The following is a 115,343-nucleotide window of genomic DNA, read 5'->3' as shown; positions in this document are numbered from 1 at the left end:
CGGCCTCGGCCACGAAGCTGCCGCCGGTGCCGTGGTGGGCGTTGGTGCCGGACTCGTTGAGTTCGCCGCCGACCGCGAAGGACGGGTCGAATCCGCAGTGCTGCAAGGCCACCACCAGCATGGAAGTGGTGGAGGTCTTGCCGTGCGTGCCGGAGACCAGCAGCGAGCGGTGCCCCTGCATGAGCGAGGCGAGGACGGCGGGGCGCAGCAGCACCGGGATGCCGCGGCGATTCGCCTCCACCAGTTCCGGATTGGTCTTGGGAATGGCGGCGTAGGTGGTGACGACGGCGCTGGGGCCGCCGGGTAGCAGGTCCAGGGCGCTGGCGTCGTGACCGATGCGCACCTGCGCGCCGCGCGCCCGCAGCGCCAGCACGCCGCGGCTCTCCTTGGCGTCCGAGCCGGAGACGAGTCCGCCCCGGGAGAGCAGGATGCGCGCGATGCCGGACATGCCCGCGCCGCCGATGCCGATCATGTGCACGCGGTGCAGGCTCGCGGGCAGATCGGTGCCCTGTTCGACCGCTGCCGCCGTCTCCTCCGTCATCGGCCCGCCACCTCCAGCACGATACGCGCGATGACGTCGGCGGCGTCGCGATGTCCGGCGCCCGCCGCGGCACGTCCCATTGCCGTCAGCCGATCGGAATCCATGAGCAGCGGTATCACCTCGTCGATCACGTATTTCGGAGTCAGCTCCGCGTCCGCCACGATTCTGCCACCGCCGGCGGCCACCACCGGGCGCGCGTTGAGTTCCTGCTCCCCGTTTCCGTGCGGGAGGGGGACGTAGAAGGCGGGCAGGCCGACGGCCGACACCTCGGCGACGGTCATGGCGCCGGAGCGGCACACCACCGCGTCGGCGGCGGCATAGGCCAGATCCATGCGCGACAGATATGGCAGGGCAACGTATTTCGCGGTGTCGCCGGTGGCGTCGTCGAGGGTGAGGTTGTTCTTCGGTCCGTGCGCGTGCAGCACCGAGACCCCGGCGGCGACGAGCTGCGGCGCGGCGGCCGAGACCGCCTCGTTGAGGGTGCGCGCGCCCTGCGAACCGCCGAAGACCAGCAGCACCGGCCCCTCGGCGGGCAGGCCGAATTCCGCGCGCGCGGCGGCCCGCAGACCAGCGCGGTCGAGTCCGGAGATGGACCCGCGCACCGGGATGCCGACCACCTCGGCGTCGGCCCGGCCGCGGGCCGCCACGCCCGAATCCGGCACGGCCGCCAGCACCCGCGCCGCGACGCGCGCACCGACCTTGTTGGCGATACCGGCCATGGCATTGGCCTCGTGGATGACCACCGGAACCCTGCGACGCCGCCGCAGCAGGCCCGGTCCGGCCGCCAGATAGGCGGGCAGCGCGACATAGCCGCCCACTCCGAAGATCACATCGGCCTCGACGGCGTCGATGATCCGGCGCGTCCGTGACACGGCGGCGCGGACGCGCCCCGGCAGCCGCAGCAGATCCATGGTGGGTTTGCGCGGCAGCGGCACCGGCGGCACCAGTTCCAGCGGATAGCCGCGCTCGGGCACGAGTTTCGTTTCGAGTCCGCGCTGGGTGCCCAGTGCGGTCACCCGGATATTCGGGTCGATTCGCCGCAGCGCGTCCGCCACGGCCAGCGCGGGCTCGATATGCCCCGCGGTGCCACCGCCCGCCACGATCACCGAGAGCGGTCGCTCCCCTGTCACCTCGAGTTTCCCCGTTCTCTCGCATGTCTCATCGGATAGCTGGGCTCCCAGGCCCGGGTGCTGCGCCACGATTCGGTGGAGGCCGAACGGCGACGCGATGAATCCGAATCTATCGACCTGCGCGCGTCCGCGCTGCCCCGACCGCTCGGTGGCAGCGCGCGTCGCGATTTCGCGCCCGGTTTCACCGCCTTCGCCGAGCGTTTGGCGGCCGAGCGGGCGCGGGCGGCGCGAGCGCGCCCGGCGGAGTAGATCTCCGGCTTCGGCAGCCGCAGCAGGCGGCTGAACCGGCCGTCCCCGCCGGCGTGCAGGGCCGCCACCGCCTCGGGTTCGTGCCGCGCGGCATTGGCGACGATGCCGAACATGAGCAGCGTGATGGCCAGCGACGATCCACCCGCCGACACCAGCGGCAGCTGGAGGCCGGTGACCGGAAGCAGCCCCACCACATAGCCGATATTGATCAGCGCCTGACCGGTGATCCAGGTGGTGGCGGTGGCGGACAGCAGGCGCAGGAACGGGTCCACCGAGCGGGTGGCGATGCGCAGCCCCGTGTAGGCGAACAGCGCGAAAAGTCCCAGCACCAGCGCACATCCGAGAAAGCCGAGTTCCTCGCCGATGATCGCGAAGATGAAATCGTTGTGTGCGTTGGGCAAATAGCTCCACTTGGCCCGGCTCTGTCCGAGGCCGCGGCCCCAGATGCCGCCGTCGGCAAGCGAATACAGCGCCTGCCGGGACTGGTAGCCGATGCCCTGCGGATCCTCACCGGGATTGAAGAAGGCGCGCATGCGGTCGGAGCGATAGCCCGCCGACAGCGCCAGCACGGCCGCCGCCACCACACCGGAGACGGCGATGGTGACGAACATGCGCAGCGGCAGCCCACCGAACCACAGCAGCGCGGCCAGCACGATGCCCAGCGCGATGGTGGTGGACAGATTCGGCTCGAGCACGACCAGGAAGCACACCAGCAGACCGGCCGGCACCAGCGGCATGAGGATCTCGCGGTAGCCCACGTGGCCGTCGACGTATTCGGCGCGGCGCGAGGCCAGCAGGTGCGCGCCCCACACCACCAGGGTGACCTTCACGATCTCCGAGGGCTGCACCGAGACGAATCCGAGGTCGAACCAGCGCCGCGAACCCGACACCTTGGTGCCGATGCCGGGGATGAGCACCAGCACCAGCAGTACCACCGACAGCGCGAACACCGGGAAGGACAGCTGCCGCAGCAGCCGCAGCGGAATCCGCAGCGCCACATAGAACGCCAGCGCGCCCACCGCCGCGAACGCCGCCTGCTGGACGAACAGCGAATACGCCGATTTGCCGACGGCGTACGCCTCCACGCTGGAGGCGGAGAGCACCATGACCAGGCCGAGCACCGTGAGCAGGGCGGCGATGCTCACCACCAGGTGGAACGATGCCAGCGGGCGGGCCAGCCACGCCCCGAACCAACCGGCCCGGGCCCGGCGCGTGGTCTGCGCCGCGGCGGGCCGGGTGGCGGTCATTCGGGGCTCCCGATGTCCTTCTCGTTCAGGTCCGCCACCGCGGTGGCGAAGCTGCGGCCGCGATGGGTGTAGTCGGTGAACATGTCCAGCGACGCGGCGGCCGGGGCCAGCAGCACGGTGTCACCGCGCCGGGCGAATCCGGCGGCGGCGTGCACCGCACGCGCCATGACGGCGTCCGGCCCGATCGCGGCGAGTTCGGTGGCGACCATCTCTGCATCGTCCCCCGAACCCAGGGTCACGACCGGGACGTCGGGGGCGTGTCGCGCCAGCGCGGCGGCGATCACATCGGCGTCCTGGCCGAACAGCACGGCGGCGACGAGGTGTTCACGCACCTCTTCGACGAGATCCTCCACGCCCGCGCCCTTGAGCTGACCGCCCGCCACCCAGATCACGTGCGGGTGCGCCAGGATCGACGACCGCGCGGCGTGCGGGTTGGTGGCCTTGGAGTCGTCGATGAAGTCGACGCCCGCGACCTCGCGCACGAAGGCGGCCCGGTGCGGACCCACCTTGTGCTCGGCCAGGCCCTCCTTCACGAATTGCGGTGCCACGTCGATGGATCGGGTGAGCGCGGCGGCGGCGAGGGCATCGGCCACCCCGGCCGGGCCCTGCGGGCTGATATCGCCCACCTCCGCCAGAATGGCGGCCTTGGTGAAGGCGCGGTCGAGCAGTTTGCCGTCCACCACGCCGAGTTCGCCGTCGGCGGGCACGCCGACCCGGAAGCCGACGGTGCGGCGCGCCTTGGACTTTCGCGCCAGCGCGGCGGCCACGGCGTCGTCGAGGCCCACCACGCCGACCCGCCCGGTGAGCGCGCGGGCCTTGGCGGCGGCGTAGGCATCGAGGCCGCCGTGCCAGTCCAGGTGATCCTCGGCCACGTTCAGCACCACCCCGGCCTCGGGGCGCACCGAGGGGGCCCAATGCAGTTGAAACGAGGACAGTTCCACGGCCAGCACCTGCGGTCCGGGATTGCGCCGCAGCGCGTCCAGGATGGGGGTGCCGATATTGCCGCAGGCCACGCTGGGGATTCCGGCCGCGCGCAGGATGGCGTGCGTCATCTGCGTGGTGGTGGTCTTGCCGTTGGTGCCGGTGATGACCAGCCACTTGCGCACCGGACCGTAGATGCGGGCCTGATCGACCCACCACGCGAATTCCACGTCGCCCCAGACCGGGATACCGGAGGTGACCGCGGTGACCAGCACCGGGGAATCCGGCCGCCAGCCCGGGCTGGTGATCACCAGCGCGAACCGGTCCAGCGCGCCGTGTTCCACCAGATCCGCGGGGGTGGCGGTGGCCAGACCGAGTTCGGCGGCCTCGGCCAGGGCCTTCTCACCCCCGTCGGTGACCACCGGACGCGCGCCGATGTCCTGCAGCGGCTCGATCAGCGAGCGCCCGGACACCCCCCATCCGGCGACGAGAACGTCCCGGCCACGCAGGAATTCGAGCATGGGCCCCGGTGACCGGAGAACCCTCGGAGAATGTTCGACCATCGCCTTCGACCTACCCGACCGACAGATACTCGCTGTAGAACAGGCCCAGACCAACCGCGGACGCCATACCGGCGAGCATCCAGAATCGGATGATCACCGTCGTCTCGGCCCAGCCGCTCAATTCGAAATGGTGGTGGAACGGGGCCATCTTGAACAGCCGGTTCCGGGTGGTGCGGAAGACCGCGACCTGTAGCACCACCGACGCCGCCTCGGCCACGAACAGCGCGCCGATGACGATCATGAGCAGCTCGGTGTGCGTGGTGATGGACAGGCCCGCGAGCAGGCCGCCCAGCGCCAGCGAACCGGTGTCGCCCATGAAGATCTTCGCGGGAGCCGCGTTCCACCACAGGAATCCGATACACGCCGCACCACCGGCCGCGCACACCAGCGCCAGATCCAGCGGATCGCGCACGTTGTAGCAGCCCGCCTCCGGGTAGTCGACGCAGGCGTTGCGCCACTGCCAGAAGGTGATGATCATGTACGCGCCCAGCACCAGGCTCATGGATCCGGCGGCCAGACCGTCCAGGCCGTCGGTGAGGTTCACCGCATTGGACCAGGCCACCACGACCAGGCAGACGAAGGCCAGGAAGATCCATACGCTCATCGACACCGTGGTGATGTCGCGCACGTAGGACAGGTGCTTGCTGGCCGGGGTCAGTCCGCTGTCGTTGCGGAATTTCAGCGCCAGCACGCCGAAGACCACGGCGGCGGTGAGCTGTCCGATGTACTTGCCCGCCGCGGTCAGGCCCAGATTGCGCTGCTTGCGGATCTTGATGAAGTCGTCGAGGAAGCCGACGCCGCCCAGCGCGGTGGCCAGCCCCAGCACCAGCAGGCCCGAGGCCGACGGTCCGGGCTGGCCGTAACTCATGCCGATGAGGTGGGTGCCGAGGTAACCGGCCCACATGCCGGCGAGGATGGCGACGCCGCCCATGGTGGGGGTGCCGCGCTTGGCCTTGTGGCTCTCCGGGCCGTCGACCCGGATCTCCTGTCCGAAGCCCTGTTTGGCGAACATGGAGATGAGGACGGGGGTGAGCAGAATGGAGACGGCGAGCGCGATGGCGGCCGAGAAGAGGATCTGGGTCATCGCGCGGCCTCCTCCACCGCGGCGGGCCGCGCATCGGATTCAGCGGCGGGCCGCGCATCGGATTCAGCGGCGGGCCGCGCATCCGACTCGGCGGCGGGCGCATCCGTGCCCACGGCGGTCAGGTGTTCGGCCACGGCCCACAGCCCGACGGACTTGGACGCCTTGACCAGCACCACGTCACCGGGGGCCAGGTCGTCGTCGAGCAGGTCGACGGCGGCGGCGATATCCGGCACGTGCACCGCCTCCTCGCCCCAGGACCCTTCCTGCACCGCGCCCTGGAACATGGCGCGCACCGGGCGGCCCGCACCGACGACGATGAACCGGTCCACGTCGAGCCGGACGGTCAACCGGCCGATCCGGTCGTGTTCGAGCACGGAATCCTCTCCCAGTTCCCCCATTTCGCCGATGACGGCCCAGCTGCGGCGCGGGGTGTCGCCGGACTTGGCCATGGTGACCAGCGCCTTGAGCGCGGCCCGCACCGAATCCGGGTTGGCGTTGTAGGAGTCGTTGATCACGGTGACGCCGTCGGCGCGGGTGCGCACATCCATGCGCCGCTCCGAGACCGCCTGCGCCGCACCGAGAGCCGTGGCGACCGTCGCCAGGTCCGCCCCGCATTCCAGGGCGACCGCGGCGGCGGCGAGCGCATTGCCGACCTGGTGTTCGCCGTGCACGGCCAGGGCCACGTCCGCACTCTCGGCACCGCGCCGCAGGGTGAAGCGGGCGCGCGCCTGCTCGTCCAGGGTGACGTCGGTGGCGCGCAGGTCCGCTCCGGTGGCCAGACCGACCTGGACCACCCGCGCCGCGGTGCGCGCCGCCATGGCGGACACCAGCGGGTCGTCGGCGTTGAGGACCGCGAGCCCGGTGGCCGGAAGTGCTTCCACCAGTTCGCCCTTGGTCTCCGCGATCGCCTCGCGGCTGCCGAATTCGCCCAGGTGCGCGGTGCCGACATTGAGCACCACGCCGATGCCGGGCGGGGCCACCTCGGTGAGCGCGCGAATGTGGCCGCGGCCGCGGGCGGACAGTTCCAGCACCAGGAAGCGGGTGTCGGCGTCGGCGCGCAGCGCCGTCCAGGGGTGGCCGATCTCGTTGTTGAACGAACCGGGCGGGGCCACAACGGGTCCCAGCGGGCTCAGGACGGCGGCGAGCAGATCCTTGGTCGAGGTCTTGCCGGAGGATCCGGTCACGCCGACGACGGTGAGACCGCCCGCGGCGACGAGCCGGTCCACGCTGGCGCGGGCCAGTTCGGCCAGGGCCGCCAGCACGGCCGCGCCGGAGCCGTCGGTGTCGGCGGCCAGGGCCAGTGCCCGGCTGGGGGCGTGGCCGTCGTCCGTGTCGCGGGACGGCGTGACCACGATGGCGGGCACGCCGACCGGTCGCGCCGCCAGCACCGCCACCGCCCCCGCGGCGACGGCCTGGTGCGCGTAGTCGTGTCCGTCGACCCGCGCGCCCGGCAGCGCCAGGAACAGGTCGCCGGATCCGATACGGCGCGAATCGAATTCGACCGCGCCGGTCACGGTCACCTCCGGGTCGGGACAGTCGTGCAGCGTGCCGCCCACGACCTCCGCGATCTCCCGCAGTGTCATCTCGATCATGAAACCGTCAGGTCCTTAGTTTTCTCGGAGAGAGCCGCCGCGAGCACCTCGCGGTCGTCGAACGGATACTTCACACCCGAAATCTCCTGCCCTGTCTCATGTCCCTTGCCCGCCACCAGCACCGCGTCCCCGGGCCGCGCCCAGTCCACGGCGGCGGCGATGGCGGCCGCCCGATCCCCCACCTCGCGCACCTCGCCACGATGCCCCTCCGGCAGCGCGTCGGCGCCCGCGCGCACGGCCGCCCGAATGGCGGCCGGATCCTCCCCGCGTGGATTGTCGTCGGTGATGATGAGCAGATCCGCGCCGCGCGCCCCGGCCGCACCCATGAGCGGGCGCTTCCCGGCATCGCGGTCACCGCCCGCGCCCACCACCACGGCCAGGCGGCCGCCCGCGCCCTGCTCGGCGAGATACGTTCGCAGCGTGGCGATCACCGATTCCACGGCGGCGGGCTTGTGCGCGTAGTCCACCACGGCGAGGAAGTCCTGACCGCGGTCCACCCGCTGCATGCGGCCCGGCACGTCCACCTCGCCCAGCGCGGCGGCGGCCGTCGCCGGATCGACCCCGGCGGCATCGCACACCGCGACCGCCAGCAGGCCGTTGGCGATGTTGTAGTCCCCCGGAAGGCGCAGGCGCACCGGCATGTTCAGCGCGCCGCGGGCGGCGGTGAAACTCTGGGTGCCGCCCGGCCCGGCGGTGATGTCCGCGGCGGTCCACTGCGCGGGCTGCGTGGTGGACACCGTCACGATGTGGGTGCGCTGTTCGAGTTCCCCGGCCAGCCGCCGCCCCCAGGCGTCGTCCACGCAGATCACCGAGGTGGCCGCGCCCACCGACGAGGCCGGATCGAACAAGCGGCGCTTGGCCGCGTAGTAGTCCTCGAAGTCGGCGTGGAAGTCCAGGTGGTCCTGGGACAGGTTGGTGAACGCGCCCACCGTGAACTCGACGCCGTCCACCCGGCCCAGCGCCAGCGCGTGACTGGACACCTCCATGACCACGGCCTGCACTCCCCGCTCGACCATGACCGCGAACATGGCGTGCAGCTGCGGGGCCTCGGGGGTGGTGAGGGCACTGGGCACGCGCACGCCGCCGATGCGGGTCTCGATGGTGCCGATGAGCGCGGTGCTCAGCCCGGCCGCGGTCAGGCCCGCCTCCACCAGATACGACGTGGTGGTCTTGCCGGAGGTGCCGGTGATGCCGATGATGCGCAGCCGCCGCGACGGATCGCCGTAAAGGGCCGAGGACAGTGCGCCGAGCACCGCACGCGGCTGCTCGCACACCAGCACCGGCACGTCGATGGCGCCGATGGTCTCCGCGCCCGCCGCGTCGGTCAGCACGGCGACCGCACCACGCGTGACCGCGTCGTGGGCGAAGCGCGCCCCGTGCGCCCGCTCCCCGGCCAGACCCGCGAACAGGTCACCGGGTCGGACGGCGTTCGAGCGCTGCTCGATACCGGTGACCCGGACCTCGTCCGGGGCCGCGGCGGCGAGCTCCGCGTCCGCCGAGCGCCGGTCGTGCGGCGCGAACCGCGCCCCCGTGAGCTCGGCCACCGTGCGCAGGGTGGTCGCCGGTGGGTCCGCGGGCCGGAGTACCTGCGGCTCGGTCGAACCTCCGCTACGCGGTTGCGACTGCGCGGGCACGAAGCTCCTCTCTGGGGTGAACAGCTGGGCGGTGATCGAGCGCGTCGCGGTGCCACCGCAACGGATCGACGAGTCAGGTTACCTGTGTTGCCTCACCGGGCGATCGGCGCGGCGCGGTTCGCTCACCCGCCGGTGTCGGCACGGGGTGGTCCGGAGCGTGCACACACCCGTTCCCGGTCCTAGGACGCCTGCAGGATCAGGGGTTTCGCCGGCGGCGACGGCGGCACCCGATCCCGCTGCAGGGCCCACGACGCGATGGCGTGGAACAGCGGTGCGGCCGACTGTCCGCCGCCGCCGTCGGAGCTGCGCACCGGGGCGTCGAGCATCAGGCCGATCACGTAGCGCGGGTTGTCGGCGGGGGCCATACCGGCGAAGGTGATCCAGTAGCTGGAGGTGGAATAGCAGCGGCAGGAGGGGTCGATCTGCTGCGCGGTACCGGTCTTGCCGGCCACCTGGTAGCCCTCGACGGCGGCGGGCACGCCGGTGCCCATCTGGACGCCCATGGGATCGCGCTGCACCACGGCCTGGAACATCTCGCGCAGGGTGGCGGCGGTCTGCGGGCTCACCACGCGCACGCCCTCGGGCTGTTCCTCCTCGGTGCGGTTGCCGTCCGGGCCGATCTTGGCCTTCACGATGCGCGGCGGCACCCGCACCCCGTCGTTGGCGATGGCCTGGTACATGGCGGTCATCTGCAGGGTGGTCATGGAAAGGCCCTGGCCGATGGGCAGATTGGCGAAGGTGGAGCCGGACCACTGCTCACGGGAGGGCACCACGCCCGCGCTCTCGCCGGGCAGGCCGACGCCGGTGCGCTGGCCGAGGCCGAACCGCTGCAACATCTCGTAGTAGCGGTCCTCGCCGATGCGCTGCGCCAGCATCAGGGTGCCCACATTGGAGGACTTGCCGAAGATGCCGGTGGTGGTGAAGGGCATGACGCCGTGCGCCCAGGCGTCGTTGACCGTGACACCGCCCATGAAGATATTGCCCGGCACCTGCAACACCTCATCGGGCGTGGTGAGGCCGTGTTCGATGGCGGCGGCGGCGGTGACGATCTTGTTCACCGAGCCGGGCTCGTACACCTCCTGCACCGAAGGGTTGCCCAGTGAGGAGGAGGTCCAGTGCTGCGGCCCCAGGGCGGGGTTGAAGGTCGAGTCGTTGGCCATGGCGAGCACCTGACCGGTGCGCGCGTCCAGCACCACCGCCGAGGCGGCCTGCGCGCCGGACAGCTCCTTGGCCTGCTGCGTCTGCTGCTGCACGTAGTACTGCAGATCGGAGTCGAGGGTGAGTTCGACGCCGTAGCCGTTGACGGCGGGCTGCCGGTCGCGCCAGCTGCCGGGAATGACCGCGCCGTCGGAGCCGCGGTCGTAGGTGTGCGAGCCGTCGGTACCGGCGAGAATGGCGTCCAGGGCCGATTCCAGGCCGATCTGGCCGTGCCCGTCCCAGCCGGTCGCGCCGATCACATTGGCGGCCAGTGAGCCGCCCGGATATTCGCGCAGATCCTGTCGCTCGGTGCCGACCTCCGGGAATTTCAGGCTGATGTCGGCCGCCGCCCGGGGATCCACATTCCGCACCAGGTAGACGAACGGCTCGTCGCTGCGCAGCTTCTTCAGCAGATCCTGTTCCGGCGCGGCGGTGCCGAGTTTGTCGTGAATGTAGGTCGCGATGGCCTGCATGCGCTCGTCCGGCTCGGGTTCGGCCGAATTCTCGTCGTGCGCCTCCTGCAGGTCCTTGCGCACCCGCACCGGCTGGAAGGTCAGCGCCTTGGCATTGACGGTGAAGGCCAGTGATTTGCCGTTGCGGTCGAGGATCGGACCCCGGGTGGCGGCATCGATCTGGTGCACCGTCCGCTGACTGGCCGCCTCCGCCGACAGCCGTGGCGCGGACACACTCTGGATCCACAGCAGCTGCAACGCCGCGACCAGCAGCGCCACCAGCATGACGATCCGCCCCACACCGAACCGGAACCGCGTGGACGCGTCCAGCCCAGGTGCGGGCCGCGGTCTGGACGGCTTGCGTCCGCGGGCGGCCCCCGCCGGGCTCCGCGCCCCCGCGGCGCGCTTCCCCGAATCCGCGCGCCCGCCACCGCCGTTCCCGCCACCACCACCGAAACGGCCGCGACCGCGCCCGTTCTCGGCACGACCGCGGCCGGAATCACGGCCACGCGACATCCGCGACGTCACCCGATCACCTCGCTCTGTGCATCCGTCAGCATGAGGCCGCACGCCGATGTCGGCACGACCGCGGTTCGGCGCGATCCCGGGCGCTCGAGGCGCGAATCGAACGGTCCCGCACCAGGGTTCGGCCGCGACCGGTCGGGTCGAGCCGCACTCCGCTCGGTACGGTCGCGGCGGATCGCGGCACCCCCGGCCACCGCACCCCCGGCCACCGTGCGCGCGGCGACAGCGACGGCATGCGTGATCGGCTCACCACCGCAACGGACTGGATTCGGATGCCCGGCGGGCGCGCCGGCATGTCCCGAACCGCGGGTGCGGGTGTGGTGCGCACCGGCTTCGCGTGGACGGAGCACCCGGGCAACCCCGGGACGCGCCGATCCCGTCGAGACCCGGCCGCGAGAGGCCCGTGGGGCCGAACCCGCGGCCTCGCGGTCCACCGGTGCCGTGGCGGGCGTGCGCCGAACTCGTGTCATCGCGGCACCCCCTGGAGGGCCGGGGCGGAGGTGGCCTGCACCGGGTTCGGTGCGACCGGCAGGGGGGCTTGCGGGGGCTCCTGGGCCTCGTGCGGTGCGGGCGCGACCGAGTCCTGAGGTGCGAGCTGCGGCGCGGCCTCCGGGGCGGGCGGAACCTGTTGAGGTTCAGGCTGATCGGCCGGAGCGGCCGGGGGTTGCGGCGTGCCCTCGTTCACCGGGGCGGCCGGAGGCTGCTGATTCGGCGAAGCGGCCGGAGGCTGCGGGGCGGCCTGGATGGCCGGGTTCTGGTTCGCCGCGGGCGGCGCTGCCGGGGTGGTGGTGACCGGGACGACGCGCTCGCCCTGTGCCTGCGACAGGTTCGGCGGGGGTGTGCCCGGGCTGGGCGGCAGAGTGTTGAGCGGGGGCGCGGGTGAGCCCGCCGCCGGGGTCGGGTCACCGACCACGATCACCTCACCGTTCGGGCCGATCACCAGGCGCGCGGGGTCGCGGGCCGGGATCATGCCGAGTTCGCGGGCGCGGGAGGCCAGTTCGGGGGCCGAGTCGGCGGCCGCCACGTCACGCGCCAGCGCGTCGCGCTCATCGGAGAGCTGCTGGTTCACCCGCCGGGCCGCGCCGAGTTCATAGCTGTCCTCGGTGGCGCGGGTGGTGAGCAGCAGGGTGAACGCCAGTCCGCAGCCGAGCAGCGCGAGAATGGTCGCCACGAACGGGATGCGCCCGGCCAGCACCGGCTCCCCCGCCCCGACGCGCGGCAGGGCGGGTGCGCTCTCGCGGCTGCGCCGCTTGGCGTAGGCCCGCTGCGCCGCACCGGATTTCACCTGCTCGGCCGCCTCGACCCGTCGGGCCGGGCGGTTCTCGCGGCGCTGCACGCGGCCCTGCGTCATCGTCATCGGACCACCTCGCTCGCACATGCGCCCGCGCGTGGTCGTCGGCTCCGGGTCATGTCGTCTCCTCCCCAGCGATCCGCTCGGCCGCGCGCATCCGTACCGGCGCGGCCCGCGGGTTGTCCTCGATCTCCTGCTCCGTCGCCTTCTCCGCGCCGCGGGTCAGGATCTTGAATTCCGGGCCCATGCCGGGCAGTTCGACGGGCAGGTCGAGCGGGGTGCGCGAGGCGGACCGCTTGGCGAACTCCGCCTTGACCACCTTGTCCTCGAGCGACTGGTAGCTCATCACCACGATGCGCCCGCCCGGGGCCAGCGCGTCGAGAGCGGCGGGCAGCGCCGCTTCGAGGGATTCCAGTTCTCGGTTCACCTCCACCCGCAGCGCCTGGAAGGTGCGCTTGGCGGGGTGCCCGCCGGTGCGACGGGCGGCGGCGGGAATGGCGGCGTAGAGCAGGTCCACGAGTTCGGCACTGGTGGTGAAGGGTTTCCGCTGGCGGCGGCGCAGCACCTCGGAGGCGATCTTGCCCGCGAACCGTTCGTCCCCGTAGGTCTTGAGCACCCGCGCCAGGTCACCGTGGCTGTAGGTGTTGAGCACATCGGCGGCGGTCATCCCGCCGCTGGAATCCATGCGCATATCGAGCGGCGCGTCCACGGAGTAGGCGAAACCGCGCTCGGCCTCGTCCAACTGCATGGAGGAGACGCCGAGATCCATCAGGATGGCGTGCGCCGAACCGTGCGATGCGAGTCCGGCCTGTTCCAGCGCGCCCGGAATCCCGTCGTACCTGGTGTGCACCAGGGTGATTCGGTCCTCGAAAGGGCGTAGTCGCTCACCGGCCAGTTTCAGCGCCTCGGTATCGCGATCCAGTCCGACGAGTCGGATGTTCGGGTAGGTGCGCAGGAAGTACTCGGCGTGGCCGCCCAGGCCGAGGGTGCAGTCGACATAGACCGCGCCATCGGAATGCAGTGCGGGACCGAGGATTTCATCGGCGCGATGGAGGAGAACCGGAACGTGGCGGGGACCATCGGTGTTTCGGTGCACCTCGACCTCCCGGATCCTGCCTCACGTTCGTTCGCACACCCCGTGCGGGTCGCTTGCGATTCGGACTTCACTGCTGAGTTGGTTGACTCTTCAGTGCGGTGACCAATGCCCCGTGGTCTCTGACCGAAGCACCGCACCTGGCGTTGGGGAAGTACGTCAGGGTCGGCGTCGGGCAGAGGCCGCAGGGCACTCGCCTCGCTGTGGGCTAGAAGATCCCGCCCAGCGACTCGTCTCTGGCTTGCGAGTAGTCCTCCTCGTGCTCGGCGAGGTAGGAATCCCACGCCGCCTTGTCCCAAATCTCCAGAAAGTCGACCGAGCCGATCACCACGCAGTCCTTGGTCAGGTTCGCGTAGCGGCGGTGTTCGGCCGAGAGCATGATCCGGCCCTGTCCGTCCGGGCGCTGCTCATCGGTGGAGGCCGCGAGTGCGCGGACGAAGGCGCGGGCCTGCGGATTGCTTCGGGACGCGGCCGCGGCTCGCCGCGCCAGGGCGGTGAACTCGTCCTTGGGATACACGGCAAGGCTGTGGTCCTGTCCCTTCGTGACCATCAACCCTCCCGCCAGTTCGTCTCGAAACTTCGCAGGCAACGTCAGTCGCCCCTTGTCGTCCAGACGGGGGGTATAGGTCCCGAGAAACAACTCCCGACACCTCCTACCGGATCACCCCTCGCCTGTTCGGTCTCCTGTAGTGCGCGCTCCACATTACCCCACTTTCCCCCACTTTCAATCGAAAGCGGCGGTGATCTCAATCCCCGGTTGGCGAACTTCGCAGGTCACATCAGCTATCACCGAGGTGGGGAACTTTCACCGCAGTTCCCCCGACACGCACGGCATACGGTGCCCCCACCCCGACAACCGTCAGCAAACCCGCAGATAGCACGCATATCCGACAGCAGTGGGGCGCGGTGGGGAATACGGGTGGGGAGGTGTGGGGAACGGTGGAATCGGGTAGGGAGCGCCCGCGACACGCACAAGACACGCCGCAGCGCCACACCTGAAATCGGTGTGGCGCTGCGGCGTGTCGCGCTTGTTTCCGAGCCGGGCCGAAGCCCGGCCGTCAATTGTCCTGTTCGAAGCGCCGCCGGAAGCGGTCTTCCATCCGGGCGGAGAATCCGCCCGCCTTCTTCGGGCGACCACGCCCGCCACCGGGATTCGCACCCGATGCCGGATCGCCCTCGCCGCCGCCGGCGGTGGCGCCCAAGCGGGGGCCACCCATCAGCAACAGCACGCCCGCTCCGAACATCACGATGAACCCGACCAGGCTGATGATCGGGAAGTCCCCGAGCTTGATCGGGGCGGCAATGCCCGCGACGAGTAGGAACAGGCCGAGGACGAAGAGCGCGGCCGATTGCAGTCTGCGACGGCCGGTAGCGGAACGAAGCCGCCCGCCTCGTACGGTCGACGCGAACTTGGGATCCTCAGCATAGAGCGCGCTCTCGATCTGTTCGAGCATGCGCTGCTCGTGCTCGGAGAGTGGCACGGTACCTCCCCCGGCACTAGGTAGTGGCGGTCGCCTCCGGGTAAGCGACAGATAGCCGACCTTGGCGGCTGTCTGCCACCAATGATACGAGTTCGATCAGAACCGGACCACCTACTCGGCCGATGTTCAAGCCAGCATTCCCGCGATCCACCCCGTGGAGGGTCTCGTTTTGGCCGCCGCGGCGAGCAGATCGTCCACGTCGCGCAGGAATGCGCCTACCCGCGAAGCGAACTCACCGGCCTTGGCGTCATCGATCTCACGTGGTAGACCGGCCTCCAGCGCCGCGCGCGTCTCCGACTGGGCGCTGAAGTAGTCCGACCACATGATGAACTCGGGGGCCGCCTTCTGCATGAGCACCCAGGCATTGCGCGAACGCGCCCGCGGCATCCGGTCCGCTCCGGTCAGCGCGAGCACCGCGCCCGCGCCGCGCAAGGCCGCCAGATAGGCGGTGCGGAAGCGCTCGGCCGGATCCTTCTCCCCCGCCGCCTGCATGAGCAGACCGTCGGCGCGCTTCAATAGCTCACCGGCCCGGCCCGGACGTTCAATTTTCCCGGTCATCGGGTACCTCCCCACTCGCATACCCTGATCCACCAGGCATCTTGCCCATCGCGCGACCCGTGACGGCCACCGCTGAAGATCGAACAGGTATTCGAAGGATTCAATTGAGTTTGAATATAGAGACAGCCACCGACAAGTTCCGGCGCTTCGCCGCACCGGATCCCAGCGCACACGGAAGTCGCGTCTGCCCCACATGACCGCCGTCACCCCGAAACCCACGCCCGTCGTCGTCGATCTGTCGGCCGCGACGATGCGCGCCCGGCTCGCCGACGCCCTCGCGGTGTACGTCGCGGCCATGGACTATCCGCCGGGCACCGAACACCACCGCGCCCCCATGTGGACCGAGCACACCACCCGACCCGGCTGGCAGGCGGTCGCCGCGCTGCTCCCCGACGACGACGGCCGCCTCGACGTGCGCACCGCCCCCGTACTGGCGATCGCCTACGGCTATCACGGTGCGCCGCACCAGTGGTGGCATCAGCAGGTGTACACCGGCATGCGGCGCACCGGCTGGCCCGAGTACGCGGCTCGCGATCTGCTCTCCGACTACTTCGAACTCACCGAACTGCACGTGCACCCCGCCGCACAGGGACGCGGCATCGGGGAAACCCTGCTGGCCCGGCTGCTCGTCAACCGCCCCGAACGCATGGTGCTGCTGTCCACGCCCGAGGTGGACCAGGAGGCCAACCGCGCCTGGCGCCTCTACCGCCGCCAGGGCTTCGGCGATATCGTTCGCCACTTCGTCTTCTCCGGTGACACCAGGCGTTTCGCCGTCCTGGGTCGGCGGTTGCCGCTGTGACTCCGCCGACGGACAGCCTTCCCGGGAACGACGACACACGGCGCGCGCGACAGGGTGCGGTAGACGGTGCCCCACCGCGCGGCAACGGCGCGCACGCGGGTCACGGGCCGCGGCGCGGTGCCGTGCCCGTCAGGGTGCCGTGGGCACGAAGCCGATTCACGCGGCGCGGGGTGCGGTCGTGCGGGTGATCGTGGTCGGGTCGGGGCACAACGCGCTGGTCGCCGCCTGTTACCTCGCGCGGGACGGGCACGCGGTGGAGGTACTGGAGCGGGATACCGTGATCGGCGGGGCGGTGTCCACGGTGGAGCGGTTCCCCGGACATCAGGTGGATCGCGGATCGTCGGCGCACATCATGGTACGCCACACCGGGATCATCGAGGAGCTCGAGCTGGAGCGGTTCGGGCTGCGCTATATCGACTGCGACCCCTGGGGTTTCGCGCCCGCACCGCCCGGGGGCGGACATGAGCCGCCGCTGGTCTTCCATCGGGACGTGGACCGGACCTGCGCGTCCATCGCCGCGGCGTGCGGGGAACGCGATGCCGAGGCATACCGGCGATTCGTCCGGGTGTGGGGGCCGCGCAGTGCCCGCGTGCTGCGGTCGTTCGCGGGCGCGCCCACCGGCGGGCGGCTGCTGCGCGCGTTCTGGGGTCTGGACGCCCGGGAGGCCGCCGGGGCGAGCGGGCGCGGTGACGGCGGCGCGCTGTCGCGGGAGTTCGTGCAGACCGGAGACGCGCTGCTGGACAGCCTCTTCGACAGTGAACGGCTGAAGGCCGCGCTGGCCTGGTTCGGCGCGCAGTCCGGGCCGCCCATGTCCGAACCCGGCACCGCGCCCATGGTGGGCTTCGCGGCGCTCATGCACACCCTGCCGCCCGGCCGGGCCGTCGGCGGCAGCGGCGCGCTCACCCGCGCCCTGGCCGATCGGCTGCGCGCCGACGGCGGCGTGGTGCGCACCGGCGACGCGGTCACCACCCTCACCCGCGACGGCGCGGGCTGGGCGGTGCGCACGGCGGGCGGACGAGAACTGCGCGCCGACACCGTGGTCGCGGGCGCGCACATCCTCACCACCCTGGACCTGTTGGAGCGGGGCGGTTTCGACGCCGCGCGGGTGGCCGACTGGCGTCGCCGCATCCGGGTCGGCCCCGGCATCGGCATGGTGGTGCGCGCCGCCACCGCCGACCTGCCCCGCTATCCGGGCGCGGACACCGCCGAATCCGCGAGCGGCCTGCAATTGCTGGCTGTCGACCGCCGCCAGCTGCGCCGCGCCCACGGGGCCGCGCTGGCCGGAGATCTGCCGCCGCGGCCGGTGGTGCTGGCCATGAGTTTCAGTGCCCTCGATCCGAGTATCGCGCCCGCCGGGGAACATCAGCTCTCGCTGTGGGCGCAGTGGCATCCCTACGCGCTCGCGGACGGCAGCGACTGGAGCGCGCACGCCGACCGCGAAGCCGATCGCATCATCGCCGAGGTCGACGCCCACGCACCGGGTTTCGCGGGCACCGTACTGCGTCGCCACGTGCAGACACCCGCCGACCTCGAACGGGAGCTGGGCTTGCGCGGCGGCAATGTCATGCACGTGGAGATGTCCCTGGACCAGATGTTCGCCTGGCGCCCCCTCCCGGAACTCGCCACCCACCGGGTGCCCGGCGCCCCCGGCCTCTACCTCACCGGCGCGTCCACCCACCCCGGCGGCGGCGTCTCCGGAGCCAGCGGCCGCACCGTCGCCCGCCTCATCCACCGCACCACCCGCCGCCTCCCCCGCCTACGCCCATGACCACCCCCGCCGACCCCGCCACCCCCGCGAGCGGGAACCGGTGGCGGGCCGCTCTCGGGCGATGCCGCCACCGGTTCCCCCTCAGCGTTCGTCCCGGCGGTGCGACCGGGCGAGTCGGGGTGGGGAGCGCCGGCTCATCGGGGGGTGCGCGCGGGCCGGTGGCGGTGGTTCCGGCGGTACTGCTGGTGGCGGTGCAGATCCTGTATCCGCTGACAACCGGTGTGGCGCGGGATCGGGTGACCGTGGCGGTGGTGCTGCTGTCCGCGGCAACGGCTTTGACACATGCCGCGCGGACGCGGGGTGTCCGGTGGGCGGCCGGGGTGCTGGTGATCGTGTCCGGGGTCGGGCTGCTGGCCGAGATGGTGGGCACGGCAACGGGATTCCCGTTCGGCTGCTACGACTACGCGAGCGGGCGGATCGGGCCGTCGGTGGCGGGGGTGCCGCTGGTGGTGGCGCTGGCCTGGACCGGCGGCCTCTACCCGGTGTGGATCGTCGCGGGACAGTTGTACTCGCGCACGGTGACGCGGGTGACGATGACGGCCGCGGGCGCGGTCGGCTGGGATCTGTTCCTGGATCCGCAGATGGTGGCGGACGGGCAGTGGACCTGGTGCTCGCCCTGGCCGGGCCTGCCCGGCCTCCCGGAGATTCCGCTGACCAACTACCTCGGCTGGTTCGCCGTCGGCCTGGTGATGGCCGGACTACTGGCGGCCTGGGACCGTATCTCGCCGAAACACGGGGAAGCACCCGCCGAATCGGGCACGACCGGGCAACCGTTCACCCCCGACGCCGAGCCGGACACGGCGGTCGCCCCCGCCGCCGGGCACGACCGGACCGAGCCGTCGACCGCCCACGCGATCGAGCAACCGGTCCCCACCCGTCATCGGCCCGGCGCGGTCCCGGTCGCGGCGGTCCGTTCCGGGGATGTGGCGGTGCCGGTGGCCGTATTCCTGTGGACCTGGTTCGGTTCGGCGCTGGCGCACGCGGTGTTCCTGGGGCTGCCGGTGTCGGCGGTCTACGGGGTGGTGGGGCTCGGGGTGTTGGGGATTCCGCTGGTGCGGGCATTGTCCGCCCGTCGAATCACGCTGTGGCCCGTGCGTCATGGCACGATGTGAGCCGTGCAGCCGAGTCCGAAGACCGCCATCGCAGCCGACCCGCTCGAACCCGCGCCGACCGCGCGGCGACCGCGCCGTGCGGCCCGGGTGGCTGCCGTCCTGCTGTTCGCGGCGCTGCTGCTGCCGCTGCTCTCCGGCTGCCTGCGGGTGCAGGCGTCCATGGGCGTGTCGTCCAACGACCGCGTCTCCGGGCGGATCGTCGCCGCCGCCGTGCCGCAGACCGAGGACGACAAGGGTCCGCAGCTGAGGGCGCCCGAGCCGCTCGCCGACAAGGTGCGGGTCGAGTCCTATTCGCAGGACGGCTATGTCGGCAGCCAGGTGTACTTCGAGGATCTGACCTTCGGTGAGGTGCAGCAGCTCAGCGCGCTGTCCGATCAGACCCAGGGCATGTTCACCCTCGCCTTCAACCGGCTCGGCGACCTGGTCACCCTCACCGGCCGGGTCGATCTGGGCAGCCTGCCGCCGCACGGGTCGGATGTGCAGTTCACCGTGGCCTTTCCGGCCCGCGTCGGCACCACCAACGGCACCCGCGAGGGCGATTCGGTGGTCACCTGGAAGCTGCCCGCCGGTGACGTGTCCACCCTGCGCGCCGAGGTCGGCTACGCCGACCCCAATACCCGCTCCTTCGCGGGCTGGGCGGGCATCGTCGGCGGCATCACCCTGGCCGTGGCCGCCATCGTGGCGGTGCTGGCCTATATGAACCGCAACCCCGACGCCCCCGAGTACGTCCGCGCCGCCCGCTGGATCCGCCCCGGCCGCGGGCCGCGCCCGCCCGCGGAGTAGAGACGAACAGACTTGCGCCGCAGCGTATTCGATGCACACCGCGTATTGAATGCACACCGCCCAGAACCTGGTGCGGTGCGTACCGACGAGCGGCTGGTGCGCGCCGGGCGATGGTCTACGCGCGCCAGCGAGCGCTCGGTGCGCGCCGGGCGATGGTCTACGCGTGCCAGCGAGCGCTCGGTGCGCGCCGGGGCCGCGATCGCGGTGGCCGGGGCCGCCGTCGCGCTGGTCAATCGGCTCACCGTGCCGGGGCTGCGGGCGGGGCAGAGTGTGATCGAGCCGGTCACGGTGTGCGTCCCGGCCCGCGACGAGGTCGATCGGGTGCCCGCGCTCATCGCGGATCTGCGTGCGCAGCAGGGGGTTCCGCGGCTACGGGTGTTCGTTCTGGACGACGACTCCACCGACGGCACCTACGAGGCGGTGGCCGAGGCCGTTGCCGATGACGATCGGTTCACGCTGGCGCGCAATCACTCCGAGCCGCGTGCGGGCTGGACCGGGAAGACGGCGGCGTGTGCCGCGCTGGCCGCATTGGCGGCGCCGACGGAGTCCACCGCGCTCGTCTTCCTGGATGCCGACGTCCGGCTGGCCCCCGGGGCGCTGGCCGCCGCGGTCACCGAGCTGCGTCGCCGCCGTGCCGGATTGCTCTGCGCGTGGCCCGAGCAGCGCGCCGAATCCCCCGCCGAACTGCTGGTACAGCCGCTGCTGGCCTGGTCGTGGGCCAGTACGCTGCCCATTGCCGTGGCCGACCGCACCCGCCGCCCGTCCATGGCGGTGGCCTGCGGCCAGTTCCTGGTCTTCGACGCCGCCGCCTATCGGGAGATCGGCGGGCACGCGGCGGTCGCGGCCGAGATCACCGAGGATCTGGCCATCGCCCGCGCCCTGCGCCGGGCGGGCCACCGCACCGTGCTGGCGGCCGCCGGACGCCTCGCCGGCACCCGAATGTACCGCGACGCGGCCGAACTCGAATCCGGCTACACCCGCTGGCTGTGGTCGGCCTACGGCGGCCCCACCGGCAGTGCCGCCGTCGCGGGCCTCGCGGCCCTCGCCTACTGGGTTCCGCCGCTGGCCGCGGTCACAGGCCGGGATCGCCTGCGCCGCACCGGACTGCTGGGCTACGCGGCCGCCGTCACCGCCCGCCTGCTGGCCCGCGCCACCGAGCGCCGCACCCTCACCGGCACCGATATCCTTGCGGCGCTGGCGCATCCGCTCTCCGTCGCCGCCTACCTGCGACTGTCCCGGCGTTCCCATCGCGCACACCGCGCGGGCACGCTGACCTGGAAGAACCGCGGCGTCCACGGTTGACCGGCGGGAGCGAGACACCACCGCGCACGAGCCGCCGCGGTGCCAGGCACACGAGAGCGGATCGGCACACGAAAACCAGCCATATCCGGCAGAGACGGCCGGTACCACGCTGCATCCGCCGTCCACCGCCGCCCGACGCGTTCCCCCGCACCACCGCCGCCCGACGCGTTCCCCCGCACCGCCGCCGCCCGACGCGTTCCCCCGGACCAGAGATGGGTCGCGCATCCGTCAGCGTCGTTCTCCCCGATGGGTTTTCGGACGTGCCCTCCCCGCCGACCCGGCAGCGCCTCATGACCGGGCGCGGAGAGTGCCCGCCGCGACCCGTGCGGATGTCAGGGCACCTCGGTGATACCCACCGTGGGCAGGAAGAAGCAGGAGGCCGCGCCGTTGCGGACCACGCCGAAGACGGCGGCCAGCACGGTGCCGGATCCGGTGTCGACGGGGACGGCACGGACGCCGCCGCGGGGCAGGGCGGCGAGGAAGAAGTCGGCGACCGCGCGCTCCACCATCGGGCGCAGTTCGGCCGGCACCTGCGGCGGGATCATGGAACTCACGACCTGGGACAGCGAACCCATGGGCGTGACGCCGGATCGTCCGGTGTCGGCATTGAGCCACACCACCTGCATGCCGGAGGTGTCCGCGCCGTCGGCGGCCAGGCCGTAGGGGACGAAGGCGAACATGGTCTGGCCGGCCTTCACGGCCGAGAGGTCGAGTCCGGGAATGTCTCTGGCGAATCTGGGCCACGGGCCGGGGATCGCCCCGGCCAGCGCGGGAGCCAGGCCCAAGGTGGTGGAGTTCAGGCAGAAGGGCGCGGCCGTCGGGTAGAGGAACGGCTGCACGCCCAGCTCTTCCAGGCGTTCGACGGATCGACCGTAGGCGCTGAGCCAATCCCCGGGGGCCGCCGTCTCCATGGCACGGGCGATGATCGCGCCGGCTTCGCCGGTCGCCGCCTCCGGTGCGCTCGCGTGCGGGGCGGCGGTCGCGGGGCCCGCGAGGACCGCGCAGGCGCTCAGTGCGCCCACCACTCGGACGAGGTTGTGAAACACAATCATGTCTGTCTCCTCGGAGTCGCGGTCGAGGAGGGACACTACTCCCGTGACCAGTACATTCCGGGCATTTCACCCGGCGCGGTCAGGCGCGAACCGGTGCGGGGGTGACCGTGTAGCCGAGGTTGGACAGCACCTCGCCGGTGGCCTTGGCGAAGTTCAGCGTAATGAAGTGCAGGCAGGGCGCGCCCTCGTCGATGAGCCGCTGCGCCATTTCGGTGGCGATCTCGATACCGGCGGCGCGCACGGCCGCGCGGTTCTCCTCGGGACCGTCGCCCGCGGCCTTGTGCAGGCGTTCCATCACCGCGGCGGGCAGTCGGCGGCCGGACAACTCCTCGGCCCGCTGCACGGTGCGCAGCGAGGTGATCGGCATGAGCTCCGGAATGATCGGCTTGGCGCCCTGTTCCGGATCGGCCGCCACCGCGCGATCGCGCAGCCGCAGATAGTGCTCGACGTCGAAGAACATCTGGGTGATCGAATATTCCGCGCCCGCACGCAGTTTCGCCAGCAGGTAGCGGGTATCGGAGTCCAGGTCGGCCGACCGCGGATGCCCCTGCGGGAACGAGGCGACGCCCACGTGGAAATCGCCCAGGTCGCGCACCATGCGCACCAGTTCCTCGGCGTACTCGACGCCGTCGGGGTGCTTCACCCACTCGCCGAGCGGATCGCCCGGCGGATCGCCGCGCAGCACCAGCAGATTGCGGATACCGCAATCGGCGTACGCGCCGACGATGGAGCGCAGCTCGGCGACGCTGTGGTCGACGGCGGTCAGATGCGCCACGGTGAGCAGCGTCGTCTCCCGCGCCAGCTGCCCCGTCACCCGAATGGTGCGATCGCGGGTGGACCCGCCCGCGCCGTAGGTCATGGACACGAAGGCCGGATGCAGCCGCTCGAACTCCCGCGCCGCCCGCCACAGCCGCGCCTCCCCGGCCGCGTCACGTGGCGGATTGAACTCCACCGAGAACGGAATCGACCCGTCCGGCCGGGGCCCCAGGTGCTGCACGACCGATGGAGTTCCGGAAACCTGCGGCGTGCGGGAAACTCGGCCAGGGGTCGAGGCTCCCCGTACATCGTCGAAACTCACGGCCCCAGTGTAGGGGGCGCGACACCCGCACCCGACCGCCGCCCGCACCACCGTGATCGTCGCGACCCGCGCAGACGGCCCGACCTGTCCGAGAAACGAGACGCTTGTCTCACCCATCGGACATCCCCAAGAATCGAAACCAGTCGGCATCCTGACCGGAATCGGCACCGGGCGAACCGCGGCGCTCCCCACCGAGAACCGAAGGGCAGCGGCGGACACACCCGCCGCGTCAAACCGTGGCGAGCGACGGTTGGGACACCCCGACGTCACCACAGCGGTCCGTCCGGCCGCTGCGGGCGACACTTCCACGACAACTGAGCCGCGGGCGCGTCGACGCGGTCACCTCCTCGACGACAGCTCGGCGTCACCGCGACACGGACAACCGCGGCCACGCGATACGGACGACCACGACCACACGGCACGACGACCACGACCACGCGATACGGACGACCACGACCACGCGACACGGACGACCACGACCACGCGACACGGACGACCACGACCACGCGACACGGACGACCACGACCACGCGACACGGACGACCACGACCACGCGACACGGACGACCACGACCACGCGACACGACCCGCGCGGAAGGCGCTCTCGAGGACCGTCGGCGGTCGCGGCGGCATCGGGCGCCCGCCGCGCGTGGGCCGACGGCTGTCCTGCCCACGGACGCACGTTCTCGCGCTGGGTACAGTCGAGCCCGAACTCCCCCTCGCGGAGGAACCGCGGTCGCGGCGGCGAAACACTGTTGCCGGCGCGGCATCCGAGCACCGAATCTCAGGAGGTCCCCCGTGTCCGCCGGACCCGGTACGCCGACCCGTCACCCGGCCCTTCCGGCAGCGGGCTCGGGGTCGCTGGTCGCAGCCGTCGAGGAGCGGCTCACCGACTTCTTCGCCAGCCGCGCGCCACTCGTGGAACCCCTCGGCCCGGTATTCGTGGACGCGGCGCGCGCCCTGGCGGATTTCGTACTGCGCGGCGGCAAGCGCACCCGGCCCGCATTCGCCTGGACCGGCTGGCTCGGGGCGGGCGGGCGCGCCGACGGACCGGCCGCGGCGGCGGTGCTCACCGCCTGCTCGGCGCTGGAACTGGTGCAGGCGTGCGCCCTCATCCACGACGACATCATCGACTCCTCCCGCACCCGGCGCGGCTTCCCGACCGTGCACGTCGACTACGAGCAGCGGCACCGCGCCGCCGGATGGGCCGGGGACGCCGACCACTACGGCACCAGCGTCGCCATTCTGATCGGCGATCTCGCGCTGGCCTGGGCCGACGACATGACCCACGAGGCCGGGCTGGACGCCGCCGCCCGCGCCCGGTTCGCACCGGTGTGGGCGGCCATGCGCACCGAGGTGCTCGGCGGGCAACTGCTCGATATCCACGGCGAGTCCGCGGGGGACGAATCCGTGGCGGCGGCGCTGCGGATCAACCGCTACAAAACCGCCGCTTACACCATCGAACGGCCCCTGCACATGGGTGCCGCGCTCGCCGACGCCGACCCGGAACTCGTCGCGGCCTACCGCGAATTCGGCACCGATATCGGCATCGCCTTCCAGCTGCGCGACGACCTGCTCGGGGTTTTCGGCGATCCGGCGATCACCGGCAAACCCTCCGGCGACGATCTGCGCGAGGGCAAGCGCACCGTCCTGGTCGCCGAGGCCCTGACCCGCGCCGACGCCACCGATCCGGCGGCGGCCCGGCTGCTGCGCGAGAGCCTCGGCGCGGATCTCGACGCCGACCTGGTGGCGCGGCTGCGCACCGTCATCACCGATCTCGGCGCGGTGGACGCGGTGGAGCGGCGCATCACCGACCTCACCGAGCGCGGCCTCGCCGCCCTCGACGGCAGCACCGCCACCGCCGAGGCCAAGGCCCACTTGCGGAAGATGGCGCAGGCCGCGACGGCGCGCGCCTACTGACACCCGACCCAGCACCGACACCGAACCAGCACCGACGCCCGAACGAGTACGAAAGCCGTGGAATGAGAACTGTTGCGGGGCCGACCGATCGGGTCGTGGTGGTGGGCGCGGGACTGGCCGGACTGGCCGCCGCCCTGTACCTGACCGGGGCCGGACGGCAGGTGACGCTGCTGGAGCGGGCCGACCACCCGGGCGGACGGGTCGGCCGCTATCGCGGCGCGGACTACGAGATCGATTCCGGGGCAACCATTCTCACCGTTCCCGACCTGGTCGACCAGGCGCTCGCGGCGGTCGAGCACACCCGCGAGTCGGTCGGGCTGCGCATCCTCGACGTGACCCCCGCCTACCGCGCCCGCTTCGCCGACGACGCGATCATCGACGTCCACTCCGATCCGGACGCCATGGCCGCCGAGGTCACCCGCGTGCGCGGCACCGCCGCCGCCCGGCGCTACCGGCGACTGCGCGGCTGGCTGCACCGGGTCTACGAGGCCGAGTTCGGCCCCTTCATGGACACCAATTTCGACTCCCCGCTCGATATGGTGCGCATCCCCGAGAAGCGCGCGGCGCTGGCCGAACTGGTGCGCCTCGGCGCGTTCGGCCGCCTCGGCCCCCGCGTGCGGCGCATCATGGGCGACGAGCAGCTCAGCCGCCTGTTCAGCTTCCAGGCCCTGTTCGCGGGGATGGCCCCCGCGCGGGCCCTCGCCGTCTACGGCGCGATTCCGTACATGGACACCTGCCTGGGCGTCTACTACCCGGAGGGCGGGATGCGCGCCATTGCCGACGCCCTGGCCCGCGCCTTCACCGCGGCGGGTGGCACCCTGGAACTGGACACCGAGGTCACCGGCATCGACTACCGCGGCCGCCGGGCACACGCCGTCCGGCTCGCCGACGGCCGCACCCTGCCCTGCGACGCGGTGGTGCTCACCGCCGACCTGGGCGGCCTGGACCGCTTCGGCGTCGGCCGCCGCCGCTGGCTGCGCGCCTCGCCCTCCGCTGTCGTCGCTCACGGCACCATTCCCGCGCGGCAGACCGAATCCTGGCCGGTGCGGGCGCATCACACCATCGACTTCGGCCGGGCCTGGGACCGCACCTTCGCCGAGATCGCCGCCCGCCCGGGCCGCGGCGCGCTCATGAGCGATCCGTCGCTGCTGCTCACCCGGCCCGCGCTCACCGATCCGAGCCTCTACATCGACCGCGCCGACGCCCGGCACGAACCGCTGTCGCTGCTCGCCCCCTGCCCCAATCTCGATGCCGCGCCGCTGGACTGGGACCGGCTCGGACCCGCCTATCTGCGCGAACTCCTGCTGACCCTGGAAGCCCGCGGCTACCAAGGGATTTCCGAGCACTTCCGCGTCGACCACGTCGACACCCCGCACACCTGGCGGGATCGGGGCATGGTCGCGGGCACACCGTTCTCGGCGGCGCACCTGTTCCGCCAGACCGGGCCGCTGCGCACCCGCAATCTGGTGCGCGGCCGCGACAATGTCGTTCTCGCAGGCTGCGGCACCACCCCCGGCGTCGGCGTGCCGACCGTTCTGCTCTCCGGAAAACTCGCCGCGGCGCGCATCACGGGTGATGTACGACATGCCCGGACCGGAACCGGCCGCACCGACGCGGTGGCACCGACGCCGACGCACTAGACTGGCCCGCGTCCAGAATCCGATGCGGTCGCCAGACCGCCGACCTTTCCGGGGGGAACGACCGCCTATGCCGACCCCCGACACGGACGCCGCCACCCCACCGGATGCCTCCGGCGGCAATGTGACGACCCCAGGGCCGACGACAGCGGCCACCGGCACAGCGATTTCGGGACAGAGCATGGTGAGCATCGGACACGACATCGGAACGGAGACCGCCGGCGAGACCGCCGCGCGCCGCCGGTGGGCCTACGTCGCGGACTTCATCCGCAGCCCGGAGGGCCGGGCGGCGCTGCTCGGCTTCTTCGGCGCGGTCATGATCACCTTCGGCGGCTTCGGCGCGGGCAGCGTGCGCCGGCGCGACCCGCTGCTGGAGGCCGCGCACCTGTCCTGGCTGCGCTTCGGGCACGGCTACTACCTGTCCACGCTGTTCGTCTGGATCGGCGTGCTCGCCATGATCACCGCCTGGGTGCGGCTCGGGCGGATCACCATCGGCACCGTGCCCGGTCCGAAGGTGACCCTCAACGAGCTGCGCGCCATCGTGGGCATCTGGATCTTCCCGCTGCTGTTCGCGGTGCCCATGTTCAGCCGCGACGCCTACTCGTATCTGGCGCAGGGTGCGCTGCTGCGCGACGGCTTCGACCCCTATCAGGTCGGTCCGGTGGTCAATCCCGGTGTGCTGCTGGACAACGTCTCCAATGTGTGGACCCTCACCACCGCGCCCTACGGACCGATCTTCCTGCTGCTCGGCGACGGGATCACCTCCATCACCGGCGACAACGTGGTGGCCGGGACCATCGCGCTGCGGCTGGTCATGCTGCCCGGACTGGCGCTCATGCTGTGGGCGGTACCGCATCTGACCAAACATCTGGGCGGCAAGCCCACCACGGCGCTGTGGCTGGCGGTGCTCAATCCGCTGGTGCTCATCCACCTCATCGGCGGCGTGCACAACGAGATGCTGATGGTCGGGCTGATGGCCGCCGCCATCGCGCTGGTGCTGGAGAAGCACCATGTCGCCGGATTCGTGGTGCTGGCCATCGGCGTGGCCATCAAGGCCACCGCGGGGGTGGCGCTGCCGTTCCTGGTGTGGATCTGGATGATCCACGAGCGCGACCGGCGGGCCGAGCTGGCGCGCGCCCAGGGTTCGGACGACGAAGGTGAACTGCCGCACCCGGTGCTCATGTTCGCCAAGATCGCCGGACTCGGCGTGTCGGTGTTCGCGGCGGTCTTCGTGGCCGCCTCGGCGCTGGCCGGGGTCGGCATCGGCTGGCTCACCGCGCTGTCCGGTTCGAAGAAGATCATCAACTGGCTGTCCGCGCCGACCGTCATGGCGCACATGGTCACCTGGGTGTCGCCGCTGCGGCTGGAATCGGTGCTGTCGGTGACGCGCATGCTGTGCGCGGTCGCGCTGGTGGTCGGACTGGTGTGGACGTGGTGGCGGTTCCGGCACAGTGAGCGCGAGGCGGTCTTCGGCATCTGCATCGCCTTCGTGGCCATCGTGATCCTCTCTCCCGCGGCGCTGCCCTGGTACTACTCGTGGCCGCTGGCGCTGGCCGCCGGATTCGCGCTGTCCACCCGGACATTGCAGTGGCTGGTGGGGCTGTGCACCTGGCTCATGCTGGTGTTCAACCCGGACGGTTCGATCGGGCTCTACAACTGGCTGCACGTCACGGCGGCCACCTTCGCCGCGGTGGTGGCGGCGCTGGCGCTGCGTACCGTGGATCCGCTGCGGCTGAGCACCGAGCACCCGCGCTCGCGGACCGAGCCGCCCGGCGCGACGACGGGCACCGGCGCGACGACGGGCATGGGCTCGGCCATGGCGGCGTCACCGTCCGCGGCGGGATCGTCGGCGGGTGCGGCGGGATCGTCCGCGGGATCGTCGACGGCCGCCGCGTCGTCGGCGCGCACGCCATGACCTCAGCCGCCGAGCTGACGCGCGCCTACCGGGACTGCCGTCGGATCGCCGCCGCCCACGGGCGCACCTACTTCCTGGCCACGCGGCTGCTGTCGCCGGAGCAGCGACCGGCCGTACACGCCCTGTACGCCTTCGCCCGGGTGGTCGACGACATCGTCGACCACACCGCCGCCGCCCCGTTGAGCGGCGGCTCCGACCGCGCGGAATCCGGTGCGGCACAACTGGATCGCATCGAGCACGAGCTCCGCCGCCGACTTCACCGGCTATCCGCCGACGGTACCGATACCACCGCACCCAACCGGAACGGAACCAGCACTGTCGCCAAGGGCGAGCACACTGTCGGCGGCGAAACCCCGGCCCGCAGCGGCGAAACCAACACCGCTGGCGGCGAAGCCGGTGCCGCCGCGGCGGTCCGGACCGCACCGCTACCCGGCGACACCGGGTCGCGAGATGCGCGGAGCAGTGCCCTGGCCGCCGTGGCCGACACCATTCACCGCTACGCCATCGCCCCCGCGCACTTCTGGGTCTTCCTCGATTCGATGCGGATGGACGTTCCCGGCAGCCCGTTGTTCCGCGACCGGTACCCGTCCATGGCCGCCCTGCGCGAGTACATGCGCGGTTCGGCCGCCGCCATCGGCCTGCAACTGCTCCCCGTGCTCGGCACCGTGGTCCCCACCGCCGCGGCGGAACCGGCCGCCGCCGCCCTCGGGGAGGCGTTCCAGCTCACCAACTTCCTCCGCGATGTCGGCGAGGACCTCGATCGCGGCCGCGTCTACCTGCCCGCCGACGAGCTCACCGCCTTCGGCGTGAACGACGACCTGCTGCGCCACTGCCGGGCCACCGGCAGCACCGACCCGCGCGTGCGCCGCGCCCTGGCCCACCTCATCGCCACCAACCGCGCCGTCTACCGCACCGCCACCCCGGGCATAGACCTGCTCCAGCCCCGCGTCCGCCCCGCCATCCGCACCGCCGCCACCCTCTACGCGGGCATCCTCGACGAAATCGAACGCCACGACTACGAGATCTTCGCCCGCCGCGCCACGGTCCCCCGCCCCCGCCGCCTGCTGGTCGCGGCGCGCGAATTCGCGAGCCGCTCCCCCGGCCTCGAACCCGCCACGCCGTAGACCAGCCCGCTCCAACCCACCTGCGCTGCTACCGGGGTGCTCCCGCACACCCGGCCACGTCGAGATCGCTGCCGCCCCCGTCCCGAGCGGACCGATCGGCGCGGTCGATCGTGCGGCGGCCGCGCTCGCGGGCGCGCCCAGCGAGGTCGGGTCCGGAGGGGGGACGTTCTCACCCCTGGGTGTGGTCCCCAACGCCGATTGCGGGTCCGTATTCTGAACGGGTGAACTGGACCGTCGACGTACCGATCGATCGCTTGCCGGAGTTGCCTCCGTTGCCCGCCGAGCTGCGTCGGCGGCTCGATGACGCGCTCGCCCGGCCCGCGCTACAGCAGCCGTCCTGGGATCCGGAGCAGGCCGCCAAGATGCGAACCGTGCTGGAGAGCGTGCCGCCCATCTGCGTGCCCGCCGAGGTGGAGGAGCTGAAGCTACGCCTGGCCGAGGTGGCGCGGGGTGAGGCGTTCCTCATGCAGGGCGGCGATTGCGCGGAGACCTTCGCCGACAACACCGAGCCGCACATCCGCGGCAATATCCGCACCCTGCTCCAGATGGCGGTGGTGCTGACCTACGGTGCCAGCCTGCCCGTGGTCAAGGTGGCCCGCATCGCCGGACAGTACGCCAAGCCGCGTTCGGCCGACCTCGACGCGCTGGGGCTGAAGTCCTACCGCGGCGATATGGTGAATTCCCTGGTCGCCGATCCCGCCGTGCGCGAACACGATCCGTCGCGACTGGTCCGCGCCTACGCCAACGCCTCCGCCGCCATGAACCTGGTGCGCGCGCTCACCTCCGCCGGTATGGCCGATCTGCACAAGGTGCACGACTGGAACCGCGAGTTCGTGGCCCAGTCCCCGGCCGGGGCCCGCTACGAGGCCATGGCCACCGAGATCGACCGTGCCCTGGCGTTCATGAACGCCTGCCGGGTCAACGATCCGAACCTGTCCAGCGCCCGGCTCTACGCCTCCCACGAAGCCCTGGTGCTGGACTACGAGCGGGCCATGCTGCGGCTCAGCGAGCATCCCACCACCGGTGAGCCGCTGCTCTACGACCTGTCGGCGCACTTCCTGTGGATCGGTGAACGCACCCGCCAGCTCGACGGCGCGCATATCGCCTTCGCCGAACTGCTCGCCAACCCGATCGGCCTCAAGATCGGCCCGAGCACCACCCCCGAGATGGCGGTGGAGTACGTGGAGCGCCTGGACCCCAACAACGAGCCCGGCCGCCTCACCCTGGTCGCCCGGATGGGCAATGGCAAGGTGCGCGACGTGCTGCCCGCCATTGTGGAGAAGGTGCAGGCCACCGGCCACCAGGTGATCTGGCAGTGCGATCCCATGCACGGCAACACCCACGAGGCGTCCAACGGCTACAAGACCCGCCACTTCGATCGCATCGTCGACGAGGTGCAGGGCTTCTTCGAGGTGCATCACGCGCTGGGCACACATCCGGGTGGCCTGCACATCGAGCTCACCGGTGAGCATGTCACCGAATGCCTCGGTGGCGCGCAGGACATCTCCGATCTCGATCTGGAGAACCGCTACGAGACCGCCTGCGATCCGCGCCTGAACACCCAGCAGTCCCTGGAGCTGGCCTTCCTGGTCGCGGAAATGCTGCGCTGAGAACCGGATTCACGCGTGTGGCCCGTGCCGGTCGGCACGGGCCACACGCGTACGCACAGCGATCGACCTATCAGGGCAAGGCGACGAGGGTGATGGTGGAACCCGGTTCGACCTTCGCGCCGGGGACGCTGCTCTGCGAGATGACGATCGAGGAATCGCTCGGGGCCAGCTGCCGCACCGACACCCCCAGGCCGAGGGCCTCGAGTTTCGCACGGGCATCGCCGACGCTGGAACCGAGCAGACCCGGCACCTCCACGGCATTGGAGATGAGCAGGACCACACCCTCACTGGAGTCGACGGTGGTTCCGGCGGCCGGATCGGTCCCGGCCACCTCACCGGCCTTGACCTTGGAGTCGAATTCGACCCTGGTGTCGGTGACCTCGATGCCGACCGCTTCCAGGGCGGCTCTCGCCTCCTCCTCGGTCTTGCCGCGCACATTCGGGAGCTCGACCGGAGCCGAACCCTTGCTCGTGTACACCTTCACGTCCGCGCCCATCGGCAGGACCGTGCCGGGGCTCGGATCCACCTTGGCGACCGTGCCCTCCGCCGCCGTGCTGGAGATCTCCCCGGCGTCCACCGGATTCAGTCCGGCGTCCCTGACGGCCTGGTTGACGCTCTTCACATCCTGGCCCGGCTGGATACCGGGCACCTTGGGCTTGCCGCTGGAGATGAGCACCGCCACCGTGGAGCCCTTGACCGCCTTGGTTCCGGCGGACGGATCGGTGCCGACCACATTGCCCATCGGAATCGTGTCGGACGCCTTGTCTCTGATCTCGGTATCGAAACCGGCGTCCTGGAGGGTGGCGACGGCGCGTTCGCGGTCCAGACCCGCGATGGCCGGTACCGATTCGTAGCGGCCCACGCCCAACCACCAGCCGCCGATACCGAGCAGCAGGGCCAGCACCACCACCACGCCGAGCCACATGACGGCGGTGCGGCGGGATTTGCCGCGGTCGGTCAGGTAGCCGTTGCGCGGTGGTTGATCGTCGTGCGGCGGGAGGGTGCGCGGCGGGGCGGGCGCGGCCGACCGCGCGTAGTCCGGGGGTAGCTCACGCGCCGCCGTCATCACCCGGGTGTGCTGGTGAGCGGGCGTGGCCGCCTGCGGTACCCGCGTGGTGGGCGGCTCGGCGGGTAGGCGGGTCGTCGTATCGGCGGCACCGACGGGGGCCGGGTGCTGGCGGGATGCGGCCGGTGCGGGGGTGGGGCCGACGCGGTACCGGGCGCTGAGGTGTTCCGCCGATTCCTGCGGCGCGGGCACCCGGTAGGCGGGCAGTTGCAGCACCTGGGCGATGCGGCGGATCTCGGCGGCCATCTCGCTGCCGTCGGCGAAGCGGTGCGCGGGTTCGCGGGCGGTGGCGTGCGCGACCAGTTCGTCGAATTCCGGTGGGACGCCGGAGATGTGGTGGCTCGGGCTGGGGACGTCGTTCTCCACCCGCTGCAAGGCGATGGACAGCGAGTTGTCGCCGGTGAACGGGGTACGCCCGGTGAGCATTTCGAAGATGAGCACACCGGCGGCGTAGACGTCGCTGCGCGCGTCGGCATGGCCGCTGGTGACCTGCTCCGGGGACAGGTAGGCGGCGGTGCCGAGGATGACGCTGGCCGAGGTGATATTGGCGGCGGCCACCGCCCGCACCAGACCGAAATCGGCGATCTTGACCTCGCCGGAGTCGGAGATGAGCACGTTCTCGGGCTTGATGTCGCGGTGCACCAGCCCGGAGGCATGCGCCACGCCGATAGCCTGCATGACCGGTTCGATCACGGCACGCACCGCGTGCGGTGGCATGGGGCCGCGTTCGCGCAGCAGTTCGCGCAGGGTGCCGCCCTCGACCAATTCCATGATGAGGAATGGGTGGTCACCGTCCACGCCCTGATCGTAGACCGCGACCAGGGCCGGATGCTTGAGCTTGGCGACCGCGCGCGCCTCGAGTTCGAAGCGGGTGAGGAACTGCGGGTCGGCGGCGAATTTGGGGTCCATCACCTTGATGGCGACCGGGCGGTCCAGCCGGGTGTCCTCACCTCGGAACACCATTGACATACCGCCACGCGCGATCGGCGCATCGATGCGGTAGCGCCCTTCCAGGATCTGGCCGATCAAGTGTTGCCCTTCCCAATATTCCCTACGGGGACCCGTACGACTCACCCGATCGTAGTCCGGGCGGGGTGTGATGCGACGTTGCCGCCGCGACGGGCTACCGTTGTGCGGGTGAGTGCCTTCCCTTGCAGCGACGACGTCCTCCCGGATTCGGTCACCCTGATCCCGCTGCCCGATGTGGCGGACCAGCTCGGCATGGTCGTCACCCGGGTACATCAGATGCTGCGCGACCACCAGCTCATCGCGGTGCGCCGCGACGGGGTCGCCGGTATTCCGAAGGACTTCTTCGACTCCACCGGCGCCATCGCCAAACACCTGACCGGTCTGATCACCGTCATGCGCGACGCCAAATACACCAACGAGGAAATCCTCGAGTGGATCTACACCGAGGACGATTCCCTGCCCGGCCGCCCCATCGACGCCCTGCACGGCCCGCTGGCCCGCGAAGTGATCCGGCGCGCGGCCGCCGATCCGTTCTGAGCCGAGACGACCGGACCGGGGCACGGCTCCGCCTCCGGAACGACATGCCGGAGGCGGAGTCGATGGACCGTCACCGAACACCGAATTCCTTTGTCGAAGCCGAGAGGAAACCGCCAGTTGAGGTATTTCTACGATTGCGAATTCATCGAGGATGGAATCGTGATCGATCTGGTTTCCATTGCGGTGGTGTGCGAGGACGGCCGAGAATACTATGCGGTCTCCACGGAATTCGACGAATCCAAGGCCGGCCCCTTCGTACGCCGCTACGTGCTCCCCCAGCTGCCGCCGCCCGCCTCCCCGCTGTGGCGCAGCCGCGAACGCATCCGCGACGACCTCTACACATTCCTGGTCCCCCGCCCCGGCGTCGAACCCGAGCTGTGGGCCTGGGTCGGTGCGTACGACCACGTCGCGCTCTGCCAGCTCTGGGGCTCCATGGTGGATCTGCCCAACGCGCTGCCCCGCTACACCAATGAACTGCGCCAGCACTGGGATCAGCACGGCCGCCCCGCGCTGCCGCCGGTACCCAAGGACGCGCACGACGCCCTCGCCGACGCCCGGCACAATCTCGCCAAGTTCGAGGCCATCGAGGCGCACCGGCGACTCGTCCGCCACACCGCCGGCTCCGCGCGCTGAGGTCCGCCGGGCGCGGGAACACGAAAGCCCCGGAAGACTCGGTCTTCCGGGGCTCGCTGTCGGCTCGGGCGCTCGATCCGGTGATCAGCCCGCCATGGTCTGCGGGATGCGGTCCGCATCCGGCCGCGAACCGGTGGACACGCCCTTCTTCAGGCTGGCGGCGTAGACGTCCACGTATTCCTGGCCCGACATCCGCATGAGCTCGTACATGATCTCGTCGGTGACGGCGCGCTCCACGAAGCGGTTGCCGCCCATGCCCTCGTAGCGGGAGAAGTCGATGGGCGCACCGAACTTCACGATGACCTTCTTCTTGCGCCAGCGGAACGGACCGGGCGGGCACACCTCGTCGGTGCCGATCAGAGCCACCGGGATCACCGGGACACCGGTCTCCAGGGCGAGGCGTGCCACCCCGGTCTTGCCTTTGTAGAGACGGCCGTCCGGGGAGCGGGTGCCCTCCGGGTACAGACCGACCAGACGGCCCTCCGCCAGCAGCTTGCGCGCGGTGTTGAGGGCGGACTCGGCGGCGTCGGCGCCGCTGCGGTCGATGGGGTACTGACCGGTGCCGGAGAAGAAGAACTTCTGCAAACGGCCCTTGATGCCGGGGGTGGTGAAGTACTCGGCCTTGGCCAGGTAGGTGATGCGTCGGGGGCTCATGAGGGGGGTGAACAGCCAGTCGGTGAACGACAGGTGGTTACCGGCCAGAATCGCCGCGCCCTTGGCCGGAATGTTCTCCACTCCCTCGACCTCGGGCCGGTTGACGAGATGCATGAGCGGTCCCACCAACACGAACTTCAGCAGCCAGTAGAACATCGCGTCCTTTCCCCTGATTTTCCTGATCGGGACCGGCCTCATTGCGGGCACCACCGTCAGTTGCCGACTCTACCGCCGAGACCTCGGCGTAACCAACCCCGGCGGCAGTTTTCACACGGTTGGCACACATACCGAACATGCTGGCAGCAGCCCACGATTCGAAGCCGCCGTCGCGGCCGCGGCGAGACCCCGCGACCCGCAACGTCTTCGGCATACCCCGCCGCGGCGGTGATATGCGCATCGGTCAGCAGGGCGGTTTGCCCGCCGACACCGCGTCCGGGTTCTCCACGTTCTCCACCAGGGCGGCTCGGGCGAGTTCGGCCGCGCCGATCATGCCCGCCGCCTCACCGAGCTGGGCGGTGCGGATGCGGGCCAGCCGCCGGTGCTTCGCGCCGGTGATGGACTGGGCGTAGTGCTCCCGGGCATCGTCGAGGAACAGCGTGGCCGACGTGCTCACCCCGCCCGCGATGACGATGAGGTCCGGATCGAAGATATCGCTGACGGCGGCCAGCCCGAGCCCCAGCCAACGCGCGAAGTCCGCCATCACGTCCAGCGCCACCGGGTCGCCGTCCTGCGCCGCGCCCGCCACCCGGCGGCCGGTCAGCGAATCCGGGTCGCGGTGCACCTCGCGGGCCAGCAGGGTGGAGCGCCGCGGATCGGTGGCCAGCAGCTCCAGGGCCGTGTCGACCAGTGCGGTGCCGCTGCAATACCGTTCCCAGCAGCCGCGTTTGCCGCAGGCGCAGGCGCGGCCGTTGGGCACCACCTGCACGTGGCCGAGTTCCGGTGCCACACCGTAGCTTCCGCGATACAGCTGGCCGCCGACCAGCAGCGCGGCTCCTATCCCGGTGCCGATCGCCACCAGCACCACGTTGTGGCCGCCCGCGGCCGCGCCGAACCGGTACTCGGCCCACATGGCGGAATTGGCGTCGTGTTCCAGGATCACCGGCAGGCCGAGCCGGTCGGTGAGCCGGGTGGCGACGGGTGCGTCCTCCCACGGCAGATGCGGCGCGAACCGCACCGTGGCCCGGTCCTCGTCCACGAATCCGGCCACCGCCAGACCGACCGCGCCGATGCGGTGGCGCGCGCACAGTTCGCGCACCGCCCGCGCCAGTCCGTCCTCCAGCGCCCGCGCCGACTGCGGCGTCGGCGCGGTCACGGTATCCAGTACCTCGCCCGCGCCGTCCACCACGGACGCGCGAATATTCGTTCCGCCGACATCCACGCCGACGGTCAGCGGCTGCCCCATGGCGGCCGTCATGTCGTAGGGGGCTTGATGGTCACGGAGATAGGAACATAGCCGGACCGCGCCGCCCCCTCACGTCCGGTGCCCCGTACCCCGCGCCCAGCGCCCGCTCCACCGCGGCCCGCCGACGGCGCACCGCTTCCCGTACCCTGCCCGCGCCCGACGCCTTCGCGCCCTGCCTCACCGGCGAATCGTGGTGCGTCCCCGCCGGTCCAGAAGCCGCCCCGTGCCGCGCCGGGGCCCCTCCCCGCGTCCGGCCCGCTCCCCGCGTCGGGCCCAAGCGCCGCGCCGGACCCGGCGAACGCATCCGGCCCGGTCGCCGCGTCCGGCCCGCTCGCGGAATCCGGTTCCGGCACACCGGGATCAGCGCCGGGACCGCTCGCCCGGTCCTGCGGCCCCGACTCGGCGGCCGCACCCGGGTAACTCGCGCGCCGCCCACCGGCCGCCGCGCCGCCCGCCGACCCCGCCCCGTGCTCGTTCCACGAATGCTGATGCGCCGCAGCGTATTCCGGCGAGTCCGGATCAGCCTCCGGCGGGATGATCGGTTCCACCGGCACCCCGGCCAGGGCCTCGCGCAGCACCGTCACCAGGGCGGTGCCGTGGTCGGCGATGGCGGCCACCACATCGTGGTGTTCGCCCCGGAGCAGGGCCGCGGCGGCGCAGACGGGACACCAGGCGCAGCTGGACCATTCGGCGCGGCCGTCGGCGGCCGTCTTACGGAGTACGGGCTCGACGCGTTCCAGCACGGCCTCGGCCAGCAGACGGAGTTCGGCGGCGAATTCGGCGAGGTTCTCCTCGCTCGCGCCGTGGTGGTCGCGGGTGTGCTGGTCGCTCATATCGGCCATACCTGAGGGTCGGGTCGGAATCGGACGATGAGGTGCTCGCCATCGAGTTCGGCGTCGGAGACCGTGCACCGCCGCAACACCGGGGCAAGGCGCAGGCGACGCCGAACCCCGTCCGCTCCCACGATCAAATCGTCCTCCACTCGTCCCAGGCGCAGGGTCGACGGATCGACCACCGGTAGGTGCATGCGCATCGCGTACACCGACCGCACGCCGGCCCCCGATTCCAGCCGCACCATGGGCTCGCCGGTGACAGCGGGCACACCGTCAACTTCCGATCCCAGCATAGGGACCGGTTCGGATCCGACCCAGCCGCCACTCGCACCGACGTCGAAGGACATGGCCGACAGTGCCGAGAGGCCCACCGGTTCGGCACCGGCGTGCCCCACCACCGTGACCGGTGTCGGCGACACGCGCTGCCGCAGCTCCGCGACCACCTCCAACTGCTCGGCACGGCGGTTGAAGTACCACTGCACCGCCGGATGCGGCGGCCCGCCGGGCGAACCCGCCCCTGCCGACGGCGGTTCGGATCCACCCCGCACCGGCTCCGCCCCGGCGGACGGTGATGCGAATCCATCCGGAACCGGCTCCGCCCCGCCCGGTGGCGGCATCGGGGGCAGCACCTTGTTCACCAGGATCGCGTCCAGCCGCAGGCCGAGCAGCGCCGCCGCCGAGCGCACCCGCGCCGACTCCGCGACCGCCACCCGCTCGGCGGCGGTCACCAGGCGCAGCCCGGTGCGTTCGCGGTCGGCGAGCAGATCGCGCACACCCGACACCGCGCCGGCGATCCGCTCCACCGTGGTGGCCAGCACCGCGCGCCGCAGATCCGCGCCGATGGCGGTCAATGTCCGAGTGTGTGCGGGCCACACCCGCTCGAGATAGCCGAGCAGGGTGTCGGGCGCGGTGACGATGCGCAACATATCGGCCGACGGCGGGCAATCCACCACGACCACGTCCCAGTCCTCGTCGTCCGCGAACTGCGCGATCTCCAACAGCGCCAGCAGTTCCTGCACGCCGGGCAGTCCGGTCAGCTCGGCGGGGTCGAGCGCGCCGATGTCGATACCGTGGTCGTGTCCGCCGCCGGACAGCATCCGCAACACCTCGCGGAACCGATCCTCCAGCAGCGCAAGGGAATCCACCTCGATCACATCGAGGCCCGGCCGCACCGTCAGCACCCCCGGCACGGTGCCGGGATCGTGCGCGATGCGCACCCCCAGCGCGTCACCGAGCGAATGCGCCTGATCCAGGGAGGCGAGCAGCACGCGCTGCCCGGCGCGCGCGTACGCCATGGCGGTCGCACAGGCCAGCGTCGTCTTGCCCACCCCGCCCTTGCCGACGAACAGTTCCACCCGGGTGGTCGATGGGGTCGGCCTGGTCCTGCTCGCGGTCAGCCTTCGACCCGTTTCTTGAGTTCCTTCAATGCCGTATCGGTGATGACCTTCTCGGCCTTGCGTTTGAACATGCCGATCATCGGGATGTTCAGATCCACCGTCAGCTCGTACACCACCTGGGTACCGCCGTCGGGCAGATCAATCAGCTCGTAGGTGCCGTCCTGCGCTTTCTGCAGGTCACCGCTGACCAGCGTCCAGCTCACCGCCTTGCCGTCCGGCCGCCAGCGGTAGGCGAGGGTGTAGGTGTCCTTCACGACGCCCGCGTCCAGGACGAAGCGGGCGGTGCGGGCACGGCCGTCGGACCCCTTCTCCAGGATGTCGACCGCACGCGCCGCGGCCACCCATTCCGGATAGGACTCCAGGTCGGCGATGACGGCCATCACCCGATCCGACGGGGCGTCGATGACGATCGACCTCTGCGTCCGGTCGGCCATATCGGGCAACGCTTCCTTTCCAGCGACGACGGTGGTTGGCGAAGGTGTCAGCGGGGTGCGGGAGCGACACCGGCCGGACGTCCGGCCTCCAGTCGCGCCTTGATCTCGAACGCCATCCGTTTCCCGGCGACCCGGCGCGCCCGATTGCGGGACATCAGATCTCGCGCCGACAGGCCGTCCGCGCCCGGCGGTTCGGCATGCAGGAAATAGTGCAGGATGACGCCGTCGAGCATCTCCTCCAACCACACCTCCATGGTGCCGGTCAGCGGCCCCTTGACGGTCCAGCGAATCCCCTTCTCGCCCCGATCTTCTCGCACCTCGAGCGTGAGGTCGGGCCACCAGTGGCGCCAGCGGGCGCGATCGGCCAGCAGCTCGCCCACCGCCGCCCCGGGCGCTGCGACGAACGTCTGGTCGGCAACCTGGATACTGCTCACGCGGCTGAGCCTAGCGGACCGGGCCCGATCACCGTCGCTCCGCTCCGGCCGTTCGCGACCCGCCGCGCTCGCCGGAACCAGACCGCGCCGCGAGTCCGGGCACCACCGGCCGGGCCCGCGAGTCTCGGGCGCGGGATCAGTCGAGCGTGGGGCCGGGGCGGACCGGGTGCGGTGCGGGGTCCAGCAGGTGGCGAAGCCGGGCGCCCATGGCGTCCCAGCGCCATTGCCGTTGCACCCAGGCTCGACCGGCCGCCCCCATGGCGGCGGCCGCGTCGCGGTCGGCGAGGATCTCGACGATGGCGTCGGCCACGGCCACCGGATCGCCGCCCTTGACCACCTTGCCGGTCTCGCCCTCACGCACCGTTTCGGGGGCCCCGCCCGAATCGCCCGCCACCACCGGCACCCCGGACGCGGACGCCTCCAGGAAGACGATGCCCAGTCCTTCCACGTCCAGGCCGAATCCGCGAGTGCGGCAGGGCATGGCGAACACATCGCCGATGGTGTGGTGGGCGGCCAGTTCGGCCGACGGCACCCGGCCGGTGAAGACCACGTCATCGGCCACGCCCATGGCCTGCGCGAGGGCCCGCAGCTTCTGCTCGTACGGGCCGCTGCCCGCGATGACCAGCACCGCGCCGTCGATCCGCTCCTTGATCCAGCGCATGGCCAGGATGAGCACATCCTGACCCTTGCGCGGGACCAGCCGGGACAGGCACAGAATGGTCGGCCGGTCGCCCAGGCCGTAGCGGGCGCGCAGTTCCGCCCGCGCCGCCGGATCGGGTGCGAAGGTCTCCGAGTCCACGGCGGGGGGCAGATACTCCAGCGCCGACTGCGCCCCGAAGGCCGCCGCGAACCGCCGCCGCGTGTACTTGCTGACATAGGTCACCACATCGGTGTGATCGCCGATCACCCGCAGCGCCTGCCGCGAGCCGGGCAGCATCGACCAGCCCACCTCGTGCCCGTGCGTCGAGGCCACGATGCGTTCGGCTCCCGCGCGCCGCAGCAGGGGCGAGAGCAGCGCCAGCGGCGCGGCCGCCCCGAACCACACGCTGTCGCACTGCTCGTCGCGCAACAATTTGCGGGTGCGCCGCAGCACCAGCGGAGAGGGCAGCATGAGCGTGGTGGGATGCCGCACCACCTGGAACGGCTGCTGCGCGTCGAATTTCCAGTGGCTGTCGCCCCGCCAGCGCGGCGCGTACACCACCAGTTCGTCCGCGGGCAGCTGGAGGGCGAGCGCGTGCAGGTACGACTGGATGCCGCCCGGCCGCGGCGGGAAATCATTGGTAACCAGGAGAGTTCGCCCCATGCCCTCAAACTACTGCACCGGCCCCAGCCGCCCGGTCCGCACCGCCCACCGATCACGCGATGTCGTATGCATAGGTGTCGTATGCATATATGCGCGCGCACCGCCGATGACGGGACCGGCCCCGACGCATAGGCTGCCTGAGCATGAATTCACTTGCCGGACGATTGATGTCGATCGTGGCTGGGCAGCTCGGCCATCCCAGCGGCCCCCTCGGAAAAGTCGTGGCTCTCATGCTCAATCGCGGTAACCGGGCCACGGTCGCCGCGGCGGTCGAGGCCGCCGAGGTGACGGCGGGCGATGTCGCGGCCGATATCGGCTTCGGCGGCGGCGTCGGACTGCCGCTGCTGCTCGAGCGCGCCGGGACCGACGGGGTGGTGTACGGCGTCGAGATCTCCACCGACATGCTGACCCGCGCGAAATCCCGCCATACCGCCGAGATCGGGTCGGGTCGGCTGCGCCTGCTCGCGGGCTCACTCGACGACCTGCCCTTCGACGCCGACAGCCTCGATGCGGCCATCACCGTCAACACCCTCTACTTCGTGGAGGACCTGGACCGCGCCTGCGCCGAGCTGGCCCGGGTGCTGCGCCCGCGGGGCCGCCTGGTCGTCGGCGTCGGCGACCCGGACGCCATGGCGAAGATGCCGTTCACGCCGTACGGGTTCCGGCTGCGCCCGGTGGCGGACCTGGAAGCGGCGCTCGTCCGGGCGGGATTCGACGTCCGGGAGACACCGCTGGCGGGCGCACCCGTGCCGTTCCATCTCCTGACAGCCCGGCCGAAGGTGTGAGCGCTACGCCCCCGCCGCCGTGCGCGTGACGATCCACGATCGCCAGCGGGCGAGGAAACCCTCGCGAGGGGTCCCCAGGGTGTCGCGCAGGATGTCGTCCACGGCTGCGACGTCCTTGGGACCCGTCGCGAGGGAGCGATACAGGTTCAGCAGTACGGGCTCACCGAACTCGTCGGCAATGAAAGCGCAGGCGGACCACGCCTGTTCGTAGGCGAGTGCGGCCTGCCCACCGCTCGGCGCGAAGGCCGCGTCCGCGGGCAGTTCGCGCGGCAGCTCCCCGGCGCGGGCACGCGCGGCCAGGGTCGGCGCGATCTCGGCGGCACCGCGCTCGCCGCCGCGATGCGCCGCGTATTCGGCGAAACCCTCGACCATCCACTGCGGGGACCCGTCCGCGGTCACCGCGCGCGTGGCGATATGGGTGAGTTCGTGCCGCAGCACCGATCGCAGCCCGTCGGGCCCGAGGCGGTCCCCGGATTCCGGGCCGAACACCACCCGCTGCCCGGCCGGCCGGCTGCCGGGCCGGAACGGATCGGCGACGGTCGCGGCCGCCACCTCGGCGGGCACCTCCCCCGCGGTGTTCGTGAGTCCGGCGAACTCCGCCGGGCTGGAGGCGATCACCACCACGGGAGCGCGTGACCAGTCGGTGCCCCACAGCGCGGTCACGGCCGCGGTGGCGTCGTCGAGTTCCGCCGCCAGGATGTCGACGGCGGCGCGCTGCGCCGGATGCCCGAGCACGATCCCGGCCCGCCCGTCCCGGAGGGCGACGGTCTCGCTGACCACCTCCCCGTAGGACGCCATACTCCGCCGCACCCGTTCCAGCTGCGGATCGGCGACCACGCTCGACTGCGGCGTCGCGGTGGGCGGCGTACCGGCCCGCAGTGTCGGCACCACCGTGGTGGGCAGCAGGAGCAGCGCACCGCAGGTCCCGGTCAGCGCCGTCACCATGACGACGGTCAGGACGAACTGGAAGCGCCGACGCGCACCCAGCCATCCCCGCAGCCCGCGCAGCGTACTCATGCGGTGCCGTTCCGGGCGTGAGCGCGGCATTGCGTGGTGTCGCCCCGCTGCTGCCTCCGCGCCACACCGCGCATGCCGTGTCCTTCCGGGTGCCAGCGCCGCGTGGTCACACGCCGCCGCCCGCTCCGCGCCCGACCGTTCATGCCCGCCTCGTACTCAGTACCGTCGCGCTCAGTACCGTCGCGCCGAATGGAAGGGTGTGGAGCCCATCGGCGCGACCGCGACCGGCACGCCGAAGGTGGAGGCGTGCAGCATCAGACCGTTGCCCGCGTAGATGCCCACATGTGACACCTCAGGGTAGAAGAACACCACGTCCCCGGGCTGTAGATCGGCCTGCGACACCGGCGTGCCGAACTGCGACTGCTGCTGGCTGGTGCGCGGCACGTTCTTGCCGACCTGCCGGAACGCCCACTGCACCAGGCCGGAGCAGTCGAACTGGTCGGGACCGACCGCACCCCAGACATAGGGTGCGCCGACCCGGGTGAGCCCGGCGGCCAGCGCGCTGGTGCCGCTGCCGGGCACCAGCCCGCGCAGTAGGGTGTCGCGGTCGAAGCCGGGCGGGAACACGGATCCGGCGAGTGCGGACTTGTCGCTGGCCGACAGCTGCCCCCAGGCGGCGATGACCTGCGCGATGGAACCCTGGAGTTCGGAACGCTTGTGCTCGAGGTCGGCGCGCACGGAGTCGGCCCGGGCGCGCGCGGCGTTGGCGGCGTCGGCGGCGGCGCGGGCGGCGGATTCGGCGGCGGCCGCCGCATCACTGACCTTCTTGTATTCGCCCAGCTGCGCGTCGGTGCGGCTGCCGACCAGCGCCAGCGTGGACATCTGGTCGAGCAGCTGCTGCGGTGAGCTGCTGGCCAGCAGCGCGGTGAGCTGATTGTTGCGGCCGCCGGTGTAGGCGGCGGCCGCGGCGCGGTCGATGACCGGCCGGTACTTCTCGATCTCGGCGCGGGCGTCGCCGAGAACCCGGGCGGCCTCCGCGGCCGTGGCATCGGCGGCCTCGGCGGCAGCGATCTTGGCGTCGAGGTCGTCCTGGGCGTTGAGCGCGGCCTGATTGAGCTGTTCGGACTGCCGTGACAGATCCACCAGGGTGGTGACGGCCTCACCGGCCGTGGCGGGGGCGGCGACCGGGTCGGCGGTGGCCGCACCGCCTCCGTAACCGGAGACGACTATGACGCCGACCGTCAGCGCCCCGCCCACGAGTCGTTTGGTTCGCTGTGTCCGATGCTGCGCTGCCACCGTCGGCGTGTCCCCGTCTCTTACCCCGAGTTGGAAAGATAGGTCTCGATAAGGTTACGAAACGGCGGCCGTGCGTGTCCAGTAGGGCACGAAAAGGTCACGGCCGCCGAGGACTTCGCAGGTCAGACCCGACGGGCTCCGGTGAACGGCATGGAGGAGATGGGGGCCACCTTCACCGGCTGACCGGAGGTCGAGGCGTGCACGACCTCGCCGTTGCCGACGTAGATGCCGGAGTGGCCGCCGCCGTAGAACGACACGATGTCGCCGGGCTGCAGCGCGTCGTAGGACACCGGGGCGCCGGCATTGAGCTGTTCGTAGCTGGTGCGCGGCAGCTGCACACCGGCCTGGGCGTAGGACCACTTCACCAGACCCGAGCAGTCGAAGGCGTTCGGGCCCGCGGCGCCGTACACGTACGGGGCGCCGACCTTGCTCAGCGCGGCGTCGACGGCGAGTTCGCCCGCGGTCTTCTGCGGGGCGACGAACGGGGCGGGCGCGGGCGGCACCTCGACACCCGGAATCGGCGGGATCACGACCGGAACGGACTCCGGCACGCCCGGAATGCCCGCGGGCAGCTGAACCTGATCGGGGACGTCGAAGGTGCCGACGCCGGGGATGGTCACCGGCTGCGCCGATGCGGGGGCGGCGGGCAGCAGCAGCGCGCTCAGCGTGGCAGCGCCGACGGCGCCGGCCGCGACGGCCCGCTGCGCACTGCGCTGCACGCCCCGGGCCTGTCGCTTGACGGTGTTGGTCGCCATGGTGAGGTACTTCCAATCTGCCCCGCGACGCCGCACCGGTTTGGTGGGTCGGACTCCGCGAGGTCTCAGGAAGATTACGAGCCGATAACGGTGGTTTGTAAACCCGAAGTCGTACCCGGACTACGCCAAATTGTTGACCACCCCTATTTCGGTGCGACAAATATCACAGCAATCACGAAACAATAACGACAGCCGTTTCACCGGGAGCGCCGCGACGGCTACCGGTCGAGAGCGCGCGCCCATCCATAGCGTGCTCTATCTCGGCTATTACCGAATATCCCCAGGTCGGGTAGATAGTCATTGATCAGGACACGCCCGACCTCGCGACCCGCCACGGCGACAGGCCCGGCAACCCGATCGAACACGCCCGGCGACCCACCGGACCATCCGGTCGCCCCGCCGGGATTGATCGACCATTCGAATAACTGTGACCCTGGTCACAAAGAAGCATACTTTCGCAATTCGGGTCGTTCATCTCGAGAATCTCGGTCAGATAAACGGACATTTCCGTCGCGGAAATATGTCGGACCTCCGGCCTACGCTTGCAGGCCGTGCCCGAGCAGCTGGCCTTCGACGACCTCGACACTCCGCTCTACGCCACGACTTTCGTGGTCGTGGACCTGGAGACCACCGGAACGAGCCCGGAGGGCGACGCCATCACCGAGATCGGCGCGGTGAAGGTGCGCGGCGGCGAGGTGCTGGGCGAGTTCGCCACCCTGGTCAACCCGGGACGTTCGATTCCACCGCAGATCGTGCAGGTCACCGGCATCACCACGGCCATGGTCTACGACGCGCCCCGCATCGACGCGGTGCTGCCCGGCTTCCTGGAGTTCGCCGCGGGCGCGGTGCTGGTGGCCCACAACGCGCGTTTCGACCTCGGTTTCCTGAAGGCGGCCGCGCTGCGCTGCGAGCTGGCCTGGCCCGCGTTCCAGGTACTGTGCACGGTGCGGCTGGCGCGGCGGATCCTGGGTCGCGACGAGGCCCCCTCGGTGAAGCTGTCGGTGCTGGCGCAGCTGCTGGGCGCGGAGACGACGCCGACGCACCGCGCGCTCGACGACGCCCGCGCCACCGTGGACGTGCTGCACGCGCTCATCGGGCGGGTGGGGAATCTGGGCGTGCACAGCCTCACCGAACTCGTCGACTATCTGCCGGAGGTCACGCGGCAGCATCGTGCCAAACGAGTGCTGGCGGTGGATCTTCCGGCCGCACCGGGGGTGTATCTGTTCCGCGGGCCCGCCGATGAAGTCCTCTACATAGGGACGGCGGTGAATCTGCGCCGCCGGGTGCGCGGCTACTTCACCGGTTCGGAGACCCGGCCGCGGATGCGGGAGATGGTGCGGCTGGCGACCCGGATCGACCACGTGGTGTGCGCGCACGGGCTCGAGGCCGGGGTGCGGGAGCTGCGGCTGCTCATGGCGCACGCGCCGCCGTACAACCGCCGGTCGAAGTTCCCGCAGCGGGCGTGGTGGCTCACGCTCACCGAGGAGCCGTTCCCCCGCTTCGCCGTCTCCCGGACCCCGACGCGATACAGCCTGGGGCCCTTCACCTCTCGGACGGACGCGACGGACGTGGGGGCGACGGTCGCCGAGTACACCGGCCTGCGCACCTGCACCGCCCGCATCCCGCGCGACGGTCGGCACGAGTGCCCGCCCGCCGTGGTCGGCGGTTGCCCGGCGAGCGCCCGAAACGCACCCCTATATATAGAGGAGTACAGCCGCGCTCCGGAGACGGTCCGCGCGCTGTTCACCGGGCGCTGCGACGAGCCCCTGCACGCCATCCGCGCTCGCATCGAAAGCTATTCCAGCGCAGAGACTTTCGAATCGGCCGCCCGGCTGCGCGACCGCCTCGTCGCCGTGCTGCGCGCGCTGCGCCGCACCCAGCGCCTCGCCGCCCTGGCCCGCATCCCCGAACTGATCGCCGCCCACCCCGACGGCGCGGGCGGCTGGGAGTTCGCGGTCATCCGCCACGCCCGCCTGGCCGCCGCCGGAACCGCCACCCGCGGCGTACCCCCCATGCCCGTCGTCGACCACCTGGTCGCCGCCGCCGAAACCGTCATCCCCACCCGCCTACCCGGCAGCACGCCCCCAACCCCAGCCACACCCGATGCTGCCGCACTCGCTCCAACCCTCCCGCTCGACACCCCCGCCCCACCCCCGCGTCCCGCACTCGGCACACCAGACCACGCCCCCTCCCAGCCACCCGGCACACCTGACCACACTCCCCGCCAGCCACTCGGCACACCCGGCCATACCCCCTGCCAGCCACTCGGCGCACCCGGCCATACCCCCTGCCAGCCACCCGGCGCACCCGGCCATACCCCCTGCCAGCCACCCGGCGCACCCGGCCATACCCCCTCCCCGCCACCCGGCACACCCGGCCACGCACTCACCTCACCCGACCACGCACTCCGCGCACCCGACCGTGTATCCCCGGCCGACGTACTCGACAACGACTCGTATCCCCCACTGCGCGGCGCACTTCCGGAGGAGGCCGCCCTCCTCGCCCGCTGGCTGGAGCAACCAGGCACCCGCATCGTCCGCACCTCCGACGGCTACGGCGAACCCCGCCTCGGCGCAGGCGCATGGACGACCTGGCTCGACCGTGCCGACGCGGCGATCCGCGGTGAACAGCCAATCGACGGCCACGGGTGACATGCGCCTCGCGGCTCCCCCCGCCCACTCCCGCAACCATTGCGAGGGGGAACCGGTGGCGGCCTCCTCTCGGCCGTTGCCGCCACCAGTTCCCCCTCGCGGGTGCGGGCCTCGGTCACGGCCGCCCCCGTACGCGTGGGTGAACGCCTCGGCCACCTTTCGATGGCGGACGTGACCGCGTCTCGAAGCGCACCGAGGGCTGAGCCTCTGGACACTCGAATCTCGGCTCGTCCCGCCGCGCTCACCCCATCCGTCGCACGGTCAGGTCGGCGAGGTGCCGGACCATGGTGCAGCTGGCGTGGGGGTGGGTGACGACGCCGCGGTAGGACCATTCGAAGAAGTCGTCGCCGAGTTGGACGGCGAGCACGCAGACCTCGCGGGTCGGGCCGTCGGGGGCGTGGGAGCGGAAGCCGGGGTGGCCGGACAGGGTGAGGGAGCGGATGTCGCGGCCCCACAGGGTTTCCCAGGCGCGTTCGCGGTCGATGGGGCTGCCGCGGTAGGACGTGAAGGTCACATCGGTGTGCTGCGCGGTATGGAACCAGCGGCAGGTGACGGAGTTGCGAAAGATATCGGAGGGTTCGGAAAGTCCGGTGGTGGAACGTATCTCGGCATCCGTCACATGACCGCACTCACCGGTGAACGGACCCGGCGCCGCCACCCGCACCGGCGGCCGATCGACGGCTTCCTCCCGCGCGGCCTCGGACCCGCAGGCACCGGTCAGCAGCGCGCACGCTCCGACCAGGAAGACGGCAACCCCCCGCATACCCCTCGATGCTACCGACGCCCCGGCCGCAGCGGCGGGCGGGCGCGATCCAATACAGTGGCGTCATGATTACCGCGATCGTGCTCATCCACGCCGAGGCCGCCCGCATTCCCGAGACCGCGCAGGCGCTGGCCGATATCGACGGCGTGACCGAGGTGTATTCGTGCGCGGGCGATGTGGACCTGATCGCGATCGTGCGGGTGCGCGATCACGAGCAGATCGCCGAGGTGGTGACCGGCAGGATCAACAAGACGGCGGGGGTGCTGCGCACCGTCACCAATATCGCCTTCAAGTCCTATGCCCGCGCCGATGTGGAGGCGGGATTCTCCATCGGCGAGTAGAGCGGGGGGAACCCAACGCCCCGGCCTCATTCGCGTAGCCGCGCCCCCACCGTGGTGAGCGCGGCGAGCGCCATCGGGGCGGCCACGATGAACACGGCCGCGAACAACCCGGATTTGGCCAGAGCGTCGCGCATGCTGAACTCCTCACTCGAGCCGGCACGCATCCGTGTCGGGTGCGTCAGCACGGCTGGCAATCCGTGCACCCTAACGTGGCGACCGGGCACCGACCGATCAGCAACACACCGGCTACGCGATAACGACGCCGGAACCGGTCAGTCCGAACCTCTCAGTCGGTACCGAGTTCATGGCTGAGCGCCGCCCACCGATCGAGCAGCCCGGCCGCCGCCCCGGAGTCGACCGCGGTCGCGACCCGCTTCAACGCCCCGGCCAGCCTGTCGTGCAGATCGGCCTCGACATCCTCGAGTTCGAAGGCGACGATGGCCGCCGCCGCGTTCAACAGCACCGCGTCCCGCACCGGTCCGGGCTCACCCGCCAGCATGTTGCGAGCGATGACCGCGTTCATGGCGGCGTCCCCGCCTTGCAGCGCGGCGGCCTCCACCCGCGGAATCCCGAGTTCGACCGGGTCGATGGTGACGTGGCGGCGCTGCCCGCCCGCGACCACCCACACGTCGGTGGTGTCCACCGTGGTGATCTCGTCGAGTCCGTCGTTGCCGCGCACCACCAGCGCCGAGGCCCCGCGCTCGGTGAACACGCCCGCGTAGGTCGGCAGCAGATCCTCGAAGGCGCACCCGATGAGCCCCGCCCGGGGCTGCGCCGGATTGGTCAGCGGTCCGAGCACATTGAATACGGTGGGGATGCCGATCTCACTGCGCGCCGGTCCGGCGAATCGCAGTGCCGGATGGAACATGGGCGCGAAACAGAATCCCACCCCGACCTCACGCACGCAGCGTTCCACCGCTTCGGGGCCGAGCGCGATCTTCACGCCGAGCGCTTCCAGCACGTCGGCCCCGCCGCTCTTGGAGGACGCCGCCCGATTCCCGTGTTTGACCACCGGCACCCCGCTGGCGGCCACCACGATCGAGGACATGGTCGAGATATTGACGCTGCCGGAACGGTCGCCGCCGGTGCCGACGATATCGACGGCACCGAGGTCGAGCCGCACCCGCCGGGCGTGGGCGAGCATGCCCGAGGCCAGTCCGCTCAGTTCGGACAGCGAGGGGCCCTTCATCTTCATGGCCACGCCGAAGGCCGCGATCTGGGCGGAGGTGGCGTTGTCGGTGAAGATCTCGTTCATCGCCCACGCCGCCTCCTCCGTGGACAGGTCGCGTCCCTCGGTCAGGATGGTGAGGATTTCCCTCCAGCTGCGCGCGCTCATGCTTCTCTCTCCCATTGCTGGCGGTTCCGGCACACCAGTGCTCCCCCAGCAGCCTAGTGCGCCGGGCGAGGGTTTTTCCCCCGGGCGGTACCGGCTTTCACTGCCAGGCGGTCCATCCGAGCGCCGTTCCGTCGTGGCGCTGCGCCAATCCGGCCATGCGCGCGCGTTCCTGTGAGCAGTGCAGGGCGTCGAGCAGCTGCACGCGCTGCAACACCACCTCGCACGGATCGCCGTCGCCGCGCTCGTGCACCGAGTATCCGTCCTGCGCGGCGATGGCGGCCGCGTTCTCCACCTGCGCGGCGGGCAGCCGCAGCAGGTGCCGCAGCACGGCGGGCCGTTCCGGCGTCCAGCCGGTGGCCCGCTCCAGCGCGGTCGAACAGGCTTCGGCGTCATCGAAACTCGATGCCACCTCCACCAGATCGGCGTCGGCGGGGTCGAGTCCGGCGGCCGCCGGCCGCCCGAACAGCCGCCGCCACCAGGTTGTCGAGGCCATATCACCCTTTCCGCGAGTCCGGAATCACCGGTTCCACTCTTGCCTTTTTCTCAGGCGCGTGCCCTACGTTGGGTGTCGTCACCGCCCCGGGCCCGACGAGCAGCGCGAATGCCCTGCTCATGAGACACGCCGGGCATACCTCGAGAGGGCCTCTCGCGCTGCGGTTTCCGACACGCGCCCCGAAGATTCCTACCCGGCTACACCTGTCGTACTACAACAGGTCATACTTACCGGCGTGACGACCGCAGTAGGGACCCCAGGATCGGCCATTACTCAGCGTGTGCATTCGCTGAACCGGCCCAACATGGTCAGTGTCGGTACCATCATCTGGCTGTCGAGCGAGCTGATGTTCTTCGCCGGCCTGTTCGCCATGTACTTCGTTGCTCGCGCGCAGGCCAACCCCGAACTCGGCTGGCCGACGGAGCCGACCGAGCTGAACATGGCACTCGCCGTGCCTGTCACCGCGGTGCTGGTCGCCTCGTCCTTCACCTGCCAGATGGGTGTTTTCGCGGCGGAGAAGGGCGATGTGTTCGGCCTGCGGCGCTGGTATTTCATCACTCTGCTCATGGGCACGTTCTTCGTGGCGGGCCAGGGCTACGAGTACTACCACCTCGTGCACGAGGGCACCTCGATCTCGAGCAGCGTCTACGGCTCGGTGTTCTACATCACCACCGGCTTCCACGGCCTGCACGTCATCGGCGGTCTGATCGCCTTCGTGTTCCTGCTGGTACGCACCACGCTCAGCAAGTTCACCCCGGCGCAGGCCACGGCGGCGATCGTCGTCTCCTACTACTGGCACTTCGTCGACATCGTCTGGATCGGGCTGTTCGCCACGATCTACTTCGTCCGCTAGTTCCGGACGAGAGCTTCTGCACAGTCGGTTCCGTCTACTCCAAAGGGACACAGATGAGTTCATCTCCCCCGTCAGCGCCAGATCCCAGCGGCCCCGGGATCGGCAGCGCGCAAGAGAATCAGGCCACCAAGGTCCGTAGGCAGCGACGCAGCAAGCGGCGCTTCGCGGGCGGCCTGGTTCTGCTGATGGGCCTCGTCGGAGCCGGCTTCACGGCCTCGGCGCTGACCCCGGACGCCCAGGTCGCGACCGCGAACGAGGATCAGTCCGCGCTGCTGCGCGAGGGCAAGCAGATCTACGACACCTCGTGTGTCACCTGCCACGGCGTCAACCTGCAGGGTGTAGAGGATCGCGGCCCCAGCCTGATCGGCACCGGTGAGGCCGCGGTCTACTTCCAGGTCTCCACCGGCCGCATGCCCGCGGTCCGCAACGAGGCGCAGATCATGCGCAAGCCCCCCAAGTTCGATGCCCGCCAGACCGACGCGCTGGGCGCGTACATCGCTGCCAACGGCGGCGGCCCGACCGTGGTGCGCGACGCCGACGGCGAGATCGCGCAGGAGTCGCTGATCAGGGGCGCCGACCTGGGTCGCGGTGGCGAGCTGTTCCGCATGAACTGCGCGTCCTGCCACAACTTCACCGGCAAGGGTGGCGCGCTGTCGTCCGGCAAGTTCGCGCCGCCGCTGGAGCCGGCCAATGAGCAGCAGATCTACACCGCGATGCTCACCGGCCCGCAGAACATGCCCAAGTTCTCCGACCGGCAGCTGACGCCGGAGGAGAAGCGCGACATCGTCGCCTACGTCAAGGACCGCACCGAGACCCGGGCCGAGGGCGGCTACGGCCTCGGCGGCTTCGGCCCCGCCACCGAGGGTCTGGCCGCCTGGATCGTCGGCATCACCCTGCTGGTCGGTTCCGCCATGTGGATCGGATCTCGGTCATGAGCGCGTCAGGCCCGGAGGCGGCAGCGCAGCGTAACCACGGAGGGCCCGGGCACATGACCCAAAGGACGCAGTCATGAGCGAAGAGGAGCGAAACAGCATGGGGGACCACCCCACGCCGCAGACGGATCTGACCGAGGAGCAGCTCGACGCGCTGTCGCGGGACGAACTGGTCGAACTCGGCACGAAGATGGACGGCGTCGATGTCGCCTATCGCGCGCCGCGCTGGCCGGTGCCCGGCACCCGGGCCGAGAAGCGGGCCGAGCGCCAGGTGGCGATGTGGTTCGGCATCTCGGCGCTGTCGGCCGTCGCGCTGATCGGTGTCTTCCTGTTCTGGCCGTGGAGCTACAAGTCCCGCAATGACGAGGGCAACGCCGCCTACAGCCTCTACACCCCGCTGGTCGGTCTGTCGCTGGGTATCGCGGTGCTCGCCATCGGCATCGCGGTGGTGCTGATCCGCAAGAAGTTCATTCCGGCCGAGATCTCCATTCAGGACCGCCACGACGGCAAGTCCTCGGAGACCAACCGCCGCACCCTGGCCGCCGAGCTGCAGGACGCGCTGGACACCTCCACGCTGGCCCGCCGCAAGATGATCACCCGCACCGCGGGGCTCGGCGCGGGCCTGCTGGGCATCGGCGCGCTGTTCGTCTTCGTCGGCGGCATGGTGAAGAACCCGTGGGCCAAGGGCGACAAGTCGCCGCTGTGGGTGTCGGGCTGGACCCCGGACTACCCGGGCCAGACCGTCTACCTGCGTCGCGACACCGGCCGCATCGACGACATCGTGCTGGTGCGTCCGGAGGATCTGGACGCGGGTTCGATGGAGACCGTCTTCCCCTGGAAGGAAGAGTGGCGGGGCGACGCGCACGAGACGCTCCAGTCGCTGCGCGGTATCCGCAACTCCGTCATGCTGATCCGCCTGCGCACCGCGGACGCGGAGAAGGCGATCAAGCGCAAGGGTCAGGAGAGCTTCAACTACGGCGACTACTTCGCCTACTCGAAGATCTGCACCCACCTGGGCTGCCCCACCTCGCTGTTCGAGCAGCAGACCAACCGGATCCTGTGCCCCTGCCACCAGTCGCAGTTCTCCGCGACCGAATGGGGTAAGCCGGTCTTCGGTCCCGCCGCCCGTGCGCTGCCGCAGCTGCCGATCACCGTCAACTCCGAGGGCTACCTGGTCGCCAACGGCGACTTCATCGAGCCGCTCGGACCGGCCTTCTGGGAGCGTCGTTCATGAGCCCAAGCAAAGCGGCCGCACAGGCCAACGAGATCGACGAGCGGTATCACGCCGCGGCCTTCATGAAGCGTTCGATCAACAAGGTCTTCCCGACCCACTGGTCGTTCCTGCTCGGTGAGATCGCGCTCTACTGCTTCATCATCCTGCTGCTGTCGGGTATCTACCTGACGCTGTACTTCGACCCGTCGATGGCGCACGTCACCTACGACGGCGCGTACCAGCCGCTGCGCGGCGTCGGCATGTCGCGGGCGTACGAGACGGCCCTGAACATCTCCTTCGAGGTGCGCGGCGGTCTGTTCGTCCGGCAGGTGCACCACTGGGCGGCGCTGCTGTTCGCGGCGTCGATCATCATCCACCTGTTCCGCATCTTCTTCACCGGCGCGTTCCGCAAGCCGCGTGAGGCGAACTGGGTGATCGGCTCGCTGCTGCTGATCCTGGCCATGTTCGAGGGCTTCTTCGGCTACTCGCTGCCCGACGACCTGCTGTCGGGTACCGGTCTGCGCGCGGCCTTCTCGGGCATCACCATCGGCGTTCCGGTGGTCGGCACCTGGCTGCACTGGCTGATGTTCGGCGGCGACTTCCCCGGCGACATCATCATTCCGCGCTTGTACATCGCGCACGTGCTGCTGCTGCCGGGCATCATGCTGGCGCTGATCGCGGCGCACGTGGCGATCGTCTGGTACCAGAAGCACACCCAGTTCCCCGGTCCGGGCCGCAAGGAAACCAATGTGGTGGGCGCCCGCATCGTCCCGGTGTTCGCCGCGGATCAGGGCGCGTTCTTCTGCTTCACGCTGGGCATCATCGCGCTCATGGGTGGTCTGCTGCAGATCAACCCGATCTGGAACCTGGGTCCGTACAACCCGTCTCAGGTCTCGGCGGGTTCGCAGCCGGACTTCTACATGATGTGGACCGACGGTATGGCGCGTCTGATGCCGCCGTGGGAGATCTACATCGGCAACTACACGGTGCCCGCGGTGTTCTGGGTGGCGCTGGTGATGGGTCTGGTGTTCACGGTGCTGATCGCCTACCCGTGGATCGAGAAGCGCCTCACCGGTGACGACGCCCGGCACAACCTGTTGCAGCGTCCGCGCGACGTGCCGGTGCGCACCGGTATCGGCGCCATGGCCATCACCTTCTACGTGGTGCTGACCGTCTCCTGCGTGAACGACATCATCGCGTTCAAGTTCGACATCTCGCTGAATGCCACCACCTGGGGCGGTCGCATCCTGCTGCTGCTCGGCCCGCCGCTGGCGTACTTCATCGCCTACCGGTTCTGCATCGGCCTGCAGCGCAGCGACCGCGCGGTGCTGGAGCACGGTGTCGAGACCGGTGTGATCAAGCGCCTGCCGCACGGCGAGTACATCGAGATCCACCAGCCGCTGGGCCCGGTGGATTCGCACGGCCACCCGATCCCCCTGGAGTACCAGGGCGCTCCGGTGCCGAAGAAGATGTCCAAGCTGGGTTCGGCCGGCAAGCCGGGTTCGGGCTCCTTCCTGCGGGCCGACCCGCCCGCCGAGATCGAGACCAACGCGCAGCTGGCGCACCAGGAGGAGCACGACATGCTGGCGGCCCTGGAGGCGGCGCAGGATGACGGTTCCAGCGGAAAGCACAGCGACCACTGAGTTCTCACTGAGCAGAGTTCTCACTGATCGTCACAGGGCAGGGCCCCGAGTCGGAGTCGACTCGGGGCCCTGCCTGTTTCGTCTCGAGCTGTTCGGCTCGGGCCTGCCGCTCCACCACGAACGGCCGGCGCCGGTTGTCGGTTCGCGCCAATGCGTACGTATTTCGCGGATTCGCCTATCGGCGGGCACGCCACGGGTGATCATTGATCGAAAAAGTGAACCGGCTACTTGTCACATCTTGTGGTCAGGAGGTCACCCCCATGTTCGATCCGTTCCTTCCCCCCGCCCCCGTGCTGCGGCACACAGCCCGCGCGGTCGCGCGGCTCGTGGTCACGGGTGCGGCCCTGACCGCCCTGGCCCTGACCGCGGCCCCGGCGCTCGCCGAACCCGCCACCCCGGAACATCCGTCCACCGGAATCACCGACGAGGTGCTCGCCGCCATCGACACGGTGACGACGGTGCGGCTTCCGGGGCTGCAGCTGCCCGCGCTGTTCACCCCGAACACCGCCATCGTGGTGCTCGGCTACGGGCTGCTGCCGGACGGCTCCATGCGACCGGAGCTGATCAACCGGCTGCACGCCGGGTACGTCTCGGCGGTGCTCTCCCCCGCCGCACCGGTCATCGTCACGGGCGGCAATCCGCGCAACGGCGTGCCCGAGGCGGCGGCCATGGCGGAGTGGCTGATCGCGCGCGGCATCCCGCCGCAGCGCATTCATGTCGAAACACAGGCGAATTCGACGGTGCAGAACGCGGCCTTCTCGGCGAGGGTGATGGCGGCCATCGGCGCGACGACCGCCATCCTCATCACCTCCGCCGATCACATCGGGCGGGCGCTGCACAACTTCCAGGCCGCCGGAATTCCGGTGGTGGCGACCATGACCCCCGATGAGACGCCGCTATCGGCGCAGCCGTTCGGCTCCGGACGGTGACGCCGCGGGCTCACACCAGATAGCGGGAGATGCTCTCGGCGACACAGGCCGGACGTTGCGCACCGTCGAGTTCGACGGTGACGGTGCGTTCGGCCTGCACCCCACCCGGGACGTCGGTGACGGAGTCCAGCCGCAAGCGCGCCCGTATCGCCCCGCCGGCCGGGACCGGGGTGATGAAGCGAACCTTGTTCAGCCCGTAGTTGATTCCGGCGCTGGCACAGCGCACCGTCATGATCTGCTGGGTGAGCGGCACGATGAGCGACAGGGTCAGGAATCCGTGCGCGATGGTGCCGCCGTAGGGTCCGGCGGCGGCGCGGTCGGCATCCACGTGAATCCACTGGTGGTCCCCGGTGGCCTCGGCGAACAGGTCGATGCGCCGCTGATCGACGGTGAGCCAGTCGCTCACCCCGATCTCGGTGCCGACGGCGGCGCGCAGGGCATCGAAGTCCGCGAACTCGGTCATGCGTCGCACTCCTCACAGTCCCGCATCACAGTCCCATATCCTTGGCGATGATCATCTTCATCACTTCGCTGGTGCCACCGTAGATGCGGTTGACACGGTTGTCGGCGTACAGCCGGGCGATCGGGTACTCGTTGATGAATCCGTAGCCGCCGTGCAGTTGCAGGCAGCGGTCGATGACGCGGGCGGCGACCTCGGTGCAGAACAGCTTGGCCGAGGCGGCGTCCGCGGGAGTCAACTCCCCGGCGTCCAGGGCGTCGAGCGCGCGGTCCACCACCGCCTCGGCGGCGTCCACCTCGGCGCGGCAGGCCGCGAGCTCGAACTTGGTGTTCTGGAAGCTCGCCACCGGTTGCCCGAAGACACTGCGCTGCCGGGTGTATTCCTTCGCGAACCGCACCGCCGCCTTGGCCTGCGCGTACGCGCCGACTGCGATGGACAGTCGTTCCTGGGGCAGATTACGCCCGAGGTAGGAGAACCCCTGATGTTCCGCGCCGAGCAGATCCGCCACCGGCACCCGCACGTCGGTGAAGGTGAGTTCGGCGGTATCGGAGACCTTCAGCCCCAGCTTGTCGAGTTCGCGTCCGACGGTGTAGCCGGGCGAGGAGGTGTCCACGACGAACAGCGAGATGCCGTGGCGGCGGTCCTGTTCGGTGGGCGGCGCGGTGCGGGCGCAGACGATCACCCGGTCGGCGTGCACGCCGCCGGTGATGAAGGTCTTGGACCCATTGAGCACGTAGTGCGTGCCGTCCTCGGACCGGGTGGCGGTGGTGCGCATACCGGCCAGGTCGGAGCCGGTGCCGGGTTCGGTCATGGCGATGGCGAACATGAGTTCACCGGTGACGAAGCCCGGTAGCCAGCGCTGCTTCTGCTCGGCGGTGGCGAGGGACCTCAGGTAGGGCAGGCAGAGCCCGACATGGACGCCCGATCCGCCGAAGGACACTCCGGCGCGGGCGGTCTCCTCCATGAGGATGGCCTGGAACTTGAAGGATTCGATGCCCGCCCCGCCGTACTCCTCGGGCACCTCGATGCCGAAGACGCCGAGTTCGGCGAGCTTGTAGTAGAACTCGCGGGGCACGATGCCCTCGGCGTACCACTTCTCGTAGACGGGAACCACCTCGGCCTCGATGAAGGCGCGCGCCGTCTCCCGGAAGGCGTCGTGGTCGGCGGTGAAAACCGTTCTGCGCATGATGTTCTCGATCCCCTAGAGACGGCGTCCGCCGTCGACGTAGATGGTCTGGCCGGTGACGAAGGCGGCATCGCCGGAGGCCAGGAAGGCCACCGCATTGGCGATGTCGGCGGGCCGCCCGACCCGCCGCAGCGGTGTGATCGCGGCGGTCTCGGCTTGCAGCTCTTCGGAACTCACGCCGATGCGCGCGGCGGTGGCGGCGGTCATCTCGGTGACGATGAAGCCCGGCGCGACGGCGTTGACATTGATGCCGTACGGCCCGAGTTCCATGGCGAGGGTGCGGGTGAAGCCCTGGATGCCCATCTTGGCGGCACTGTAGTTGGCCTGCCCGCGATTGCCGAGCGCGGAGACGCTGGAGGTGTTGACGATCTTGCCGGAGCGCTGGGCCACCATATGCCGCTGGGCCGCCCGGCTGCACAGGAACGCGCCGCGCAGGTGGACCGACATGACGGTGTCCCAATCCGCCAGCGACATCTTGAACAGCAGGTTGTCGCGCAGCACCCCGGCATTGTTGACCAGGATGTCCAGTGATCCGAGGTCGGCCGCCACCCGGTCCACGGCGGCGTCCACCTGGTCCTCGGCGGTCACGTCGCAGGCCACGGCCACGGCCTTGCCGCCAGCGGCGGCGATGGCGTCCACGGTCGCGGCGCAGGCGGACTCGTCGAGGTCGGCGACCGCCACGACGGCCCCGTCGGCGGCCAGCCGCGCGGCGATGGCCGCGCCGATCCCACGGGCGGCACCGGTCACGAAGGCGACCGGCTGTGTTGAATTCCCGGGGTCGGGAGTCCCGGGCGCGGGACTCGGGGACACAGAACTCGGGGACGCAGGACTCGCGGGCGCAGAACCCGGGGACGCAGAACCCGGGGACGCGGGACTCGGGGACGCAGAACTCGCGAGCACAGGACTCGCGGGCGTGGGATTACCGTGCGTGGGATTCGCGGTCATGGAATTCTCCTGTCTGGCACAGTCGTTCGAGCGGTACCGCGCGGTGCGCGGTTCACGCGAAGGCGTTCACGCCGGTGAGGGCGCGGCCGATGAGCAGTTTCTGGATCTGGCTGGTGCCCTCGTAGAGGGTGAGCACGCGGGCGTCGCGCAGGTACTTCGACACCGGGTACTCGTCGATGTAGCCGTAGCCGCCGAAGACCTGGATGGCATTGTTCGCGGCCTTGACCGCCGCCTCGCTGGCGAAGAGTTTGGCCATGGACGCCGCGGTGCCGAACGGCTTGCCGCGCTCGACCAGATCCGCGACGCGCCAGGTCAGCAGCCGCGCGGCGTCGACCTCGACGGCGATATCGGCGAGCAGTTCCTGGACCAGCTGGAAGGACGCGATGGGTTTGCCGAACTGCTCGCGCTCCCCCGCGTAGCGCACCGACGCCTCCAGGCAGGCCCGCGCCACGCCCACGCAGCCCGCCGCGACGCCCATGCGGCCTTTGTCCAAGGCCCCCATGGCGATCCGGAAGCCCTGGCCTTCCGCGCCGAGTCGCGCCGTGTCCGGTACCCGGACGCCGTCGAGCACCAGTTCCGCGGTGGCCTGCCCGCGCAGGCCGAGTTTGCCCTTGATCTCGGTACGGTCGAATCCCGGTGTGTCCGTGGGCACCAGGAAGGCGGTCACGCCCTTCGGCCCCGGCCCGCCGGTGCGCGCGAAGACGAGCGCGACGTCGGCGCGGGTGCCGTTGGTGATGAAGATCTTGGTGCCCGACAGCACCCAGTCGTCGCCGTCGCGCACGGCGCGGGTGGTCAGCGCGGCGGCGTCGGATCCGGTGCCCGGTTCGGTGAGTCCGAAGCAGCCCAGGGAGGTTCCGGCGCACAGCGGCGGCAGCCAGCGCGTGCGCTGTTCGGCGCTGCCGTAGGTCTTGATCGATGTGGCGACCAGGCCCAGCGATACCGAGACGATGCCGCGCACGGCGCTGTCCCCGCGACCCAGTTCCTCGAGCAGCAGGCAGTAGGCCAGGGCGTCGCCGCCGGAGCCGCCGTACTCCTCGGGTATCTCGATGCCGAGGAAGCCCATCTCGCCGAGTTTGCCGACGATCGCCGGATCGACCGCTTCGGCGCGGTCCCACTCGGTGGCGAAGGGTACGACTTCCCTGTCGACCCACGCCCGGGCGACCTCCCGCAGTTCGCGGTGTGCGTCGCCGAGTTCGAAGTCCATCTCCACTCCTAACCGAACAGTGTTAGGTTTAACGCCGCAGACGGTATCCCAACGTCGTTCGGTTGATCAAGAGCCGGGTGATAGGTTCGGCTCCGACGAGAGAGGGGAGGCCGATGGCCAGGCCGAAGGTGCCGCTGCTCAGCCGCGACCGCATTCGCGAGACGGCGCTGGCACTCGTCGACCGTGACGGCCTCGGCGCGCTGTCCATGCGCAAACTGGCCGCCGAGCTGGGGGTGCAGGCCGCCTCACTGTACGGCCACTACCCCACCAAGGACGATCTGCTCGACGATATCGCCCGCGGCATCATGAGCCGGGTCGACACCTCGGCCTTCGCGAGCGGCGACTGGCGGCACGGGCTCATGGAGTGGGCGCGCTCCTATCGCGCGGCCTTGGTGGCGCATCCGAATTTCGTGCCCTACCTGGCCTCCGGGCCGGGGCAGCGGGAGGAGAACCTGCGCGCGGCCGACGCGGTGCACGGCGGGCTGGTGGGTGCGGGCTGGCCGCCGCGCGAGGCCACCATGATCGGCGCGGCCACCCGCTACCTGGTCATGGGGTCGACCGTCGGCTCGTTCTCCCGCGGTTTCGTCGACGATGCGCGGGTCTACCGCGACCGCTATCCGCATCTGGAGCAGGCGCACCTGCTGCGCGCCCGCGCCGACGAAATCGACGCCGAGAGTTTCGAACTGGCCCTGACGACCTTCGTGGCCGGGTTGGGGCTGCGCGTCGACAGCCCCGACCCGGCCCGACCCGCTCAGCACGTCGCCGACTAGGCGAACTCCGCGCGCACCTGATCCTCGGTCAGCCCGTAATCGGCCAGCGAGTACCGGTGCGCGGGCTTGCGGTCACCGGATTTGCTCTCCGCGTCGAGCGCGAGCATGGCCGTGCGCGCCGCATCGGTGAGTTCCATGCCGAACGCCTTGTAGATGGTCTCGATGGTGCCCATCGGATCGGCCCGCAGATCCTCGAACTGGATGTCGAGGAACTGGTCGGCGCGGTAGCGCGCCCGCGCCGCGCTGAACTCCCGCCAGCCGCGCGACCACAGTTCCAGTTGCGCCGCACCCAGTTTCGCCCCGCCGAAGGAGTTCGACCAGCCCTTGGTGGCCTGCTCGGACAGACTGCACGAGGAGCCGACGATGGTGACCGGATCGCGGTGAGTCTGGATGATGAGCGCGTCCGGGTACACCCGCATGAGCGCGTCCAGGGCGAACAGGTGGCTGGGATTCTTGAGCACCCAGCGGCGCTGGTCGTTCAGGCCGATGAGTTGCAGGTTCTTCCGGTGCCGCACATAGGCATTGGTCCAGTCCTGGCCGCGCAGCCACCGCGAGTAGGTGGGCAGGTGGGCCAGGCTCTCGTAGGCGATGGATTTCACCGTCTGCCGCAGCAGCTGCCAGCATTCCTCCACATCGGCGGCGCTCATGTAGTGCACGCCCATGAATTCCGGATTCTCGATGCGGTGCTGGGCGAACCCGGCGTCGATGCGCTGGTAGACCGGATTGTCGGCCCAGGTGTCACGCGGCGGCCGGGGCTGCGGGAACTCGGCCAGCCACATCTCCAGGGCCTGATGCGCCGGATCGGCGGCCAGCAGCCGGTGCAGGGCCGTGGTGCCGGTGCGCGGCAGGCCGGTCACGAAGATGGGCCGGGTGACCGGGGTGTCGGCACAGCCGGGATGGGCCCGCCAGGACGCCTCGCTCAGGGCCCGCGCCACCAGCGCTCCGCGCAGGAAGTAGCGGCTCATCTTGCTGCCGAGTTCGGTCAGGTCGGCGTCACGCCGATAGGACTCCAGCAGCACACCGAGCGCCTCGGTGTAGTCGTCGGCCCCGAAATCGGTGAGGCCGCAGACCTTGGTGGCGGAGGCGTGCAGGTCCTCGACCGTTCCGACGCCGGTACGTCCGCTCATCGTCATCGTCTCCTCAGCTCTCAGACGTGGTATTCGCCGCAGTTGACATCGAGGGTCTGCCCGGTGATGGCGCTGGCCCACGGGGAGGCCAGGAAGACCACGGCGCGGGCGATCTCGTCGGGTTCGGGCAGCCGCTTCAGATCCGATTTGGCCGCGGTCTGCTCGTACACCTGCTCCGGGGTGATGCCGTACTTCTTGGCGATCTCGCCGAAGTACCACTTCAGCTGGTCGTTCCAGATGTAGCCGGGGGCAACGGTATTGACCCGGATGCCCTGCGGGCCGAGTTCGGTGGCGAGGGTGTGCGACATGGCGTGCAGCGCGGACTTGGCGAGTTTGTAACTGCCATAGCGGGGTTCGGAATGCCGCAGCACCGCCGAGTTGATCATGACGACACTGCCCTTGGACTCCGCCAGCGCCGCGGTGAACGCCTGGGTCATCCGCAGATTGCCGAGCACGGTGAGGTCCAGGCTGTCGCTTATCTGCTGGAAGTCGGTGCGCTCCAACGGTTTCATGGACGGCACCGCGAAGGCGTTGTTCACCAGCACGTCGACGCGGCCGAAGGTGTCCAGGGTGCGCGCCACCAGATTGCGCACCGCCTCGTCATCGGTGATATCGGTGGGCACGCAGAGGGTTTCGGCGCCCGTCGCCTCCAGTTCGGCCGCCACCTCCTTCAACCGCGATTCGGTGCGCGCGGCCAGCACCACCGTGGCTCCGGCGGCGGCGGATTCGGTGCAGATGGAGCGGCCGAGGCCGGGGCCGACGCCGCTGACGACGACGATCTTGCCGGCCAGCATGGGGTTGTTCATGGGCATTCCTGTGTGTCGTAGGGGTGAGCCGAGCGGTGATCAGCCGAGTTGCCGGTCGGCGAAGGCGCGCTGGCGGGCGGCGATGCGCTCACGCCAGCCCGCGGCGTCGATGCGGTTGTGCTCGTGGTGCGGCAGGTGGGCGGCGAGTTCGTCGAAGGACACCACCTCCGCCACCGGGCCTTCCTCGGGGGTGATGGGCCGATCGGTGCGCTGCCAGCGGAACTGGAGAATGCCCCGGCTCCGGCCGGTGGTCTCGATCCAGTTGGCGACGCCCGGATCGCGCGCCGACACCACCATGCGGACCATGTCATCCGGATCCACCTGTGCCTGCGCGTGATTGAGGCTGGTCTGGTGGTTCACGTAGTCCAGCGAGATGTACCACATGCTGCCCAGCTGGAAGCCCAGGTACGGAGCGCGCGAACGCGGGATGGTGATGACGAGCGCCTGGTCATCGGTGAGGTCGTAGTGGCCCACCGAGGAATACTGGGTGCTCAGTCCGCCGGGGGTGAGCCGGGGTGCGGTGAGGGTGTTGACCGGAAGGTCGAGATAGAACCACTTGGGGAAGTTGAACCAGGTGTGGATGCGCGACAGCAGCATCTTCCCGGCGGCCCGGTAGCGCTTGCGCAGTTGCGCGGTATCGGGTTCGGCCGGGGCGGTGCCGACGGTGTCCACGCGTTCGATGCGGATGCGGCCCTTGGTCTCGTTCGCCCAGTCGCCGTACACCTCCCGCACGGCCAGCATGGACGCGCCCTCGCCGAGCACGAAGTAGTTCGGCCCCGGATTCTCCTTGGGTGGGCCGAACCGCAGCCGGTAGCTCCCGTCGGCGTCGATCTCCAGTCGGCGGTCGTCGAAGGCGTCGTCGCCATTCGGCACGTCGGTGGCCGTGTAATCGCCCTTGAGCACTTGGAAACTCAGGTCCACGGTGGTGCCGCGCACCCCGGTCAGCACGTATTCGGCGGTCGGCTCGATATTCGCGTGGTAGTAGAGGGTGTCCGGGTTGTCCAGGCCCATCTTGGCGTGCGGCCCGGTGGAGCTGACGAAGTACGGATGCGAGGTGCCGTGCGCGCCGGACAGGCGCAGACAGGCCGAGATGCTGGCGGCCAGGTAGTCGTAGCCCTCGGCGAGGTCGGCGTCGGTGCGGATGAAAGGCGCTGCGGCGACGAGCTTCTCGGCCTCGGCCACGGCCGCCAGGAAGGGTTCGGTCAACGGCGGCGCGGCCTGCTCCAGGCCGGTGCCGGAGGCGTCGGGGGCATTCGCGGTGTCGGATGCGGTCATCGGTGGTCAGCGATTCCTAGCTCTCGGCGGATGAGTTCGGCGATGGCGGTCGGGGTGCCGTCGGCGGGGGTGAGCACCAGATCGGCGTGTGCGGGGCGCTCGTACGGGGAGTCGATGCCGGTGAACTGGGTGATCTCACCGGCGCGGGCCTTGGCGTAGAGCCCCTTGGGATCCCGGTCTTCGCAGGTCGCCAGCGGGGTGTCGACGAAGATCTCGTGGAACTCCAGCCCCCTGTCGGCGTGGATGCGGCGGGCGTTCTCCCGCTCGGCGGCGAACGGGCTGATCAGCGAGACGATGGCGATGGTGCCGGAATCGGCGAACAGCGCCGCGATCTCGGCCACCCGGCGGATGTTCTCCCGCCGCTCGTCATCGCCGAATCCCAGATCGTCGTTGATGCCGTGCCGCAGATTGTCCCCGTCGAGCAGATAGGCGGGGCGGCCCGCCGCGATGAGCTGGCGCTCCAATTCCACGGCGATGGTGGACTTCCCGGAGCCGGACAGGCCGGTCAGCCACAGCGTCTTGCCCTGGGACAGCCGCTGGGTGCGCGCCACCGCCGACCGCTGCCAGGTGACCGGGCCGCGACGGGTGGCCGGCTGGACCGGCGTGCGGCCGGTGATCATGCCCGCGGCGACGGTCTGATCGGTGTGCTCGTCGATGAGGATGAAGCTGCCCGTGGCGCGGTTGGCACGGTAGGGGTCGAACAGGATCGGCTGCGTGCTGTGCAGGGTCACGCGGCCGATGTCGTTGAGCGCCAGGCGCGGCGCGTCCTCCACCCGGTGCAGCGTGTTCACGTCCAGCCGGTAGTCGAGCGTCCGCACCCGCACCTGTGCGGTCTGGGCGGCGGTGCGGATGGTGTAGCGGTCGCCGGGGCGCAGTTCGGTGTCGTCGGAGAACCAGCACACCATGGCGTCGAGTTCCCGGTCCTGATGGGGCTGATTGCCGGGGCGGGCGAACATGTCACCGCGGCCGATGTCGATCTCGTCGTCCAGGGCGAGGGAGACGGCCATGCCGGCGAAGGCTTCCTCCACCTTGCCGCCGCCCGGTCCCCAGATCTGGGCGACGCGGGTGGAACGGCCCGAGGGCAGCACGGTGATCTCGTCGCCGGGTTTGAACACGCCGCCCGCGATGGTGCCCGCGTAGCTGCGCCGCGTCTCCCCGCTGGGGCGGATGACGTACTGCACCGGCAGCCGGGCGTCGATGAGATTGCGGTCCGAGGCGATGTGCACATCCTCGAGGTGACGCAGCAGCGGCGGGCCCGGGAACCACGGGGTGTGCGCGGAGGGTTCCACCACATTGTCGCCGTGCAGGGCCGACAGCGGCAGGAAACTGAGGTCGCGGACGTCAAGTTTGGTGGCGAAATCGGCGAATTCCTCGCGGATCTCGTCGAAGCGGTCGCGGGAGAAGTCCACCAGGTCCATCTTGTTCACGCACAGCACCAGGTGGCCGACGCCCAGCAGTGCGGACAGGAAGGCGTGGCGGCGGGTCTGCTCGGAGACTCCCTTGCGGGCGTCCACCAGAATGAGCGCCAGATCCGCGGTGGATGCCCCGGTGACCATGTTCCGGGTGTACTGCACATGGCCCGGGGTGTCGGCGATGACGAATTTCCGTCGGGGCGTGGCGAAATAGCGGTAGGCGACGTCGATGGTGATGCCCTGTTCGCGTTCCGCGCGCAGGCCGTCGGTGACCAAGGACAGGTCGGGGGCCTGGTCACCGCGCGCGGTGCTGAACATCTCGATGGCCGAGAGCTGGTCGCTGAAAAGCGCTTTGGAGTCGTAGAGCAGGCGGCCGATGAGGGTGGACTTGCCGTCGTCGACGCTGCCCGCGGTGGCAATTCGTAACAGGTTGCGGCGCATCAGAAGTAGCCCTCTCGCTTGCGATCCTCCATGCCGGAGTCGGAGATGCGGTCGTCGGCGCGGGTCGCGCCGCGTTCGGTGAGGCGGGTGACGGCGGTCTCGGCGATCACCTCGGCCGGGGTGGCGGCGGTGGATTCGACGCAGCCGGTGCAGGTGGCGTCGCCGACGGTGCGGAAGCGGACCGTGCTCTCGTAGCGCCGCTCCCCCGGGCCGATGGTCAGGAAACGGTTGGCGGCCAACAGCATTCCGTCACGCTCCACCACCACGCGGCGGTGCGCGTAGTACAGCGACGGCAGCTCGACGGCGGCGGAGTCGATGTACTCCCAGATATCCAGTTCGGTCCAGTTCGACAGCGGGAACACCCGGATGTGCTCGCCCTTGCGGTGCCGTCCGTTGTACAGATTCCACACCTCGGGACGCTGGGCGCGCGGATCCCAGGCCCCGTACTCGTCACGGAAGCTGAACACCCGTTCCTTGGCGCGGGCCTTCTCCTCGTCCCGGCGCGCGCCGCCGAAGACAGCGTCGAAGCGGTGTTCGCCGATGGCACGCAGCAGGGTGGCGGTCTGCAGGCGGTTGCGAGTCTCGCCCGGCCGCTCCACCACCCGTCCGGCGTCGATATCGTCCTGCACCCGTGCCACCAGCAGGCGCGCGCCCAGCCGTTCGGCGGTGCGGTCCCGGAAGTCGATCACCTCGTCGAAGTTGTGCCCGGTGTCGATGTGCAGCAGCGGGAAGGGCAGCGGGGCGGGCCAGAACGCCCGTCGCGCCAGTTCCAGCATGACCGCCGAATCCTTGCCACCCGAGAACAGCAGTACCGGCCGCTCGAAGGTGGCCGCGACCTCTCGGATGATGTGCACCGATTCGGCCTCGAGCGCTGTCAGATGCGACAGCTCGTACCCCGTGGGCATCACGTCACTCACCTATCGCGCCGAACTCCGCCCGAACCGTCTCCCGAGTTGCCCTCCGGAGTTGCGGTGTCGAATATTCGACGCTATTGTTCGATAATGTGACACCGACGATAGGCGGGCAGCCTGACGGCGGTCAATACCCGATGCTGGATTACCGTGCCCCGGGGCGACTTCCGCACCCTTCACCCGCCGACGAGCAGGACTCACAATGAGCGCATCCGCCCGGGACGAACCGTCCGCCTCGCCGCCGACCCAGCGGGTGGTGCGGGTGATCGACCTGCTCTCCCGCCGCCCGGCCGAACATCTCTCACTGGCCGCCATCGTGCGCGCCACCGGCATGTCCCGGGCGACGGCGCACGCGGTGCTGACCCAGCTCACCGCCGATGGCTGGACGCTGCGCGACGACAGCGGCAACTACAGCCTGGGATTGGAACTGGTGACGGTCGCGCGGCGCGCCGAAGCCGCCTTCCCGCTGCGCCGACTGGCCGCCGAACCGATGCGAAAGCTGGCCGCACAGCACGACATTCCGGTCTTTCTCGCCGAACGCGAGGCCGACGCCATCCTCGTCACCGAGGTGATCGGCACCCCCTCGGTGCCCTGGATCCGGGTGGGCCGACGCCTGCCCCTGGCCCCGCCGGTCTGCCGCGAATTCGTCGCCTGGGCCCCCGCCGCCGAACGCGACGCCTGGATCGCCACCGCCGACCCGTCGCACCGCCCCCGCCTGAGCGCCGTCCTGGACGCCATCCGCACCCGCGGTTACGCGGTCGAACGCCTCGCCGACGACTCCACCCCCATGCTCGAGGCGCTGTCCACCCTGCGCCACTCCCCCGTCACCGACCCGCTGCGCCACCGCCTCAACGCGATGATCACCGAGCTCATCACCATCGACTACCTGCCCGACGAACTCACCGACCACAACGCGGTCGTCTCGGTCGCCGCGCCGATCTTCGGCACGGGCAGCGCCACCGGCAGCGGAGTCGCTATCGGCAGCAACGGCCACGTCACCGCCGCCGTGGTCGCCTGCCCCGACACCAATCTCACCGCGACCGCGCTGGACGCCCTGGCCGCCGACACCATGGCCGCCGCCGCCGCGGTAGGCGCGCCTTACCGCCCATCGGCCGCGCATGCGCCCGTCGGCGACGCCGATGAACTACCGCTCACTGCTCGATCCAGTAGGACGTGATGCGCTTGATCTTCGCTGTCTCGCTGTGGCCACCGAACTTGTAGACGTCGCAACACACCACCGCCGGAGAAGATCATGCGGCTGCTGACCGCCCCTGGAGTATGGCGCGCACACCATCCGCCACCCCTGAAGGTCGCGCGGCATGCGTGCCGCCCAACCGTGGCGGTCTGGGCGGGCGCTTCCCGGATTCGGCGCTCTACCGCTCGTTCGGGACCGAAAAGCGCACGCCCAGACCGTATCCCCGGCCACCGGGCAGTGCGGCCGGGCACCGCGGGGCCGTGACCCCACGCGGGCGACGGTAATGGCCGGACGGGCGTGTCGGGAGCCCCCGAATCCCGGGGCAGCGGTGGGCGCGGCCGCTCGTCCGGCAGGATCGGACACATGGAGACGATCGATTCGCGCGAGGTCTATTCGAATGCCTGGATGACGGTTCGAGAGGACGCCATCCGCCGCGCCGACGGCAGCACCAGCATCTACGGCGTGGTGGATCGTTCGGACTTCGCGGTCGTGGTACCGCGCGAGGGGGAACGGTTCCACCTGGTCGAGCAGTACCGGTATCCGCTCGGGCGGCGGAGTTGGGAGTTCCCGGCCGGGTCGCTGCCCGATCGCACCGCCGCCGAACCGATCGAGATCGCGCATCGGGAACTGCGGGAGGAGACCGGGCTACGGGCCGCCAGCATGACGTATCTGGGCGAATTGGCCCCGGCCCCGGCGGTGTGCAGCAATCGCGGACACTATTTCCTGGCCACCGACCTGACCGAGGGCCCGCACGAGCGGGAGGTGGAGGAGCAGGATATGCGGTCGGCCTGGTTCACCCGCGCCGAACTCGAATCCATGATCGGTTCCGGGGTGATCATCGACGCCGACACCGTGGCCGCCTACACCCTGCTCCTGTTCCACGAACGCACCCGCTGAACGCTTACGCCTTCGGCTCGATGAGCTCGATGTCCAGCTCGATCGCCACCTTGTCACTGATCATCGCCGACGGGATGGCGGTGGCCACGCGAAAGTCGGTGCGCAGCGGCGTGCCGGTGGCGGTGCAGCCGCCGTCGCGCGCAGCTACAGCCCGAGGACGTGAGCCTGCCGCCCGGCCTACGACGCCGCACCCCAGGTCTGCGCCGGGAGGAGGTAGCCGCACTGGCCGGGGCGAGATGTTCGTTACACACTCCCAAGCCTGCACACGGGGAGGAAGGCATCAATGTGTCACCCCTCTCCATAGCGGCGCGTGGTCCCGTCAGATCGCCGTACTTGCGGTGACCAACGCGTTGATCAGCGCTCGCTCTTCTTCCGTATTAGCGGGTTCGATCTCTCGCCTGCCAATGCTCCGGAGCTGTGTACGTGCCCAGGAGTGAAGCGCATCGTCGTCCAAACCGGCAGGTGGGTGCACGAGGCGATCCAGGAGATGGGCAACAACACGTGGCCGTGCCCCCGCTCTCATCCAGGCGATCACGCTTGGAGAGCCAGCGCCGTATCGAATCGCGAGCGGCAGGAGGGCGAGAGTTCGCGTGCTGTCTTCGGGCAAGTCCCAGGTGGGCGCGGCCGAGTTTTCGCGGCCAGCAGCCACGATCGCGCCGAGAGCGCCGGCGACGAGTGATAAGCGGAAGCCGAACCCGTCGTTGACGACCCGCAGCGTTCGAGGCAGCGGATCCTGTTGCCCACGTTCAAACTTACCCTGAGGGTCTCTTCGCTCTATGAAGCGAGCGACTTCGATCAGCGGCTTACCGTCGAACCACGCTGCTAATGCGGAGTCCAGCATCCGCCAACCCGAGCGCTTGTCGTTCGACCCCGACCAGATAGGCGCAATCTGCGTTGACGCAAACGGCTGCGCGAGGAGCACTCGTCCGAGTTCGTCGATGTCTAGCGTGTACAGCACGATCAGCATGGCTCTCGCCCACTCCCGGATCGTACTCGGTGGGGCGTTGTCAATCAGGTGCTGTCTGAGCACCCGATACAGACTCGCAGCATCTGGCAGCGCGACCCCGGAACGGTGTGCGGCAAGCGCTACCCAGGCTGGTGCCGATCTACTCCTGAGAAAAGCGCCACCCGCGTCGTCGAGCATTCGACCGAGCTGCGCGGCAGATGACGTTGCGCCTGCGCTGTGGACAGCCCAGCTACGACGTAGCACTCCCTCGGCTGCGTTTCCCTCGGCAGCATAAGACAGGAAGGCGAATGCAGTCTGTTCAGAGCTTGTCATGGTGTCGACATCCAGCGATCCGTTCATCGCATCGTAGATCAGACCGCGGAGTTGGCTAGTTACTTCTGTCGAAGCATCTTCGTCTCGAAGAAAATCGGCCTGGACGACAGTGTTAGCAGCCTGGGTGTTTGTGTCTACTTCAATGGCATTGTCCGGTACCACAATAGCCATCGAGCGTGGTGCAACGTTCGCACGCCCAGCCCGACCGATCGCATTGAGTAGCTGTGCGCGAGCTCGCTCCTTCTCCTCCTGGCTGCTTGCCGTCTGATTCCAACCGATCTTCGTGCCACCGATAACGACAACTGTCGCCGGAAGATTGAGCCCTTGAGCCATCGTTCCCGTGGCGAACATCGCACGCGCAATTCCCATCTCGAAGGCAAGTTCACTTGCTCTGCGTTCCTCAGCCAGCATCGCACTCGTATGTACAGCGAGGCGCTTGCCGAGCGCTGCGCGTAACGCGCTCGGTCCTCCTAGTTCCGCTTCTGAAAGCAGCAATTGAGCGTCGATTTCTTCGGTGAGTTCAACAGGTTCGGCTTCTGCAAACCCGATCATCTTTCGGGCGACGCCGAAACAGTAGTGCTTACTAGAAGGCAAGAAGGCGAGGACTCGATGGTTTTCCTGCCCCAGCGCTTGTACCAACGCTTGAACCGTCAGGTTAACGTATCCAGACAGGTTGACCCCGTTGCCGCGGTGATACTTTAGTGAGATTCGAATCGAGGTTGGCGCGAAAGCAAAGTCGGATGGATCTGAGGTCCGCCACGCGCCCTGCAAGCCCACAAATAGAGCCAGCGGCGCATCGAACGGCGCGTTCTTGAGATGCCCCGACAAACCTGCCGCCTTCTTCGCTGCCGCATGCCGGTTCAATCGGTAGCGACCTCGATCCAGCCCTGCGATTGCACGTAGCGTCCGTGTCGGTCTCCACGGTGTGTCCACGACACAGGCATCTACGCCCGTCGCACCCTGAAGCCAGTCAGCGATGTCCGCAGGATTCGCCATCAACGCCGACAGCATCAGAACCCTGGCGTTCGGCGCTCGATAAAGGACTTCGGACACTACGAGTTCTGCGATGACTGCTCGCTGGCCAGCTTCACCAAGTGCGTGCGCCTCGTCAACCACACAGAGCGTCATCCGTTCGAAAGCAGTCGGGTCCTGCCGAAGGGCGAGAGAGCACTTTTCGGGTGTCATGACCAGGATCTGGCTCTCGCCGACGGTTCCCAGAGCCTCGCCCGCCAACTCTGTATACTCAGCTCCCCCGACGAACTCGCGAATCATCACGCCTGGAAGCGCGCCAATCACCTCGTTGAGTTGTCGCCGGATCTGCCCCGCGAGCGCGTTAGTAGGAGACAGATAAAGCACCCAACCATGTCGTATCGCCTGCGCGATTGCAAGTTCGGCAACAGCGGACTTCCCTGCGCCCGTCGGTACTGAGACCACAGCATGTGTATGTGGCCCCGGCATCGCTGCTTTCGCGTAGGCCGCAGCAGCCGGCCACAGCAAAGGCCGTTCCTCTGACCGATGCCGTTGAAACTGCACAAAGCGACCGTCGTCGTCCGGTGGCGGCGGAAGCCTCCGCAGCGCACGATCTGCCGTTCCTCCCAGCGCGACCACCAGCAACAGCGCAAGGTGGTGAAGGTCTGAATACGACGCGCTGGCATCAAACCCAGCCGCCGGGCGCTCAATATCCGCGATAAGGCTCCTGATAGCACCGATCCCACTGGTGCTGTCGTCAGTGATGAACATCAACCAGAGGAGATGCGCCCGGACCGCTTCGCCCAGGCGTGACAGAATCGCATTTCTTAGACGGCCGTGCAGCTTCGCATCAAGCGCGAGAGGGGGTGGCTGAGCGTCGCCGGGAGGCAACTTCAGCTGGAGCAGTCCTCGAATGCTAGCTAGCGTCCATGACTCCACTTGGCCCGCGGCTGTGAGGTCATCGGTAGGTTGGATACCGAGATCTCTACCAACCAGAGCAGCGTTCGCGTCGAAGCCAGCGATAAGATAGAGCAGCCCCGCTTCGACTCGCTGGAAGCGGTCCTGGGTGCCAAAAAGCCACGGACGGGACAGGCCAGGATTAAGCGTGACAACTTCTCGGACGACTTCGAGGGCCTCTGCCGCCACGAAAGCACACGCTTTCCGCGTTTCTGAATCAATCTCATCGGCAAGGATGGCATACACCTCCAGCGCGGTGGCCAATCGGCGAAGATCGCCGAGATCCTGTGAGCCGCTGACGCCGTCGCCGCCTAGATCACGAAGATCGACAGCTTCTAGCCACGCGCGAGTAAGCATCCGACGTATGCGATCAACATCGAGCCCGCTCAATTGAGGTAGAGCTTGTAGCAGCTCGTCCACTCCACGATTAAACATCAGACACGACCTCGCAGATCCCTGCTCGCATGGCATCGGCAATCGAGTCGAAGAACCCATGAAAATCGTTGAGGCGCAGAGCCACCAAACGCCGCCGAGCGACAGGCGGCCTCAAAGTACGTAGAGTGGGTCGATCAGCAGAAATGTCGAACATTTTCTCGTGAAATACAACTGGCAGATAGCATAGCTTATCTTTCCAGAGCGCCTCGGTCACCTGTGGCAGCAAATCCGCAGTCAAAACCCTACGAAGATTCAGAAGTGCTGCCCGCAAGTCCGTCCCATACTTCCCGTCATCAATTTTGCGGAACATGGATGCGGATTCAGTCAATTGACCGCTGCCATCCAATCGCGAGGCTTTGCTTTCGCCGACCGCAAGCATTATCTCTGCATTATCCGAGTAAATGGCAACCAAATCAAGGCCCTGCTGGCTGGGCTTGCTATGCTGCTCCTTTAAGGCATGAACTGGACCCGTCAGAAGTTCAGAGTTCTGTCGCGCACGGACCACCAGCAACGCATGTGCAACACCTTCTGCTATCCACGCATTACGGCGTGTATCCCGAAATTTTATTTCAGATTCTTCCACAAACGAGTTGGTGTCGCCGATCAATTCCGATATTGTAGATGTCAATTCTTGTTGCGCATCGATCCCTGTGCCCAAGAGTGCTGTCGACAGGCGCGCATCTATATCAACCAACCCAGCCAGGACGGCCACGAGATATCGGCCCAACGCCAAGGTGACTTCAGGCCTTTCAAGACCCTCGGCAGTAATTGCGGTATGAGAAGTCGGGTCCCGAAGCTCCCGAACCGACACGTGCTGGGCGATGTCAGAGATCGAGTCCTCGATTAACTTCACGGGAGACGCGGTCGTAGTCACGCCATTCGGCCATCGCGTGAGAGAGAGATCAACACAGTCAACACCGACCTCCATTTTCCGAACGACTCGTCTGATCAGCTCAGGACTTTACTCCATCTCCGCGGCCCAGACCTAGAAACTATACGGCTGGTCTCGTCCGAGTGGCCCGGCAGTCAGTCAGGGTTACGCCCGGATCAGGTTATTTGAAGGAGAACCTTCGAATACGCAACCCCGCGACGTGCAAATGCCGCGCGACCTACGAACAGCATTCGATAATGCTGGCGGCAAGCGGCTGCTCTAGGCCTTCGTGGTGCAGAGTCGACGCAACTCGCCGAGGGTGAGCGTCGACTACCTCGCCCGGCTGGGACTGGGACGCGACACCAACCCCTCCGCGGGCGTGCTCGCGGCGCTGGCGGATGCCCTCCGGCTCACCGCCGCCGAACGCCAGCATTTCCTCCGCATCACTTTCGGCATGGAACCGGCCGTCTGCCCCACCGCCAGGAAGGCCCACGAGCAGGTGAGCGAAACCCTGCGGGCGGTCCTGGACACCCTGCATCCGACACCGGCCCTCCGGGTCGGGCGGCGGCTGAATATCCTCGCATGCGGCCGGAGGTCGCGGACATGTACATCTCCGCGCTGTGCTCGGCCTGTGCGCACTGGACCGACGACACCGAACTGCACGCGCTGGTGGCCGCCCTGCGGTCGTATCCGGAATTCGCCCACCGCTGGCATTCGCACCGCGTCATCGAACACCGCACGGGCATCATGCAATTGGACCATCCCGAACGCGGCGATACCGAGATGGAGATCGAAACCATGAGCCCCACCCTGGATCAGGACCTGATGGTGTGGCTGGTGGACCGGAAGCGGGCGCACACGCCCAGCCTGCGCCTGGTCAACGATAGGCGTCAGTGCAGTGCCGCCCGCGCGTCCATGAGTGCGAAACCGAGCAGGTTCTCACCTCGCCACGAGACCGGGTCCGCCGCATTCGGATCGTCCGCCCCCATTCCGATGCCCCAGATGCGGTCGCGCGGTGCGGCTTCCACCAGCACCTTGTCGCCGGTGCCCACCAGGAAATCCCGAAGTGCCTCGTGCGCACCGAATTTCGCGATACTTCCGCGCACCACGATGTCGTAGCGGCGAGCCAGCCAGGTCGCGTTGTCGAATCCGCGTACCGCGCGCCCGAGTCGCTTGGCATCGGCGGGGGTCTCGCTGGCGAGCACGCGCGCCCGCATATCGTCGTCGCCGAACAGCCGCGCCTTCTCGGCCATCATGAAATGCTCGGCGCTGCGGTAGATCACGCCGTCCGCGGTGAACTCGACCGGCCACCACTGGCTCAGCACCCAGCGGCCCACCTGCTGTCCGGGCGTGCGCGTATGGCCCCAGAAGAAGAGAAACTCCGGTGTCGCTCCATCCGTCATCGCCGCGACCAACTGCGCCCTGTCCATGAGGACCGACGGTATCGGATCGTCATGACACTTCACCCGGCAATATTCCCGCGACACAGCCATCTCGCAGGATTTATCACGAAACGGTAACGTGCATTCCATGACGCACGCGACCGGAGTGATGTTGAGCTCATGGCTGCTCCGGCTCTTGGCCACGGCCAGAACCGATCCCAATGTCGCGCGCACCGCCATGGTGATGCCGCTCGCCGATACGGTCGAACTGGCCAGGACCTCCTTCGCCGCCGGAGATCCCGAACTGCGGTCGGTGGGTGTCGCACTCACCTCGGAGATCATGATGCAGTGGCGGACCTCGCAACCCGAACTGCTCGCCGAACTGGCCCGCTGCGTCGCCGATCCGGACTATCACAGCGATGACGCGGCGGGGGTGCTGGCGGCGGTCGCGGGGACCGAACCGGGCCAGGATTTCGCTCCGCTGGTGCCGGTCATGGTCGCCGCGCTCGGACATGAGAGCTCTTTCGGCTCGGTCACTCTCGCACTGTCGCGCCTGCGCCACCGGGCCGCCGTCGACACCGTGCGCGACTGGCTGACCAGCGGCCGCATCGGCATGCTCCGCGACCCCTTCGATATCGACCACGTCCTGACTCCCCTGGTCGACTTCGCCGACGCGCTGCTGCCGGGCATCCGCACCTGCCTCGCGACCGAGGGCTACCACAGCGCCCTGCGCCCGCTCCTGCGTGCATTGACGGCGTGGGGCCCGGCGGCCGCACCGGCCGTGCCGGAACTGTTGCCGTACTTGCGCACCGGCCATGCCCGCTGGGCCTGCGAGGTGATCGGCGCGATCGGCCCGGCCGCGCACCCGGCAGCGGACCGCCTCGAACGCTTCGCCCTGGGCACGGAGCAGCCGCCCCGCCACGACACCGACCTCCCGCCCGACACCTCCTTGCGCTGGCACGGCACCCAGACCGCCGCCTGGGCGCATTGGCGGGTCACCGGCGAACCGGAGGTGGCCCTGCGTGTCTTCGGCGAAGCCGTGGAAACCGGTATCGCCGTCGACTTCGACCGCCTCGCCGAACTTGGTTCCCTCGCCGCCCCTTTCGCCAACGACGTCCGTAAACGCCTGGAATCCCCGGGCGGCTGGGAACGCGTCCACGCCGCCTCCGCCTGGTGGCACATCACCGGCGACCCGGACCCGGCCGTACCGGTACTCCTAGCCGCCCTGACCCCCCTGAACTCGGGCTACGCCGACGCCGACTGCCGCGCCGCCGCCCGCCTCATCAGCGAGATCGGATCCCCCGCCACCGTCGCCGCGCCCCTCCTCGAAACCGTCCTCTCAACCGAACGCCGCTTCGCTTCTCTCCCACCCCACCGCACACCGCAGTCCCAGACGGAACTGCTGGCCGCCGAGTGGGATTCCGAGCTTCAGACATCGGCGCGTCTCGGGCTGTCCGCCATGGAATCCGTCTGAGCTGTCTTCCTCGTGCCAGTCGGAATGGTCGGGTGTGAGAGCTCGGTGACGGCGGCTGCGATCCGGTGGTGCTCACGCATGCGCTGTCGGCTCGGTGGCGTTACGGTTCCGATCGGGCATCGCCCGCCAGTACAGCTACGGCTGTTCCTACGATGCCGGGCAGTCCCAGGCTCGCGCCCAGTATCGGTATGAATCCGAATCCGACATCGGCAGCGTCCACCCGTGGTCGCATTACCAGGAATACCGCGTAGGCCACGATGCCGATCACGCCGAGACTGCCGACCAGGGCGCGCCGGTGGTGCCGGGTTGATTGCCGTTGGGTGGCTATTCCAGCCCACGGACTGGCTGTGGGCGCGTTCTAGAGATTCACACCCAATAAGGCGACTCAACAAAACGTCCCGATAAGACGCCCCGAATGAGGAGTTCTGATAAGGCGTTCCAATAACGCGTCCGAATGTGGGGTCTCGTCGGGGATTGGCCTGTGAACCTGGGAATGCCCCCGCACGGCATGGGTTTCCGTCCGGGTCCTGTCTCGCGTTATCGCCCCCGCCCTGGCTGCGTCTTCGGCCGTGGCCGCAACTCGCTTTCGCCGCGATGATGACTGCGGTGGCTGCCGTGTCCGGGGTGAGGCGGCTGGGGCGTACCGCCGTGATCCTGGGACTGATCACCGCAGGGGTGGCGTGCTAGCCCGGCGTCGTGTTCGCCCCACAGCCTGTGGACACTGGAGCCGAACAGTGCGTCGCCGTGGTGACGGGCTTATTGCCGCAGGGATGACGGTGGTAGTCCGGCACCGTGTTCGACGCGCAGCCGGAGGACGGAAGCGCCGAGGAGTTCGTTGCCGTGGTGACCGGACTTATTGCCGCAGGGGCGGCGGAGGTAGCCCAGCATCCTGCCTGACGCGCAGGCGGTGGATGGCGGGGCCGAGGAGTTCGTCGCCGTGGTGGCGGTGGTTGACCCGCCGACCCCGTGCCGGGTCGTGATGGGCCGGAGGCCGCCACCCGGTACGACCCGGATACCCAGTGTGCGCGTCGAGGCGTTCGGTGGCCCACCCGGTCGGATCCCCGGCGTCCTCCGCGACGTGGGCATGATGGCGATCGCACACCAAGGTCAGGTTGTCGATATCGGTGCCGCCCTGCTGTGCCCACGGGATAAGATGGTGCACCGCGCACATCGTCGCGGGCGCATCACAGCCGGGGAAGGTACAGCCACGGTCACGGGCCACACACGCCAACCGCTGCCACCGCGACGCCAACCGCTGCCCGCGCCCCAAGTACAGGGGGACTCCGTCACGGCCGAAGAGCAACAGCCACGGGTAGCGGCCCTCGGCCATCCGCAGCGCGGCCGGGATCGACAGGGTCGTGCCCGAACCGGTGACCGCGTGCCCGGTACCGCGTTCGAGGTCCTCGACACGCATGGTGAGCACGACCGACACCGGCATCCCCCGGTGACTGCCGAGGGTTTTCGCGCCCCCGGTGGCAGTCAGGAACGCCGCCACAGCATCGTGATTGCGTTGCGCGATGGTGCGGATGTCGCGTCCGGCGGCGGCCTCGAGGTGTTTCGGGTCGATGGCGCGGGTGGCCAGCGAGGGACTGTCGGAGTCCTCGGGGTTACACATGCCCGGCCGGGCGCCTTTGGCCAGCACCGCGTCCAGCAGCGCCCGCAGGTGTGGGGTGAGCAGTCCGTTGATTTCGGTCATGCCGTCGATGCGTTGACGCCCCACCGTGATCCCCCGGACGCGTGCGCGGTCGCGGTCGTCGGTCAGGGTGCCGTCGGGGTCGAGGTGAGCCAGGATCGATTCCCCGACCGTCACGATCGCTTCCGGGGTCAACTCGCGCGCGTGCCGGGCCAACAACTGTTCGGCCTCTACCCGTAATTCGGTCGGTACGGCGGCGGGGATGCGGTCCATGACCGTCATGATGCGGCGGGCGTGTTCTACCGACAGCAGCCCGGCCGCTTGCTGGGCGGCGGTGTGCGGTAATTCCGGTTCCCGGTCTTCTCCGTGCACGAAATGAAACACGCCGAGTTTCTCTGCCGCGCGTCGTCGTGCTCCGGCCTCGGCCATCGAGACCCGCAGGGTCTCGCTCAAATACTTCGCGAGGCTCTTGCACCCGGCACGTTCGGGCAGATGCCGGTCGCTGGTCTCGATGACCAGGCGATGCGACACCGCGCCCAACCGGGCGCGGACGGCTTCCACGCGTCGCATCAATTCCACGAAGTCGGTATCGGTGTAGCTGGTGAGGTCCTCGTCGAGCAGGGCGGTGGTCGCGGTCGTCAATTCCTCCACGACCGCGAACACCTCACCCACCCGACTCATATTCATGCCGTTATTCTATCGCGGAAAGGGTTGCGGCAGAACACGAAAAATAATTCACGCACCCCTTCCAGCGAACCGGATTTGTCCATTTTCCGTCATCTGCCGTTCAAAGTCCGTTGAGAAATCTCAGCAAAGGTCACCCCATGGCCCTACACACCGGCTTCACTCGACGCACGCTTTTACGCACTTCCGCCTTCAGCTTGGTGGCCGCTCCCGCGCTGGTCTCCTGCTCCACTGACGGCCCGGCCGTCGTCCGTCGGCGCCCCACGCTCACACACGGGGTCGCGGTCGGCGATCCGCGCCCGGACGGTGCTCTCATCTGGGCACGCTCCGATGCCCCGGCCAAGCTCATCGTCGAAACCGCCGGCACCGAATCCTTCAACGACCCACGGCATTTCGAAGGACCGCTGCTGACACCGGAGACGGACGGCACCGGGCGGCTCCGCATCGCCGGGTTGCAGCCGGGACAGCAGGTGCACTACCGGGTCATCCTGGAGGCCGAGGACGGTGCGACGTCCGAGCCGATCACCGGCGTCTTCCGCACCGTTCCCAGCGCGCCGTCGGATATCAAGATCCTCTGGTCCGGCGATGTGGCGGGACAGGGGTACGGCAGCAATCCGGATCTCGATGGCATGAAGGTCTTCTCCACCATGGCCGCCCGCGACCCGCACCTGTTCCTGCACTCCGGCGACTCCATCTACGCCGACGGTCCGCTCCAGGAGTCGGTCACCCTGCCGGACGGCCGAGTCTGGCGCAACACCGTCACCGAGGCGAAATCGGCGGTGGCGCAGACGCTCGACCAGTTCCGGGGCAACTACGCCTACAACCTGTCCGACGAGAACTACCGGCTGTTCAACGGCTCGGTCGCGCAGCTGGTGCAGTGGGACGACCACGAGACCGTGAACAACTGGTCGCCGGGTGGGACGGTCGCGGCGTCCAAGGGCTATTCGGAACGGAATATGGACACCCTCGCCACGCGGTCGTGGCAGGCGTTCCACGAATGGATGCCGGTGGATCCCCGGGAGGCCGTGGACGGTCGGCTGTTCCGCAAGATCTCCTACGGACCGCTGCTGGATGTGTTCGTGCTCGATATGCGCACCTACAAGGATCCCAATACCGAGAACACCGGAGCCGACGGCCGGATTCTCGGGGCGGCCCAAACTCGATGGCTCATGGACGGTTTGCGGGATTCCACGGCCACCTGGAAGATCGTCGCCAACGATCTGCCGTTGGGGCTGGTGGTCAAGGACGGGGAGCAGAAGGACCGAACCGCCTTCGAAGGGGTCGCCAACAATGATCCGGGCGCGCCCTCGGGACGCGAGGCCGAGATCGCGCGGGTGCTGTCCTCGATCAAGGCGAACAGGGTGACCGGGGTGGTCTGGTTGACCGCCGATGTGCACTACACCGCCGCCCACCACTACTCCCCCGACCGCGCCGCCTTCACCGATTTCGACGAGTTCTGGGAGTTCGTCTCCGGTCCGCTCAATGCCGGTGCGTTCGGACCCAACGACCTGGACCGGACGTTCGGGCCGGAGGCGGTGTTCGTGCACGCCCCGGCCACGCCGAACACCTCTCCGCTGGATTCGGAGTTCCAGCATTTCGGCGAGGTGCTCATCGACGGGCGCAGCCGGGAGCTGACCGTGAATCTGTGCGACGCGAGCGGGAAGATCCTGTTCACTCAGCGCTTGTCTCCCGCTGGCTGATCGGTCATCGAGACGGGGGCGCGCAACCTCCGGTTTTGTGGTTAGCTGTAGCGCCATGAGCACGTCCGCACCCACCATCGGAGATGAGTTCCTGCCCCGTGACACCGCGGATGTGGTTCGCACGGTTCGGGATTCGCGCAAATCGACGAAACCGCTGATCATCCGTGGTGGCGAGCGGCCCGAGGACGAGCTGGCGGTGCCGGAGCAGGGCGCGGTGCTGTCCATGCGGAAGATGAACCGGGTGCAGGTGGTCGACGCCGATGCCCGCACGGTGCGGGTGCAGGCGGGCGCGCGGCTGGCCGAGATCGACCGCACGCTGGGTGCGCACGGGCTGGGCCTGCCGATCGTGGGCGACCACCGCGAGATCACCGCGGGCGGATTCGCGGCGGTCGGCGGGCTCAGTTCCGCCTCGCACCGGTTCGGCATGTTCAGCGACAATGTGGTGGAAGTCGAATACGTCGATCAGGACGGACGATTCGGCACCTGCGGACGCGCCCACAACAGCGAGCGGTTCCGGCGGATCCTCGGCGGCGGCGGGCGCACCGGCATCATCACCGCGCTCACCCTCGCCGTGCGCGCGGTGGACAAGGACCGCACCTGGCTCACCACCGACGCGCACCGCTTCCTGGATTTCGACACCTTCGTCGACCAGTCGGTACAGGAGATCACCCGGCCCGGTGACGCGGTACTCCAGGTGGGCCGCTGGGTCGACACCGCACCGCTGCGGGTGTCGCGACCGGTCGGCACCGGACAGGTCAAGCTGGGCACGATGCGATTCGGACAGTGGTCGAGCCTGCATCCGACCACACCGACCGGTTCGCTGCGAGCCCGGCGCGAGGTCGGCGCGCGTGCCCGGAAGTCTTTGGGCGCCATCGCCTCCTCGGCGGGCGGCCGGGCGGGTATGCCGGTGCGCTATGCCGCGGCGGGTGCGCTCATGTTCGCTCCGAAGGTGCTGACACTGCGGGATGCGGAGTTTCTGGCCGATACCGTGATCAGCTCCTCCGAACGCGGTCCGGCGTACCGCATCTCGCTGTTCGCCCCCATGTCCACCTACGCGCGGGTCTTCCACGGCCTGCACGACCTGTTCTCCGACCTGCGCGAACGCACCGGCTGCTTCACCGTCATCTCGGCCATGACCTACGGCGTGCGGTCCCCCTACCTGCGCGAACTCGACGGTGAGGACCACGGCTTCATCACCTTCACCTGTCGGCTGCGGCCGGCCGCGCTGCCCTCGGAGATGCTGCGCGACATCGTGTCCGGAATCGATGAGATCTGTGTCGCCGAACGCGCCCGGCGTTACGATCCGACCGACTAGACTGTGTTCCGCCGCACACTCCTGGCAATCAGTCAGCGCGGTGTGCGGCCGGTATCGGCACTGTCGGCGGGGTGCTGATGCATGGTTCAGCTCGTTCCCACACGAAGGTTGTCTGTTCCATGATCGAATTCCGCCATGATCGTCGTCGGCCCGCCTCCGAATCCATCGCGGGCAAGCGAATCGTCATCACCGATGCCTGTTCCGATATCGGCCGCGCCACCGCCCGGCTCCTAGCCCTCCAGGGCGCCGAGGTGCTGCTGGTGGCACGCCGCGGCGACCTCCTGATCTCCGACACCAATACCATTGCCCAAGCGGGCGGTTCGGCCCGTTGGCACCGCTGCGATATGTCCGCCCTCGGCGATGTGGATCAACTCGTCGAATGGGCGATAGCCGAATTCGAGCGCATCGATGTGCTGGTCAACAATGCTGGCCGCCCGCTGCGCCGCCCGGTGCTGCAATCGCTGGACAAGTTCCGCGACTACCAGCGCATGATGGCCGCCAACTACTTCGGCCCGCTGCGGCTGACGCTCGGCCTGATTCCGGCCATGCTGGCCAGCGGATCCGGGCATGTGGTCAATGTGGGGCCGTGGAGCCTGTCCACCGGGGCCGCACCGAATTTCGCCTCCTACGCCAGCGCCCAGGCCGCCTGGACCACCTTCGGCGACTGTGCGGACGCGGAACTGTCCCCGCGCGGCATCCACGTCACCTCGGTGCAGTATCCGGCCGTCAAGACCGACGGCGAATCGCGAGACTACTACTCCGAACATCCGGTCTCGGTACCCGCCGAGGCCGCCCGCTGGATCGAACACGCCATCCGCACCCGGCCCAGCCGCGTGGAACCCCGCTTCTCCCGCACCCTGCGCGGGCTCGCGGGCGTCGCGCCGCGCTCCACCAGCCGCCTCATGCACGCTTTCGGCATGTAGCAGGAGAGCTTTCGGCAATTGCGCGGATGAGGGAAAGGCGGGGTGCTCGCCACCGGGCACCCCGCCTCGCACACTCACGCGAATCGCGCCCCCGTGACCGGCATTCCGACATTCCGGATGGGACCGTCGATACAGGTGGTCACCGAGCCACCGGCCTTCTCGATCGGGCCGGTCGTGATCACCAGCGTGCCCCCGGCGCCCGGCCCCTCCACGATCTGGAGGGTATTGGTCGCCGGCGCCCCGTAACCGTTCAGCGCGAACGGCCCGACAATGCGGCTGACCCTCCCATCGGCCCAGTTGAATGTGGCGTCCAGCTCCCCGTTGACGCCCAGGCAGCTGGCCTCGCCGACGAAGTCGGTGGACCAACCGCCCTCCTCGGTCGGGGTCCCGGCGCAGGTGTGCAGATCGCCGTCGAGCCGCGCCGTCACCTGCGTGGGTTCCAGACCGATGGGGGTGTCGGACATGAACTGCACATGCCCGCCCGCGCACTCGCCGGAGATCGCGGTCGCCGCCGCCGGACCCGCCGTGACCGCGGCCCCCGCGGTCGTGAACAGCACACAAAGGGCTGGCACCGCCAGCGTGGACATACGAAGCTTCATCCCGCCCTTTCCTCGTGATCGTTCGAAATGACAGCCGACCGTAACGCAGCGGAGTGCGGTGAAAAGCGAAATGCCCCAACTGATTTTAGAACCGGACAAAGCGCGAGCGTGTCGCGGCAGACACGCATGAGCACAGCAGAACGCCCCGCCCGGAATCCGGGCGGGGCGCTGATGAACTCGGGTCAGTGCTTCTCGGGGCCGAGGTGGTACTCGAACACCAGACCGCCCGCGGCGATCAGGATCAGCACCACGCCGACGCCGATCAGCCAGAACTGGAAGAACGCGAAGCCCAGCGCGCACACCGAGCCCGCCGCGGCCAGCAGGATTGGCCAGAACGAACCGGGCGAGAAGAAGCCCAGGTCGCCCGCGCCGTCCGCGATCTCGGCGTCCTCGAAGTCCTCGGGACGCAGGTCGAGGCGGCGCGCCACGAAACGGAAGTAGGTGCCGACGATCAGCGACAGGCCCGCCGACAGCACGATGGCGGTGGTGCCCGCCCATTCGACGCCGGTGCGCGACTGGGCGGTGAAGTAGCCGTACACGATGGCCACGAGCACGAAGAAGATCGTGATCAGTTCGAAGATGCGAGCTTCGACCTTCATGTCAGTTCAGTCCTCACTTGGCGGCTTCCGTAAGGCCCTCACCGCGGGCCGTACGTTCGGTGTCGAAGGGCTTGGTGGTCACGGCGACCGGCGACTCACCGATGGCGGCCAACGCCTCGGCATTGGTCTTACCGGACTCGCGTTCCTTCAGGTACTGCTCGAACTTCTCCGGCGTCACCGCGCGGACCTCGAAGTTCATCATGGAGTGGAAGGTGCCGCACATTTCCGCGCAGCGGCCGACGAACGCGCCTTCCTTCTCGATCTCGGTGATCTGGAAGGTGTTGTCCGAGTGGTTTTCCTTCGGGTTCGGCATGACGTCGCGCTTGAACAGGAACTCCGGCACCCAGAAGGCGTGGATGACGTCCGCGGCCGCCAGCTCGAACTCGATGACCTTGCCGGTCGGCAGGACCAGCACCGGGATCTCCTCCGAGGTGCCGATGGTCTCGATCTTGTCGTAGTTCAGGTAGGAGATGTCGTTGGCCGGCAGACCGTTGTTCGGGCACGGCTGCGCGTGACCCTCGTCGTTCTTGCGGTCCAGGCACGCTTCCCGGATCTGGGTGTTCATCTCCTCGCGCTCGGCGTCGACGCCGTCGTACTGGAGGCCACCGTCCTTGAAGTCGACCTTCTGGTAGCCGAACTTCCAGTTCCACTGGAAGGCGGTCACGTCGACCACGACATCCGGGTTGTCGACCTTCTCGTGCACGTAGTTCTGCACGACCACGGTGAAGTAGAACAGCACCGCGATGATCACGAACGGGATCGCCGTGTAGGTCAGCTCCAACGGCACGTTGTAGCCGGTCTGGCGCGGGAACTCCGGCGAGTTCTTCTTCTTGCGGTGGAAGATGACGGTCCAGAAGGTCAGGCCCCAGACCAGCACGCCCATCGCCAGCGCGGCGAGCACGGACCAGGTCCACAGCTCCCGCATCTTGGTGGCCTGCGGCGTGACACCCGAGGGCCAGCCGAACCGAAGCCACGGGTTATCGATCGAGCAGCCGGAGACGAGCATCGCGGTCATCCCCAAGGACACCGCCAGCCCGGCCCGCCGAAGGATACGGCCCCGCCGACCCTGGGCGGGTCGTGCCCCTATCGCCTCGCTCGCCTTGTGCGCCACGCTCAACGCCTTCCTGGTCGTCTAATCGACACGGCGCCGCCCGGGCTCCCTTCCGCCGGACGGCACATATTCAGCACGTTTGGGAAATTCTCAGGGTCGGGCGCACAACGCGCCACCAACCCCGGGAGTTCCCGAGTACTACGCAGCGTAGACCAAACCGGCGGCCCGGATGTGATCGGGTCGCCCACGACACGCCCCCACACCCCCGCCGCACCCCAACTTCCCTGCTCCCACAGGACGACAACCCGCCCGGAGCGCAGCGGAGGGCCATCGATACGGCATACTCGGACACTGAGTTTCGTCGTACCCGTCCTGTCCTGGGCGTGGTGTACCCCTGACTCCCGAAGCGAGGTTTTCGTCGCAGTGTGTGGACTGCTCGGCTATCTGACCGTTGACACTTCCGGCGCGCCGGAGGGGACCACTGCCGAAGCCATCGCGGCGCAGCTGCACGATGCGCTGGTGTGCCAGCGCCACCGCGGCCCCGATGAGCGGGGCACCTGGCACGACGAGCACATGGTGTTCGGCTTCAACCGGCTCTCGATCATCGATATCGAACATTCGCATCAGCCGCTGCGCTGGGGGCCGCCGGAGAACCGGCGGCGCTACGCCATGACGTTCAACGGCGAGATCTACAACTACCTGGAGCTGCGCGAGCAGTTGACCACCGAGCACGGCGCCGAGTTCGGGGCCGAGCCCATGTTCGCGACCGAGGGCGATACCGAGACCATCGCGGCGGCCTTCCACTACTGGGGCCCGGAGGCTGCCGCTCGCCTGCGCGGCATGTTCGCCTTCGCCATCTGGGACACCGAGACCCGCAAGCTGTTCATCGCCCGCGACCGGTTCGGCATCAAACCGCTGTTCCTGGCCACCGGTCCGGGCGGCACCGCCTTCTCCAGTGAGAAGAAGAGCCTGCTGGAACTGCTCCCGCGGCTCGGCCTGAGCGATGCCCTCGATCCGCGCGCGCTCGAGCACTACACGGTGTTGCAGTACGTGCCGGAGCCGGAGACCCTGCACCGGGACGTCCGGCGGCTGGAGTCGGGCTGCTACGCGTGGGTGGAGCCCGGACAGGCACCGAGGATCACGCGCTATTTCGATCCGCGTTTCCGGGTGGTGCCGTTCGCGAAGCCCGGTGAGGTGACCGCGCAGCCACCCACCACGCGGCCGCGTCCGGCGGCGCAGCGCCCCAATACCGCCGAGTACCGCTACCGCGAGATCGCCGAGGCCCTGGAGGATTCGGTGGCCAAGCACATGCGCGCGGATGTGACGGTGGGCGCGTTCCTCTCCGGCGGCATCGATTCCACCGCCATCGCGGCGCTGGCCATCCGGCACAATCCGAATCTGCTCACCTTCACCTCGGCCTTCGAGCGCGAGGGCTACTCGGAGGCCGATGTGGCCGCCGAGACCGCCGAGGCGATCGGCGCGAAGCATTTCATCCGCACCGTGAGCCCTCAGGAGTTCGCCGCTTCCATTCCCGAGATCGTCTGGTATCTGGACGAACCCGTGGCCGATCCGGCGCTGGTGCCGCTGTACTTCGTGGCCAAGGAGGCCCGCAAGCACGTCAAGGTGGTACTGTCCGGCGAGGGTTCCGACGAGCTGTTCGGCGGCTACACCATCTATCGGGAACCGCTGTCGCTCAGGCCGTTCGAGTATCTGCCCAAGCCGCTGCGCCGCCTGGCGGGCAAGCTGTCGGAGCGCATTCCCGACGGCACCCGCGGCAAGAGCCTGCTGCACCGCGGTTCACTGACCCTCGAGGACCGCTACTACGGCAATGCCCGCAGCTTCAACGATGCCCAATTGCGGTCGGTGCTGCGCGATTTCCGCCCGGAGTGGACGCATCGCGATGTGACCGATCCCATTTGGGCCATGCAGGGCCGCGACTGGGATCCGGTGGCGCGCATGCAGCATCTGGACCTGTTCACCTGGCTGCGCGGCGACATCCTGGTCAAGGCCGACAAGATGACCATGGCCAATTCGCTGGAACTGCGGGTGCCGTTCCTGGATCCGGAGGTCTTCGCGGTCGCCGAGAAGATCCCGGTGGACCAGAAGATCACCAAGGAGACCACCAAGTACGCCTTGCGCCGCGCTCTGGAGGACATCGTGCCCCCGCACGTCCTGCACCGCGCCAAGCTCGGTTTCCCCGTCCCGCTGCGGCATTGGCTGCGCGGCCCGGAACTCTACGACTGGGCCCGCCAGCAGATCACCGACTCCGCCACCGACCACCTGCTCGACAAGGCGGCGGTGCTGGGCATGCTCGACGCCCACCGCGCGGGCACCTCCGACCACAGCCGCCGCCTGTGGACCTTGCTGGTCTTCATGATCTGGCACGGCATCTTCGTCGAACAGCGCATCAAGCCGGAGATCCAGGAACCGGTCTACCCGGTCACCCTGTAGCCGCCCGGCCGGGCCGCTCCCGCGCGCCCTGGCCCGCTGCGTCGACAACCTGCTCGACAACGCTCTCGAGTTCGGCCCGCCGGGCGACCCGGTCGAGATCACCGTGCACGCGTCCGATCTCACTGTGCGGGACCACGGTGCGGGTATCGCCGCCGCCGATTCCGACGCCGTCTTCGGCCGCTTCTATCGCGCCGACGCGACCCGCTCCACCCCCGGATCCGGCCTGGGCCTGGCCATTGTCCGCGATATCGTGACCGCGCACGGCGGCGTCACGCACGCCGGGAATCACCCCGACGGCGGTGCGTGCGTGGGCTTCCGGCTCCCGGCCGCGGCGCATCGGGAGCCGGTTCGCCGTCCGAATGCTAGCGTGGACAGGCGAAATCAGTAGGGCAGCAAGGAATGTGAGATGGTCTCGGGTGATAGATCGGCTGTTCCCCTATCTGGAGTCACACCTTTGACCACCCCACCGCACTTCGGTGCCACCACGGACGCCCTACCGGTCCACTACGGATCGCCGCTCGACTCCTCCGGCCCGCATATGGTGCTGCACTCGGAGGAGTTCGCCGCCGACCCGCACCGGGCCTACCGGGAGATGCGCGACAAGTACGGCTCGCTCGTCCCCATCGAACTGGCCCCGGGTGTGCCCGCCACGCTGGTGATCGGCTATCAGACGGCGCTGCGCATCCTCAACGACCCGGACCACTTCCCCGCGGACCCGCGGGTGTGGCAGCAGTCGGTGCCCGACGAGTGCCCGGTCAAGCCGATGATGCAGTGGTATCCGAACGCCCTGCGCAATACCGGGCCCACCCACGCCCGCTACCGGCAGAGCTACGTCGCCGGTATCGACGGCATCGACCTGCACACCCTGCATCTCACCGTCGAGCAGGTCGCCGCCCCGCTGATCAACTCCTTCTGCGAGACCGGATCGGCGGATCTGGTGAGCCAGTACGCTTTTCCGCTGGTCTTCGAGGTGCTCAACCAAATGGTGGGCTGCTCGGCGGAATTGGGGCAGCGGGTGGCCACCGGAATGGCCGCGCTCTTCGACACCGTCAACGCGGCGTGGGGCATGCAGCATCTGAGCGAGGCGCTGATGGAACTCATCGCGCTGCGCCGGGCCGAGCCCGCCGACGACGTCACCTCGCGCATGGCCGTCCATCCGGCCAACCTCACCGACGAGGAAATGCTCTACCAGCTCATCAGCTTCTACGGTGCGGGCATCGAGCCGCAGCAGAATCTGATCACCAACACACTGCTGCTCATGCTCACCGACGACCGCTTCGCGGGCGGCTTCCTCACCGGCAGCCTCTCCACCCGTGACGCGCTCGACGAGGTGCTGTTCAACGACCCGCCGATGGCGAACTTCAGCATCAGCTATCCGCGTCAGCCGATCCTCATCGACAACACCTGGCTGCCCGCGCATCAGCCGGTGGTCATCAGCCTGGCGGGCTGCAACAACGATCCCCGGATTCGCGGCGGTGACCGCACCGGCAACCGCTCCCATCTGGCGTGGAGCGCCGGGCCGCACGCGTGCCCCGCCAAATCGGTTGCCTACCTGGTGGTTCAGGACGCCATCGACCAGCTGCTCGATGTGCTGCCGGAACTGCGGCTGGCGGTCAGCCCCGACGAGATCGTCTGGCGGCCGGGACCTTTCCACCGGGCCATGGCGTCGCTGCCGGTCGTCTTCCCACCGTCCCCTCCGCTGAATTCGGTTTAAGGAGTTGTCCGATGGAGTATGACCCGATCGTCCTGGACCCGACGGGCACGGATATCCAAGGTGAGAACGCGCGGATCCGCGAGCGCGGCCCGATCGCGCTGATCGAGCTGCCCGGCGGCGTACCCGCCTGGTCGGTGACCGACCAGGCGATCCTCAAGGGACTGCTGGCCGATCCGCGCGTCTCCAAGGATCCGCGTCAGCACTGGTCGGCCTTCATCAACGGCGAGATCACCGAATCGTGGCCGCTGCTGCCGTGGGTGGCGGTGGACAATATGTTCACCGCGTACGGCGCCGACCACCGCCGGCTGCGCAAACTGGTCTCCCCCGCCTTCACCCACCGCCGCACCACGGCCATGCGTGAGCGCATCGAGGAGATCACCGCGGCCCTGCTCGACGAGCTGGCCGCCGGACCGGCCGACGCGGTGGTGGACCTGCGGGCCCGCTACGCCTACCCGGTGCCGATCCGAGTGATCAGCGAGCTCATCGGCATTCCGGACCATCTCGGCCCGGCCATGCACACGTGCGTGGACGGCTTCTTCGACGGCACCTTCACCGCCGAGCAGGCGCAGGCCAACTATCTCGAAATGTTCCGGCTCGTCGGCGAACTCGTCGCCTACCGGCGGGAGAATCCGAGCGAGGACATCACCAGCGTTCTCATCACCACCCGCGACGACGACGGGGCGCAGCTGACCGACAAGGAACTCTGCGACACCCTCATGCTGGTCATCAATGCCGGGCACGAGACCACGGTGAACCTGCTCGACCAGGCCATCTTCGCACTGCTGAACCACCCCGAGCAGCTCGCCGACGTACGCGCGGGCCGGGTGCCGTGGTCGGATGTGATCGAGGAGGCGCTGCGCTATCAGTCACCGGTCGCGCATCTGCCCCTGCGCTATGCCGTGGAGGACATCGATATCGACGGCTTCCGCATCCCCAAGGGGGAGGCGATCCTCGCCTCCTACGCCGCCGCCAGCCGCGATCCGAAGGTCCACGGCGCCGACGCCGACGCGTTCGACGTGCACCGCGCCACCAAGGACCAGCATGTCGCGTTCGGCCACGGCGCGCACCACTGCATCGGCGCTCCCCTGGCCCGTCTGGAGGCGGCCATCGCGCTGCCCGCGCTGTTCGAGCGCTTCCCGGACGTGCGGCTGGCCGCCGATCGGGCCGAGTACGAGCCCGTGGTCAGTTTCGTGTCGAACGGCCACCAGCGGCTGCCGGTGCGATTGAACCCCTAACGGGGCACGTCGCCCACCCGGAGGCCGCGGCCGGTGCCCGGCCTCCGCACGCGACGACGGCGTGTTCCGTCCGGCACAGCCGGTATCGCACGGGGATGGGCGTCCCGCTGCCGATCGACCACTGGCCGGTCACCCAGCGGGATTCGGCCGAGGCGAGGAAGCCGACCACATCGGCGGGGCGTCAGCTGGCGGCGGTCGCCGGGGCGAGGCGGGTGGTGAACCAGTCGCGGGCGAGCACGGCGACCTGGTCGAGGGTGCCCTCCTCGACGAACAGGTGACTGGCCCCGGGGATCACCCGCATCTCGGTCTCACAGGTCATGGCCGCCTGTGCGCCGCGGTTCAGTTCCAGCACCAGCGGGTCGTCACCGCCGACGATGAGCAGCGTGGACGCCTGCACCCGGGACAGCGCGGCACCGGCCAGATCGGGTCGTCCGCCGCGCGACACCACGGTGCGAATGCCCAGCTCGGTGTCGGCGGCCGCGTACAGGGCCGCGGCCGCGCCGGTGCTGGCCCCGAAGTACCCCAACGCCAGGCCGTCGGCGCGGCTCTCCCCCGCGAGCGCGCGGGTCACATCGGCCAGACGTCGCGCCAGCAGTTCGATGTCGAAGACATTGGCGCGCGCGGCTTCCTCGCTCGGCGTGAGCAGATCGACCAGCAGCGTGCCGATTCCGGCCCGGTCGAGGACGGCCGCCACGTGCCGGTTGCGCGGACTGTACCGCCCGCTGCCGCTGCCGTGCGCGAAGACGACCAAACCCATCGGACGCTCCGGAATGGTGAGATGCCCTGTCAGCGTGGTCTTTCCGGAGGTGACGCGAATATCGTCGTCGCGTAGTCGCCGCCCGCTGTCGCGGGGGTCGTCGAAGGTCATATCAGGCTCCCGTAATGAATGGGGTTCGGCTTCAGTGATTCTCGGTTGTCGGCCGGGTACCGGCGGCGGACCCGATCGCGGTGGCTGATCCGCGGATCCGGGCGGTTCGACTCGCGGCCGACGGCGGCCTCGTGGTCGTCGACGAGGTCGCCACCACGGTACAGCCCGACGCGGGGTTCGGCGGCAGATCGCCGCCGCGTGCGTCGGTCCGGGCACCAGCGACCCGGACCCGCTCGACCCGACCCCGGCCATGAGCGCGGCGCTCCCGAGCACGGCACTGCCCGCACACGCGGTGGCCACACTCCCGGACTCGAACCCCAACAGCTCCCCCGCCTCCCCCACCACGATCCACCATGCCGCCCGGGGATTCGGAATCCCCACCCGCTGCCAACCCGGCACTACCCAGCGGTTCGGCGCTGCCGAGGGTTTCGGGGTCGGTCGAAGGCGCTGGACCGCCGGTGGTTTCCGGCGCGCCGGGCATGATGCCGCTGCCCGAGGCGCTGCCGGTGATCAGCTCGCCGAGTGCGGGCAGCTCGCTCAGGCCGGGATCGGCCGGTAGCGGGGTCGGGTGCAGGGCGAGCAGGGCTGCGGCGATCGGCAGCGCCAGGCCGAAACGCCGTGCCGCGGTTCGTGTTCGGCCACCCGTGGTGTCGGCTGTCATATCCGGTCTCATTGCGGCCGGTCTCAATGCGCTATTCGCCCGGTTCGAAGCGTGTGAACGCCAGTTCGAAGGCATCCATGGGCACCACGTTCGCGCCCGAGAACGGCTGGTCCAGCTGGTAGACCGCGATGATCACACCTCCGACGACCAGCCCGAAGAGCGCGGTCATGATCACGCTGCGCCGGGTGACCACGACACCGGAGAGCACGGTCCCGCACAACAGCATGGCGGTGGCCAACCACAGTGCGAGAAAGAGGAATCGGGGCAGGTGGTATTCGGCGGCGAGGGCGCGTTCGAACCGGGCCTCGAACACGGTGTCGAGCGCGTCGAGCGCGTCGGTGCGCGCCGCGACCACCACCGGATCGGTCGATCGCACCGCCTCCACGGCCGCTCCCACCTTGTCGAGCCGCTCCTGCGCGGCGGCGCTGAGCCGCCCCTCATCGGCCATGACCGCCCACTCCCCCGACATCACCTCGGCGGTGTAGTCGCGCACCAGTTCCCGTACCCGGGAGCCCTCGGCTTCGGGCAGATCGGCGGCCGCCGTGTGGACTTCGATGAGCGCCTTGGCCTCGTCGACGGTGTGCGCGTGCGCATTGTCGTACTCCTGCCAGGCGATCACCACCACGAACGCCACCACCGCCGCGAAGAACATGTTCACCAGGTCCAGGACGAACGAATGCCCGGACTCCTCGTCCTCGTGCCGCCACGACTCGGGCCGCAGCCGGTCGCCGACCAGGAATACGGCCACCGCCACGCCCGCGAACAGGACCGGCACGACCATCGACACGATCGAATCCAGGGCCATACAACGATATTCGCGACGCCGGACCGCGCGGATCGGGCCGCACACCGACCAGGGTCGTCGCTACCGCGGAAACAGAACGTGAGCATCTCTCATCCCCAGGTGATCGCCACCGCACCGTTCCGGCCGGTCGAACACTTCCCGGCCGGTCGGACACTCCGGCCCGTCGACGGCGCTGTCACCGCCGTGGTCGTCCTGGCGGGCGACGGCGATCCGGTGTTCCAGCGCGGTGTCCGCCCGCACCCGGACGTCGACACGGGCGGAAACGACGCGCCTCACCTCGCTGTCGCCGCACGTCGACCCGCATCACCGCCCGGATGCGACCGCCGCTCGGGGGTCGGATGCTGTTCCGCCGCTGTTCACGTCCCGTTGGGCGCGGGGGCGCCGTCGGGAAGGCCGAACCCTGCACGATCGGCGGCGTGCGCATTGTGCAGCTGGCGAACTTCTACGGTCCGCGCTCCGGTGGCCTGCGGACCGCGCTGCACCACCTGGGGGACGGCTACGCGGCGGTGGGGCACGAGGTCGTTCTCATCGTGCCGGGGCCGCGGCGCACCGAGGAGGTGCTGCCGTCGGGGACGCTGCGGATCACCGTGCCCGCCGCGCGGATTCCGTTCACCGGCGGCTATCGGGCCGCCGATCCGCGTCGCGTCGCCGATGTGCTGGCTGGTTTGCGGCCCGACGCGCTGGAGGTCTCCGATCGCCTGACCCTGCGCGGCTTCGGGCGCTGGGCCCGCGCCCGCGACGTGGCCTCGGTCATGATCTCGCACGAACGGCTGGACCGGTTGCTGGGACAGGTGCTGCCCGGCCCGGCGGCCCGGCGCGCCGCCGACATCGCCAATCGGAACACCGCGCGCGATTACGACATGGTGGTCTGCACGACCGCGTTCGCCCGCGCGGAATTCGAGCGCATCGACGCGCCCAACGTCGAGATGGTGCCGCTCGGGGTGGATCTCGATCTGTTCAGCCCCCGGCGACACGACCGGCGGCTGCGCACCGATCTGGCCGCCGACCATCTGCCGCTGCTGGTGCACTGCGGGCGGCTGTCGGTGGAGAAGCGGGTGGACCGCAGTATCGAGGCGGTGGGCGCGCTGCGCCGCGAGGGCGTGGACGCCCGGCTGATCGTGGCCGGGGACGGCCCGCGCCGCGATGCGCTACAGCGGCGCGCCCGCGGCATTCCCGCGCTGGCGGACGGCCGTCCCGCGGTGCACTTCGCCGGATTCATCGACGACCGTAGGGCTTTGGCGACCCTGCTGGCCACCGCCGACGTCTCACTGGCTCCAGGCCCGCACGAGACCTTCGGACTGGCGGCGCTGGAGGCCCTCGCCGCGGGCACGCCGGTGGTGGCGAGCCGGTCCTCGGCGCTGGCGGATATCGTGACCGCCGACTGCGGTGCGGTCGCCGCCGACCACCCGGATGCCTTCGCGCGGGCCGTCACCGATGTGCTGGCCCGGCCACCGGCCCTGCGCCGCTGTGCCGCCCGCACCCGGGCTGAGCAGTTCACCTGGCCCGCGGCGGTTTCCGGCATGCTGGAGCTGCTGAGCGGAGTGCGCTAGTACCGCCGGTGGGTGGCCACGCCCGCCAGATAGGTCGTCCGCACACCGATATCGGGCAGTTCGTCCGGTGTCACGGTGTACGGATCCACGTCCAGCACAACGAGATCGGCGTACTTGCCGGGCGTGATCGAGCCGGTGACGTCGTCGGCGAACAGCTGGTACGCGGCGTCGAGGGTCTGGGCGCGAATGGCCTGCTCCAGATTGACGCCCTCGTCCGGACCGAGCACACGGCCCCGGCGGGAGGCCCGGGTGATCGCGCAGGCCATATTGTGCAGCGGCGCTTCGGGAGTGACCGGGCAGTCGTTGTGGAAGGAGATCCGCACATCCGCCTCGAGTGCGGATCTGGCGCGCACCCAATGCGATTCGGTCCCCCGCGCAACGGAGTCCGCGCCGTCTCCGGTCGCGGCGTCGCCCCAGTAGTAGAGGTGGTCCATGAACAGCGAACAGGTGACGCCGAGCTGGTTGGCGCGCCGGAACTGCTCGGGCGTCATGGCCCCGCAGTGTTCGAGTCGCAGCCGGTGATCCGGTCGCGGATACTCCCGCAGCGCCTGTTCGTACGCGTCGAGCACCAGGGTCGCCTCGTCGCCGTCCTGGGCACGGCAGGCCAGCTGCCAGCCGTGCGGGTGGTAGGCGCGCACCAGCTCGCGTAGTCGGTCGGCGGTGTGCCGCGCGGTGTCGGGTGCCCGCAGCAGTTTGATGCCGATCTGGCGGAACATGTCGTCGCCGTTGTCGCGCGGGCAGATGGTCTCCATGCCGGGTGAGGCGGTTTCGTAGGCGCGCGTGCGCACCTTGGCAAGGCCGCGCTGGTACAGCCGGGCGGTGGGAACGCGGATCTCGTCGGTGAAACCCATATCGCCGCACAGCGTCACGCCACGGGCGGCGAAGTGTTCGTGCTCGCGCGCCAGCAGTCCGGTGGCCGGATCCGGACGGTCGGCGACGATGCGATCGGTCACCGCCGCGATGGCGGGCTCCTCGTACGCCTTGCCGGTGAGCATGCCGTACCGGTCACGTTCGAAATGGCCGCCGAACGGATCGGCGGTGTCCTCGCTCAGTTCCGCCAGCCGCAGGGCCGCGCTGTTCGCCCAGGCGATCCGGCCCGCGTTCTGCCGGATGACGATCGGCCGGTCCGGTGCGAGTTCGTCGAGCCATTCCCGGGTGGGTTCCGGAAAGCCCGGCTGGAGTTCGGGATCGAGTCCGTGGAACAGCAGTGCCCGTCCGGGCCGCGCGTCGCGCACCGCCTCGTCGACGGCGGCGCGCACCTGCGCGGCCGTGGCGCAGGCCGTCGGCCGGATATCGATGACCGATTCGCTGAACAGGATCTGGTCCCGCGTCGGATGGGTGTGCGGCTCAACGAATCCCGGCAGCAGGCAGCGGTCGTCGAGTTCGATCACATCGGTGCCGGGGCCGCGCAGCGACAGCACCTCACGGCCGCCGACGGCGAGTATGCGCCCGGCGCAGACCGCGACGGCGGTCGCACCCTCGGTCTCCGGGTCGACGGTGATGATCGAAGCACCGGTGAAGATGAGATCGGCCGTGTCCATCGGACGCTCCTCGTGCGCACTCGATCCGCGCCGCTTCATTGCTGCACGGTAGCTGACTCCTCGAGGATGCGCCGATACGGTGGCGTTCGCTGCGGATTCGGCGAATGAGCCGGTGGCAGCGGTGGTCTTTCCGCCCGGTTCGCCGGTATGTCGCTCGCGGGCGCGACAGCGCACCGGCGGCACCGCCCTTTCTGGGTGATTCGTCACGCTCGCAACGATTTCGATACGATTTCCACACGAGAAGGGTCGTCTCGCGGCCCGACCGTCACCCGACGGTGGCCGCGCCGTGCCCGAATCGTCTGTATTGTCGAATTCACGGTAAAAACGGTTCGGGGATAGGCAGTTTCGATGAATGAACCCGAATTCTTCATGCCTTTCGCGTCGGCGGGACACAACCCCGCCGAGGCCGAGGCGGAGAAGACGATGTGGCAGTGGCTCGAGCACTACGACCTGGTGCCGACCGAGCCGACGCGGCGGCGGATGGAACGCACCCGCCCCGCCCGAATGTACGCACTCTGGTGCCCGAAGGCCGGAACGGAAGACCTGGCGCTGCTCAGCCAGTACACCGCCTGGGCCTTCATCGTGGACGACCAGTTCGATATCGAAATCCCGGATCCCGGGCGAACATTGCACACCATCACCGCCCTGAACGCGGTCTACGACGGTGCCGAACCGCCCTCGGGCGTGCTGGCCGTCGCGTTCGCGGATCTGTGGCGGCGGCTGTGCGCGGGACGCTCCACCGCCTGGCGGGAGGCGGTGCGCGCGGAGATCCGCGCCTGGCTGTGGACCTACTACACCGAGAGCATCGGCCGCCGCACCGGCCACCTGCCCGACATGGACACCTATCGGGCGCATCGCCGAGATTCGGTGGCGCTGTTCGTCTTCCTGGACATCAGCGAGATCGCCGAGGGGGTCGACCTGTGCGCGGCCGCCCGACAACTGCCGGCCGTGCGGCTGCTGCGCGAAGCCGCGGTCGAACATATGGGACTGCTCAACGATGTGCTGTCGGTCGACTCCGACGAAGCGTCGAGCTATCTCTACAACTCGGTGCTGTTGGCCGAACATCACTACGGGCATACGCGATCTCAGGCGCTCACGCTGGTGAACAGCATGCTCACCCAGCTCATCGACCGCATGAGCACCGCCATCGACCGGCTACCGGCCGAACTCGACGCGGCGGGCATCACCGGACGAGATCGCGCCGACACGCTTGCCACCGCGCAGAACTACACGGTGTACGTCCGAGCCAATCTGGACTATCACTACCAGGCGGCGCGCTACACCAGCGCTCCGGCAGAGGCTCTCGAACACGGATCGCCGCTCGGCTGAGCCGCGGCATCCGGGTGGGAGTTGCCGAACTGAAACCTGGTGACGTACCGCGCCACCAGGCTCCGATGGGACGATGGGCTTCTTCTACGCATGGCCGCCGAGTGCAGCCGAATGCGCCCGAGGAGGCCGTGTCCGAGCGAGTGGGACTGATTATGCGAGCCTCGAATTCGATCAAACACCTGGTGGGACAACGCCTGCAGGGCACCCGCAGAGCGGTCCCCGCCCGCGCGGCGGTCGCCGCGCCCGACACAGATCACCTACTCCCCGCCGAGATCTCGCCACACGGGCCCAGTGTGCGCGAACCGGCTAGCGGCGAGCGAGCGGCCCGCAGACAGCTGGCCGACGCCCGCCACGCCATCGAACCGGTGCTGCGCGCCGCCGTGGCATCGCTGCCCGATCCGCTGGATCGCATGGCGGGCTACCACTTCGGCTGGTGCGACACCACCGGTGCGCCCGCTCCCGGCGTGCAGGGCAAGGCATTTCGCCCCGCTCTCACCTTCGCCGCCGCGGCGGCTTGCGGCGGCGGAGTCGACCAGGCCGTGCACGCCGCCGCGGCCGTCGAACTGCTGCACAACTTCTCCCTGGTGCACGACGATGTGATGGACGCCGACGACACCCGCCACGGTCGCCCGACCGTCTGGCGAGTCTGGGGCGAGACCAATGCCACCCTGCTCGGCGACGCCTTGCAGGCGCTGGCCCTCGGCGTCCTCTCCGACGGGGTACCCGAGGCGGTGACCGCCGAGGCCGTCATCCGCTTGGCGCGCACCACCGTCGCCCTCTGTCAGGGCCAGTACGAGGACTGCGCCTTCGAAACCCGCTCCAGCGTGAGCGTCTCCGAGTACCTCGCCATGGCGGCGGGCAAAACCGGTGCGCTGCTGGGCTGTTCCTGCGCCCTGGGCGCGCTCTGCGCCGGAGCCGACCATCGCACGGTGTCGGCCATGCACACCTTCGGGCGAGAACTGGGCCTGGTCTTCCAACTGGTCGACGACGCCATGGACATCTGGGGCGACCCCGCCATCACCGGCAAACCGGCGCACAGCGACCTGCTGCACCGGAAACAGTCGTACCCGGTGGTGTGCGCCCTCAGCTCCGACACCGCCCCCGGCCGCGAACTGGCGCGGCTCTACCACGGCCCACATCCCATGACCCCCGAGAAGGCTGCGCGCGCGGCCGAACTCGTCGAAGCGGCGGGCGGGCGGCAACGCACCCTGCACCGTGCGGCCACCGCCATGCGATCCGCACTCGCGGCGCTGCCCCCCGATATCGCCACCGGCGAGCTCACCGCCCTGGCCCAACTCGTCGCCCACCGCAACCGCTGACCGAGACCCGCGGTGCCACTCACCGCACCCGCTGCGCGACGAGCGTGGTGATCTCGAGGGCGGCACCGCACACATCCCAGTCCACCGACGCCTCCCGCGGCGCGTACTCGAGGTGGATGGTCCCGCCGGACGGCACCGAGACCCAGATCCGGCAGTTGCGGTAGCCGCCGAAGTTGCGCTCGTCCACCAGGAAGGCCGACCTGCCCTCGATGCGCAGGGCGCGGAAGTGCTCGTGACCGCGGTCACCCGTGCTCAGTCCGACTGCTCGCGCACCGCTTGGCTGAGGCGTCGGAGTGCGCGCAGGAACGCCGTGCGGTCGGCGGGGGTCAGCCGCGACAACAGCAAGTGCTCCTCCTGCTCCTGTATCTCCCGCTGGGTGCGGTCGCGGATGTCGCGTCCCGCCGGAGTCAGGGACAGCAGCCGGGCGCGGCGGTCGGCCGGATCGGGGGTGCGGGTGATGAGACCGCGCCGCTGGAGATCGTCGAGCACGGCGATGATGCGGGTCTTGTCGGCGTTGATCCGTTTGGCCAGGGCGGCCTGGGTGTACACGGGGTCCTCGCCGAGGCCGAGCAGGACGGAGTAGCCCCACATGCTGAGGCCGTTGCGCTCGAGGATGGGCAGCTCCGCCTGTACGAGGGCGCGGCCGAGGGGCCCCAGCATGGCGGCGAGGTCGGGGCGCTTCACTTCCGGCATGGATAGAAAATACCGCTCGACACATAGTACGCTGATACATACGATATGTATATGCCTACCGATTTCGCCCTCGTCACCCCCGCCGATCTCGTCGCGCTGAACGCCCGCACCGTCCGCGCCAGCAGCGCGGCCGTATCGCACTGCACCCCGACGGATCTGAGCAAGCCGACCCCCTGCGCGGGCTGGAACCTGCGCGACCTGCTCAGCCACATGATCGCCCAGCACCGCGGTTTCGCCGCCGCAGCCCGCGGCGACGACGACCCGAATCACTGGCAGCCCCGCCCGCTCGGCCTGGACCCGGTCGCCGACTACCGGGCCGCCGCCGATCACGTCCTGGACGCCTTCACCGCCGACGACATCCTCGAGCGCGCGTTCCCGCTGCCCGAATTCACCACCGAATTCCGCTTCCCGGGCAGCCAGGCCCTCACCTTCCACTTCATCGACTACGTGGTGCACACCTGGGATGTCGACCGAGCCCTCGGCCGGACCACGACCTTCGACGACGACCTGCTCGCCGCCGCACTGCCGATCGCCGAATTCGTTCCCGACGACGGCTCCCGCACCGCCCCCGGCGCCGCCTTCGCACCCCGACTGCCCTGGACGGGTGCGGACACCCTCGACCGCATCGTCGCCCTCCTCGGCCGCTCTCCCCGCTGGCCCGCGTAGCCTGCCCGACCGTTCCGCGCCGGGTAGATTCGGCCCCATGCCCAGCGACGCTCAGTTCAAGGTCCAGAACGCACTGCATCGCGCACTGCTGCGGGTGAGCGGGGGCAGGTTGGGCAGGACCATCGTGGGCATGCCCGCGCTCGAGCTCACCACCATCGGCCGCAAGTCGGGCGAACCGCGCCGAGTCATGCTGACCGCACCGGTCGTCGACGGCGACACCATCGTCGTCGTGGCCTCACGCGGTGGCGACCCCACCCACCCCGCCTGGTTCCTGAATCTGCGCGACAACCCCGAGGTGGAGGTGTCGATGCGGTCCGGCCCGCGGCGGCCGATGACGGCCCGGGTCGCCGACGCGGCGGAACGTGCCGCGCTGTGGCCGCGCGTGGTCGCGAACTTCCGGGGGTATGCCGACTATCAGCGCAAGACCAGCCGGGAGATCCCCCTGGTGCTGCTCACCCCGCGCGGCTGAGCCTCCGGCCCGCGGGCGCTGCGCCCCGCGGCCGCTATGATCGACGCCATGGGCACCTACTGGCGCACCGTCACCCCGCCCCCGGTCGCGTGACCGGGCGCACCTGACGGCTCCTTCCCGTAATACCGCCGCGCGCGGCGGTATTGTCGTGCGCCCGTTCGAAATCCAGCTCCTATCGGAATTCGACGGAAGTTCACGACTGTGCCGAATCATTCCGCCGCTACGGCCGCGCGCCGTAGGGCTACCCACCGGCGTTCACCCCGGATCGGGGGATCGCTGGCCATCCTGACCGCGGCGATGCTGTGGGGAACCACGGGAACCGTTGCCACCCAAGCACCCTCGGGCACTCCGGCAGCCGCCACCGGATCCACCGGACTGCTGCTGGGCGGGCTGCTGCTCTACGCCACCGCGCGCGGGGTACCGGCGCGCACCCGCCGCGAACGGTGGCAGATCGCCCTGGGGGCGGTGGCGGTAGCCGGATATCCGCTCACCTTCTATCCGGCCGTGCAGCGCACCGGCGTCGCCGTGGCCACGGTGATCGCGCTGGGCTGCGCTCCCGTCTTCGCGGGGGCGCTGGCCTGGGCCGTCACCCGGACCCGCCCCGATCCACGCTGGATGCTGGCGACACCTGCGGCGGTGGCGGGATGCGCTGTGCTCGTTCTGGGTTCGACCACCGGAGGCGGCGTTGTCGATCCGCTCGGCGTGGCGCTGGCGGCGGGCGGCGGGCTCGCCTACGCCTGCTACGCCGTGCTCGGCGGACGGCTCATCGCCGCCGGACGCCCCGCCGCCGCGGTCATGGGCGCGATGTTCGGCGGCGGCGCGCTGCTGGTGCTGCCGGTGGTCCTGGCGACCGGCCCGTCCTGGCTGCTGGCCCCGCGCGGCGCGGCGGTCGCCCTGTATCTGGCGCTGTGCACCACCGTCCTGGCGTACCGGTTGTTCGGTTACGGGTTGCGCCACACCACATCTCAGGTGGCTACCACCCTGACCCTGGCCGAACCGGCGGTGGCCGCCCTGCTGGGCGTCGTGGTGCTGCACGAACGGCTGAGCGTCCTGTCCCGGTGCGGGATGGCCGTTCTCGTCCTCGCCCTCGTCATCCTGGCCGCCCCGACTCGCGGGTCGAACCGGGCGGTGGCGTCGCGAAGGCCGTGAACGCCTACCGCAACGCCTGCTCCGCGCCCCGGTGCAGCGGCACCGGGGCGGTCTCGGCCGCGATCGCGCGGTCGATCCCCTTGGCGGCCGGATTCACTTGCTCCAGTTGGGTTTTGCGGTCGAAGAGCACCGTGGTCAGCACGCAGGCCAGATTGGCGTCGATATCGTCGCGCACCAGCAGCAGATTGGGGACGACGATGGTCTCGACATCGGCGGGCAGGCCGTAGGCGGCGGCGGGGATGACGCCCTGCTCGTACACCGGGTTCACCGCGCGCATCTCGTCCAGCAGGTCGGTGATGTCGAGGAAGCGCACCTCGTCGCGGGCGGTGGTGAACAGGTCGGTGATCCCGGGTGTGGGCAGCCCGCCGGACCAGAACATGGCGTCGATGGAGCCGTCCTTCATACCGTCCACGGTCTTGGTCAGGTCGAGCCGCTGCGCGGCGACGTCGGCGTCCGGGTCGAGTCCGGCCGCGGTGAGCAGCCGCTGCGCGATCACCTCGGTCCCCGATTTCGGTGAACCCGTGGAGACCCGCTTGCCCCGCAGATCGGCCACCGAACCGATATTCGCGTCGGCCCGCACGATCACCTGCGTGTAGTTGGCGTAGATCCGCGACAGCGCCCGCACCGGCTGCTCCCCCTCGAAGCTGCCGGTCCCGCGCACGGCGTCGGCGGCGGTGTCGGCGAGGGAGAAGGCGACCTGGTAGGTGCCCGCCACCAGCTGCTGGATATTCTGCACCGAGGCGCCGGTCTCGGCGGCGGTGGCCTTGACCGTGCCGTCGGTGGCGGCGGAAATCTGTTCCGCGTAGGCGTTTCCGAGGGCGAAGTACACGCCGGTGGCATTGCCGGTGGCGATGCCGATCCGGGTGTCCTGGTTCACCTCGCAGGTGATCTCGCCGCCGGTGTCGACCCGCGGTGTGTCCTGTCGCCCACCGCAGCCGGTCAACAGGGCCGCCGACACCGCGGCCACCGCGGCGATCGTCACGACTGTTCTCATGGTGTGCCTCCTGTCGGATCGGCGACGCGCGCCGGGGGACTTTCGTCGACGGGTGGATTCCGGCGCAGCAGCCGGGTGAGCAACGCCGCCGCGGCGAGCAGGGCCGCACCGACGGCGAGGGTGACCGGCCTCGGATACAGCAGGGCCAGCCCCGCCAGCCCGGCCAGGACGCGTGCCGCCCGCCCGGCCTCGCCGACGCCGAACACCCAGCCCCCGGTGGCCATGGCGAGGGCGGCCACCCCCAGCGCCACCATCAGACCGGTGGCCACGATCTCCAGGATCGGTCCGCGCCCGAGCAGTCGTTCACCGGCGCCGGTGAGCACGAAGACCATCGGCACCAGGAAGGCGGGCAGCGCGTAGCGCAGCGTCTGCCACATGGTCGGGATCGGCTTGGCCCCGGTCACCGCCGCCGCACCGACCGCGGCCAGCGCTGTCGGCGGCGTCACCTCCGACAGCACCGAGTAGTAGAAGACGAACATGGCGGTGGCCGGGCCGGAGACGCCGAGGGACAGCAGGGCGGGCGCGATGATCACCCAGCCGATGACGAAGGAGGCCGTCACCGGAATGGCCAGCCCGAGCAGCGCCAGCGCCACGGCGGCCAGGACGACGGTGCAGGCCAGCACCACGGTCGGATTGTCGGATATCGCCTCCGCCGTCCGCACCAGGACGCCGGCCAGCTGTGCGCCGAGGCCGGTCTTGGTGGTCATGGCGGTGATGATGCCCGCGGCGGCGCACACCGCCACCACGGGCAGAGCGGCACGGATACCGCCGGACAGGGCGGTGAAGCAGCCGAAGGCGAACTCGCGCAGCATTTCCCGCCGGGTGGCCGTCGTATGCCATTGCCGCGCCGCGCGGTCGGCGACGGCGAGCAGGAAGGCGAGCGCGGTGGCGTACACCACCGCCTTTGTCGCCGCGAACCCCAGCAGCATCAGCACCACGATGGCGATGAGCGACAGGAAGTGATAGCCGAAGCGCACCAACAGCTTCCATGCCGACGGTCCGGCATCGGCGGCCGGTTCGCCGTCGCCGGATCCCCGGCGGTGGAACCGGCGCGCGTCGATCTCGACCGCCAGCAGAATGCCCAGGTAGTAGAGCAGGGTCGGGATCGTCGCCCACAGCAGCACGGTGAGGTACGAGACCTCCAGGTACTCGGCCACGATGAAGGCCGCGACCCCCAGCGTCGGCGGGGAGAGGATCGCACCGACACCGGCGGCGGCCAGCATGCCACCGGCCTGCTCGGGTCGGTAGCCCGCTTTGCGCAGGATCGGCCAGGTGACGACGCCATTGGTCACCGCGGTCGCGGTCCCCGAGCCCGAGACCGTGCCGAGCAGGAAGCCGGAGGTCACCGCGGTGCGGCCCGCCGCCGTCCGCGACCGCCGGAACGCCGCCACCGAAAGCTCCACGAAAAAGCGCGCCGCACCGGAGAATTCGAGCACCGCGCCGTAGATGGTGAACAGCGCGATATAGCTGGCCGCCACATCCAGCGGGGTGCCGTAGAACCCGCTGCCGGAGTTGTAGAGCGCGTCCACGATCTGGTCGAAGTCGAGTCCGGCGTGCGCCACCGACCAATGCTGCGGCAGCAGCCCGCCGTAGTAGCCGTAGCCCAGGAACAGCGCGCACACCAGCGGCAGCACCCAGCCCGTGGTACGGCGGCACGCCTCCGCCACGAGCAGCAGCACCAGCGCGCCCATGGCGATGTCGACGGGATCGAGCAGACCCTGCCGGTCGAGGAAGGCGTCATACCCCCCGCCACCGGATCCGATGGCCAGCGGCAGCACCGGATACAGGCAGACCAGCAGCGCCAGCACGGCCAGCAGCCAATCCCAGGGTGCCGGCCCGTGCGCCCGGTCGACCCATCCGGTGCCCCCGTCCAGGTGCCGCCACCCGGAGCGATAGCTCAGGAAGACCAGCGGCAGGGTGACCGCGAGGAAGACCACGAGGTAGTACTGGCTGCCCTGCGGTAACGGCCGAAACACCTGCCACAGCACCAGAACCGCGATGGCGAACCCACTGAGGGCCACGAGGCGTTCCGGCAACCCGGACAGGGTCCGCGCGGGCCGCTCCTCGTCGTCGACACCCAATTCGGCCGGTGTCGCAAGATCTTTCGTGGCCGACATGGCGAGAAGATATCAGCGCCAACCATGCCGCGCGGCCGGTTTCGGGTACGGCGGAACTACCGGGGGTCGAGCGGAGGACGCCGATCCAACCGCGCCAATCGGGCACCCACCCCGCGCCCGATACCGCAGGTGCGGCACAGGACGAGCCAGAGCGCGCCGAGGGTCCAGCCCGCGAGCACATCGGTTGGCCAGTGCACGCCGAGGTAGACCCGGGACAGGCCGATGGCGGGTACCAGCGCCACGGCCAGCGCGGGCAGGGCCGGGCGTACCCTCCCGCGCAGGTGCGGCAGCAGGGCCACGACCACGACACCGATCACCACGAATGAGCCGAGGCTGTGCCCCGAGGGATACGACAGGCTGCTCTCGGTGGCCAGCCGCCCGTCCAGCGGCGGACGCTCCCGGCCGACGAGCCGTTTGCCGACCGCCACCAGTACCGCCGCGCCCAGGGCGGCGATGCCGACCAGCGCGGCGGACTCCCACCACCGCCGCCACGCGAAGCCCACGCATACGGCCGTCGCCAGCACCGCCATGGTGAGGGTGTCGCCGCAGGTCGTGACCATCCGGGCGGCCAGCGTCAACCCGTCGGACCGGAAGCCGACCACCCAGTCGTGCAGGGCGGTATCGACATCCGTCGGCCCGGCCGCCCGCATCACGACGGCGGTGAGCCCGCTGAACACCGCGCCCAGCAGCAGCATGACGGCGATACCGAGGTAGGTGCGGCGCGGGCCGACGGGCCGGTGCGCTGCCACGGGCGGGGTGGACACGTGCTGCGACGGTGATGAGGACGGCACCTCATCGACAATGCCACGAATTAACTGAGAGCGGCTGAGAGGTCCGGGACCCGGACCGGTCGCCGGTAAGGTCGACCTCATCCGAGCAGCACGCTTGTGGAACGAACGGCGGTGATGCGGGTGCTTTCCTGGTTCAGCGAGGTTCGCTGGGTGTATCGGCAGCGACGGGTGTGGCTGCTCCCGTCTCTCATCGTCGGGGCGGCGGTGCTGCTGTCCTGGCTGGTGCCGTATCTGGACCGGCTGCTGGCCGACACCCTGGCCGAACTGCCCCCGGGGGAGTTCGCGTGGAAGTTCGACCCGGCCGTCATGGCGACCGTGCTCGCGGCGGTGGCGTCGGGCACCATCGCCTTCACCGGCTTCGTGTTCTCGGTGCTGCTGCTGGTCATCCAGTTCGGCACCGGCACCATGTCGGCGCGCTTCGCGCCCCGCCTCACCCAGGACTGGGTGCTGGGCGCGTCCCTGGGCACCTTCATGGCGACCTTCGTGTACACGCTGCTGGTCTCGGTGCGGCTGGCCGCGCGCCTGGAGGACTACGAGCCGGTGCTCTCCTCGGTGGTGGCCGTCGGGCTCGCCCTGACCAGCGTGGCCCTGTTCTTCGCGCTGCTCACCCGGGTGGTCAACTTCCTGCGCCTGGTCAAGGCCCTGGACCGGGTGTCGCTCGCCGGAGCCCGGACGGCCGCCGCCGTGCACCCGAATCCGTACGGGAGCGAGACGGATGCCGACGAGGCCGCCGACGGGCCGCCGGATCGGGTGCTCCGGCACACCGGCCGCGCCGGCGTCCTGCTCGGCTTCGACGACGACGCCATCGCCGAACTCGCGCGGCGGGCCGACTGCCGGATCGTGGTGGTGCCCGCGGTCGGGGATTTCGTGCTGCCCGGTGCGCCGCTGTTCGACATCCACGGCGCGACCGGGATTTCCGAGCGCAAGCTGCGGCGGCACGTGGTGGTCGGCATCGAACGGGTGGTGGAGGCCGATCCGGCCTTCGCGCTGCGGGTCATGGTCGATATCGCGATCAAGGCGCTGTCCCCGGCCGTCAACGATCCGACCACGGCGGTGCAGGCGCTCGACCACATCGGCGCGCTGCTGCTCGATCTGTCCGGGCGCGACCTCGGCGTCACCCGCATCCGCGACCGCGACGGCAGGGTGCGGCTAACCCACCGCACCTCCGAGTGGTCGGACTACCTGTCCCTCGCCGTCGACGAGATCCGCTACTACGGCCGCGACTCCCTCCAGGTGGTGCGCCGGCTGCGCGCCCTGTACGCGGATCTGCTGCGCGCCTGCCCGCTGGAGCGCACCCCACCGGTGCTGGAACGCCTGGCCGCCATCGACGCCGACACCGCGGCCTTCGGCACCACGCTGGACCGCGCGGTCGCCGCCCAGCCCGACTGGCAGGGTCTCGGCGGTCCCGCCCCCTTCGTCACCACCGCGTCCTCCCGAGAGGGATCGGCATCCGACTCGACGACGTGACGCAGCGCGATGCGAGTCGGTGTGAACCGGCTGGCGTGGCGTCGAGTGTGCCACCGGCTACCACGGTGTGCGGCGAGGCACGGTGCGAGTACCCGCCGCGCCACAGCGACCAGCGCTCAGTCGGCGCTCTCGCCCTCGGCGGGCCGGGTTCCGGGCGATACCCGGATCACCCCGGCGTCGAGGTCGAGGTCCACGCGCGGCCGGTGCGTTTGGCCGCCGCCGTCCTCGGTGTTCTCATCGGTCAGCTTCTTGCCGGGAAACAGTTCACCCATGACGCCCATGACTCGACCATAGCCGCCCGGGCGACGGCGCTCACCCGGTGCGCAGGGTCATACCCGGGTTCTCGTCCAGCACGGCGGTGACGGGCTGGGCGATCAGGCCGGGGCCGAAGTCGGCGGAACCGGCGGTGATCGGCTCGCGCACCGGGCACAGCGCCAGATTCACGGACGGCACATTGCTGGAGATGCCGAGCGCCTTGGTGCCGGTGAGCACCGGGCCACCGCTGTCACCGGGCAGGGCACAGGCATTGGTGCGGAACAGCCCGGTCAGCTCCACCGCGGGTGTGCGCCGGTGCTGATCGCTCACCCGGCTGGTGACGTCGACCTCGCGCACCACACCGCTGGTCGGCCAGCCAACCGTCGAAGGCCGTCCTGTCCCGTCCCAACGCCACCTCGCTGCGCTCGGCCGCCCGCACCTCGAACCCCGCGGCCCGCGCCGCCCGCCGGGCCGCGTCCGCACCCTCGGCGGCGGTCAGCGCCGCGACCGGGGTCGCACCATCCAGCCAGGCTCCCGCGAAGGCCAGCGGATAACGCTGCCGCGCGTCGGCGGCGAAACGCGCCACCCGCTGACCGAGCTCGGCGCGCCGCAGATACTCCCCCGCCGTCAGCCCCAGGTCCCGTCCGACCGCGTCGGTCAGACCCGCGGGCAGCGCCGGTTCCGCCCGCACCACACCGCCCGGGACGGACAGCGCCAGCCCGGCGGCAATGGCAATCGCCGTGCGGCGCAGCGGAATCAAGGCGACGGTCGATCGGGTGCACTGCGAGCGCGATAGACCCATGAGACAAACAGTAGAGTCTGTTTGTGACGCGAGACACAACCGTGAGCCCGCGTGTCACCACCCCCGCGTCACAGCGGGCGCAAAACCACGATGCCCGGAGTGGTGCGCACGTAGTCGAGGAAGGGCGAGTCGACCACCCTGTCGTGTTCCGCCAGCGAGGACGCGTTGCGGAAGACCGGGCCGGACGGGGTCATGACGAAGAAGCCGACATGGGTGACGTCGAGTCCCGCCCCGTCGGCGTACGCGCCGATGTAGTCGCCGGTGCGCAGCCCGGCGATCACGCCGTCGTCCACCGCGTCGCGGGGAATGTAGGTGATGGCGCGCTCGACCACCGGCAGACCCGGAAGATAAGTCCCGCCATCGGCTTTGGCGTTGAGGCGCTTGTCGACCGTCACCGCCGCCGGGCTCACCGCGGCGGTGATATCCGTGGCGGCGACGCGCTCGGTGTGCGCCCAGTCGGTGAAGAAGTGCTTGCGGTGTGCGAAATCGACCCGCCCGTCGGTGTAGCGGGTCCGGATCAGATTCTCCACGAACTGGTCCCGGTCGGCGGAGCGGCTCAGCGCCGTCACGTAGTCGAGGTAGGTGAAGCAGTCCAGCGCCCGGAAGTCGATCACCAGCTCTTCGGGCCGGTCGGCGGAACCGATGAGCATATTCGCCCGGTACGGCGTCCCCAGGAACTCGCGCGACAGCAGTTCCAGCAGTTCGCCCGTATTCCGCTCGCCCGCGGCCGCGCGCACCCGCAGCAGTTCGTCGAGCTTGCCGGAGGTGGTGTCGTCGAGGGCCGGAGCGGCCGCCGCCGTCGTCGGGACGAACGCGGCACCGCACACCAGTGCCAGGAGCATGAGCAGTACACGAGCGACGTTACGCAAGACACCTCCGGTGGATTCGGTACACAAGCGACATCCACCGTAGTCCTGGCCCGGCGGACCCGGTACTGCCGTCACAATCTGAAGTCATGCCCAAGCCCTGCCTGCTGCTGCAGCTACGGCCCGAGCGATCGGCCGCCGACGACGAATACCAGGCCATCCTGCGCGCCGCACGGCTGGACGCGGGCCGGATGGTGCGCATCCAGATGGACCAGCACTTCCCCGATATCGATCTCGACGACTTCGCCGCGGTCATCGTGGGCGGCGGCCCCAGCAATGTGAGCAAGCCCTGGGAGCGGAAATACGACTACCAGCGACTCTTCGAACCTCCGCTGCGGCTGCTCGTCGCCGAGATCGCGCGCCGCGACTTCCCGTACCTGGGCGCCTGCTACGGACTGAGCATGCTGGCGGACGTACTCGGCGGCAAGGTGAGCGAGGAGCGGTACGGGGAGCCGCCCGGGGCGCAGACCATCGTGCTCACCGCCGCCGCCCGCGAGGATCCGCTGCTGAGCACCATCGCACCGGAATTCCGCGCCTTCGTGGGACACAAGGAAGCCTGCCAGGAGGTGCCCCCGGGCGCGGTGCTGCTGGCCGGTTCGGCGGGCTGCCCGGTGCAGATGGTCCGGGTGGGCAGCAATGTGTACGCCACCCAGTTCCATCCCGAACTCGACGGCAACGGACTCGCGGTGCGCATCGAAACCTACCGCCACGCAGGCTATTTCGCGCCCGAGGAAGCCGACTACCTCACCGAGCTGGGACATCGGGAGACGGTGACCGAGCCGATGGAGATCCTGCACCGGTTCATCACCCGTTACTGCGGCGACGACGGCCCGGCGATGCGATGATCGGTGCGAGGCGGCCACCGGGAGCGGGGCCGACCGACGAAAGGATCGCATCGCATCATGACCGATCACGCATCGACCGTGGCCGTCCTGGGCCCCGGCGGGGTGGGTGGACTGCTGGCCGCACTGCTCGCGCGGGCGGGGCACCGGGTCGTCTGCCTGGCCTCCGAGGGCACCGCGCGCACCCTGCGCACCGATGGAATCCAGGTTCGCAGTGGGCAGTTCGGTGATTTCACGGCCGAAGTCGAGGCGGACACCGAGCTTCGGGAACCGGTGGCCGCCTGCCTGGTGACCGTCAAACACACCGCCCTCGACGCCGCCCTGGACCGCATCGCCCCGTCGGCACTCGGCGACGGCCTGCTGATCCCGCTGCTCAACGGCGTGGAGCATCCGGCGCTGCTGCGCGGCCGTTACGGCCCCGACCGGGTCGCCCCCGCGGTCATCCGCGTCGAATCCACCCGCGTCGCACCGGGAGTCGTCCGGCACGGCAGCCCGTTCACCGAGATCGACCTGACCGGTGAGTCGGTGCCGCGCGATCGGCTCGACGCGCTGGCCCGGCTGCTCACCGCCGCCGGGGTGAGCACCCGGGTGCTGGCCGACGAGGCGGCGGCGTTGTGGGCGAAACTGCTGTTCCTGGCCCCGCTCGCGCTCATGACCACCCACTACGCCGAGCCGATCGGCGAGATCCGCACCCGGCACCGCGACGAACTGGCCGCCCTGGTGGCGGAGACGGCGGCGGTCAGCGCGGCCTGCGGTGGGCCGTCCGACCCCGCCGCGGCACTGGCGCGCTACGAGACCTTCCCCGCGCAGGCCAAATCCTCCATGCAGCGGGATGCCGAGGCCGGTCGGCCCCTGGAACTCGACGCCGTCGGCGGTGCGCTGCTGCGCGCCGCCGCCCGCCACGACATCGCGGCACCCATCGCGACCCGTCTGGTCCGAGCCCTGAGCTAGGACGCCCGGCCGCCGCCCGGTCCGTGCCACAGGTCCCGAATTCCCGGGACCTTCGGCTCGGTGTCGTATCGCGCCCCGCCGGACACACTCGGGTTCGACAGGATACGACGCGGACGGGACGGTCGCACTGTTCGCCGACCGGAGCAGACATCTCCCCGCCACCGATCCGCAGGGCCGGGGGGCTGCGATCCGCAGGGCCGGGGGGCTGCTGCTGAGCCGCGGGGCCGCCTGCATCACCTGCGGGCCGGTGATGCCCTGAGCGCCTTGCTGCGCACGGCGACGGATCCGGCCTGTCCAGCTGCCTGCAAACCGAACCGCTCGGCGTGCCCGCCCCGCGAGACGAGATCTGGGCCAGGTACTGGACGACTGCGCCCACGCCCAGGCCATGGTGCGCATCGGTCATGGTCGAGGTATGACCGATGCGGGCGGTCTCACGCCTGCGAACGGGAGCGGTAGTTCTCGAGGATGCGGTGGATCGACGGGGTGACGGGCAGGTCGCCGTCGAGCCGGACCCAGTGGAAGTCGACGTAGTTGCTCAACTGGATGGGCCCGATACTCGCCACCTCGACCGCGAAGTGCTCCCGGCGCACCGGCGTCCCGGCATTGGACAGGTAATCGAAGCTGCCCAGATGGCGGACGACATCGACGACCGTCAGGCCGGTCTCCTCGAATACCGCGCGGGCCACGGCGAGCGCGAGCGGCTCCCCGGTGCGCACGGTGGTCCCGGGTAGGTTCAGCGGGCTGCGGCCCGCGACATGCTCGTCGTGCTCCAGTAGCAGCACCGCTCCGTTGTGCTCGATGACGACGCCGAGCCGCAGCGCCACACCGTCGGAAACGGCCCGGTCCAACAGTTCGCTCAGAACCGACTCACCGATGGACAACTTGGGCGACACCTCGAAACTCCACACAGCACACCACATCTCGTATCGCCGGACATCCTCGACCGACATCACCGTCAACGCTACCGCCACGACGGCCCCCTCGGGTGAGGTCCGCGCCGAATCCGGCGCATCTCCGCCGATCCGGCGGACCGCCGAAAAACTTTCGCACTCGTGCGAGTCACCACGGGCCTGCGTATCACCAAGGGCCTGCGTATCACCAAGGGCCGATGAAGAGTTCGAGGCCCGCCAGGGCGACAGCGCCGAACAGCGCGATCATACCCGCGACGCTCAGGGTGAGGCGGCGCGCCCTCCGGATGTCGGGGGCGGCGAGCCGGGCGGCGACGCAGCCGCCCACCGCCCCCGACAGGCCCAGGACCGGCGCGCCGCCGAGCACGAGATAGAACAGGCTGCCCAGCGCCGCGGGGATCGCACCGCCGAGCCCGTCGGCATAGCCGGACATCGGAATCGGGAAGCGGTACAGGATCGCCACGACGGCCGCGGCCACGGGTGCGGCCGCCACGGCGGCGAGGGCCCCGACGAGCGCCTCCTTCCCGACGGGCACGGTCTCGGGGGTCGGTTCAGCGGGCATGCGTGGCAGCGTATGCCGCGCCGCGGCGCACCCGCCTCGGCGGAACTACCTCGGCGCGTTGCGTGGAACTACTCCGACCCGCGGCGTGAATCGACACACGGATGCCCCACCGGTCGCCTAGCGTGAGCACGTCGGTGCCGAAAGGGGTCTTGATGCGAACCGGGATGCTCACCGTCGCGGATCTGGTGCAGCGGGTCGAGGCGGGCATGGTGGACACCGTGTTGGTCGCCATGACCGATATGCAGGGCAGATTGCAGGGCAAGCGGTGTTCGGCACGCTACTTCGTGGAAGAGGTGCTCCAGCACGCCACCGAGGCGTGCGACTACCTGCTGGCCGTGGACGTGGAGATGACGACCGTGGACGGCTACGCGCTCTCGTCCTGGGACACCGGCTACGGGGATTTCGTGCTGCGGCCCGATCTCGACACCCTGCGCCTGGTGCCCTGGTGGCCGGGCACCGCCCTGGTGCTGTGCGATGTGGAACGGCTCGGCGCGCGGGGCGAGCCCGCCGGGGAGCCGGTGTCGGCCTCACCGCGGCAGGTGCTGCGTGCGCAGCTGGATCGCTTGGCGCAGCACGGGCTACGCGCCTACGTCGGCACCGAACTGGAGTTCCTGGTGTTCGACGACAGCTACGAGGCGGCGCAGCGCGGCGGCTACCGCGAGCTGACGCCCGCCAATCAGTACAACGTCGACTACTCCATGCTCGGCACCGCCCGCGTCGAACCGCTGCTGCGGCGGATCCGCAACGAGATGGCCGGAGCCGGGATGTACCCGGAATCCGCCAAGGGCGAATGCAATCCGGGCCAGCACGAGATCGCCTTCCGCTACGACGAGGCGCTGGTGACGTGCGACAACCACAGCATCTACAAGACCGGAGCCAAGGAGATCGCCGCCCAGGAGGGCCGCAGCATCACCTTCATGGCGAAATACAATGAGCGCGAAGGCAGTTCCTGCCACATCCACATCAGCCTGCGCACCGAGTCGGGCGAGCCGGTGTTCGCCGGTGACGGCGCGGGCGGCGAATCGGCGCTGATGCGGCACTTCCTGGCCGGGCAGCTGGACTGTCTGCGCGAACTCACCTACCTCCTCGCGCCGAATATCAACTCCTACAAACGATTCCAGAGCGGAAGCTTCGCACCCACCGCCGTTGCCTGGGGCCGGGACAATCGCACCTGCGCACTGCGGGTGGTCGGACACGGATCGTCGCTGCGGCTGGAGAACCGGGTGCCCGGAGCCGATGTGAACCCCTACCTCGCGGTGGCGGCCACCCTCGCCGCCGGACTGCACGGCATCGAGCGCCGTCTGCCCCTGGAGCCGGAATTCCACGGCAACGCCTACCGCTCGCAGCGCCCTCGGGTGCCGCGCACCCTGCGCGAGGCGGCCCGGCTGTTCGGCGACAGCAAGATCGCCGCCGCGGCCTTCGGCGAGGACGTGGTCCGCCACTACCGCAACGCGGCCCGGGTGGAACTCGACGCCTTCGACGCCGCCGTCACCGACTGGGAGCGAGTCCGTGGCTTCGAGCGCCTCTGAGGGGTCGCGCGGCGCGGGTCCGCCGGGCACCGTCGGGGGCGGCGGCACCGCACCCGGCGGCATCGCCTCGGCGACCGGCCCGGCCGACCGTGAGCGGCCGGTCATCGGATTGTCCACCTACTCCGAGCGCGCCCGCTACGGCGTCTGGGATCATGAGGCGACCCTGCTGCCGCGCGCCTACGCCGATCTGGTGGAGCGAGCCGGTGGGATTCCCGTACTGCTGCCACCCGTCGGGAGTGCGGCGGCGGAACTGGTGGACCGGCTCGACGCGGTGGTGCTCACCGGCGGGGCCGATCTCGATCCGGCTCGCTACAGCGCGGCGCCGCATCCGTCCGTGCGCCAGACCCGGCCGAAGCGAGACGAATTCGAGTTCACGCTGTTCGAGCGGGCGCGAGCGGCCGGCCTGCCGGTGCTCGCCATCTGCCGGGGCCTGCAACTGGTGAATGTGGCACTCGGTGGCACCCTGCTGCAACACCTACCCGATGTGCTCGGTCACGAGGAGCACTGCCCGGTGCCCGGCACCTTCACGCGGACCCGGGTGCGCACCGAACCGGGTAGCCGACTGGCCGCCGTCGTCGGCGCGGAGGTACCCGCCCGGTGCCACCACCATCAGGCGATCGACCGGCTCGCCCCCGGTCTCATGGTCTCCGCCCGCGCCGAGGACGGCGTCATCGAGGCGGTGGAATCGGACACCGACCCGTTCCTGGTCGGTGTGCAATGGCATCCGGAGGCCGATGCCACCGAACACCGGCTCATGCGGGCGCTGGTGGACGCGGCGACGGAGTATCGGACGACGACGTATCGAAGGGAGCTCCGGTGACCACGCAGGTGATCAACCCCGCGACCGCGGCGGTGCTGGCCACGGTCGAGGCGGCCGACCTGGCCGCCACCGACGCCGCCATCGAACGCGCCCGGCGCGCGGCGGCCGACTGGCGGTCGGTCGCCCCCGGTGACCGGGCGCGGCTGCTGCGCCGGTTCGCCGAGGCGGTGGACGCCGATCTGGAGCATCTGGCCCGGCTCGAGGTGCGCAATGCCGGGCACACCATCGGCAATGCCCGCTGGGAGGCGGGCAATGTGCGCGATGTGCTGCACTACAGCGCGGGCCTGCCGGAACGCCTGCTGGGCAGCCAGATTCCGGTGGCCGGTGGCGTGGACATCACCTTCTGCGAACCGCTCGGCGTGGTCGGCGTCATCGTGCCGTGGAACTTCCCCATGCCCATCGCCGCCTGGGGTTTCGCGCCCGCTCTCGCGGCCGGGAACACCGTGGTGCTCAAACCGGCCGAGCTGACCCCGCTCACCGCGCTCCGCCTGGGCGAGCTCGCCCGCGAGGCCGGGCTGCCCGACGGCGTCTTCCAGATCGTCACGGGCGCGGGGTCGGTGGTGGGCCAGCGGTTCGTGACCCATCCGGCGGTGCGCAAGGTGGTGTTCACCGGCTCCACCGAGGTGGGCAAACAGATCATGGCGGGCTGCGCCGCACAGGTGAAGCGGGTGACCCTGGAACTCGGCGGCAAGAGCGCCAATATCGTCTTCGCCGACGCCGATCTGGAGCGGGCCGCCGCCACCGCGCCGTACGCCGTCTTCGACAACGCCGGGCAGGACTGCTGCGCGCGATCGCGAATTCTGGTGCAGCGCGGCGTCTTCGACCGATTCCTGGAACTGCTGGAACCGGCCGTGCAGGGGGTGCGGGTGGGCGATCCCGCCGACGAGTCCACCGAGATGGGTCCGCTCATCTCGGCCGCGCACCGCGAGCGAGTGGCCGGATTCCTGAAATCCTCGACCGAGGTGGCGTTCACCGGAACCTGCCCGGACGGCCCCGGCTTCTGGTTCGCGCCGACCGTGGTACTGCCCGGGAGCCCGACGGACCGGGTCGTCACCGAGGAGGTGTTCGGTCCGGTGGTGGCCGTGCTGCCCTTCGAGGACGAGGCCGACGCCATCCGTATCGCCAACGACACCGAATACGGCCTGTCCGGATCGCTGTGGACCTCCGACATCGGCCGCGCGCTGCGGGTCACCCGGGCGGTGGAGGCCGGGAACCTGTCGGTGA

General features: G+C 69.7%; 101 protein-coding genes and 2 pseudogenes (2 of these 103 running past the window's edge). 44 read left to right on the top strand and 59 right to left on the bottom strand.

What is annotated here, in order from left to right; all coding sequences use genetic code 11:
- The 13 genes from murC to QMO76_RS01930 all read right to left on the bottom strand — a co-directional run.
- Positions 1-541: the 5' end (the start) of a UDP-N-acetylmuramate--L-alanine ligase gene (gene murC / locus QMO76_RS01990; RefSeq protein WP_306359391.1), read on the bottom strand. The gene continues 971 nt to the left of window position 1, outside the view; the window shows 541 of its 1,512 coding nt (coding positions 1-541); the start codon lies at positions 539-541; the stop codon falls past the left edge of the window.
- Positions 538-1,671 carry an undecaprenyldiphospho-muramoylpentapeptide beta-N-acetylglucosaminyltransferase gene (gene murG, locus QMO76_RS01985; protein ID WP_306359390.1) on the bottom strand — a complete coding sequence of 378 codons (1,134 nt, stop codon included), beginning with the start codon at positions 1,669-1,671 and terminating at the stop codon, positions 538-540. The genes murC and murG overlap by 4 nt, the downstream gene beginning before the upstream one ends.
- On the bottom strand, positions 1,668-3,167 hold the full coding sequence (ftsW, locus tag QMO76_RS01980) for a putative lipid II flippase FtsW (RefSeq protein ID WP_306359389.1): 1,500 nt from the start codon (positions 3,165-3,167) through the stop codon (positions 1,668-1,670). Before ftsW ends, murG begins: the two co-directional genes overlap by 4 nt.
- Positions 3,164-4,609 (bottom strand): UDP-N-acetylmuramoyl-L-alanine--D-glutamate ligase, encoded by a 1,446-nt coding sequence (murD, locus tag QMO76_RS01975; protein WP_306359654.1) that lies wholly within the window; start codon positions 4,607-4,609, stop codon positions 3,164-3,166. The genes ftsW and murD overlap by 4 nt, the downstream gene beginning before the upstream one ends.
- Before the next feature lie 52 nt (positions 4,610-4,661).
- Positions 4,662-5,735: a phospho-N-acetylmuramoyl-pentapeptide-transferase gene (mraY, locus tag QMO76_RS01970; protein ID WP_029929299.1), complete on the bottom strand. Its 1,074-nt coding sequence runs from the start codon at positions 5,733-5,735 to the stop codon at positions 4,662-4,664.
- On the bottom strand, positions 5,732-7,327 hold the full coding sequence (gene murF / locus QMO76_RS01965; protein ID WP_306359388.1) for a UDP-N-acetylmuramoyl-tripeptide--D-alanyl-D-alanine ligase: 1,596 nt from the start codon (positions 7,325-7,327) through the stop codon (positions 5,732-5,734). Before murF ends, mraY begins: the two co-directional genes overlap by 4 nt.
- Positions 7,324-8,961, bottom strand: coding sequence for a UDP-N-acetylmuramoyl-L-alanyl-D-glutamate--2,6-diaminopimelate ligase (locus tag QMO76_RS01960; RefSeq protein ID WP_306359387.1), 1,638 nt, complete (start codon positions 8,959-8,961; stop codon positions 7,324-7,326). The genes murF and QMO76_RS01960 overlap by 4 nt, the downstream gene beginning before the upstream one ends.
- Before the next feature lie 179 nt (positions 8,962-9,140).
- Positions 9,141-11,126: a peptidoglycan D,D-transpeptidase FtsI family protein gene (locus QMO76_RS01955; protein WP_372341881.1), complete on the bottom strand. Its 1,986-nt coding sequence runs from the start codon at positions 11,124-11,126 to the stop codon at positions 9,141-9,143.
- A gap of 475 nt (positions 11,127-11,601) precedes the next feature.
- Positions 11,602-12,492: a hypothetical protein gene (locus QMO76_RS01950; protein WP_306359386.1), complete on the bottom strand. Its 891-nt coding sequence runs from the start codon at positions 12,490-12,492 to the stop codon at positions 11,602-11,604.
- Positions 12,493-12,541: 49 nt separating this feature from the next.
- The gene (gene rsmH / locus QMO76_RS01945) at positions 12,542-13,522 is read right to left on the bottom strand and encodes a 16S rRNA (cytosine(1402)-N(4))-methyltransferase RsmH (RefSeq protein ID WP_306359385.1); all 981 of its coding nucleotides are present in this window, start codon (positions 13,520-13,522) and stop codon (positions 12,542-12,544) included.
- A 205-nt stretch (positions 13,523-13,727) separates the two neighbouring features.
- Complete coding sequence (gene mraZ, locus QMO76_RS01940; RefSeq protein ID WP_029929310.1) at positions 13,728-14,159, bottom strand: division/cell wall cluster transcriptional repressor MraZ; 432 nt, start codon at positions 14,157-14,159, stop codon at positions 13,728-13,730.
- Between the two features lie 418 nt (positions 14,160-14,577).
- Positions 14,578-15,000, bottom strand: coding sequence for a DUF3040 domain-containing protein (locus QMO76_RS01935; protein WP_306359384.1), 423 nt, complete (start codon positions 14,998-15,000; stop codon positions 14,578-14,580).
- Positions 15,001-15,126: 126 nt separating this feature from the next.
- The gene (locus QMO76_RS01930) at positions 15,127-15,558 is read right to left on the bottom strand and encodes an SAV_6107 family HEPN domain-containing protein (protein WP_306359383.1); all 432 of its coding nucleotides are present in this window, start codon (positions 15,556-15,558) and stop codon (positions 15,127-15,129) included.
- Positions 15,559-15,751: 193 nt separating this feature from the next.
- Here QMO76_RS01930 and QMO76_RS01925 point away from each other — a divergent pair, with 193 nt between their 5' ends.
- The 5 genes from QMO76_RS01925 to QMO76_RS01905 all read left to right on the top strand — a co-directional run bounded on the left by QMO76_RS01925 (position 15,752) and on the right by QMO76_RS01905 (position 21,322).
- Entirely contained in the window at positions 15,752-16,357 is a 606-nt protein-coding gene (locus QMO76_RS01925) for a GNAT family N-acetyltransferase (RefSeq protein WP_306359382.1), read from the top strand.
- Between the two features lie 178 nt (positions 16,358-16,535).
- Positions 16,536-18,125, top strand: coding sequence for an NAD(P)/FAD-dependent oxidoreductase (locus QMO76_RS01920; RefSeq protein WP_306359652.1), 1,590 nt, complete (start codon positions 16,536-16,538; stop codon positions 18,123-18,125).
- Between the two features lie 158 nt (positions 18,126-18,283).
- Positions 18,284-19,237 carry a carotenoid biosynthesis protein gene (locus QMO76_RS01915; RefSeq protein ID WP_306359381.1) on the top strand — a complete coding sequence of 318 codons (954 nt, stop codon included), beginning with the start codon at positions 18,284-18,286 and terminating at the stop codon, positions 19,235-19,237.
- Between the two features lie 3 nt (positions 19,238-19,240).
- Complete coding sequence (locus QMO76_RS01910; protein WP_372341870.1) at positions 19,241-20,020, top strand: DUF3153 domain-containing protein; 780 nt, start codon at positions 19,241-19,243, stop codon at positions 20,018-20,020.
- Positions 20,021-20,158: 138 nt separating this feature from the next.
- The gene (locus QMO76_RS01905; protein ID WP_372341880.1) at positions 20,159-21,322 is read left to right on the top strand and encodes a glycosyltransferase family 2 protein; all 1,164 of its coding nucleotides are present in this window, start codon (positions 20,159-20,161) and stop codon (positions 21,320-21,322) included.
- A gap of 332 nt (positions 21,323-21,654) precedes the next feature.
- Here the strand turns inward: QMO76_RS01905 and QMO76_RS01900 are convergent, their stop codons facing one another.
- Positions 21,655-22,374, bottom strand: coding sequence for a hypothetical protein (locus QMO76_RS01900; RefSeq protein WP_306359380.1), 720 nt, complete (start codon positions 22,372-22,374; stop codon positions 21,655-21,657).
- A 79-nt stretch (positions 22,375-22,453) separates the two neighbouring features.
- On the bottom strand, positions 22,454-23,452 hold the full coding sequence (locus QMO76_RS01895) for a methylenetetrahydrofolate reductase (protein WP_306359379.1): 999 nt from the start codon (positions 23,450-23,452) through the stop codon (positions 22,454-22,456).
- Between the two features lie 796 nt (positions 23,453-24,248).
- On the opposite strand from QMO76_RS01895, the gene QMO76_RS01890 reads away from it, so the two are divergent.
- The 5 genes from QMO76_RS01890 (at position 24,249) to QMO76_RS01870 (ending at position 31,656) form a co-directional block, all read left to right on the top strand.
- On the top strand, positions 24,249-25,370 hold the full coding sequence (locus QMO76_RS01890) for a polyprenyl synthetase family protein (protein ID WP_306359378.1): 1,122 nt from the start codon (positions 24,249-24,251) through the stop codon (positions 25,368-25,370).
- Between the two features lie 62 nt (positions 25,371-25,432).
- Entirely contained in the window at positions 25,433-27,010 is a 1,578-nt protein-coding gene (gene crtI / locus QMO76_RS01885) for a phytoene desaturase family protein (protein WP_306359377.1), read from the top strand.
- Positions 27,011-27,188: 178 nt separating this feature from the next.
- A complete protein-coding gene (locus tag QMO76_RS01880) occupies positions 27,189-28,922 on the top strand; it encodes an alpha-(1->6)-mannopyranosyltransferase A (protein WP_372341879.1) in 1,734 nt (577 codons plus the stop codon).
- A complete protein-coding gene (locus QMO76_RS01875; RefSeq protein ID WP_306359375.1) occupies positions 28,919-30,046 on the top strand; it encodes a phytoene/squalene synthase family protein in 1,128 nt (375 codons plus the stop codon). The genes QMO76_RS01880 and QMO76_RS01875 overlap by 4 nt, the downstream gene beginning before the upstream one ends.
- Positions 30,047-30,267: 221 nt before the next feature.
- Positions 30,268-31,656 (top strand): class II 3-deoxy-7-phosphoheptulonate synthase, encoded by a 1,389-nt coding sequence (locus QMO76_RS01870; RefSeq protein ID WP_306359373.1) that lies wholly within the window; start codon positions 30,268-30,270, stop codon positions 31,654-31,656.
- A 70-nt stretch (positions 31,657-31,726) separates the two neighbouring features.
- Here the strand turns inward: QMO76_RS01870 and pknB are convergent, their stop codons facing one another.
- Positions 31,727-33,751 carry a Stk1 family PASTA domain-containing Ser/Thr kinase gene (gene pknB / locus QMO76_RS01865; RefSeq protein ID WP_306359372.1) on the bottom strand — a complete coding sequence of 675 codons (2,025 nt, stop codon included), beginning with the start codon at positions 33,749-33,751 and terminating at the stop codon, positions 31,727-31,729.
- A 108-nt stretch (positions 33,752-33,859) separates the two neighbouring features.
- On the opposite strand from pknB, the gene QMO76_RS01860 reads away from it, so the two are divergent.
- Together QMO76_RS01860 and QMO76_RS01855 are read left to right on the top strand one after the other, a co-directional pair.
- A complete protein-coding gene (locus QMO76_RS01860) occupies positions 33,860-34,228 on the top strand; it encodes an Rv2175c family DNA-binding protein (protein ID WP_306359371.1) in 369 nt (122 codons plus the stop codon).
- Positions 34,229-34,345: 117 nt separating this feature from the next.
- Positions 34,346-34,861 (top strand): polyadenylate-specific 3'-exoribonuclease AS, encoded by a 516-nt coding sequence (locus QMO76_RS01855; RefSeq protein ID WP_306359370.1) that lies wholly within the window; start codon positions 34,346-34,348, stop codon positions 34,859-34,861.
- Between the two features lie 84 nt (positions 34,862-34,945).
- Here QMO76_RS01855 and QMO76_RS01850 read toward each other — a convergent pair whose 3' ends face one another.
- The 7 genes from QMO76_RS01850 to QMO76_RS01820 all read right to left on the bottom strand — a co-directional run bounded on the left by QMO76_RS01850 (position 34,946) and on the right by QMO76_RS01820 (position 41,318).
- Positions 34,946-35,671: a 1-acyl-sn-glycerol-3-phosphate acyltransferase gene (locus QMO76_RS01850; protein ID WP_306359369.1), complete on the bottom strand. Its 726-nt coding sequence runs from the start codon at positions 35,669-35,671 to the stop codon at positions 34,946-34,948.
- A gap of 244 nt (positions 35,672-35,915) precedes the next feature.
- The gene (locus tag QMO76_RS01845; protein ID WP_306359368.1) at positions 35,916-36,929 is read right to left on the bottom strand and encodes an ROK family glucokinase; all 1,014 of its coding nucleotides are present in this window, start codon (positions 36,927-36,929) and stop codon (positions 35,916-35,918) included.
- The gene (locus QMO76_RS01840; RefSeq protein ID WP_306359367.1) at positions 36,926-37,750 is read right to left on the bottom strand and encodes a hypothetical protein; all 825 of its coding nucleotides are present in this window, start codon (positions 37,748-37,750) and stop codon (positions 36,926-36,928) included. Before QMO76_RS01840 ends, QMO76_RS01845 begins: the two co-directional genes overlap by 4 nt.
- Positions 37,747-39,105, bottom strand: coding sequence for an ArsA family ATPase (locus tag QMO76_RS01835; protein ID WP_372341869.1), 1,359 nt, complete (start codon positions 39,103-39,105; stop codon positions 37,747-37,749). Before QMO76_RS01835 ends, QMO76_RS01840 begins: the two co-directional genes overlap by 4 nt.
- A gap of 38 nt (positions 39,106-39,143) precedes the next feature.
- On the bottom strand, positions 39,144-39,581 hold the full coding sequence (locus tag QMO76_RS01830) for an SRPBCC family protein (protein ID WP_306359366.1): 438 nt from the start codon (positions 39,579-39,581) through the stop codon (positions 39,144-39,146).
- Positions 39,582-39,628: 47 nt separating this feature from the next.
- Complete coding sequence (locus QMO76_RS01825) at positions 39,629-40,015, bottom strand: polyketide cyclase / dehydrase and lipid transport (protein WP_306359365.1); 387 nt, start codon at positions 40,013-40,015, stop codon at positions 39,629-39,631.
- Positions 40,016-40,151: 136 nt separating this feature from the next.
- Complete coding sequence (locus QMO76_RS01820) at positions 40,152-41,318, bottom strand: glycosyltransferase family 4 protein (protein ID WP_306359364.1); 1,167 nt, start codon at positions 41,316-41,318, stop codon at positions 40,152-40,154.
- A 143-nt stretch (positions 41,319-41,461) separates the two neighbouring features.
- Here QMO76_RS01820 and QMO76_RS01815 point away from each other — a divergent pair, with 143 nt between their 5' ends.
- Entirely contained in the window at positions 41,462-42,103 is a 642-nt protein-coding gene (locus QMO76_RS01815) for a class I SAM-dependent methyltransferase (protein WP_306359363.1), read from the top strand.
- A 3-nt stretch (positions 42,104-42,106) separates the two neighbouring features.
- On the opposite strand, the gene QMO76_RS01810 is transcribed toward QMO76_RS01815, so the two are convergent.
- The 3 genes from QMO76_RS01810 to QMO76_RS01800 form a co-directional block, all read right to left on the bottom strand.
- Complete coding sequence (locus QMO76_RS01810; RefSeq protein ID WP_306359362.1) at positions 42,107-43,120, bottom strand: peptidase MA family metallohydrolase; 1,014 nt, start codon at positions 43,118-43,120, stop codon at positions 42,107-42,109.
- A gap of 171 nt (positions 43,121-43,291) precedes the next feature.
- Positions 43,292-44,356 (bottom strand): NlpC/P60 family protein, encoded by a 1,065-nt coding sequence (locus QMO76_RS01805; protein WP_306359361.1) that lies wholly within the window; start codon positions 44,354-44,356, stop codon positions 43,292-43,294.
- 122 nt (positions 44,357-44,478) lie between these two features.
- Positions 44,479-45,111 (bottom strand): C40 family peptidase, encoded by a 633-nt coding sequence (locus tag QMO76_RS01800; protein ID WP_306359360.1) that lies wholly within the window; start codon positions 45,109-45,111, stop codon positions 44,479-44,481.
- Positions 45,112-45,653: 542 nt separating this feature from the next.
- Between QMO76_RS01800 and QMO76_RS01795 the strand changes: the two genes are divergently transcribed.
- A complete protein-coding gene (locus tag QMO76_RS01795; protein ID WP_372341868.1) occupies positions 45,654-47,762 on the top strand; it encodes a DEDD exonuclease domain-containing protein in 2,109 nt (702 codons plus the stop codon).
- A gap of 241 nt (positions 47,763-48,003) precedes the next feature.
- Here QMO76_RS01795 and QMO76_RS01790 read toward each other — a convergent pair whose 3' ends face one another.
- On the bottom strand, positions 48,004-48,525 hold the full coding sequence (locus tag QMO76_RS01790) for a DUF3558 domain-containing protein (protein ID WP_306359358.1): 522 nt from the start codon (positions 48,523-48,525) through the stop codon (positions 48,004-48,006).
- Between the two features lie 65 nt (positions 48,526-48,590).
- Here QMO76_RS01790 and QMO76_RS01785 point away from each other — a divergent pair, with 65 nt between their 5' ends.
- A complete protein-coding gene (locus QMO76_RS01785) occupies positions 48,591-48,866 on the top strand; it encodes an Lrp/AsnC family transcriptional regulator (RefSeq protein ID WP_029929370.1) in 276 nt (91 codons plus the stop codon).
- Between the two features lie 286 nt (positions 48,867-49,152).
- Here the strand turns inward: QMO76_RS01785 and trpD are convergent, their stop codons facing one another.
- Together trpD and QMO76_RS01775 are read right to left on the bottom strand one after the other, a co-directional pair.
- The gene (gene trpD / locus QMO76_RS01780) at positions 49,153-50,202 is read right to left on the bottom strand and encodes an anthranilate phosphoribosyltransferase (RefSeq protein WP_306359357.1); all 1,050 of its coding nucleotides are present in this window, start codon (positions 50,200-50,202) and stop codon (positions 49,153-49,155) included.
- Positions 50,203-50,299: 97 nt separating this feature from the next.
- Positions 50,300-50,695 (bottom strand): hypothetical protein, encoded by a 396-nt coding sequence (locus QMO76_RS01775; RefSeq protein WP_306359356.1) that lies wholly within the window; start codon positions 50,693-50,695, stop codon positions 50,300-50,302.
- 235 nt (positions 50,696-50,930) lie between these two features.
- Between QMO76_RS01775 and QMO76_RS01770 the strand changes: the two genes are divergently transcribed.
- The 5 genes from QMO76_RS01770 (at position 50,931) to QMO76_RS01750 (ending at position 56,265) form a co-directional block, all read left to right on the top strand.
- The gene (locus QMO76_RS01770) at positions 50,931-51,548 is read left to right on the top strand and encodes a heme-copper oxidase subunit III (protein WP_029929373.1); all 618 of its coding nucleotides are present in this window, start codon (positions 50,931-50,933) and stop codon (positions 51,546-51,548) included.
- Between the two features lie 53 nt (positions 51,549-51,601).
- On the top strand, positions 51,602-52,483 hold the full coding sequence (locus tag QMO76_RS01765) for a cytochrome c (protein WP_306359355.1): 882 nt from the start codon (positions 51,602-51,604) through the stop codon (positions 52,481-52,483).
- Between the two features lie 73 nt (positions 52,484-52,556).
- Positions 52,557-53,714 carry a ubiquinol-cytochrome c reductase iron-sulfur subunit gene (locus tag QMO76_RS01760; RefSeq protein ID WP_306359354.1) on the top strand — a complete coding sequence of 386 codons (1,158 nt, stop codon included), beginning with the start codon at positions 52,557-52,559 and terminating at the stop codon, positions 53,712-53,714.
- Entirely contained in the window at positions 53,711-55,336 is a 1,626-nt protein-coding gene (locus QMO76_RS01755; protein WP_306359353.1) for a cytochrome bc complex cytochrome b subunit, read from the top strand. The genes QMO76_RS01760 and QMO76_RS01755 overlap by 4 nt, the downstream gene beginning before the upstream one ends.
- A 260-nt stretch (positions 55,337-55,596) precedes the next feature.
- Positions 55,597-56,265, top strand: a complete 669-nt coding sequence (locus tag QMO76_RS01750) for a YdcF family protein (protein WP_306359352.1) — start codon at positions 55,597-55,599, stop codon at positions 56,263-56,265.
- Positions 56,266-56,275: 10 nt separating this feature from the next.
- Here QMO76_RS01750 and QMO76_RS01745 read toward each other — a convergent pair whose 3' ends face one another.
- From QMO76_RS01745 to QMO76_RS01730, 4 genes are all read right to left on the bottom strand, one after another.
- On the bottom strand, positions 56,276-56,728 hold the full coding sequence (locus QMO76_RS01745; RefSeq protein WP_306359351.1) for a MaoC family dehydratase: 453 nt from the start codon (positions 56,726-56,728) through the stop codon (positions 56,276-56,278).
- Positions 56,729-56,753: 25 nt separating this feature from the next.
- The gene (locus tag QMO76_RS01740) at positions 56,754-57,911 is read right to left on the bottom strand and encodes an acyl-CoA dehydrogenase family protein (protein ID WP_306359350.1); all 1,158 of its coding nucleotides are present in this window, start codon (positions 57,909-57,911) and stop codon (positions 56,754-56,756) included.
- 15 nt (positions 57,912-57,926) lie between these two features.
- Positions 57,927-58,721, bottom strand: a complete 795-nt coding sequence (gene fabG, locus QMO76_RS01735) for a 3-oxoacyl-ACP reductase FabG (protein ID WP_306359349.1) — start codon at positions 58,719-58,721, stop codon at positions 57,927-57,929.
- 187 nt (positions 58,722-58,908) lie between these two features.
- Positions 58,909-60,060 (bottom strand): acyl-CoA dehydrogenase family protein, encoded by a 1,152-nt coding sequence (locus QMO76_RS01730; protein WP_306359348.1) that lies wholly within the window; start codon positions 60,058-60,060, stop codon positions 58,909-58,911.
- 113 nt (positions 60,061-60,173) lie between these two features.
- Between QMO76_RS01730 and QMO76_RS01725 the strand changes: the two genes are divergently transcribed.
- Positions 60,174-60,830 carry a TetR/AcrR family transcriptional regulator gene (locus tag QMO76_RS01725; RefSeq protein WP_306359347.1) on the top strand — a complete coding sequence of 219 codons (657 nt, stop codon included), beginning with the start codon at positions 60,174-60,176 and terminating at the stop codon, positions 60,828-60,830.
- Here QMO76_RS01725 and QMO76_RS01720 read toward each other — a convergent pair.
- Genes QMO76_RS01720 through cysD form a run of 5 tightly spaced genes read right to left on the bottom strand, consistent with a single transcriptional unit; the run spans position 60,827 to position 66,796 of the window.
- A complete protein-coding gene (locus QMO76_RS01720; protein ID WP_306359346.1) occupies positions 60,827-61,963 on the bottom strand; it encodes a sulfotransferase in 1,137 nt (378 codons plus the stop codon). The genes QMO76_RS01725 and QMO76_RS01720 overlap by 4 nt on opposite strands.
- Positions 61,964-61,977: 14 nt before the next feature.
- Positions 61,978-62,763: an SDR family oxidoreductase gene (locus QMO76_RS01715; protein WP_306359345.1), complete on the bottom strand. Its 786-nt coding sequence runs from the start codon at positions 62,761-62,763 to the stop codon at positions 61,978-61,980.
- 39 nt (positions 62,764-62,802) lie between these two features.
- Positions 62,803-64,038, bottom strand: a complete 1,236-nt coding sequence (locus QMO76_RS01710; RefSeq protein ID WP_306359344.1) for a hypothetical protein — start codon at positions 64,036-64,038, stop codon at positions 62,803-62,805.
- Entirely contained in the window at positions 64,035-65,891 is a 1,857-nt protein-coding gene (cysC, locus tag QMO76_RS01705) for an adenylyl-sulfate kinase (protein ID WP_306359343.1), read from the bottom strand. The genes QMO76_RS01710 and cysC overlap by 4 nt, the downstream gene beginning before the upstream one ends.
- Positions 65,891-66,796, bottom strand: coding sequence for a sulfate adenylyltransferase subunit CysD (gene cysD, locus QMO76_RS01700; protein WP_306359648.1), 906 nt, complete (start codon positions 66,794-66,796; stop codon positions 65,891-65,893). Before cysD ends, cysC begins: the two co-directional genes overlap by 1 nt.
- A gap of 208 nt (positions 66,797-67,004) precedes the next feature.
- Between cysD and QMO76_RS01695 the strand changes: the two genes are divergently transcribed.
- Both QMO76_RS01695 and QMO76_RS01690 read left to right on the top strand, forming a co-directional pair.
- On the top strand, positions 67,005-67,979 hold the full coding sequence (locus tag QMO76_RS01695; protein ID WP_306359342.1) for an IclR family transcriptional regulator: 975 nt from the start codon (positions 67,005-67,007) through the stop codon (positions 67,977-67,979).
- A 372-nt stretch (positions 67,980-68,351) separates the two neighbouring features.
- Positions 68,352-68,894, top strand: a complete 543-nt coding sequence (locus QMO76_RS01690; protein WP_306359647.1) for an NUDIX hydrolase — start codon at positions 68,352-68,354, stop codon at positions 68,892-68,894.
- Between the two features lie 319 nt (positions 68,895-69,213).
- On the opposite strand, the gene QMO76_RS01685 is transcribed toward QMO76_RS01690, so the two are convergent.
- Positions 69,214-72,519 (bottom strand): DEAD/DEAH box helicase, encoded by a 3,306-nt coding sequence (locus QMO76_RS01685; protein ID WP_306359341.1) that lies wholly within the window; start codon positions 72,517-72,519, stop codon positions 69,214-69,216.
- A 7-nt stretch (positions 72,520-72,526) separates the two neighbouring features.
- Positions 72,527-73,387 (bottom strand): hypothetical protein, encoded by an 861-nt coding sequence (locus QMO76_RS01680; RefSeq protein ID WP_306359340.1) that lies wholly within the window; start codon positions 73,385-73,387, stop codon positions 72,527-72,529.
- A gap of 486 nt (positions 73,388-73,873) precedes the next feature.
- Here QMO76_RS01680 and QMO76_RS35240 point away from each other — a divergent pair.
- Positions 73,874-74,245, top strand: a pseudogene (locus QMO76_RS35240) (hypothetical protein); the annotation flags it as partial.
- A gap of 50 nt (positions 74,246-74,295) precedes the next feature.
- On the opposite strand, the gene QMO76_RS01675 reads toward QMO76_RS35240, so the two are convergent.
- On the bottom strand, positions 74,296-74,835 hold the full coding sequence (locus tag QMO76_RS01675; RefSeq protein ID WP_306359339.1) for an NADAR family protein: 540 nt from the start codon (positions 74,833-74,835) through the stop codon (positions 74,296-74,298).
- 100 nt (positions 74,836-74,935) lie between these two features.
- On the opposite strand from QMO76_RS01675, the gene QMO76_RS01670 reads away from it, so the two are divergent.
- Positions 74,936-76,261 carry a hypothetical protein gene (locus tag QMO76_RS01670; protein WP_306359338.1) on the top strand — a complete coding sequence of 442 codons (1,326 nt, stop codon included), beginning with the start codon at positions 74,936-74,938 and terminating at the stop codon, positions 76,259-76,261.
- Between the two features lie 853 nt (positions 76,262-77,114).
- On the opposite strand, the gene QMO76_RS01665 is transcribed toward QMO76_RS01670, so the two are convergent.
- On the bottom strand, positions 77,115-78,581 hold the full coding sequence (locus QMO76_RS01665) for an HNH endonuclease signature motif containing protein (protein WP_306359337.1): 1,467 nt from the start codon (positions 78,579-78,581) through the stop codon (positions 77,115-77,117).
- A 137-nt stretch (positions 78,582-78,718) separates the two neighbouring features.
- On the opposite strand from QMO76_RS01665, the gene QMO76_RS01660 reads away from it, so the two are divergent.
- The 3 genes from QMO76_RS01660 (at position 78,719) to QMO76_RS01650 (ending at position 82,516) form a co-directional block, all read left to right on the top strand.
- Positions 78,719-80,278 (top strand): alkaline phosphatase, encoded by a 1,560-nt coding sequence (locus tag QMO76_RS01660; RefSeq protein WP_306359336.1) that lies wholly within the window; start codon positions 78,719-78,721, stop codon positions 80,276-80,278.
- A gap of 55 nt (positions 80,279-80,333) precedes the next feature.
- Positions 80,334-81,593 (top strand): FAD-dependent oxidoreductase, encoded by a 1,260-nt coding sequence (locus QMO76_RS01655; protein ID WP_306359335.1) that lies wholly within the window; start codon positions 80,334-80,336, stop codon positions 81,591-81,593.
- 119 nt (positions 81,594-81,712) lie between these two features.
- Entirely contained in the window at positions 81,713-82,516 is an 804-nt protein-coding gene (locus QMO76_RS01650; RefSeq protein ID WP_306359334.1) for an SDR family NAD(P)-dependent oxidoreductase, read from the top strand.
- Between the two features lie 74 nt (positions 82,517-82,590).
- Here the strand turns inward: QMO76_RS01650 and QMO76_RS01645 are convergent, their stop codons facing one another.
- From QMO76_RS01645 to QMO76_RS01635, 3 genes are all read right to left on the bottom strand, one after another.
- Entirely contained in the window at positions 82,591-83,115 is a 525-nt protein-coding gene (locus QMO76_RS01645) for a hypothetical protein (RefSeq protein WP_306359333.1), read from the bottom strand.
- A gap of 182 nt (positions 83,116-83,297) precedes the next feature.
- A complete protein-coding gene (locus tag QMO76_RS01640) occupies positions 83,298-83,714 on the bottom strand; it encodes a cytochrome c oxidase subunit 4 (RefSeq protein WP_306359332.1) in 417 nt (138 codons plus the stop codon).
- A gap of 13 nt (positions 83,715-83,727) precedes the next feature.
- A complete protein-coding gene (locus QMO76_RS01635; RefSeq protein WP_306359331.1) occupies positions 83,728-84,729 on the bottom strand; it encodes a cytochrome c oxidase subunit II in 1,002 nt (333 codons plus the stop codon).
- A 459-nt stretch (positions 84,730-85,188) separates the two neighbouring features.
- On the opposite strand from QMO76_RS01635, the gene asnB reads away from it, so the two are divergent.
- The 4 genes from asnB to QMO76_RS01615 all read left to right on the top strand — a co-directional run bounded on the left by asnB (position 85,189) and on the right by QMO76_RS01615 (position 90,165).
- Complete coding sequence (asnB, locus tag QMO76_RS01630; RefSeq protein ID WP_306359330.1) at positions 85,189-87,216, top strand: asparagine synthase (glutamine-hydrolyzing); 2,028 nt, start codon at positions 85,189-85,191, stop codon at positions 87,214-87,216.
- 28 nt (positions 87,217-87,244) lie between these two features.
- Positions 87,245-87,604, top strand: a complete 360-nt coding sequence (locus QMO76_RS35235) for a sensor histidine kinase (protein ID WP_372341878.1) — start codon at positions 87,245-87,247, stop codon at positions 87,602-87,604.
- 66 nt (positions 87,605-87,670) lie between these two features.
- The gene (locus tag QMO76_RS01620) at positions 87,671-88,930 is read left to right on the top strand and encodes a cytochrome P450 (RefSeq protein WP_372341867.1); all 1,260 of its coding nucleotides are present in this window, start codon (positions 87,671-87,673) and stop codon (positions 88,928-88,930) included.
- Between the two features lie 11 nt (positions 88,931-88,941).
- Positions 88,942-90,165, top strand: coding sequence for a cytochrome P450 (locus QMO76_RS01615; RefSeq protein WP_306359328.1), 1,224 nt, complete (start codon positions 88,942-88,944; stop codon positions 90,163-90,165).
- A 181-nt stretch (positions 90,166-90,346) separates the two neighbouring features.
- On the opposite strand, the pseudogene QMO76_RS01610 reads toward QMO76_RS01615, so the two are convergent.
- Both QMO76_RS01610 and QMO76_RS01605 read right to left on the bottom strand, forming a co-directional pair.
- A pseudogene (locus QMO76_RS01610) lies at positions 90,347-91,018 on the bottom strand (dienelactone hydrolase family protein); the annotation flags it as partial.
- A 707-nt stretch (positions 91,019-91,725) separates the two neighbouring features.
- Positions 91,726-92,499 (bottom strand): DUF4239 domain-containing protein, encoded by a 774-nt coding sequence (locus QMO76_RS01605; protein ID WP_306359327.1) that lies wholly within the window; start codon positions 92,497-92,499, stop codon positions 91,726-91,728.
- A gap of 416 nt (positions 92,500-92,915) precedes the next feature.
- On the opposite strand from QMO76_RS01605, the gene QMO76_RS01600 reads away from it, so the two are divergent.
- Positions 92,916-94,049, top strand: a complete 1,134-nt coding sequence (locus QMO76_RS01600) for a glycosyltransferase (RefSeq protein WP_306359326.1) — start codon at positions 92,916-92,918, stop codon at positions 94,047-94,049.
- Here QMO76_RS01600 and QMO76_RS01595 read toward each other — a convergent pair.
- Complete coding sequence (locus QMO76_RS01595; protein ID WP_306359325.1) at positions 94,046-95,590, bottom strand: amidohydrolase; 1,545 nt, start codon at positions 95,588-95,590, stop codon at positions 94,046-94,048. The genes QMO76_RS01600 and QMO76_RS01595 overlap by 4 nt on opposite strands.
- 348 nt (positions 95,591-95,938) lie before the next feature.
- Here QMO76_RS01595 and QMO76_RS01590 point away from each other — a divergent pair, with 348 nt between their 5' ends.
- Together QMO76_RS01590 and QMO76_RS01585 are read left to right on the top strand one after the other, a co-directional pair.
- Positions 95,939-96,919 carry a hypothetical protein gene (locus QMO76_RS01590; RefSeq protein WP_306359324.1) on the top strand — a complete coding sequence of 327 codons (981 nt, stop codon included), beginning with the start codon at positions 95,939-95,941 and terminating at the stop codon, positions 96,917-96,919.
- Positions 96,920-97,071: 152 nt separating this feature from the next.
- A complete protein-coding gene (locus QMO76_RS01585) occupies positions 97,072-98,238 on the top strand; it encodes a polyprenyl synthetase family protein (protein ID WP_306359323.1) in 1,167 nt (388 codons plus the stop codon).
- Positions 98,239-98,257: 19 nt separating this feature from the next.
- Here the strand turns inward: QMO76_RS01585 and QMO76_RS01580 are convergent, their stop codons facing one another.
- Positions 98,258-98,425: a hypothetical protein gene (locus QMO76_RS01580; RefSeq protein WP_306359322.1), complete on the bottom strand. Its 168-nt coding sequence runs from the start codon at positions 98,423-98,425 to the stop codon at positions 98,258-98,260.
- 65 nt (positions 98,426-98,490) lie between these two features.
- Entirely contained in the window at positions 98,491-98,931 is a 441-nt protein-coding gene (locus QMO76_RS01575) for a MarR family winged helix-turn-helix transcriptional regulator (protein WP_306359321.1), read from the bottom strand.
- A gap of 51 nt (positions 98,932-98,982) precedes the next feature.
- Here QMO76_RS01575 and QMO76_RS01570 point away from each other — a divergent pair, with 51 nt between their 5' ends.
- The 3 genes from QMO76_RS01570 to QMO76_RS01560 all read left to right on the top strand — a co-directional run bounded on the left by QMO76_RS01570 (position 98,983) and on the right by QMO76_RS01560 (position 101,215).
- Positions 98,983-99,597 carry a TIGR03086 family metal-binding protein gene (locus QMO76_RS01570; protein WP_306359320.1) on the top strand — a complete coding sequence of 205 codons (615 nt, stop codon included), beginning with the start codon at positions 98,983-98,985 and terminating at the stop codon, positions 99,595-99,597.
- 37 nt (positions 99,598-99,634) lie between these two features.
- Complete coding sequence (locus QMO76_RS01565; RefSeq protein ID WP_306359319.1) at positions 99,635-100,066, top strand: nitroreductase family deazaflavin-dependent oxidoreductase; 432 nt, start codon at positions 99,635-99,637, stop codon at positions 100,064-100,066.
- A 201-nt stretch (positions 100,067-100,267) separates the two neighbouring features.
- Positions 100,268-101,215 carry a DMT family transporter gene (locus QMO76_RS01560; protein WP_306359318.1) on the top strand — a complete coding sequence of 316 codons (948 nt, stop codon included), beginning with the start codon at positions 100,268-100,270 and terminating at the stop codon, positions 101,213-101,215.
- Between the two features lie 4 nt (positions 101,216-101,219).
- Here QMO76_RS01560 and QMO76_RS01555 read toward each other — a convergent pair whose 3' ends face one another.
- The 3 genes from QMO76_RS01555 to QMO76_RS01545 are packed head-to-tail and all read right to left on the bottom strand — an operon-like array spanning position 101,220 to position 105,090.
- On the bottom strand, positions 101,220-102,209 hold the full coding sequence (locus QMO76_RS01555; protein WP_306359317.1) for a TAXI family TRAP transporter solute-binding subunit: 990 nt from the start codon (positions 102,207-102,209) through the stop codon (positions 101,220-101,222).
- Positions 102,206-104,326, bottom strand: a complete 2,121-nt coding sequence (locus QMO76_RS01550; RefSeq protein ID WP_306359316.1) for a TRAP transporter fused permease subunit — start codon at positions 104,324-104,326, stop codon at positions 102,206-102,208. The genes QMO76_RS01555 and QMO76_RS01550 overlap by 4 nt, the downstream gene beginning before the upstream one ends.
- A 56-nt stretch (positions 104,327-104,382) precedes the next feature.
- Entirely contained in the window at positions 104,383-105,090 is a 708-nt protein-coding gene (locus QMO76_RS01545; protein WP_306359315.1) for a phosphatase PAP2 family protein, read from the bottom strand.
- Positions 105,091-105,213: 123 nt separating this feature from the next.
- Here QMO76_RS01545 and QMO76_RS01540 point away from each other — a divergent pair, with 123 nt between their 5' ends.
- Entirely contained in the window at positions 105,214-106,584 is a 1,371-nt protein-coding gene (locus QMO76_RS01540; RefSeq protein WP_306359314.1) for a DUF2254 domain-containing protein, read from the top strand.
- A gap of 116 nt (positions 106,585-106,700) precedes the next feature.
- Here the strand turns inward: QMO76_RS01540 and QMO76_RS01535 are convergent, their stop codons facing one another.
- The 4 genes from QMO76_RS01535 to QMO76_RS01520 form a co-directional block, all read right to left on the bottom strand.
- Complete coding sequence (locus QMO76_RS01535) at positions 106,701-106,865, bottom strand: hypothetical protein (RefSeq protein ID WP_306359313.1); 165 nt, start codon at positions 106,863-106,865, stop codon at positions 106,701-106,703.
- Between the two features lie 31 nt (positions 106,866-106,896).
- Positions 106,897-107,139: a hypothetical protein gene (locus QMO76_RS01530; protein ID WP_306359312.1), complete on the bottom strand. Its 243-nt coding sequence runs from the start codon at positions 107,137-107,139 to the stop codon at positions 106,897-106,899.
- Positions 107,090-107,641, bottom strand: a complete 552-nt coding sequence (locus QMO76_RS01525) for a hypothetical protein (RefSeq protein ID WP_306359311.1) — start codon at positions 107,639-107,641, stop codon at positions 107,090-107,092. Before QMO76_RS01525 ends, QMO76_RS01530 begins: the two co-directional genes overlap by 50 nt.
- A 68-nt stretch (positions 107,642-107,709) precedes the next feature.
- Positions 107,710-108,510 (bottom strand): DUF1460 domain-containing protein, encoded by an 801-nt coding sequence (locus QMO76_RS01520; RefSeq protein ID WP_306359310.1) that lies wholly within the window; start codon positions 108,508-108,510, stop codon positions 107,710-107,712.
- Positions 108,511-108,596: 86 nt separating this feature from the next.
- Between QMO76_RS01520 and QMO76_RS01515 the strand changes: the two genes are divergently transcribed.
- Both QMO76_RS01515 and QMO76_RS01510 read left to right on the top strand, forming a co-directional pair.
- Positions 108,597-109,352, top strand: coding sequence for a glutamine amidotransferase (locus QMO76_RS01515; protein WP_306359309.1), 756 nt, complete (start codon positions 108,597-108,599; stop codon positions 109,350-109,352).
- A 57-nt stretch (positions 109,353-109,409) separates the two neighbouring features.
- Positions 109,410-110,300, top strand: a complete 891-nt coding sequence (locus tag QMO76_RS01510) for a ketopantoate reductase family protein (protein ID WP_306359308.1) — start codon at positions 109,410-109,412, stop codon at positions 110,298-110,300.
- A gap of 431 nt (positions 110,301-110,731) precedes the next feature.
- Here QMO76_RS01510 and QMO76_RS01505 read toward each other — a convergent pair whose 3' ends face one another.
- Both QMO76_RS01505 and QMO76_RS01500 read right to left on the bottom strand, forming a co-directional pair.
- Positions 110,732-111,250 carry an NUDIX hydrolase gene (locus QMO76_RS01505; RefSeq protein ID WP_306359307.1) on the bottom strand — a complete coding sequence of 173 codons (519 nt, stop codon included), beginning with the start codon at positions 111,248-111,250 and terminating at the stop codon, positions 110,732-110,734.
- Positions 111,251-111,395: 145 nt separating this feature from the next.
- Positions 111,396-111,770 (bottom strand): hypothetical protein, encoded by a 375-nt coding sequence (locus QMO76_RS01500; protein WP_306359306.1) that lies wholly within the window; start codon positions 111,768-111,770, stop codon positions 111,396-111,398.
- 152 nt (positions 111,771-111,922) lie between these two features.
- On the opposite strand from QMO76_RS01500, the gene QMO76_RS01495 reads away from it, so the two are divergent.
- The 3 genes in view from QMO76_RS01495 to QMO76_RS01485 are tightly spaced (each overlapping or abutting the next) and all read left to right on the top strand, a layout consistent with a single transcriptional unit that may run on beyond the window.
- Positions 111,923-113,299, top strand: coding sequence for a glutamine synthetase family protein (locus QMO76_RS01495; RefSeq protein WP_306359305.1), 1,377 nt, complete (start codon positions 111,923-111,925; stop codon positions 113,297-113,299).
- The gene (locus QMO76_RS01490) at positions 113,280-114,119 is read left to right on the top strand and encodes a gamma-glutamyl-gamma-aminobutyrate hydrolase family protein (RefSeq protein ID WP_306359304.1); all 840 of its coding nucleotides are present in this window, start codon (positions 113,280-113,282) and stop codon (positions 114,117-114,119) included. The genes QMO76_RS01495 and QMO76_RS01490 overlap by 20 nt, the downstream gene beginning before the upstream one ends.
- Positions 114,116-115,343 carry the 5' portion of an aldehyde dehydrogenase gene (locus QMO76_RS01485; protein ID WP_306359303.1) on the top strand. Its footprint extends 131 nt past the window's final position, so 1,228 of the gene's 1,359 nt are visible here — the first part of the coding sequence; it begins with the start codon at positions 114,116-114,118; its stop codon lies off the right edge, out of view. The genes QMO76_RS01490 and QMO76_RS01485 overlap by 4 nt, the downstream gene beginning before the upstream one ends.

Origin of the sequence: Nocardia sp. CC227C (assembly GCF_030767025.1) — a bacterium.
In the GTDB taxonomy this organism is placed as follows: Bacteria; Actinomycetota; Actinomycetes; order Mycobacteriales; family Mycobacteriaceae; genus Nocardia.
Note: the sequence above shows the minus strand (reverse complement) of the source record. Positions and strands in the feature narration are given on the sequence as shown.

What these genes read in the sequence shown, in the direction of transcription:
- QMO76_RS01575 (WP_306359321.1), bottom strand. Translation starts at nt 98,931, where the DNA reads ATGCCGGAAGTGAAGCGCCCCGACCTCGCCGCCATGCTGGGGCCCCTC.
- cysC (WP_306359343.1), bottom strand. Translation starts at nt 65,891, where the DNA reads ATGCGCCGCAACCTGTTACGAATTGCCACCGCGGGCAGCGTCGACGAC.
- QMO76_RS01820 (WP_306359364.1), bottom strand. Translation starts at nt 41,318, where the DNA reads ATGGGGCGAACTCTCCTGGTTACCAATGATTTCCCGCCGCGGCCGGGC.
- QMO76_RS01635 (WP_306359331.1), bottom strand. Translation starts at nt 84,729, where the DNA reads ATGACCGCGATGCTCGTCTCCGGCTGCTCGATCGATAACCCGTGGCTT.
- QMO76_RS01845 (WP_306359368.1), bottom strand. Translation starts at nt 36,929, where the DNA reads ATGACGGCCGCCATGGGGCAGCCGCTGACCGTCGGCGTGGATGTCGGC.
- QMO76_RS01535 (WP_306359313.1), bottom strand. Translation starts at nt 106,865, where the DNA reads ATGGGCGTCATGGGTGAACTGTTTCCCGGCAAGAAGCTGACCGATGAG.
- QMO76_RS01900 (WP_306359380.1), bottom strand. Translation starts at nt 22,374, where the DNA reads ATGATTGTGTTTCACAACCTCGTCCGAGTGGTGGGCGCACTGAGCGCC.
- QMO76_RS01515 (WP_306359309.1), top strand. Translation starts at nt 108,597, where the DNA reads ATGCCCAAGCCCTGCCTGCTGCTGCAGCTACGGCCCGAGCGATCGGCC.
- QMO76_RS01840 (WP_306359367.1), bottom strand. Translation starts at nt 37,750, where the DNA reads ATGAGCGACCAGCACACCCGCGACCACCACGGCGCGAGCGAGGAGAAC.
- QMO76_RS01775 (WP_306359356.1), bottom strand. Translation starts at nt 50,695, where the DNA reads ATGGCCTCGACAACCTGGTGGCGGCGGCTGTTCGGGCGGCCGGCGGCC.
- QMO76_RS01755 (WP_306359353.1), top strand. Translation starts at nt 53,711, where the DNA reads ATGAGCCCAAGCAAAGCGGCCGCACAGGCCAACGAGATCGACGAGCGG.
- QMO76_RS01500 (WP_306359306.1), bottom strand. Translation starts at nt 111,770, where the DNA reads ATGCCCGCTGAACCGACCCCCGAGACCGTGCCCGTCGGGAAGGAGGCG.
- crtI (WP_306359377.1), top strand. Translation starts at nt 25,433, where the DNA reads ATGAGAACTGTTGCGGGGCCGACCGATCGGGTCGTGGTGGTGGGCGCG.
- QMO76_RS01760 (WP_306359354.1), top strand. Translation starts at nt 52,557, where the DNA reads ATGAGCGAAGAGGAGCGAAACAGCATGGGGGACCACCCCACGCCGCAG.
- QMO76_RS01745 (WP_306359351.1), bottom strand. Translation starts at nt 56,728, where the DNA reads ATGACCGAGTTCGCGGACTTCGATGCCCTGCGCGCCGCCGTCGGCACC.
- QMO76_RS01590 (WP_306359324.1), top strand. Translation starts at nt 95,939, where the DNA reads ATGAATGAACCCGAATTCTTCATGCCTTTCGCGTCGGCGGGACACAAC.
- murD (WP_306359654.1), bottom strand. Translation starts at nt 4,609, where the DNA reads ATGCTCGAATTCCTGCGTGGCCGGGACGTTCTCGTCGCCGGATGGGGG.
- QMO76_RS01715 (WP_306359345.1), bottom strand. Translation starts at nt 62,763, where the DNA reads ATGAACAACCCCATGCTGGCCGGCAAGATCGTCGTCGTCAGCGGCGTC.
- QMO76_RS01585 (WP_306359323.1), top strand. Translation starts at nt 97,072, where the DNA reads ATGCGAGCCTCGAATTCGATCAAACACCTGGTGGGACAACGCCTGCAG.
- QMO76_RS01555 (WP_306359317.1), bottom strand. Translation starts at nt 102,209, where the DNA reads ATGAGAACAGTCGTGACGATCGCCGCGGTGGCCGCGGTGTCGGCGGCC.
- QMO76_RS01720 (WP_306359346.1), bottom strand. Translation starts at nt 61,963, where the DNA reads ATGACGATGAGCGGACGTACCGGCGTCGGAACGGTCGAGGACCTGCAC.
- QMO76_RS01950 (WP_306359386.1), bottom strand. Translation starts at nt 12,492, where the DNA reads ATGACGATGACGCAGGGCCGCGTGCAGCGCCGCGAGAACCGCCCGGCC.
- QMO76_RS01670 (WP_306359338.1), top strand. Translation starts at nt 74,936, where the DNA reads ATGACGCACGCGACCGGAGTGATGTTGAGCTCATGGCTGCTCCGGCTC.
- QMO76_RS01640 (WP_306359332.1), bottom strand. Translation starts at nt 83,714, where the DNA reads ATGAAGGTCGAAGCTCGCATCTTCGAACTGATCACGATCTTCTTCGTG.
- QMO76_RS01785 (WP_029929370.1), top strand. Translation starts at nt 48,591, where the DNA reads ATGATTACCGCGATCGTGCTCATCCACGCCGAGGCCGCCCGCATTCCC.
- QMO76_RS01880 (WP_372341879.1), top strand. Translation starts at nt 27,189, where the DNA reads ATGGTGAGCATCGGACACGACATCGGAACGGAGACCGCCGGCGAGACC.
- mraY (WP_029929299.1), bottom strand. Translation starts at nt 5,735, where the DNA reads ATGACCCAGATCCTCTTCTCGGCCGCCATCGCGCTCGCCGTCTCCATT.
- QMO76_RS01830 (WP_306359366.1), bottom strand. Translation starts at nt 39,581, where the DNA reads ATGGCCGACCGGACGCAGAGGTCGATCGTCATCGACGCCCCGTCGGAT.
- QMO76_RS01510 (WP_306359308.1), top strand. Translation starts at nt 109,410, where the DNA reads ATGACCGATCACGCATCGACCGTGGCCGTCCTGGGCCCCGGCGGGGTG.
- QMO76_RS01925 (WP_306359382.1), top strand. Translation starts at nt 15,752, where the DNA reads ATGACCGCCGTCACCCCGAAACCCACGCCCGTCGTCGTCGATCTGTCG.
- QMO76_RS01655 (WP_306359335.1), top strand. Translation starts at nt 80,334, where the DNA reads ATGAGCACGTCCGCACCCACCATCGGAGATGAGTTCCTGCCCCGTGAC.
- QMO76_RS01815 (WP_306359363.1), top strand. Translation starts at nt 41,462, where the DNA reads ATGAATTCACTTGCCGGACGATTGATGTCGATCGTGGCTGGGCAGCTC.
- QMO76_RS01615 (WP_306359328.1), top strand. Translation starts at nt 88,942, where the DNA reads ATGGAGTATGACCCGATCGTCCTGGACCCGACGGGCACGGATATCCAA.
- QMO76_RS01725 (WP_306359347.1), top strand. Translation starts at nt 60,174, where the DNA reads ATGGCCAGGCCGAAGGTGCCGCTGCTCAGCCGCGACCGCATTCGCGAG.
- QMO76_RS01605 (WP_306359327.1), bottom strand. Translation starts at nt 92,499, where the DNA reads ATGGCCCTGGATTCGATCGTGTCGATGGTCGTGCCGGTCCTGTTCGCG.
- QMO76_RS01875 (WP_306359375.1), top strand. Translation starts at nt 28,919, where the DNA reads ATGACCTCAGCCGCCGAGCTGACGCGCGCCTACCGGGACTGCCGTCGG.
- QMO76_RS01550 (WP_306359316.1), bottom strand. Translation starts at nt 104,326, where the DNA reads ATGTCGGCCACGAAAGATCTTGCGACACCGGCCGAATTGGGTGTCGAC.
- QMO76_RS01660 (WP_306359336.1), top strand. Translation starts at nt 78,719, where the DNA reads ATGGCCCTACACACCGGCTTCACTCGACGCACGCTTTTACGCACTTCC.
- QMO76_RS01650 (WP_306359334.1), top strand. Translation starts at nt 81,713, where the DNA reads ATGATCGAATTCCGCCATGATCGTCGTCGGCCCGCCTCCGAATCCATC.
- cysD (WP_306359648.1), bottom strand. Translation starts at nt 66,796, where the DNA reads ATGCCCACGGGGTACGAGCTGTCGCATCTGACAGCGCTCGAGGCCGAA.
- QMO76_RS01645 (WP_306359333.1), bottom strand. Translation starts at nt 83,115, where the DNA reads ATGAAGCTTCGTATGTCCACGCTGGCGGTGCCAGCCCTTTGTGTGCTG.
- QMO76_RS01595 (WP_306359325.1), bottom strand. Translation starts at nt 95,590, where the DNA reads ATGGACACGGCCGATCTCATCTTCACCGGTGCTTCGATCATCACCGTC.
- QMO76_RS01740 (WP_306359350.1), bottom strand. Translation starts at nt 57,911, where the DNA reads ATGCGCAGAACGGTTTTCACCGCCGACCACGACGCCTTCCGGGAGACG.
- QMO76_RS01495 (WP_306359305.1), top strand. Translation starts at nt 111,923, where the DNA reads ATGCGAACCGGGATGCTCACCGTCGCGGATCTGGTGCAGCGGGTCGAG.
- QMO76_RS01525 (WP_306359311.1), bottom strand. Translation starts at nt 107,641, where the DNA reads ATGGGTCTATCGCGCTCGCAGTGCACCCGATCGACCGTCGCCTTGATT.
- QMO76_RS01750 (WP_306359352.1), top strand. Translation starts at nt 55,597, where the DNA reads ATGTTCGATCCGTTCCTTCCCCCCGCCCCCGTGCTGCGGCACACAGCC.
- QMO76_RS01710 (WP_306359344.1), bottom strand. Translation starts at nt 64,038, where the DNA reads ATGACCGCATCCGACACCGCGAATGCCCCCGACGCCTCCGGCACCGGC.
- QMO76_RS01730 (WP_306359348.1), bottom strand. Translation starts at nt 60,060, where the DNA reads ATGGACTTCGAACTCGGCGACGCACACCGCGAACTGCGGGAGGTCGCC.
- QMO76_RS01800 (WP_306359360.1), bottom strand. Translation starts at nt 45,111, where the DNA reads ATGGCGACCAACACCGTCAAGCGACAGGCCCGGGGCGTGCAGCGCAGT.
- QMO76_RS01695 (WP_306359342.1), top strand. Translation starts at nt 67,005, where the DNA reads ATGAGCGCATCCGCCCGGGACGAACCGTCCGCCTCGCCGCCGACCCAG.
- QMO76_RS01765 (WP_306359355.1), top strand. Translation starts at nt 51,602, where the DNA reads ATGAGTTCATCTCCCCCGTCAGCGCCAGATCCCAGCGGCCCCGGGATC.
- QMO76_RS01955 (WP_372341881.1), bottom strand. Translation starts at nt 11,126, where the DNA reads ATGTCGCGTGGCCGTGATTCCGGCCGCGGTCGTGCCGAGAACGGGCGC.
- trpD (WP_306359357.1), bottom strand. Translation starts at nt 50,202, where the DNA reads ATGAGCGCGCGCAGCTGGAGGGAAATCCTCACCATCCTGACCGAGGGA.
- QMO76_RS01930 (WP_306359383.1), bottom strand. Translation starts at nt 15,558, where the DNA reads ATGACCGGGAAAATTGAACGTCCGGGCCGGGCCGGTGAGCTATTGAAG.
- QMO76_RS01565 (WP_306359319.1), top strand. Translation starts at nt 99,635, where the DNA reads ATGCCCAGCGACGCTCAGTTCAAGGTCCAGAACGCACTGCATCGCGCA.
- QMO76_RS01790 (WP_306359358.1), bottom strand. Translation starts at nt 48,525, where the DNA reads ATGCGGGGGGTTGCCGTCTTCCTGGTCGGAGCGTGCGCGCTGCTGACC.
- QMO76_RS01665 (WP_306359337.1), bottom strand. Translation starts at nt 78,581, where the DNA reads ATGAATATGAGTCGGGTGGGTGAGGTGTTCGCGGTCGTGGAGGAATTG.
- QMO76_RS01810 (WP_306359362.1), bottom strand. Translation starts at nt 43,120, where the DNA reads ATGAGTACGCTGCGCGGGCTGCGGGGATGGCTGGGTGCGCGTCGGCGC.
- QMO76_RS01850 (WP_306359369.1), bottom strand. Translation starts at nt 35,671, where the DNA reads ATGTTCTACTGGCTGCTGAAGTTCGTGTTGGTGGGACCGCTCATGCAT.
- QMO76_RS01570 (WP_306359320.1), top strand. Translation starts at nt 98,983, where the DNA reads ATGCCTACCGATTTCGCCCTCGTCACCCCCGCCGATCTCGTCGCGCTG.
- murF (WP_306359388.1), bottom strand. Translation starts at nt 7,327, where the DNA reads ATGATCGAGATGACACTGCGGGAGATCGCGGAGGTCGTGGGCGGCACG.
- QMO76_RS01505 (WP_306359307.1), bottom strand. Translation starts at nt 111,250, where the DNA reads ATGTCGGTCGAGGATGTCCGGCGATACGAGATGTGGTGTGCTGTGTGG.
- QMO76_RS01675 (WP_306359339.1), bottom strand. Translation starts at nt 74,835, where the DNA reads ATGGACAGGGCGCAGTTGGTCGCGGCGATGACGGATGGAGCGACACCG.
- ftsW (WP_306359389.1), bottom strand. Translation starts at nt 3,167, where the DNA reads ATGACCGCCACCCGGCCCGCCGCGGCGCAGACCACGCGCCGGGCCCGG.